110 protein-coding genes and 1 pseudogene (2 of these 111 running past the window's edge) are annotated in these 112977 nt (G+C 60.4%); 59 read left to right on the top strand and 52 right to left on the bottom strand.

The annotated features are described in order from the left end of the window. Together galU and B0G75_RS26990 are read right to left on the bottom strand one after the other, a co-directional pair. On the bottom strand, positions 1-434 hold the start of the coding sequence (galU, locus tag B0G75_RS26995; RefSeq protein WP_106312873.1) for a UTP--glucose-1-phosphate uridylyltransferase GalU. It extends 448 nt beyond the left edge of the window; the window shows 434 of its 882 coding nt (coding positions 1-434); the start codon lies at positions 432-434; its stop codon lies off the left edge, out of view. Positions 435-864: 430 nt separating this feature from the next. Next, positions 865-1860, bottom strand: coding sequence for a helix-turn-helix domain-containing protein (locus tag B0G75_RS26990; protein WP_106312869.1), 996 nt, complete (start codon positions 1858-1860; stop codon positions 865-867). 533 nt (positions 1861-2393) lie between these two features. On the opposite strand from B0G75_RS26990, the gene B0G75_RS26985 reads away from it, so the two are divergent. After that, the gene (locus tag B0G75_RS26985) at positions 2394-2579 is read left to right on the top strand and encodes a hypothetical protein (protein ID WP_106312866.1); all 186 of its coding nucleotides are present in this window, start codon (positions 2394-2396) and stop codon (positions 2577-2579) included. Positions 2580-2681: 102 nt separating this feature from the next. Here B0G75_RS26985 and B0G75_RS26980 read toward each other — a convergent pair whose 3' ends face one another. The 11 genes from B0G75_RS26980 to B0G75_RS40810 all read right to left on the bottom strand — a co-directional run bounded on the left by B0G75_RS26980 (position 2682) and on the right by B0G75_RS40810 (position 15160). Further along, a complete protein-coding gene (locus B0G75_RS26980; RefSeq protein ID WP_106312863.1) occupies positions 2682-4193 on the bottom strand; it encodes a glycosyl hydrolase family 28-related protein in 1512 nt (503 codons plus the stop codon). Between the two features lie 21 nt (positions 4194-4214). Then, on the bottom strand, positions 4215-4805 hold the full coding sequence (locus B0G75_RS26975) for a WecB/TagA/CpsF family glycosyltransferase (protein ID WP_258194712.1): 591 nt from the start codon (positions 4803-4805) through the stop codon (positions 4215-4217). Between the two features lie 377 nt (positions 4806-5182). Further along, complete coding sequence (locus B0G75_RS26970; RefSeq protein ID WP_106312857.1) at positions 5183-6616, bottom strand: mannose-1-phosphate guanylyltransferase/mannose-6-phosphate isomerase; 1434 nt, start codon at positions 6614-6616, stop codon at positions 5183-5185. A 107-nt stretch (positions 6617-6723) separates the two neighbouring features. Beyond that, positions 6724-7947, bottom strand: coding sequence for a hypothetical protein (locus B0G75_RS26965; RefSeq protein ID WP_106312853.1), 1224 nt, complete (start codon positions 7945-7947; stop codon positions 6724-6726). Then, positions 7940-8581: a DapH/DapD/GlmU-related protein gene (locus B0G75_RS26960; RefSeq protein WP_106312850.1), complete on the bottom strand. Its 642-nt coding sequence runs from the start codon at positions 8579-8581 to the stop codon at positions 7940-7942. Before B0G75_RS26960 ends, B0G75_RS26965 begins: the two co-directional genes overlap by 8 nt. A 4-nt stretch (positions 8582-8585) precedes the next feature. After that, positions 8586-9971 (bottom strand): lipopolysaccharide biosynthesis protein, encoded by a 1386-nt coding sequence (locus B0G75_RS26955; RefSeq protein WP_258194710.1) that lies wholly within the window; start codon positions 9969-9971, stop codon positions 8586-8588. Further along, positions 9958-11238, bottom strand: coding sequence for a capsular biosynthesis protein (locus B0G75_RS26950; protein ID WP_106312844.1), 1281 nt, complete (start codon positions 11236-11238; stop codon positions 9958-9960). The genes B0G75_RS26955 and B0G75_RS26950 overlap by 14 nt, the downstream gene beginning before the upstream one ends. 47 nt (positions 11239-11285) lie before the next feature. Further along, complete coding sequence (locus B0G75_RS26945) at positions 11286-12152, bottom strand: glycosyltransferase family 2 protein (RefSeq protein ID WP_106312841.1); 867 nt, start codon at positions 12150-12152, stop codon at positions 11286-11288. A 30-nt stretch (positions 12153-12182) separates the two neighbouring features. Continuing rightward, positions 12183-13322, bottom strand: coding sequence for an NAD(P)-dependent oxidoreductase (locus B0G75_RS26940; protein ID WP_106312838.1), 1140 nt, complete (start codon positions 13320-13322; stop codon positions 12183-12185). A gap of 139 nt (positions 13323-13461) precedes the next feature. Continuing rightward, entirely contained in the window at positions 13462-14877 is a 1416-nt protein-coding gene (locus tag B0G75_RS26935; protein ID WP_106313063.1) for an undecaprenyl-phosphate glucose phosphotransferase, read from the bottom strand. A gap of 118 nt (positions 14878-14995) precedes the next feature. After that, entirely contained in the window at positions 14996-15160 is a 165-nt protein-coding gene (locus B0G75_RS40810; protein ID WP_181309354.1) for a hypothetical protein, read from the bottom strand. A 203-nt stretch (positions 15161-15363) separates the two neighbouring features. On the opposite strand from B0G75_RS40810, the gene B0G75_RS26930 reads away from it, so the two are divergent. From B0G75_RS26930 to rfbD, 12 genes are all read left to right on the top strand, one after another. Continuing rightward, the gene (locus B0G75_RS26930) at positions 15364-16521 is read left to right on the top strand and encodes a polysaccharide biosynthesis/export family protein (RefSeq protein WP_106312835.1); all 1158 of its coding nucleotides are present in this window, start codon (positions 15364-15366) and stop codon (positions 16519-16521) included. A 2-nt stretch (positions 16522-16523) separates the two neighbouring features. Further along, on the top strand, positions 16524-16961 hold the full coding sequence (locus B0G75_RS26925) for a low molecular weight protein-tyrosine-phosphatase (protein WP_106312832.1): 438 nt from the start codon (positions 16524-16526) through the stop codon (positions 16959-16961). A 42-nt stretch (positions 16962-17003) separates the two neighbouring features. Beyond that, entirely contained in the window at positions 17004-19244 is a 2241-nt protein-coding gene (locus B0G75_RS26920; protein WP_106312829.1) for a polysaccharide biosynthesis tyrosine autokinase, read from the top strand. A 114-nt stretch (positions 19245-19358) separates the two neighbouring features. Beyond that, positions 19359-20219, top strand: coding sequence for a 3-deoxy-8-phosphooctulonate synthase (gene kdsA / locus B0G75_RS26915; RefSeq protein ID WP_106312826.1), 861 nt, complete (start codon positions 19359-19361; stop codon positions 20217-20219). Beyond that, a complete protein-coding gene (locus B0G75_RS26910) occupies positions 20216-20770 on the top strand; it encodes an HAD family hydrolase (protein WP_106312823.1) in 555 nt (184 codons plus the stop codon). The genes kdsA and B0G75_RS26910 overlap by 4 nt, the downstream gene beginning before the upstream one ends. Further along, the gene (gene kdsB, locus B0G75_RS26905) at positions 20754-21545 is read left to right on the top strand and encodes a 3-deoxy-manno-octulosonate cytidylyltransferase (RefSeq protein WP_106312820.1); all 792 of its coding nucleotides are present in this window, start codon (positions 20754-20756) and stop codon (positions 21543-21545) included. The genes B0G75_RS26910 and kdsB overlap by 17 nt, the downstream gene beginning before the upstream one ends. Next, a complete protein-coding gene (locus tag B0G75_RS26900; RefSeq protein WP_106312816.1) occupies positions 21542-22477 on the top strand; it encodes an SIS domain-containing protein in 936 nt (311 codons plus the stop codon). The genes kdsB and B0G75_RS26900 overlap by 4 nt, the downstream gene beginning before the upstream one ends. Before the next feature lie 853 nt (positions 22478-23330). After that, complete coding sequence (locus B0G75_RS40805; protein ID WP_181309353.1) at positions 23331-23699, top strand: helix-turn-helix domain-containing protein; 369 nt, start codon at positions 23331-23333, stop codon at positions 23697-23699. Positions 23700-23818: 119 nt separating this feature from the next. Further along, the gene (rfbB, locus tag B0G75_RS26890; RefSeq protein ID WP_106312809.1) at positions 23819-24880 is read left to right on the top strand and encodes a dTDP-glucose 4,6-dehydratase; all 1062 of its coding nucleotides are present in this window, start codon (positions 23819-23821) and stop codon (positions 24878-24880) included. A 3-nt stretch (positions 24881-24883) separates the two neighbouring features. Further along, positions 24884-25771, top strand: a complete 888-nt coding sequence (gene rfbA, locus B0G75_RS26885; protein ID WP_106312806.1) for a glucose-1-phosphate thymidylyltransferase RfbA — start codon at positions 24884-24886, stop codon at positions 25769-25771. Next, positions 25768-26316: a dTDP-4-dehydrorhamnose 3,5-epimerase gene (gene rfbC, locus B0G75_RS26880; protein WP_012428088.1), complete on the top strand. Its 549-nt coding sequence runs from the start codon at positions 25768-25770 to the stop codon at positions 26314-26316. Before rfbA ends, rfbC begins: the two co-directional genes overlap by 4 nt. Further along, the gene (gene rfbD, locus B0G75_RS26875) at positions 26316-27218 is read left to right on the top strand and encodes a dTDP-4-dehydrorhamnose reductase (RefSeq protein ID WP_106312803.1); all 903 of its coding nucleotides are present in this window, start codon (positions 26316-26318) and stop codon (positions 27216-27218) included. Before rfbC ends, rfbD begins: the two co-directional genes overlap by 1 nt. Positions 27219-27275: 57 nt before the next feature. Here rfbD and B0G75_RS26870 read toward each other — a convergent pair whose 3' ends face one another. Beyond that, the gene (locus B0G75_RS26870) at positions 27276-28268 is read right to left on the bottom strand and encodes a GlxA family transcriptional regulator (protein ID WP_106312801.1); all 993 of its coding nucleotides are present in this window, start codon (positions 28266-28268) and stop codon (positions 27276-27278) included. 973 nt (positions 28269-29241) lie between these two features. Then, the gene (locus tag B0G75_RS26860) at positions 29242-30312 is read right to left on the bottom strand and encodes a GlxA family transcriptional regulator (RefSeq protein ID WP_106312795.1); all 1071 of its coding nucleotides are present in this window, start codon (positions 30310-30312) and stop codon (positions 29242-29244) included. Between the two features lie 781 nt (positions 30313-31093). Between B0G75_RS26860 and B0G75_RS26855 the strand changes: the two genes are divergently transcribed. After that, on the top strand, positions 31094-31279 hold the full coding sequence (locus tag B0G75_RS26855) for a hypothetical protein (protein ID WP_012428083.1): 186 nt from the start codon (positions 31094-31096) through the stop codon (positions 31277-31279). A gap of 104 nt (positions 31280-31383) precedes the next feature. Here the strand turns inward: B0G75_RS26855 and B0G75_RS26850 are convergent, their stop codons facing one another. Continuing rightward, the gene (locus B0G75_RS26850; RefSeq protein ID WP_106312792.1) at positions 31384-31581 is read right to left on the bottom strand and encodes a hypothetical protein; all 198 of its coding nucleotides are present in this window, start codon (positions 31579-31581) and stop codon (positions 31384-31386) included. 598 nt (positions 31582-32179) lie between these two features. Here B0G75_RS26850 and B0G75_RS26845 point away from each other — a divergent pair. The 4 genes from B0G75_RS26845 to B0G75_RS26830 all read left to right on the top strand — a co-directional run bounded on the left by B0G75_RS26845 (position 32180) and on the right by B0G75_RS26830 (position 37128). Next, the gene (locus tag B0G75_RS26845; RefSeq protein WP_106312789.1) at positions 32180-33217 is read left to right on the top strand and encodes a 3-oxoacyl-[acyl-carrier-protein] synthase III C-terminal domain-containing protein; all 1038 of its coding nucleotides are present in this window, start codon (positions 32180-32182) and stop codon (positions 33215-33217) included. A gap of 28 nt (positions 33218-33245) precedes the next feature. After that, on the top strand, positions 33246-35819 hold the full coding sequence (locus tag B0G75_RS26840) for a hybrid sensor histidine kinase/response regulator (RefSeq protein WP_106312786.1): 2574 nt from the start codon (positions 33246-33248) through the stop codon (positions 35817-35819). Positions 35820-36012: 193 nt separating this feature from the next. After that, entirely contained in the window at positions 36013-36276 is a 264-nt protein-coding gene (locus tag B0G75_RS41465; protein WP_258194707.1) for a hypothetical protein, read from the top strand. Positions 36277-36372: 96 nt separating this feature from the next. Continuing rightward, positions 36373-37128: a glucose 1-dehydrogenase gene (locus tag B0G75_RS26830; RefSeq protein ID WP_106313060.1), complete on the top strand. Its 756-nt coding sequence runs from the start codon at positions 36373-36375 to the stop codon at positions 37126-37128. 28 nt (positions 37129-37156) lie between these two features. On the opposite strand, the gene B0G75_RS26825 is transcribed toward B0G75_RS26830, so the two are convergent. The 3 genes from B0G75_RS26825 to B0G75_RS26815 form a co-directional block, all read right to left on the bottom strand. Continuing rightward, a complete protein-coding gene (locus tag B0G75_RS26825) occupies positions 37157-38233 on the bottom strand; it encodes a LacI family DNA-binding transcriptional regulator (RefSeq protein ID WP_181309352.1) in 1077 nt (358 codons plus the stop codon). A 133-nt stretch (positions 38234-38366) separates the two neighbouring features. Then, positions 38367-39335, bottom strand: a complete 969-nt coding sequence (locus B0G75_RS26820; protein ID WP_106312783.1) for a dihydrodipicolinate synthase family protein — start codon at positions 39333-39335, stop codon at positions 38367-38369. A gap of 49 nt (positions 39336-39384) precedes the next feature. After that, positions 39385-40704 carry an MFS transporter gene (locus B0G75_RS26815; RefSeq protein WP_106312780.1) on the bottom strand — a complete coding sequence of 440 codons (1320 nt, stop codon included), beginning with the start codon at positions 40702-40704 and terminating at the stop codon, positions 39385-39387. A gap of 628 nt (positions 40705-41332) precedes the next feature. Here B0G75_RS26815 and B0G75_RS26810 point away from each other — a divergent pair. Then, entirely contained in the window at positions 41333-43480 is a 2148-nt protein-coding gene (locus B0G75_RS26810; protein ID WP_106312777.1) for a PAS domain S-box protein, read from the top strand. A gap of 23 nt (positions 43481-43503) precedes the next feature. Here B0G75_RS26810 and B0G75_RS26805 read toward each other — a convergent pair whose 3' ends face one another. Beyond that, complete coding sequence (locus tag B0G75_RS26805; RefSeq protein WP_106312773.1) at positions 43504-44001, bottom strand: hypothetical protein; 498 nt, start codon at positions 43999-44001, stop codon at positions 43504-43506. 197 nt (positions 44002-44198) lie between these two features. After that, entirely contained in the window at positions 44199-45080 is an 882-nt protein-coding gene (locus tag B0G75_RS26800) for a hypothetical protein (RefSeq protein WP_106312770.1), read from the bottom strand. Between the two features lie 183 nt (positions 45081-45263). Between B0G75_RS26800 and B0G75_RS26795 the strand changes: the two genes are divergently transcribed. The 6 genes from B0G75_RS26795 to B0G75_RS26770 all read left to right on the top strand — a co-directional run bounded on the left by B0G75_RS26795 (position 45264) and on the right by B0G75_RS26770 (position 51004). Beyond that, the gene (locus B0G75_RS26795; RefSeq protein ID WP_258194705.1) at positions 45264-45776 is read left to right on the top strand and encodes a hypothetical protein; all 513 of its coding nucleotides are present in this window, start codon (positions 45264-45266) and stop codon (positions 45774-45776) included. A 166-nt stretch (positions 45777-45942) separates the two neighbouring features. Next, positions 45943-48108, top strand: a complete 2166-nt coding sequence (locus B0G75_RS26790) for an ATP-binding protein (RefSeq protein WP_106312764.1) — start codon at positions 45943-45945, stop codon at positions 48106-48108. Next, positions 48105-49748: a response regulator gene (locus B0G75_RS26785; protein WP_106312761.1), complete on the top strand. Its 1644-nt coding sequence runs from the start codon at positions 48105-48107 to the stop codon at positions 49746-49748. The genes B0G75_RS26790 and B0G75_RS26785 overlap by 4 nt, the downstream gene beginning before the upstream one ends. Beyond that, positions 49745-50377, top strand: a complete 633-nt coding sequence (locus B0G75_RS26780; RefSeq protein ID WP_106312758.1) for a response regulator transcription factor — start codon at positions 49745-49747, stop codon at positions 50375-50377. The genes B0G75_RS26785 and B0G75_RS26780 overlap by 4 nt, the downstream gene beginning before the upstream one ends. A 182-nt stretch (positions 50378-50559) precedes the next feature. Further along, positions 50560-50763, top strand: a complete 204-nt coding sequence (locus B0G75_RS26775; RefSeq protein WP_374956921.1) for a hypothetical protein — start codon at positions 50560-50562, stop codon at positions 50761-50763. 31 nt (positions 50764-50794) lie between these two features. Continuing rightward, positions 50795-51004, top strand: coding sequence for a hypothetical protein (locus B0G75_RS26770; protein WP_012428068.1), 210 nt, complete (start codon positions 50795-50797; stop codon positions 51002-51004). Positions 51005-51054: 50 nt separating this feature from the next. Here the strand turns inward: B0G75_RS26770 and B0G75_RS26765 are convergent, their stop codons facing one another. The 3 genes from B0G75_RS26765 to B0G75_RS26755 all read right to left on the bottom strand — a co-directional run bounded on the left by B0G75_RS26765 (position 51055) and on the right by B0G75_RS26755 (position 54054). Continuing rightward, the gene (locus tag B0G75_RS26765) at positions 51055-51903 is read right to left on the bottom strand and encodes a transposase (RefSeq protein ID WP_258194704.1); all 849 of its coding nucleotides are present in this window, start codon (positions 51901-51903) and stop codon (positions 51055-51057) included. 52 nt (positions 51904-51955) lie between these two features. Next, positions 51956-52264: a hypothetical protein gene (locus B0G75_RS26760; RefSeq protein WP_106312752.1), complete on the bottom strand. Its 309-nt coding sequence runs from the start codon at positions 52262-52264 to the stop codon at positions 51956-51958. Positions 52265-52419: 155 nt separating this feature from the next. Continuing rightward, on the bottom strand, positions 52420-54054 hold the full coding sequence (locus tag B0G75_RS26755) for a D-alanyl-D-alanine carboxypeptidase/D-alanyl-D-alanine-endopeptidase (protein WP_106312749.1): 1635 nt from the start codon (positions 54052-54054) through the stop codon (positions 52420-52422). 473 nt (positions 54055-54527) lie between these two features. Here B0G75_RS26755 and B0G75_RS26750 point away from each other — a divergent pair, with 473 nt between their 5' ends. Then, positions 54528-55064 (top strand): chromate transporter, encoded by a 537-nt coding sequence (locus B0G75_RS26750; RefSeq protein ID WP_106313053.1) that lies wholly within the window; start codon positions 54528-54530, stop codon positions 55062-55064. Between the two features lie 34 nt (positions 55065-55098). Beyond that, on the top strand, positions 55099-55635 hold the full coding sequence (locus B0G75_RS26745) for a chromate transporter (RefSeq protein ID WP_106312746.1): 537 nt from the start codon (positions 55099-55101) through the stop codon (positions 55633-55635). Between the two features lie 90 nt (positions 55636-55725). Here B0G75_RS26745 and B0G75_RS26740 read toward each other — a convergent pair whose 3' ends face one another. The 3 genes from B0G75_RS26740 to B0G75_RS26730 are packed head-to-tail and all read right to left on the bottom strand — an operon-like array spanning position 55726 to position 58582. Then, positions 55726-56496, bottom strand: a complete 771-nt coding sequence (locus B0G75_RS26740) for an ATP-binding cassette domain-containing protein (RefSeq protein ID WP_106312743.1) — start codon at positions 56494-56496, stop codon at positions 55726-55728. Continuing rightward, positions 56496-57485, bottom strand: a complete 990-nt coding sequence (locus B0G75_RS26735) for an ABC transporter permease (RefSeq protein WP_258194703.1) — start codon at positions 57483-57485, stop codon at positions 56496-56498. The genes B0G75_RS26740 and B0G75_RS26735 overlap by 1 nt, the downstream gene beginning before the upstream one ends. Positions 57486-57493: 8 nt before the next feature. Further along, complete coding sequence (locus tag B0G75_RS26730) at positions 57494-58582, bottom strand: sugar ABC transporter substrate-binding protein (RefSeq protein WP_106312737.1); 1089 nt, start codon at positions 58580-58582, stop codon at positions 57494-57496. A gap of 600 nt (positions 58583-59182) precedes the next feature. Between B0G75_RS26730 and B0G75_RS26725 the strand changes: the two genes are divergently transcribed. Beyond that, the gene (locus tag B0G75_RS26725; protein ID WP_106312734.1) at positions 59183-59956 is read left to right on the top strand and encodes an enoyl-CoA hydratase; all 774 of its coding nucleotides are present in this window, start codon (positions 59183-59185) and stop codon (positions 59954-59956) included. A gap of 65 nt (positions 59957-60021) precedes the next feature. On the opposite strand, the gene B0G75_RS26720 is transcribed toward B0G75_RS26725, so the two are convergent. Beyond that, on the bottom strand, positions 60022-60456 hold the full coding sequence (locus B0G75_RS26720) for a MarR family winged helix-turn-helix transcriptional regulator (RefSeq protein ID WP_106312731.1): 435 nt from the start codon (positions 60454-60456) through the stop codon (positions 60022-60024). A 286-nt stretch (positions 60457-60742) separates the two neighbouring features. On the opposite strand from B0G75_RS26720, the gene B0G75_RS26715 reads away from it, so the two are divergent. From B0G75_RS26715 to B0G75_RS26700, 4 genes are all read left to right on the top strand, one after another. After that, a complete protein-coding gene (locus B0G75_RS26715) occupies positions 60743-61213 on the top strand; it encodes a VOC family protein (protein ID WP_106312728.1) in 471 nt (156 codons plus the stop codon). A gap of 256 nt (positions 61214-61469) precedes the next feature. Further along, positions 61470-61958: an SRPBCC family protein gene (locus B0G75_RS26710; RefSeq protein WP_106312725.1), complete on the top strand. Its 489-nt coding sequence runs from the start codon at positions 61470-61472 to the stop codon at positions 61956-61958. 227 nt (positions 61959-62185) lie between these two features. After that, positions 62186-63400 (top strand): mechanosensitive ion channel family protein, encoded by a 1215-nt coding sequence (locus B0G75_RS26705; RefSeq protein WP_106312722.1) that lies wholly within the window; start codon positions 62186-62188, stop codon positions 63398-63400. 153 nt (positions 63401-63553) lie between these two features. Next, positions 63554-63898, top strand: a complete 345-nt coding sequence (locus tag B0G75_RS26700; protein WP_106312719.1) for a DUF190 domain-containing protein — start codon at positions 63554-63556, stop codon at positions 63896-63898. Positions 63899-63968: 70 nt separating this feature from the next. Here B0G75_RS26700 and B0G75_RS26695 read toward each other — a convergent pair whose 3' ends face one another. Continuing rightward, positions 63969-64316 (bottom strand): DUF4148 domain-containing protein, encoded by a 348-nt coding sequence (locus B0G75_RS26695; RefSeq protein WP_106312715.1) that lies wholly within the window; start codon positions 64314-64316, stop codon positions 63969-63971. Positions 64317-64658: 342 nt separating this feature from the next. On the opposite strand from B0G75_RS26695, the gene B0G75_RS26690 reads away from it, so the two are divergent. Further along, positions 64659-65645 (top strand): zinc-dependent alcohol dehydrogenase family protein, encoded by a 987-nt coding sequence (locus B0G75_RS26690; protein ID WP_106312712.1) that lies wholly within the window; start codon positions 64659-64661, stop codon positions 65643-65645. A gap of 52 nt (positions 65646-65697) precedes the next feature. Here B0G75_RS26690 and B0G75_RS26685 read toward each other — a convergent pair whose 3' ends face one another. Further along, a complete protein-coding gene (locus B0G75_RS26685; RefSeq protein WP_106312709.1) occupies positions 65698-66570 on the bottom strand; it encodes a LysR family transcriptional regulator in 873 nt (290 codons plus the stop codon). Between the two features lie 292 nt (positions 66571-66862). Here B0G75_RS26685 and B0G75_RS26680 point away from each other — a divergent pair, with 292 nt between their 5' ends. Then, positions 66863-67222, top strand: coding sequence for a cupin domain-containing protein (locus B0G75_RS26680; RefSeq protein WP_106312706.1), 360 nt, complete (start codon positions 66863-66865; stop codon positions 67220-67222). A 46-nt stretch (positions 67223-67268) separates the two neighbouring features. Here B0G75_RS26680 and B0G75_RS26675 read toward each other — a convergent pair whose 3' ends face one another. Beyond that, positions 67269-68495: an MFS transporter gene (locus tag B0G75_RS26675; protein WP_106312703.1), complete on the bottom strand. Its 1227-nt coding sequence runs from the start codon at positions 68493-68495 to the stop codon at positions 67269-67271. Positions 68496-68856: 361 nt separating this feature from the next. Between B0G75_RS26675 and B0G75_RS26670 the strand changes: the two genes are divergently transcribed. Further along, entirely contained in the window at positions 68857-69213 is a 357-nt protein-coding gene (locus tag B0G75_RS26670; protein WP_258194702.1) for a host attachment protein, read from the top strand. A gap of 62 nt (positions 69214-69275) precedes the next feature. Here B0G75_RS26670 and B0G75_RS26665 read toward each other — a convergent pair whose 3' ends face one another. Further along, entirely contained in the window at positions 69276-69611 is a 336-nt protein-coding gene (locus B0G75_RS26665) for a DUF6566 family protein (RefSeq protein ID WP_258194701.1), read from the bottom strand. A gap of 236 nt (positions 69612-69847) precedes the next feature. Between B0G75_RS26665 and B0G75_RS26660 the strand changes: the two genes are divergently transcribed. The 6 genes from B0G75_RS26660 (at position 69848) to cydB (ending at position 76602) form a co-directional block, all read left to right on the top strand. Further along, entirely contained in the window at positions 69848-70096 is a 249-nt protein-coding gene (locus tag B0G75_RS26660; RefSeq protein ID WP_106312698.1) for a hypothetical protein, read from the top strand. A 91-nt stretch (positions 70097-70187) separates the two neighbouring features. After that, the gene (locus B0G75_RS26655; RefSeq protein ID WP_106313048.1) at positions 70188-70385 is read left to right on the top strand and encodes a hypothetical protein; all 198 of its coding nucleotides are present in this window, start codon (positions 70188-70190) and stop codon (positions 70383-70385) included. Between the two features lie 49 nt (positions 70386-70434). Further along, a complete protein-coding gene (locus tag B0G75_RS26650; RefSeq protein ID WP_106312695.1) occupies positions 70435-70815 on the top strand; it encodes a TraR/DksA C4-type zinc finger protein in 381 nt (126 codons plus the stop codon). Between the two features lie 389 nt (positions 70816-71204). After that, positions 71205-73988 (top strand): ATP-dependent Clp protease ATP-binding subunit, encoded by a 2784-nt coding sequence (locus B0G75_RS26645; protein ID WP_106312693.1) that lies wholly within the window; start codon positions 71205-71207, stop codon positions 73986-73988. A gap of 213 nt (positions 73989-74201) precedes the next feature. Beyond that, a complete protein-coding gene (locus tag B0G75_RS26640) occupies positions 74202-75590 on the top strand; it encodes a cytochrome ubiquinol oxidase subunit I (RefSeq protein ID WP_106312690.1) in 1389 nt (462 codons plus the stop codon). Positions 75591-75594: 4 nt separating this feature from the next. Further along, the gene (cydB, locus tag B0G75_RS26635) at positions 75595-76602 is read left to right on the top strand and encodes a cytochrome d ubiquinol oxidase subunit II (RefSeq protein WP_106312687.1); all 1008 of its coding nucleotides are present in this window, start codon (positions 75595-75597) and stop codon (positions 76600-76602) included. 41 nt (positions 76603-76643) lie between these two features. Here the strand turns inward: cydB and B0G75_RS26630 are convergent, their stop codons facing one another. Next, complete coding sequence (locus tag B0G75_RS26630) at positions 76644-78071, bottom strand: PLP-dependent aminotransferase family protein (protein WP_106312684.1); 1428 nt, start codon at positions 78069-78071, stop codon at positions 76644-76646. A gap of 345 nt (positions 78072-78416) precedes the next feature. On the opposite strand from B0G75_RS26630, the gene B0G75_RS26625 reads away from it, so the two are divergent. Beyond that, positions 78417-79406, top strand: coding sequence for a LysR family transcriptional regulator (locus B0G75_RS26625; protein ID WP_106312682.1), 990 nt, complete (start codon positions 78417-78419; stop codon positions 79404-79406). An 18-nt stretch (positions 79407-79424) separates the two neighbouring features. On the opposite strand, the gene B0G75_RS26620 is transcribed toward B0G75_RS26625, so the two are convergent. Further along, a complete protein-coding gene (locus B0G75_RS26620) occupies positions 79425-80228 on the bottom strand; it encodes a family 1 encapsulin nanocompartment shell protein (protein ID WP_106312679.1) in 804 nt (267 codons plus the stop codon). After that, positions 80221-81276, bottom strand: coding sequence for a Dyp-type peroxidase (locus B0G75_RS26615; protein ID WP_106312676.1), 1056 nt, complete (start codon positions 81274-81276; stop codon positions 80221-80223). The genes B0G75_RS26620 and B0G75_RS26615 overlap by 8 nt, the downstream gene beginning before the upstream one ends. 381 nt (positions 81277-81657) lie before the next feature. On the opposite strand from B0G75_RS26615, the gene B0G75_RS26610 reads away from it, so the two are divergent. The 3 genes from B0G75_RS26610 to B0G75_RS26600 all read left to right on the top strand — a co-directional run bounded on the left by B0G75_RS26610 (position 81658) and on the right by B0G75_RS26600 (position 85069). Next, positions 81658-82122 carry an ester cyclase gene (locus B0G75_RS26610; protein ID WP_308705932.1) on the top strand — a complete coding sequence of 155 codons (465 nt, stop codon included), beginning with the start codon at positions 81658-81660 and terminating at the stop codon, positions 82120-82122. A 294-nt stretch (positions 82123-82416) separates the two neighbouring features. Beyond that, on the top strand, positions 82417-83277 hold the full coding sequence (locus B0G75_RS26605; RefSeq protein ID WP_106312670.1) for a class I SAM-dependent methyltransferase: 861 nt from the start codon (positions 82417-82419) through the stop codon (positions 83275-83277). A gap of 313 nt (positions 83278-83590) precedes the next feature. Next, the gene (locus B0G75_RS26600) at positions 83591-85069 is read left to right on the top strand and encodes an MEDS domain-containing protein (RefSeq protein WP_106312667.1); all 1479 of its coding nucleotides are present in this window, start codon (positions 83591-83593) and stop codon (positions 85067-85069) included. A gap of 332 nt (positions 85070-85401) precedes the next feature. On the opposite strand, the gene B0G75_RS26595 is transcribed toward B0G75_RS26600, so the two are convergent. The 5 genes from B0G75_RS26595 to B0G75_RS26575 all read right to left on the bottom strand — a co-directional run bounded on the left by B0G75_RS26595 (position 85402) and on the right by B0G75_RS26575 (position 90125). Further along, complete coding sequence (locus tag B0G75_RS26595) at positions 85402-86589, bottom strand: porin (RefSeq protein ID WP_106312664.1); 1188 nt, start codon at positions 86587-86589, stop codon at positions 85402-85404. Between the two features lie 95 nt (positions 86590-86684). After that, positions 86685-87398 carry an ABC transporter permease gene (locus tag B0G75_RS26590; protein WP_106312661.1) on the bottom strand — a complete coding sequence of 238 codons (714 nt, stop codon included), beginning with the start codon at positions 87396-87398 and terminating at the stop codon, positions 86685-86687. Then, positions 87395-88084, bottom strand: coding sequence for an ABC transporter permease (locus tag B0G75_RS26585; RefSeq protein ID WP_106312658.1), 690 nt, complete (start codon positions 88082-88084; stop codon positions 87395-87397). Before B0G75_RS26585 ends, B0G75_RS26590 begins: the two co-directional genes overlap by 4 nt. Positions 88085-88113: 29 nt before the next feature. Next, positions 88114-88902: an ABC transporter substrate-binding protein gene (locus B0G75_RS26580; RefSeq protein ID WP_106312655.1), complete on the bottom strand. Its 789-nt coding sequence runs from the start codon at positions 88900-88902 to the stop codon at positions 88114-88116. Beyond that, positions 88899-90125 (bottom strand): M20 aminoacylase family protein, encoded by a 1227-nt coding sequence (locus tag B0G75_RS26575; RefSeq protein WP_106312653.1) that lies wholly within the window; start codon positions 90123-90125, stop codon positions 88899-88901. The genes B0G75_RS26580 and B0G75_RS26575 overlap by 4 nt, the downstream gene beginning before the upstream one ends. A 164-nt stretch (positions 90126-90289) precedes the next feature. Between B0G75_RS26575 and B0G75_RS26570 the strand changes: the two genes are divergently transcribed. Then, complete coding sequence (locus B0G75_RS26570) at positions 90290-91243, top strand: LysR substrate-binding domain-containing protein (RefSeq protein ID WP_106312650.1); 954 nt, start codon at positions 90290-90292, stop codon at positions 91241-91243. A gap of 46 nt (positions 91244-91289) precedes the next feature. On the opposite strand, the gene B0G75_RS26565 is transcribed toward B0G75_RS26570, so the two are convergent. After that, positions 91290-92042, bottom strand: a complete 753-nt coding sequence (locus B0G75_RS26565; protein ID WP_106312647.1) for a hypothetical protein — start codon at positions 92040-92042, stop codon at positions 91290-91292. 6 nt (positions 92043-92048) lie between these two features. Continuing rightward, positions 92049-92285, bottom strand: a complete 237-nt coding sequence (locus B0G75_RS26560) for a hypothetical protein (protein ID WP_181309350.1) — start codon at positions 92283-92285, stop codon at positions 92049-92051. 114 nt (positions 92286-92399) lie between these two features. Here B0G75_RS26560 and B0G75_RS41045 point away from each other — a divergent pair, with 114 nt between their 5' ends. The 4 genes from B0G75_RS41045 (at position 92400) to B0G75_RS26545 (ending at position 94926) form a co-directional block, all read left to right on the top strand. Further along, complete coding sequence (locus B0G75_RS41045; RefSeq protein WP_219908298.1) at positions 92400-92699, top strand: hypothetical protein; 300 nt, start codon at positions 92400-92402, stop codon at positions 92697-92699. Between the two features lie 51 nt (positions 92700-92750). Beyond that, entirely contained in the window at positions 92751-93203 is a 453-nt protein-coding gene (locus B0G75_RS41040; RefSeq protein WP_219908296.1) for a helix-turn-helix transcriptional regulator, read from the top strand. Positions 93204-93454: 251 nt separating this feature from the next. Then, on the top strand, positions 93455-93769 hold the full coding sequence (locus tag B0G75_RS26550) for a DUF4148 domain-containing protein (protein ID WP_106313045.1): 315 nt from the start codon (positions 93455-93457) through the stop codon (positions 93767-93769). A gap of 125 nt (positions 93770-93894) precedes the next feature. After that, positions 93895-94926 carry an alpha/beta fold hydrolase gene (locus B0G75_RS26545; RefSeq protein ID WP_106312644.1) on the top strand — a complete coding sequence of 344 codons (1032 nt, stop codon included), beginning with the start codon at positions 93895-93897 and terminating at the stop codon, positions 94924-94926. Between the two features lie 68 nt (positions 94927-94994). On the opposite strand, the gene B0G75_RS26540 is transcribed toward B0G75_RS26545, so the two are convergent. Then, positions 94995-95465: a low affinity iron permease family protein gene (locus B0G75_RS26540; protein ID WP_106312641.1), complete on the bottom strand. Its 471-nt coding sequence runs from the start codon at positions 95463-95465 to the stop codon at positions 94995-94997. A 116-nt stretch (positions 95466-95581) separates the two neighbouring features. On the opposite strand from B0G75_RS26540, the gene B0G75_RS26535 reads away from it, so the two are divergent. After that, positions 95582-96163: a TetR/AcrR family transcriptional regulator gene (locus B0G75_RS26535; RefSeq protein ID WP_106312638.1), complete on the top strand. Its 582-nt coding sequence runs from the start codon at positions 95582-95584 to the stop codon at positions 96161-96163. 44 nt (positions 96164-96207) lie between these two features. On the opposite strand, the gene B0G75_RS26530 is transcribed toward B0G75_RS26535, so the two are convergent. Beyond that, positions 96208-96738, bottom strand: a complete 531-nt coding sequence (locus tag B0G75_RS26530; protein ID WP_258194699.1) for a hypothetical protein — start codon at positions 96736-96738, stop codon at positions 96208-96210. Between the two features lie 52 nt (positions 96739-96790). Here B0G75_RS26530 and B0G75_RS42055 point away from each other — a divergent pair, with 52 nt between their 5' ends. The 4 genes from B0G75_RS42055 to B0G75_RS26515 all read left to right on the top strand — a co-directional run bounded on the left by B0G75_RS42055 (position 96791) and on the right by B0G75_RS26515 (position 98937). Then, complete coding sequence (locus tag B0G75_RS42055) at positions 96791-97186, top strand: hypothetical protein (RefSeq protein ID WP_374956920.1); 396 nt, start codon at positions 96791-96793, stop codon at positions 97184-97186. A gap of 451 nt (positions 97187-97637) precedes the next feature. Further along, complete coding sequence (locus B0G75_RS26520; RefSeq protein ID WP_106312635.1) at positions 97638-98162, top strand: phasin family protein; 525 nt, start codon at positions 97638-97640, stop codon at positions 98160-98162. A gap of 178 nt (positions 98163-98340) precedes the next feature. Continuing rightward, the gene (locus B0G75_RS40270) at positions 98341-98577 is read left to right on the top strand and encodes a hypothetical protein (protein ID WP_146142539.1); all 237 of its coding nucleotides are present in this window, start codon (positions 98341-98343) and stop codon (positions 98575-98577) included. 72 nt (positions 98578-98649) lie between these two features. After that, entirely contained in the window at positions 98650-98937 is a 288-nt protein-coding gene (locus B0G75_RS26515) for a hypothetical protein (RefSeq protein ID WP_106312632.1), read from the top strand. A gap of 79 nt (positions 98938-99016) precedes the next feature. Here the strand turns inward: B0G75_RS26515 and hmpA are convergent, their stop codons facing one another. Beyond that, entirely contained in the window at positions 99017-100198 is a 1182-nt protein-coding gene (gene hmpA / locus B0G75_RS26510; RefSeq protein ID WP_106312629.1) for an NO-inducible flavohemoprotein, read from the bottom strand. Positions 100199-100310: 112 nt separating this feature from the next. Between hmpA and norR the strand changes: the two genes are divergently transcribed. Further along, entirely contained in the window at positions 100311-101906 is a 1596-nt protein-coding gene (gene norR, locus B0G75_RS26505) for a nitric oxide reductase transcriptional regulator NorR (RefSeq protein ID WP_106312626.1), read from the top strand. 52 nt (positions 101907-101958) lie between these two features. On the opposite strand, the gene B0G75_RS26500 is transcribed toward norR, so the two are convergent. From B0G75_RS26500 to B0G75_RS26480, 4 genes and pseudogenes are all read right to left on the bottom strand, one after another. Then, the gene (locus tag B0G75_RS26500; RefSeq protein ID WP_219908294.1) at positions 101959-102642 is read right to left on the bottom strand and encodes a glutathione S-transferase family protein; all 684 of its coding nucleotides are present in this window, start codon (positions 102640-102642) and stop codon (positions 101959-101961) included. Between the two features lie 403 nt (positions 102643-103045). Continuing rightward, positions 103046-103336 carry a hypothetical protein gene (locus tag B0G75_RS26495; RefSeq protein WP_106312623.1) on the bottom strand — a complete coding sequence of 97 codons (291 nt, stop codon included), beginning with the start codon at positions 103334-103336 and terminating at the stop codon, positions 103046-103048. Positions 103337-104059: 723 nt separating this feature from the next. Next, complete coding sequence (locus B0G75_RS26485; protein WP_258194698.1) at positions 104060-104683, bottom strand: hypothetical protein; 624 nt, start codon at positions 104681-104683, stop codon at positions 104060-104062. A gap of 152 nt (positions 104684-104835) precedes the next feature. Beyond that, positions 104836-105848: pseudogene (locus tag B0G75_RS26480) on the bottom strand (aliphatic sulfonate ABC transporter substrate-binding protein). 271 nt (positions 105849-106119) lie between these two features. Here B0G75_RS26480 and B0G75_RS26475 point away from each other — a divergent pair. The 3 genes from B0G75_RS26475 to B0G75_RS26465 all read left to right on the top strand — a co-directional run bounded on the left by B0G75_RS26475 (position 106120) and on the right by B0G75_RS26465 (position 110196). Beyond that, complete coding sequence (locus B0G75_RS26475) at positions 106120-107115, top strand: ABC transporter substrate-binding protein (protein ID WP_106312617.1); 996 nt, start codon at positions 106120-106122, stop codon at positions 107113-107115. A 234-nt stretch (positions 107116-107349) separates the two neighbouring features. Beyond that, a complete protein-coding gene (locus B0G75_RS26470; RefSeq protein ID WP_106313036.1) occupies positions 107350-108396 on the top strand; it encodes an ABC transporter substrate-binding protein in 1047 nt (348 codons plus the stop codon). Positions 108397-108516: 120 nt separating this feature from the next. Further along, positions 108517-110196: a GMC family oxidoreductase gene (locus tag B0G75_RS26465; RefSeq protein WP_106313033.1), complete on the top strand. Its 1680-nt coding sequence runs from the start codon at positions 108517-108519 to the stop codon at positions 110194-110196. A gap of 100 nt (positions 110197-110296) precedes the next feature. Here the strand turns inward: B0G75_RS26465 and B0G75_RS26460 are convergent, their stop codons facing one another. The 3 genes in view from B0G75_RS26460 to B0G75_RS26450 are tightly spaced (at most 35 nt apart) and all read right to left on the bottom strand, a layout consistent with a single transcriptional unit that may run on beyond the window. Next, positions 110297-111724, bottom strand: coding sequence for an aldehyde dehydrogenase family protein (locus B0G75_RS26460; protein WP_106312614.1), 1428 nt, complete (start codon positions 111722-111724; stop codon positions 110297-110299). Between the two features lie 35 nt (positions 111725-111759). After that, positions 111760-112554, bottom strand: a complete 795-nt coding sequence (locus B0G75_RS26455) for an ABC transporter permease (protein WP_106312611.1) — start codon at positions 112552-112554, stop codon at positions 111760-111762. Then, positions 112551-112977, bottom strand: the 3' portion of a protein-coding gene (locus B0G75_RS26450) for an ABC transporter permease (RefSeq protein WP_106312608.1). It continues 482 nt past the right edge of the window; the window shows 427 of its 909 coding nt (coding positions 483-909); its start codon lies off the right edge, out of view — the gene reads right to left on this strand; its stop codon occupies positions 112551-112553. The genes B0G75_RS26455 and B0G75_RS26450 overlap by 4 nt, the downstream gene beginning before the upstream one ends.

The raw sequence follows: 112977 nt of genomic DNA, 5'->3' as shown, positions 1-112977 counted from the left end.
TGCGTCATGACGGGCGGCGTGCCGTACAGCAGGTCGTCCGCGAGAATGACGGCGAACGGGTTGTCGCCCACCAGCTTTTCTGCGCACATCACCGCATGACCCAAGCCCAGCGCTTCCGGCTGACGCACGTAGAAACAGTCCACATGGCTCGGCTTGATGCTGCGCACGAGTTCCAGCAGCTTGTCCTTGCCGCGTGCCTCGAGTTCCGCCTCGACCTCGTATGACTTATCGAAGTGGTCCTCGATCGCGCGCTTGCTGCGGCCCGTGACGAAGATCATTTCGGTGATGCCGGCCGCCATTGCCTCTTCCACCGCGTACTGGATCAGCGGCTTGTCGACAATCGGGAGCATCTCTTTCGGGCTCGCCTTGGTGGCGGGAAGGAACCGGGTGCCGAGACCCGCCACCGGAAATATGGCCTTGGTAACTTTGAGCATGAGTTGTCCGGGGTGTTCGCGATACAGACGTTAGAGATTGGCCTGCTTGCTAGAAGAGACGGACCCAAAGCGAAGCTGATCAGACAGCGTTTGCGTATTGTCTGGCAGATCGACTCAGGGTGGTCGAGCGCAACCATAGAGGCGAAAGCCGGCGATTGATGCGAGATGGCGGAAGAGGCACCGCTATTGGCTAAAACGAATACACGCACGCTTGGCGGGTGCACCGCGGCGGGGGCATGGTGCGCGCGTCAACAGCATCGATGACAGCGGCGAGGGTCTGTTGCGACCCAATCAGCGTGTGACGATGCTACGTACGGATATCATTGGCGAAATCCGCCGAAAATAATTTCTTCGTAGAAGGTTCAGGAAGAACGGGCGGCAAACGAAATCGCGGCGTTCTCTGTCGGAGGGGCTTAGCCGAGATGCTCCATCAGGCTTGCTCTGTCGTAGACGTCTCTCTGCCCATGCGGTAATCGGTGGGTGTCGTCGCAAGATACTTCCTGAACAGCTTGGCCAACTGACCGCCACTGCCAATGCCGCAACGCCGTGCAATTTTATCGACAGGCAAGCGCGACTCGACGAGCATCCGGCAACTCATGTCAAGACGAGCGCGAAGCAGATAGTCGGAGGGTGTCATCCCGATCTCGCTCTTGAAGCGGCGCAGGAAGTTGCGCTCGCTCATCGCGGCTACCTTCGCGGCCGCGTCGATAGAAACAGGCCGGTCGACGTTTGCCTCCAGCCAGCGCGCCGACGCCATAATCTTTTCACTGACTTTGGGCGCTCCGCTGCGGGAAATGGACATGTCCCAAGGCATATCCTGCTGAGGCGCAACCGATTCAGCGACAAGACGCGCCACTTCCAATCCCATATCCTCTTCCACGATACGCAGTGCTGTGGCGACCTCAGTCGGCGCTTCGCTCAGTGCTCGTGCTTGATAGTAGTCGCTCGTTTCATTGTCGCCATATAGGAGGGCACAGTAGCGGCTGGGAAGCTTTGCTGCTTCCAGGAGCAGTCTACCCTCGGCAATCGGATGAACGATCTCGCTGAATGGATGCCTGCGGCGCAGCCAATTGCTAAGGCGTTCGTCGCGGCAGGCATGTGGTACGCCCGCGCCGCCTGCGATGAATAGCAGATGTCTGTCATCCGTGACCTGGTGCGAGTCGACACTCTCAGTCCAGACGAATACCGAAGACGAGCTTGCGATACGGCCACCTGCAGCCGACAGCAGTGAGACGTCGTAGCGCGCGCGATGCAATTGCTGCGATGCGCCGAGTGCATTCGCTTTCTGAAAGATCTCGATGATTGCTGCGACTTTTGGCAGCGCAAACCCGTTAAACAACGCTATGTCGACGCGAGTCAGCTCACGCGTCGGTGTTCTCATGGCATTTTGCCGCGAGCAGCGCGGCAGAGTATGTACCAGCTCCATTTGCTTTTCCCCGGAATGTTTTGGCCTTTAAAGCCATTCCCTAGCTCTCAGTTCTTTCTTTTCTTTGCATGCTATACAGCCAATTCTAACGTAATTATTACATGTCCGATTTAGCCAACACATTGGCCGTTCACGACCTGGCCGAAAAAATTTCCGTTTTAGCGGAGAAAATTCATCGTCGAATGTATACAAAATCTGAATTGAACGGATTTATGCGTTTTTGATAAAATTCCCCAAGAAATGAGACGGAATGTATAGCGTCTTCATGGATACGGTTTATGCGAGAGCGTGTTGTGAAAAGAATCAGAAAAACGCCGTTCATTACTCCGCTCGACCTTACGAGATGTCACCCGATCCGATCTTTTTCAAGGTAGGGCTTTCCTGGGTAATTTCCGGTAGAAACTCCCGCTATCATGGAGTTGCTGCTGCCAGTTCGCCCGCCTGAACCGGATCCGCGCAGAATTTTTCGGCGGGTTGCCATATTCTCAGCGCGCAGGGCTAAATAAGTCCTGAACGTAGCCGATAACGCGTACATGCGTATAGAAGAAATTCAGACAATCATTAACGCCGCTTCCGAGACTGCCGATTCCATCGTCGGCGCGCGTGAGTGGGCTACGGCCGAAGATGCGAGCGCAATGCACGACATGATCTTCTGGGACATGCTTGCCAAGCAATTACCCGGTATAAGCGTCGCCGATCTGCTGTCGATTCTGAAATAGCACCGTGCGAGACGGGTTCAAGCCGAGACACCACCCGCGAAGCACAATTCCATTCAATTCATCCGCTTATGCGCCATTGCGCGGACCTCTATTGTTTTCCACTCAATTCATGTACCACTTGTCGACGTATCTGGTGAATGCGTAGATCGTGTCCGCTTTCAGCACGACGTCTTTAGATGAGCGCGTCACGATGCCCGATCCGTGAACGATCGTCACATTTGGATTTCCCAATACGCGAATCGTTTGACCATCGGCGGCGCCGGAGAAATACGAGATTTCCGTGGGCGTCATGTAGTTATCAAGCACCACGAGACCTGAGCCGGTGACGTTGACGATCCGCGTCCCAGCCGGAGGCTTGGTGGTGAGCGGCGCACCTGATACGCTCGACCCTTCATGGTTCTGGACCAGGAACAAACCAGCCTGATTGAAGCTGCCCGCGCATGCGAAGTATTGATTGCGCGCATCCGGGTCGGATTCACTGACGTAATCCTCGAAACCATACTTCTGAAGACGCTCTTTTCGACCCTCGGAGCGGCATGAGGTCAGTACGTTCGAGCACGACTTCGACGACATGTAGAAGCCGCTGTAGGTGCCGACTTCGGCGGAACTATTGTTGTAGCCGAAACACGTACTCCATATCGCGCTGCCATCGACATAGAACCCGTGGCCGATATTGGAGTCGCCCCGGCACTGCGAAATGCGGTGCTGTGATCCTCGCAACGGTGCGATGTAGATGCCGCGTTCGGCGTCTTCGCCAATGCAGTTCGACAGGAAATTATTTGCCCCGCCAACGACGATCCCGCACAGAAGAAGGTCCTGCGTCACCAGGCCGCGGCCCGCGATCAGAGAAGGGTTGGCTTCGATACGGTTGAGGAAATCGTCGGTGCCGAACGTTTCGATGCATCCGGAAACCCGGTCGCGCTGGCGATTGAGCAAAACGTTTGTCGTCAGAATATCTTCAAAGACGACGCCAAACCCTGCGAGGTGCTGAAAGCCCTGGTCCGCGAAATTGTTGGCGGTGCAGCGTCGTATAGCGGCCCATTTGACCAGTTGAAAGCGCACCCCGCCACCATTTAAATTCGCGCCACGTCCTTCGAAATTAATGCCGCTGATGCCGATTCCGCGCACGAGCGTCGACGGAGTATCGACCACGAAGCCGTGGTCGGCCTGTACCAGGGTTACACCAGAAATACGGCCCGGAAGATATCCGAACATCGTGCTACTCGACACCAGCGACACGCCGTTCTTCAGGATGACATTGCAGCGGTAGCGCCCAGCAGGAAAGCGAACCACACCGCCGCCACGTGCTTCGAGCAGGTCGATCGCAGATTGGATCGCGACGCTGTCATCCGTGCGGCCGTCACCCTTTGCACCAAATCGCTTGGGATTGATATCGGCATCGTTCAACTCTTCGGCCACCGTCCGGACGATACTCGCCGGCGCCGCCGCCTTGAATGCGATTGATTGAGCGTTGCCTGTTCCCGACGGCGTGTCTTTCGACAACCCTGTATCTACGGATGACGCGTCCGGTTTCGTTTGCCCATTGACGGCTGCCGCCGCGCCGAGAATCGTGCCTGCGAGGGCACCCTTGATTGCCTGTCGTCGGTTAGTCACGGTATGACTCTCGTTCGTCGATCATTTATTGCGCGCAACTGCGTTGTTGACGAGTTCCCTGACCAGAACAGTAGGGAATACCAAAGCGTCGTGTGCGTAGCGGCGCAACAGACGCCGGGGCTCGGTGACAATTCGATGCAGCCATTCGAGGCCAGTCCTGCGCATCCAGACCGGAGCGCGCACTTTCTCGCCTGCAATGAAGTCGATCGTGGCACCCGCGCAGATCGCCACTTTTGCATTGATGCGTGCTCTGTACTCATGCACCCATAGTTCCTGTTTGGGCGCACCGAGTCCAACGATCAGCAGATCCGGTTCAGCTGCGGCGATCTCGTCGAGAATGCGATTGCACTCGGACTGCGACGTTTCAAATCCGAAAGGAGGGGAGTACGTCCCGACTATCAGAACGTTCGGCCAGCGTTGCGCAATGATCCGTGCGGCACGCTCCGCGACGCCGGAGCCGGCGCCGAGCAGAAATACGCGCATGGGCTGATTCATGGACCGCGCCTGATGAAGGAGACTCGGTACGAGGTCGCTGCCGGGCACGGTCTCCTTTAATGCGCGACCCATCATCCGCGATGCGAGTACCAGCGGCTTACCGTCTGCGAGTACCATCGACGCGCCTGCATACGCCGCCTGAAATGCCAGAGAGTTTCGAAGTTTGACGATATGGTCCACATTCGGCGTGACCACGTAGCGGCATCTTGCGTGCGGAGATTCCAGCCACCGCGCCAACGTCTTTGCCGCCGTGTCCATTGAAATGGCGTCTATCTCTATCCCGAACATCGTGCATTTGTTTGTCATTTAACAGGTCTCAGGTCGATAAGACGTGACGAAGCGCTCCGACTGAAAATACAATCGGAGACTTTGGATAACTAACTACGTGAGAATCTTGTTGAATCGGCCTTGTGTTGGCCTGATATATCCAAGATCGCCGGAATGAGATGCGCTGGGCCGCCCCCGAAGAAGCGTGCGCGAGCGGCGCTTAAGCGCTATGCAGTGCCGGTTCTGCCATAACGGTCCTCAAGCCGAACGATGTCGTCCTCGCCCAGATACGCTCCGGACTGAACTTCGATCAGTTCAAGTGGGATCTTTCCCGGATTGAACAGTCGGTGCGATACCCCAACGGGAATATACGTAGACTGGTTTTCCGTCAGTAAGTCCTCGCGGTCGCCGTTTGTAACTAACGCCGTACCCCTGACTACAATCCAATGCTCGGCGCGGTGATGGTGCAGTTGAAGACTCAATTGGGCACCAGGATTGACAACTATCCGTTTGACCTGGAAGCGCTCGCCCTGGTCGATGGATTCATACGAACCCCAGGGGCGCGTCACGCGCCGATGCGTAACGGACTCGCGCCGTCCCGTTGCATTGAGACTATCGACGATAGTCTTTACGTTCTTGGCGAGATCGCGATGTGCGACGAGCACAGCGTCTGCCGTTTCGATGATTACCAGGTCGCTGACGCCAATCGCCGCGACCATGCGGTGTTCAGCGCGGATATAGGAATTCGATACGGAATCTTGCAGCACGTCGCCTATAAGCGCATTGCGCTGTTCGTCTTGCGGCGCAATCTCATGCAGTGCGGACCACGATCCGATATCGCTCCAGCCGAGATCGTCAACAGAGATAACCGCCGCGCGATCGGTACGCTCGAGAACCGCGTAGTCCACCGAGATGCTTGGGCAGTCGGTGAAGGCATCTTTGCCGAGCCTAAGAAATTGCAGATCAGGACGTGCGTCCTTGTAGGCTTGATCCGCGAGACGGGCAACATCTGGCTCGTATCGTTTCAGTTCGTCCAGGTAGACGCCTGCGCCAAACAGAAAAATTCCGCTGTTCCACAAGTAATCGCCACTGGCCAGCAGTTCGGCTGCGAGCGCTGCGTCAGGTTTCTCGACGAAAGCGCTGACGTTGTATGCCTCGTGTTCCTTGTCCGCCAACGACTCGCCCTTGCGGATGTATCCGAACCCGGTATGCGGCGCAGTCGGCACCACCCCGAATGTGACGAGCCGTCCATCGCGCGCCAGAGCAATGCCGGTCTCGACGGCATTGTGAAACGCGTCTGCATTTTGAATGACGTGATCCGACGGCAGCACGAGCAACAGCGCTTTGGGATCGTCTTGAATAGCGAAATGTGCCGCGGCCGCAATCGCTGCCGCAGTGTTTCTCGAGACGGGTTCAAGGATGATCGCAGAGACGTCCAGAGCGATTTCCTTCAGTTGATCGGCAAGCTGAAAGCGGTATTCCGCATTTGAAACCAGAACCGGCGGCCTGGTGTTGTCGAGAGCATTGACGCGTCTCAGCGTAGTCTGCAGCAGCGAGTGCTCGCCCGCGAGCGTAAGGAACTGTTTTGGTTGACCGCCACGAGACATCGGCCACAACCGCGTTCCACTGCCGCCACATAGAACAACTGGGAAAATGCTCATGTGCTTCTATCCTGTATGCCTCGTTCGATGTGACTCTACTGAGCAACCCATGTGTTGTGCGTCTACTGTCTTAATTCGACATACTTTTGGCAGATCCGGGTAATCCGCTACAAAGGCGTTGAAAATGGTGCTTGGGAGACACGTTGGACCTCTTGCCGGCCGGCTACCGATGGATAGTCTCGATAGGCGAGAAGCATGAAGATGAAGATCGACAGACCGAGTGGTTCGATCATCAGCAAGCCTGCGAAAACGGCAAAAACAAGTGGCGCCATACCGCCGAAATCTCTACGCACCCGGAGCCAGAGAACCCAGCAATAGATGACGGTGACCGGTACGCCGTATTTGTAGATCATGCCGGTAATCGAATTCGATATGCCGGCGTCGTTCTCCTTGATGTACCCATACTCGTCCAGTGCGAGTGCGTTGTAGGCGTCGAGGTCGCCGCTTGGGCGGCCAAGCAGCAAGCTGTCAGCTGCTGCGCGAGCCCCGAGTGTCATGTCGTTGATTCGCACGGTAATACTCGAGTCGCCCTGCAGCGAGCGACCGAACAGGGTCGAGAAGGCGTCGTCGATCGCGCCCGGGGCGGCCAGTACAAGTACCACCACGATGCCCAACATGATCGCGGCGAGATTCGCGAGGCGCGGCTGGCGCTGATGCATGTAGCAATAAGCGGCGAACGGCATCAAGACCGATAGGGCTCCCATGGACTGAGTCGAAAGAGCGGCCAGAAGAAATACCCAGTTAGGCCGCTTCTCGTACTTCAAAAAGTTGTAGGCGAAGGCCATCGTCAGCATGACGCCGTACACACCGGCTTCCCAGAAGATGCCCTGATTGCGGTAGTGATTGAAACGCTGCAAATCGGTCGAGCGGACATAGAGAAGGCCGAAGACCGTGCTGTACTCGTCGTCGATATGGCGTGCGATACCGGGGGCCACATAGGCGAGCGGATAAAGCACTAGCGAGATGATCGCCATGTAATACATCACGTCGACAAAAAGCTCGCGAAAGTCGCGACGTGTCCGCTTGAAATAGATGCATGCGACGCCCGCAATTAGCGCTTTCAAGATGACGAAGAGTTCCTTGTCGTCGATCTGAAAGTCCTGCGCATAACTGGCGACGAGGATCGCGATAACCAGAATCCCATAGCTACCGCGGATTGCTCGAGGAAAGCGTACCGATACCAGGAAGCTGCAAAATAGGACGACTACGATTGCGGCGATCATTGCGGAGTTGCCAACACGAACCACAACGATCCAACCGCCGCTGACAAGCAGAATTGCGGTCAGCAGTAACGAAGCGCGGATTTCGCGCCGGAAGAGGGAACTAAGCATGATTGATTTCGTTTGTGACACTAGCGGGACAGGCGTTGCGCGCAGAAGGTGCGCCCTTTAACCATTGCTTACGATCCTGGTGCCAGTGTCGAACCACGCGGGCGGGTGCGCCGACGGCGACGCAGAAATCGGGGATGTCGCTTGTGACGACGGCGTTGGCGCCGATTACGCAGTGGCGGCCAATTCTTGCTCCGAGAATCACGACGTTCTCGCCGATCCACGAGCCGTCGCCGATGCTGACCGGGCGGCGCTGAATCAGGTCTTGGGTCTTGACTGGTGTGTGGATGTCTTCGTATCCGTGAATATAGTCGGCGACGTAGACTCGATCGGCGATCAGTACGTCGAATCCGATCTCGATCGAGTGGGTGACAATAATGTGCGCGCTGTTGCCGATGTAGACGCGGTCCCGGATATCGAGTCTTGGTTGCACGGAGAACGCGTGAATCGTCTCGATCCATGCGAAATTGTTGATGAATACGTCGGTGCCGATTGCGATGTTGTCCGATCCGTCGATCCGGATTGGCCTGAGAATGCGGGAACGTGCCCCGAACCGCGCGAAGAAAAACGGATACACCAGTCCCTGAAGTGACGTCCTGAGACGGTTCCGGACCTTGAAGAAGATGCCTATGTTCACGTGGCTATTCCGTTTGTGTGCGTTTGGCGTGGTGCTTCAGGAGCGTGGTGATCTCACGCCGGTAGAACGACAGCGACGGGTAGACGCAGATACCCAGAACCTTCCATGCCACAAGCCCCTCCGCGAGTTTTTCGCCTGCCAGTGCAAGCGCGGTAGCGAGTGCCGCGCCGGTTGCGCCGAGCGCCGGCACGAGAATCGCGGCAAGGGCTATGCACGCCAGGGTCGCGATTACCATCGCATTACGGATGACTCTTTCGAGACCGTGAACGACCAGTAAAGGACGTATCGAACCGCTTGCGACCACGGCGAGCTGTCCCGCGCTCAAGAAGAGGAGTGGGCCGTAACCCGCCCCAAAGTCATTGCCGAACAGCCGCAGCAGTTGGTGACCCGATACGACCAATACGACGAAAAGACCCGATACGAGGATCAGCAGCGCAGCCGACACGCGTTGAACGATCCACTCGATATCGTGCTTGCTGGAAGTGCCACGCATCATCGAGAGCTTGGGCCCGACTAGCGCGTCGATAGGTGGGACGAGAAATCCCGATAGTGTTAGCGCAACGCGTTGTGCGACCGAATACCCGCCTACGTCAGAGGGAGAAGAGTGGATCCCCACGGCAAAAACGGCAATCCAGAGCAGCGCCATCTGGCAGGTGTTGCCGATCAGCAGCGGCAGTGCTGGTCGTAGCAAGCGGACGTTCCAGACCGGGCCAATTGGACTGATGAGACCGCCGGCACTACGCATGAATCTACTGAAGGGAATGTACGCAATAGCGAGGTTGATGGTCGATGCGCCGACGAAAATATATGCCGCGGTCACCGCGCTCGACGGCGGCATGCAGAACAGTGAAAGGAACGAGAGCAGCGGTACCCAGACGCTGAAAACGGCAATGCTTCTCTCCGGCTTGCCGATGATCTGCAGAAACGGTACGTGCATCATCGCGATCGAAGTGGGTAACAACGCTACTGCGAACCACACCAATACGGAGGCAAGTTCCTGCTTGTGAAAAACGTACAGCGCCAAGGGTTTTGATAGAAGAATGACCGTAAGCGTCAGGGCGAGACTCGCAGCAGCGGCGAGGACCATGGTTTGGCGGTACAAGGATCGTAGTTGTACCCACTGCCGATCGCGCACCATCGGGCCGCCGTCGCGAATGACGATCTGTTCGAGGCCTAGACGGCAGAATGTCGACAGCACCGACAGAAATCCCAGGCCGATCATGTAGAGACCCGTCTGCGACGCGCCGAGGTAACGCCCGAGAAAGATCACGAACGAGAAATTGGTCAGCGCGCCCGATAGCCTGAAGACGAAACTCGACGCAATACGTTTGACAATGGTCGGCGACCGCGGAAGTCCGGCTGGCGTCATATCTGTTTTATCGAGCCTCAACGCGGAGCGACTCCATTACGCGTGCGGCGATACCGCGCGTATAGCCGAGATCGACGTCAGTGAAGTGGCCGGGGAAGAAGTACCGGTCGACCAGTGCGCCAAGTAACATATTCGGCGCAGGCTTCGACCTGTCGGTGGGGTGTTCGACCAGATGTCCGAGTTCGGCTGGCGTCCGGGCCGGCAGGATTCCATCGAGATGATCGTAGAACGATTCGCCGAGCACGATGACCCTGTGGCCGGCTGCGTAGGCATCGAGTCCCGTCAACGAGTTGACCGTGACCGTGATGCATGTCCGGGCAATATCCTCGGATAGCGACCGGCCGCTGAGTTCGATTCTCTCCTGGCGCTCCACCAGCGCATAGAATGCCGCGCTATATTTGCGGCGGTACAGCGGGTGTTCACGGACGACGACTTTCCAGTCGGATGGGATACCCGACATGACGAACTCGATCAGGCCAGCATCGCTGAGTTGAAGTGGATTGTGATAGATGTTGTTCGCGTCCTCGGGCACCTGCATTGCGAGAAGGAGCGTCTTTCGCCTGTCGGACACGGCGTCTGATTGGCGCACCAATGCCTTGTAACGCGAAGACGGGCACTTCTCCAGCCGATACGGACGGAGATCGGGCGGCAGCAACCCGGTAAGCCGGGACTGCGCAACGATAAACTTGTCGACCATCGAGTAGAGACGATTGTTCCATCTCGGACGCTGGTTGGGTACGACCAGCTCCGGACCCGTCGCGGGAAGATCGGCAAGAGCCGTCCGGAACGAACAATTCGCGTTGACGCCTTCGCGATCCAGTAGCGTCGTGCGGTACGGCCCCTGCTCGAAAAACCACGTCGTTGCGCGCGAATCGGCCAGTGTGCGCATCAACACTTCGGCCGGCAAGCGCGTATCGCCGCTGAGAATGGCTACGTCCGGGTCGAACTGCTCGATCACCGATCGGCTCACTTCGAGCATCGCCCGCGCCTGGCGGTTGAGTGCGTCCCGTTGCGGATCGGTCATACCCGGATCGGACGAGTGGAAGCGGATCAGAGCCGATATCACGTCCGGGTCAGTCGAACGGTCCCTGGACCTCGTCAGAAATGCCTTCCATGACAGCGCCTTAGTCGCGCGCCCATGCAACCGGAAGTACGCCCACGCACTTGGGAAAACCGCTAGATGGAGAAATTCCACATCGGGATCCAACTGCTTCCATGCATCCTCTATCGCGCAGAAGAAGCGCGCCATGGGATGGTAGTAAACCAGCGTGACGACTTTAGTTTTCATAGTGTGAGAGCGAGCCAGGCGCCGGCCGGATACGATGTCGAACGTAGTTATGCGACAGTCCGTTTCATCAGAAACGCGTCGCGCATTGCACGAAGTTCGATCTTGTGACGTGCCACCGCGTGGAAAACGGTCAATACGATTGCCGATGCGGCGACGGCCAGATTACGTGTTTTCAGTCCGCAGTAAAGCCAGTTGCGCGTCAAGTAATAGCGTGAGAAATCTGAGCGGCTGCCGCCCGTAGAGGAGCTGATCTTGTGCTGAAGATGAATGGTCGGCGTGTAATACATCTTGATTCCGGCCCTTTTCAATTCGAGGCAGAAGATCGTGTCGTCGTAGTAGACGAAGAGTTCCTCCCACATCCGGATTCCCGACTCCTTTAACGGCCGCGATTTGACGATCAACGAGCAAGTTGGTGCGTAGTCGACCGGATACAGCAGATTTTTGGTCAGTCGATCAGGTTTGTTATGGCCGAAATGACGGCAACCGCCTTTCAGGTAGCTCAGTTTGCCACCGGCGTACCACGGCTTGCCGGGCGTGTCGTAGTAGAAACTTTTCGGCGCCAGGGCGTCGACGCGCGGATTGGCAACCAGAATGTCGACTTGCCGCTGGAGGAAATCGGCGTCGACTTCGATGTCGTTATTCAGGAAGAGGACATGCGTGAAGCTCTCATCCGGAAGAAAAAAGTCCAGTCCCTGATTGTTCGCCGTGGCGACACCCACGTTCGATTTGTTGCGAATGAACGTGAACGGGACCTTTAGATCCGCGCGAATTGCCGCTTCGCAGGCCCGGTTTTCGACGTCGTTCTCGATACAGAGGACATGGAAATCCGTGAATCGTTGAGCGTTCATGCTCGCAATAAACCCTGCGATCACAGGGTCCGATTTGAAAAGCACGGTCACAATGCCAATTTTCATCGCGAATTTCCTTGAAGAGTGAGGGTGCGCTTAGTTCAACAAGCCGCGACTGCGCATCTCGGCGACCGACCGGTCGTAGCCTGCATCAGAGATGGTCTGTTCCTCGACCCACTTGCAGAAATGCATCGCACCTTCTGCAAACGACACCTTCGGCTCGAAATCGAGCTCCTTGCGAATCTTTTTCAGATCCGCATAGTTATGGCGGATGTCGCCCAGACGGAAATTGCCCGTAATGTTGAGCGCGCCGGTGGCGCCGTAGAAGCGCTTCAGCGTCTGCGCAACCTGAAGCACGCTGGTTGCCTTACCTGATCCGACGTTGTAGGCCACGCCGGCTTTATTCGTTGCATCGAGCGCGAGCACAATGGATTCGACGATGTCGTCGATATAGACGAAGTCGCGACTCTCGAGGCCGTCTTCGAAAATGTTGACGTCTTTGCCCTGAAGCAGCAGCGTGGAGAAGATGGAGAGAATGCCGGTGTACGGATTGCGCAGCGACTGTCCCGGCCCATACACGTTCTGAAAACGAAGTGCGATCGCGCCGATGTCGAGCGTCTCGCAGACGGTCAGAATCAGTTGCTCCTGGAACAGCTTTGTGATGCCGTAGACAGAGCTTGGATGGGTCTTTGAGATTTCGTCGGTCGGGACCAGTTCGAGGCGTTCGCCGGTTTCGGGGCAGAGGCAATCGTAGAGTCCAAGGCGCATGTCAGAGGCTTTCCGCGCGCCCGGATATACATAGCCCGCGTGCCCGCGATATTTGCCTTCGCCGTAGATGGAACGGGACGACGCCACGATGACCCGACGGACGGTGCCATGCCCGGCGTCACGCGCTTCGGCGAGTAAATCGAGCATCAGCGACGTGCCACGCACATTGGTCTCGACGTAGTGGTCGATCTGGTACATGGATTGGCCGGTACCTGTTTCCGCGGCCAGATGAATGACGGCTTCCTGGCCTTCCAGTGCGGCCAGCCAGTCTTCACGGCGACGTACATCACCCTTGACGAAGCGCACGGATTCAGGCAGCGATTTGAACAAGGGCGAGTCGTCAGGATTAGTTCCGTGAATCTGTGGAGAGAGGTTGTCCAGTACGGTAACAGTGTCGCCGAGGCGGCTAAGGGTACGCGCGAGTGCACTGCCGATAAAGCCGGCACCGCCGGTGATCAGGATATTCATGCGAGCTCGAAGATAAAAATAAAGGTCAAAAAGGGGGCTGCGTTCACGGTGAATCGCAGCGCTAATCGTGAGACGCGAGACACGAATTTGGGCGAGTAGCCAACGCGAAATGCGTGTAGCACGTCAGAAGCGCGTATCTTCAATAAGCGTGGGCGCCGCCGAAACCGTGAATAAAGGTTTTTAGAACGATCTTGAGATCGAGACCGAACGTCCAGTTCTCGATGTAATAGAGATCGAACGCGATTCGTCCTTGCATCTTTTCGATCTTGTCGGTCTCGCCGCGATAGCCATTGATTTGCGCCCAGCCCGTAATGCCAGGTTTGATCCTGTAGCGAAACATGTAGCCATGCACGAGGTCTTTGTAGAGTTCGTCGTGCTGCAAGGCGTGCGGACGCGGACCGACCACGGACATGTCGCCTTTGAGCACATTGATGAACTGCGGCAACTCGTCGAGACTGGTCTTGCGGAGCAGCGCACCTATCGGCGTCACACGAGGATCGCGGCGTTTGGCCTGAGTCAACTGGCCGGCATCTTCCGAATGAACCACCATTGTCCGGAACTTGTAGATCTGGAATTCGTTGCCATTCGCACCCTTGCGCCATTGGCGGAAGAAAACCGGTCCGGGCGACGACAACTTCACGAGAATTCCGATGACAAGCATCGGCGGCAACAAACAGAGCAATGCGAGGGCCGCGAATGTGCGGTCGAAAATCTGTTTGGATACAAAACGTGGATCTGCTGACGGTGATGCCAATAGATTGATTGCGGATAGCCCGACGACCTCCGAGACCGAGTGGTTGAAGAGAGAAATGTCACGCACGTTCGGAATGAAGCGGACGTTCACGAAGTCATGCCGGAACGCGTTCAATACGGCGTGTACACGTGCTTCCTCCCGCAGCGGTAGAACCAGCCAGATTTCCTTGATGCCTCGGGTACGCACCGCGTCGGCAAGTCCGTCGAGAGAGGCGACCACCGGAAGTCCACCGGCGTACGTGGAGGCAAGCGGATCCTCGTCGAATACACATTCCGGAGAGAAACCCGACTGGCCGTTCTTACGCAAGCGATCGATCAACATAAGGCTGAGCGGATTTGCACCGACGATCGCGACTGGTTGGACATTGATGCCGCGACGCCATAGCTGTTTCGACAATTGATACTGCGCGAGCCGCAAACTGACGAGGAGCACAAGCGACGTGACGAGCCACGTCCCGCACCAGAGCCGCGACAGGGTGTGCGCCTGATGTGTCGTGAAGACCAGTACGAGTCCCAGAACGAAAACGGCCACCCAGCCGATCGTGACGAGCGTCACCATCTCCAGCGGACTCCGTCCTCGCCACGATTGATAGATGCCGAGCGTGGGGAATAGCAGAACGGCCATCGCCGTATTGAATGCAACGAGAAGCAGCGTGGGATCGCTCCACGCAGCGAAGTCGTCGAAACGGAATACATACGCAATTGCGGCGCCCGCCAATACGAAACACGCATCGAGCAACGCAAAAAGAAAGGCAGGTGCGCGAGTACCGGGATGAAAACCAAGCGGTTTGACTGATTGCATTTGCATTCCCCTAGCGATTTGTTTGCGGGCGCTAACCGGTTTTGCGTCGCATCATAACCACGAGGTTGGCGGTGAAAAATCCGATGACGGAAAACGGCAATGAATCGTCCGAATCGACTCAACGCGCGCATTGATGGCGTTTTGACATCGGCCGGAAGCCGCGCGGCGACTTGATATCCGATTTATCCATATTGGGTGAGAAGCCTTGGGGCTTGGCCTCGAAGCCATCGCGCGCCGCCCAGGACTTTCCGTATTTCGCCAAATGCATGCCGTTTTCGGTCAACGCGATTCGCCGCGCCGCAGCATCGGTAATATCCGATCCCGGTAAGACAAGCCGTCAAGAAAGCGACGGCAGACTGTGCGATGCGGTCTCACAGCCGTAAAGCGCGACTGACATTCAAGGGCGTTCGAACAGACCAAAGATCATCGCTCTTTCCGCCAGTCATTTCGACGTCTGCAGATCCACACTGCCTTAGCACACTGCCAATGAGAAATCGCTTTGCATCACTTATTCAACGCTTGTCCCTGTGTTCGGTAGTTGCGCTTGGTGCTTGCGCATTTGCGCCTGGGATGAGTTTCGATCCACATAAACCGATCGATCCCGAGGATCCTTCTTCAGTGCCGGTGATCACTCCGATTACGTTCAAGCTGATCGAGCAGGAATCGTCGGCGCGCAAGGCTGCCATAGCGGCCGACACCAGCTATGCATCGTTGATTGCGCCACCGGCGCCCTATCGGATCGGAGCCCAGGACGTGCTGTCGATCATCGTTTGGGATCACCCTGAACTGGTGATGCCTAACCTGAGTTATGCGATCGGTACCGATTCGGGCGCTTCTCCGGCTACAGTCGGCATGACGGCGCAGAGCCTGCCCGGCTTTGTGGTCAGCAAGGACGGCTACGTCCAGTTTCCCTATGTGAAGAAGATCAAGGCCAGTGGACTGACCGAGCTGCAATTGCAGCAGGAATTGATCGATCACCTGAAGCAGAACCTCAACGATCCGCAGGTAACGGTGCGTGTGATCGGATACCGCAGTCAGAAAGCCTATATCGATGGCGAAGTGCGCCAGCCGGGCGTCAAGCAGATCACCGATGTCCCGATGACTCTGGCCGAGATGCTGAATCTCGCAAACGGCGTTGCGGCGACAGGCGATCTAAGCAGAATCGAACTGACTCGCGGTGGCATCACACATTGGATCAATCTTCCCGAGATGCTAAAGCGTGGAATCAATCCGAAGGACATTGCGATCCGTGACCAGGACGCGATCCGGGTGCCGCCTTTGATCGAACATCGGGTTGTGGTGTCAGGCGAAGTCGTGAAGCCGGGACCCGTCGTGTTCAAGACGAATGGTCATTTGACGCTAAGCGATGCGCTTGGCGATGCGGGTGGTGTCAGCCAGTTGAGCGGCGATGCGGGTGAAATCTATGTGGTGCGCGCGAAAGCGGACGATGGACTACCGAAGATATTCCATCTCGACAGCAAGTCGCCGACCGGAATGGTGCTTGCCGCCGGTTTTGAAATGAAGCCGGACGACGTCGTGTATGTAGACGCGCCGGGCGTGATCAGGTGGTACCGCGTCGTGACGCCTCTGGTGGGCAGTGCGACGGGTGCGTATTACTTGCAACGAACTACATCGGGTAACTGAACATGGTCCAATCGGTTCTCGTGGTCTGTATCGGCAACATCTGCCGAAGTCCAATGGCGGTAGGGCTTTTGCGCACACGGCTGCGCCATGTCCGGGTGGAGTCGGCAGGACTGGGCGCGCTTATCGGCCACCCTGCGGACGCGATCGCGCGGGAGTTGATGCGCGAGCGCGACATCCTGATCGACGATCACCGCGCCCGCCCGCTATCCGCGCTTCTGTGCGCGCAGTCGGATGTGATCTTCGTGATGGACGCAAAACAGAAGCAGAGCGTGGTCGATCGTTATCCGACTACGCGTGGAAAGGTATTTCGGCTGGGCGAATTCATTGATCAGGATATTTTCGACCCTTACGGAGGCGAGCGTTCAGATTTTCAGGCGTGCCTCACCTTGATTGACCGCGCGATCGAAGACTGGGTCGAGCGACTCAAAATTGTGGCTTAACCGAGCAGGCGTTTTTCAGCTCGCTACCTTGGCACCTATTTGATGACGCAAACTAAATTGCCTCCCACGGGGGCACCCGATAGTGAAGAAGAACTGGATTTCGTGACGATTCTCGACGTGCTGATAGAAAGCCGTTGGCTGATCGGCATTGTCGTCGCCTTCTTCGTCGTGGCCGGCACGCTTTACGCGTTCCTGAGTAACCCGGTCTATGAAGCCGATCTTCTCATACAGGTCGAAGACAGCCCGGAGAGCTCGGCGGAAAAGGGCCTGCTGGGCGATGTTTCGTCGTTATTCGACGTGAAATCGACGGCTGCCGCCGAAAGCCAGATTCTGGCGTCACGCCTGGTCGTTACGCGTGCGGTCGACAACCTCAAACTGTTTATCGACGCACAGCCGCGCTACTTTCCGTTGATCGGGAACTGGATAGCGCGTCGCAGTCAGGAGCTTTCCACGCCCGGCCTGTTCGGCATGGGTGGCTACGCATGGGGGAACGAGCATATCGATGTGGCGCAGTTCGACGTGCCGGAATCGCTCGAGGACGACAAGTTCCGCCTGACCGTGATCGACGCGACGCACTACCGCTTGACCGGCGACGATCTCTCTGGCCCTTTCGTCGGGCAGATTGGACGGGTCGAGTCCATACCGTCGTGTTGCGGAAAGATCCTTCTCTGGGTGAAATCCATTAAAGGTCGGCCGGATACGCAGTTCGTGCTTCGACGCCATTCGCGAATGAAGAGTATCACCGACCTGCAAACCAACCTCGACGTTGAAGAGAAGGTGAAGCAATCGGGCGTATTGATTGCGAGTCTGCTCGATACCGACCCGGTGCGCGTAGCGGCGGAGTTGAACGCAGTGGGCGATCAGTACATCCGGCAGAACGTCGAACGAAAGTCTGCTGAAGCTGCGCAATCTCTGGAGTTTCTAAACTCGCAATTACCGGTGATCAAGCGACGTCTCGACGAGGCCCAGCAGCGGTATACGGCGGCACGGAACAAACTCGGCAGCGTCGACCTGACTGAGGAAGCGAAGGTGGTATTGCAGCAGTCCGTCGATGCAAAGACCAAGTTACTTGAACTCGAGGAGCAACGCCAAGGACTGGCGGCGCGATTCAATGGACACCATCCGGCGATCCGCACGATCGACTCGCAGATTGCGACTTTGCGTCAATACAGCGACGCGGCATCCTCCAGAATCAAGCAATTGCCAGACGTGCAGCAGCAGATAGTTCAGTTGCAACTCGACGTTCAGGTCAATACCGATCTCTACACGTCGTTGCTGAACAACTTTCAGCAATTGCAACTCGTCAAGGCGGGCAAGACGGGGAATGTGCGGCTTGTCGACACGGCGGCGGTTCCTGAGAAGCCAGTCAAGCCGAAAAAGTTGATCGTCCTTGCTGGATCGCTGGTCGTCGGCTTGTTTGCAGGCGCGGTGCTTGCCTTCGTGCGCAACATGCTGTTCCGCGGCATCAGTGACCCGACCGAGCTGGAGCGCCGCACAGGGCTGCATGTGTACGCGACGATCCCGTTGAGTAAGCGTCAACAGGAACTAACCAGGGTGTCGAGTGCAAAGAAAGCGGGTACACACGTTCTCGCCGCCGATACGCCCAGCGATCCGGCTATCGAAAGCTTACGTAGTCTAAGAACCGCCTTGCAGTTTGCGATGGTGAATGCGCGAAACAACGTCGTGCTGTTGACAGGATCAGCACCGGCCGTCGGTAAGTCGTTCGTGTCGGTGAATTTTGCGGCGGTGCTCGCGGCGGGGGGCAAGAAAGTGCTGCTGATCGACGGTGACTTGCGCAAGGGGCATTTGCACCAGTCGTTCGGATTTGAACGCGGTGGCGGGTTTTCAGAGCTGGTGTCGGGTCTCTCGACATTCGAGCAGGTCGTGCGGCGCGATCTGCTTGCGCGACTGGACTTTGTTTCGACAGGAACACTGCCGCGAAATCCCGCGGAACTGTTGTTGGGCGACCGGGTGGCGTCTTGTATCGAAGCGCTGTCGAAGAGGTACGACATCGTGCTGATCGACACGGCGCCTGCACTTGCAGCCGCCGATGCCGGGATTCTCGCGCCGAATGCCGGCACCGTGTTCCTGGTCGCCCGGGCGGCGGTGACGAAAGCGGGCGAGATCGCAGAGTCCGTCAAGCGGCTCGCCCAAAACGGGGTGGAGGCAAACGGCGTACTCTTTAACGGGCTGAATCTGTCGCACGCACGGTATGGCTACGGCTCCAAATATGGCTCATATCGCTATGCAGCCTATGAATACGGTGGCGAGACGCGTAGCTAGCGTCAACGTGTGCAGCGCATGAGGCCAAAGGACTGAAGATCGCCGTGCTCGGATATCTCCGGGTACGGAGATCGAGGTCAACCGTTCTAACTCTTTCTGGCGTGGACGTGAGCGATGAAGATAAACGATCGTGTGGTAGAAATCACAGGCGCGGTAACGGTCTCGAACCGTCTGCCGTTTGTATTGTTCGGCGGCATCAACGTTCTCGAAGACCTCGACTCGACACTGTATGCCTGCCGCCACTATGTCGAGACGACGGCGAAGTTGAACATTCCATTCGTCTTCAAGGCTTCGTTCGACAAGGCGAATCGTTCGTCGATCCATTCATACCGTGGGGTCGGAATCGATGAAGGTCTGAGGATCTTTGAAGCGGTCAAACGTGAGTTCGGCGTGCCGGTAATCACCGATGTACACGAGGTCGAGCAGGCCGCACGTGTCGCGGAGGTGGTCGACGTGCTCCAGGTACCGGCATTTCTCGCGCGGCAGACGGACCTGGTCGTGGCTATTGCCAAAACGGGCCGTGTGATCAACATCAAGAAGCCGCAATTCATGAGCCCGACGCAGGTCGCTCACATTGTCGGCAAGTGCCGTGAAGTCGGCAATGACAAGGTCATTCTGTGTGAGCGCGGCAGTTCATTCGGCTACGACAATCTGGTGGTCGATATGCTCGGCTTCCGGCAGATGATCGAAGCGTCGGATGGCGCGCCGGCGATCTTTGACGTGACGCATAGCCTGCAATACCGCGATCCGGGCGGGGCTGCTTCAGGTGGCCGGCGCCGCCAGGTTGTCGAGCTTGCACGTGCCGGTCTTGCTGTCGGTCTGAGCGGTCTCTTTCTGGAAGCACATCCAGATCCAGACCACGCTCGCTGCGATGGTCCGAGCGCGCTTCCGCTTGCCGTGCTCGAGCCGTTTCTCCAGCAAATGAAAGACCTTGACGATCTGATCAAGAGTTTTCCTGCGCTGGATATTGAATGAGCAGGCCACGCGAGTATCGGGGAAAAATCCGCCTCGTTCTATTCGATGTGGACGGCGTGCTGACGGACGGCTCGCTGCATTTCAATGGCGACGGTGAATACCTCAAGTCCTTTAGCGTACGTGACGGCGTGGCGATCGGATTGCTGCGGGAATACGGGATTGCGAGCGGCGTGTTGTCGGGTCGATCGAGTGCGCCGCTGACTCGCCGGGCGAAAGAACTCGGCTTCGACGTGGTGGTGACCGGCAGTCGCGACAAGTTGTCCGCGTACGAGGAGATCAAGTTGGAGCGGGGACTGCGGGACGAGCAGATCGTCTACGTCGGCGACGATGTGATCGATTTGCCGGTGATGTTGCGCGCGGGACGCGCGTTCGCCCCCGGCGATGCACACGTGCTTGTATTGCGTTACGCAGATCATGTCACGCGCGCGCGCGGCGGCCACGGCGTCGCCCGCGAAGTCGCCGAGAACGTGTTGCTGGCCGATGGAATGACGCTTGACGAGATGTATCAATCGTTTTTGACCGGGGAGGTGCGCAGTGCGATCGTCCAGTGACCTTGCTTCGATTCACGTGGTGATTCCGGCTCGCTTCGGGTCGACTCGCCTGCCGGGCAAGCCGCTCATTGATCTGGCGGGCGAACCGATGATCGTGCGTGTTTACGAAGCTGTTCGAGCGGCATTGCACGAGACGGTGGACATCGTGGTGGCGACAGATGACGAACGGATTGTCGGAAGTCTGGAGGCGTACCGGATTCCCGTTCGGATGACCGACCCCGAACATCAGTCCGGAACTGACCGGTGCGCGCAAGTCGCGCGCGAATTGGGCTGGAGTCCGGACGATCTTGTCGTCAATGTCCAGGGCGACGAACCGCTCGTTCCACAGCTGTTGCTTGCGTCGTTCGTGCAATTTTGTGCGAACGCGCAGGCTTTCGACATGGCGACTGTTGCGGTGCCTTTGACGGAAGTGTCCCATTTGACTGATCCAAACGTCGTCAAACTCGTGGTCGGCGCGCAGGGACAGGCAATCGTGTTCTCACGTTCCGCGATTCCGTTCTGCCGCGATCTTCCGCAGGACGAGTGGCCACTGTCCGCGTATTTGCGACATGTCGGTATCTACGCCTATCGATGCTCGGCGCTCTACCGGCTGACGGAGACACCTTCATGCGAACTTGAAGAACTCGAGAGGCTGGAACAGATGCGCGCGATCTGGCTGGGTATGCCGATTCACGTATTCGAATGGCCAGAACCCCCGCCGCCGGGTGTCGATACGAAAGAGGACGTAGCGCGAGTGAGGGAAATACTTTTTGTGAATGCTTCGGGGAGATCATGACGGCTCACGATTACATCTCGTCGGCGAAACGGGTTTTCGCTTTGGAGTCCAGTGCCATTGCCGCGCTCGCGTCGGCTCTGGACGACGACTATGCCCAGGCCATAGCGCGTATTCTCGAAACGCGCGGCCGTGTGATCGTATGCGGCATGGGCAAGTCTGGAATCATAGGTAAGAAGATCGCCGCGACCTTTGCGAGCACTGGTACGCCGGCGTTTTTCATGCATCCCGGCGAGGCGTATCACGGTGACCTCGGAATGGTCACCAGTGACGACGTGTTTCTCGCCATTTCAAATTCGGGCGAGACCCACGAGGTTGTGCAACTGCTCCCCTTTCTGCGAAACAATCACAATTTCGTGATCGCAATGACGGGTAATCGCGAGTCGACGCTTGCCCGCGCGGGGCATTGTCATCTGGATATCGGTGTCGAGAAAGAGGCGTGTCCGCTTCAACTGGCGCCGACCGCTTCGACGACTGCGACGTTGGCAATGGGCGATGCGCTCGCCGTGACGTTAATGGAGGCGCGCGATTTCAAGCCCGAGGGCTTCGCGCGTTTTCATCCTGGAGGATCGCTTGGCCGGCGACTGCTGAGCACAGTGGGCGATGAGATGGTTCACGACAAGCTTCCGTTCGTCGGGCCCGATGCGAAGGTCATGGAAATTGTCAGCGAGATGACGCGCGGCAGTCTGGGGATTGCAATTGTTCGCGACGAAACAGGCTGGGGCCTGATCACCGACGGTGATGTTCGCCGTCTGATCGAGGTCCACGGACCCCATGCATTCGAAAAATGCGCGCGCGACTTCATGTCGAGAGAACCCACGATGGTGTCTCCCGCAACGCGCGTACAGGACGCGTTGGCATTGCTCGACGAACGGCGGATTACTTCGTTACTCGTATTCGAACACCAGAACATTGTCGGTGTTTTCAAGAAGTGAAAGTGCATGCTCGGTGCGTTGGGCACAGCGGCTAGCGTTATTTCAGACAAATCCATGGCACCGGTAGCCAGCGATCATTGTCGACCGCACGCTGTGAGTAATATCGGCAGTCAGGATAAGTGACAAAGCCAGCGCTGGCCGCGGAAACAGGAACATGCACCCGTACACAAACCGCACAAGAGCTAAAGGAGCATTCTCCGGGGACGTCGCGGCACCTTCCATGGAATCGGAAGTGAAGATTGCGATAGTCGTATTCGCCGGGTTCTCCATCAAGGAGGTCGATGCGCTGGCGGATATCTTTAACCGCGCTCACGGCAACGATATCGTGGAGGAAAAGTCGCCTTCACTTGGCCTGATATTCAAGGTGTCGTTACTGTCGATTGGCGGCGGCTATGTTGATGACTCGCTTGCAATCCGGATTTGGACGGATCCAGTCGAACCTCGTTTATCGGAGAAATTCGACGGTGTATTTGTAGTGGGCGCGAAGTGCAGGCTGGGGGCGGCCGAAGACCCGGACGTGTTGCGCGCCATGTCGACTTTGGTGGCGCGAGCCGATGTCGTCGTGTGGGATAGCGACAGCTCGTTGTATCGATTCGTGATGGCTTCGCCGGGCACAGCGCGGCGCGGGCGACGATTGGGCAGTGCTCGCGCGCGCTCGAGACTGGCGCCGTCTATGACGGAAGCAGGGGTGTCGTTTGTCGCGGCGTTGGCAGCGACCAGCGCGCATGCGCGAAAACAGATCGAATCGCAGATTCTGCTTTATCTCACATCGTCGCGCAACGCTGTGAGAAAGCACGCGAGTCCTCGGGCGTCGACTGGCGGTCACGATGCGCAAACGGTCGACGCGTCATCGATGGAATGGACGGCGCCGATCAGAGCGGCGGCAAATTGGCTGCGAGAGAACTATATGCACCCGATCTCAATTGCGCACGCGGCCGAAGCCGCGAATATGAGCGAACGAACGTTTTTGCGTCGTTTCAGGGCGGAGGCATCGATCACGCCTTCGGAGTATTTGCTCGAAATTCGCTTGGGTGTCGTGTGCAGCCTGCTCCAGCAAACCAGTTTGCCGATCGATACGATCGCGCGACGTTGCGGAATGGGAAGCGGCGAGCGGCTTGCAAAAATATTCAGACGTCGACTATCTCTCACACCGAGCGAGTTTCGTGACGCGAATCGGCAGGGATTGAATCCTGGGATTCACGGGATCGATCTGGATAAATGAGTGCGAGCGACAAGCGGGAAGCTGGCGAATGTCGGAATGCGCCAACTATATGGCCGATGTAAAAATAGTCGCGCCTTTACGATTCAAAATGTAAGAGCCGTCATCCAAGAGAACTTCAAATGATCTTCGTAACGGGCGGCGCCGGCTTTATCGGCGCAAATTTTGTCATCGACTGGCTCTCCCACCACGATGAGCCGATACTCAACATCGACAAATTGACGTATGCCGGCAATTACGGCACGTTGCAAACGCTGCACGACGATCCTCGTCACGTGTTCGTGTGTCGCGATATCGGCGATCGCGCAGCCATGAGCGCTGTCTTTGAACAATATCGGCCGCGTGCCGTGGTGCACTTCGCGGCGGAAAGTCACGTCGATCGCTCGATCGACCGTCCACGTGAATTTATCGATGCAAATGTGACGGGTACCGGTGAACTGCTTGATGTCGCGCGACTGTATTGGGAGCGCCTAAGCGACGCGGAACGTAATTCGTTTCGCTTCCTGCATGTGTCAACCGACGAAGTGTACGGTTCGCTGTCGGCCAACGATGCCGCATTTACGGAGACGACGCCGTACGCGCCAAACAGTCCCTATGCGGCATCGAAAGCCAGTTCGGATCATATCGTGCGCGCGTACCATCACACCTACGGACTGCCCACGCTAACCACGAACTGTTCGAACAACTACGGGCCTTACCAGTTTCCGGAGAAGCTGATTCCGTTGATGATTCAACGGGCACTGAGCGGCGACGCGCTACCGGTTTACGGCGATGGCGGCAATGTGCGCGACTGGCTGTATGTACGCGACCATTGTGATGCGATCCGTACGGTGCTCGCACGTGGGGTGCCGGGGGAGACATATAACATTGGCGGCGATAACGAAAAAACCAACGTCGAAGTCGTTCATTTCATCTGTGATCTTCTCGACGCGATAAAGCCGCGCGAGAGCGGCAGTTATCGCGAGCAGATCGCTTTTGTTCCGGACCGGAAGGGACACGACCGGCGCTACGCGATCAACGCAACGAAGCTGCGTCGCGAGCTCGGCTGGGTGCCGCGCGAGACGTTTGCGAGCGGTTTGGCGATGACGGTGCAGTGGTACGTTGAAAACGGTGCGTGGCTCGAAGAAATTCGCTCTGGCGCATATCGGCGCTGGAACCCCGAAAGCATACTCAAGAGAGCGTGAACGATGGACTCGAACCGTAAGGGCATTATTCTCGCCGGCGGGTCTGGAACGCGGCTGTACCCGATCACGCGCGTTATCTCCAAGCAGATGCTGCCAATCTACGACAAGCCGATGATCTACTATCCGCTGTCCACGCTGATGATGGCCGGCATCCGCGAGGTTCTGCTGATCTCGACGCCGGATGACACGCCGCGCTTCGCGGCGATGTTCGGCGACGGCAGCCAGTGGGGCATGCGGATCACCTACGCCGTGCAGCCGTCGCCGGATGGGCTCGCTCAAGCGTTCATACTCGGCCGCGAATTTATCGACGGGAAACCGTCCGCACTAATTCTGGGCGACAACATTTTCTATGGCGCGGACCTGGGTGCGCATCTAGGCAATGCGCATTCCAGAACCAAAGGCGCGACGGTCTTCGGCTATCACGTGCACGACCCGCAACGCTACGGCGTGGTGGAGATCGACGCTCGGAATAAGGTACTGTCGATCGAAGAGAAGCCGCTGAAGCCGCGTTCCAATTTTGCCGTTACGGGTCTTTATTTCTATGACGGCGACGTCTGCGATATTGCCGCGAATATCGAACCGTCCGCACGCGGTGAACTGGAAATCACGGATGTGAATCGGCACTACCTGGAGCGCGAAGCACTTCATCTGGAGACGCTGGGTAGAGGCTTTGCCTGGTTCGACACTGGCACGCACGAATCGCTGATCAATGCGGCGACGTTTATCGCGACGCTACAACAGAGGCAGGGCTTGCTGGTTGCGAGCCCGGAGGAAGTCGCATTCCGGCGTGGCTGGATCGATGCCGAGCAACTGGCCCGCCTCGCGGCGCCTTTGCAAAAGACCGACTACGGCCGATATCTGTCATCTCTCATTCCTGCCATCCACACATGACCATTCAAGTTCGACATACCGCGATTCCTGACGTGAAGGTCATCGAGCCGCAAGTGTTCGGGGATTCACGCGGTGCTTTCCTCGAGACGTTCAATCAGGTCGAGTTCGAAGAGAAAGTGGCGCGCGGCTATACGTTCGTGCAAGACAATCATTCCATTTCAGCGCAGGGCGTTCTGCGAGGCCTCCATTACCAGATCCAGCATCCACAAGGCAAGCTGGTTCGGGTTGTAGTGGGTGAGGTGTTCGACGTTGCGGTCGATCTGCGGCGCTGGTCGTCCACGTTCGGGCGATGGGTCGGCGTGCGGTTGTCCGCGTCGAACCGGCGGCAGCTATGGATTCCGCCGGGCTTTGCGCACGGCTTCGTCGTATTGTCGGATGTCGCTGAGTTCCTTTATAAAGCGACTGCATTCTGGCACCCGGAGCACGAACGTACGTTGCGCTGGGACGATCCGGACATCGCTGTCGAATGGGAACTGAATGGTGTTCCGTTCGTTTCGTCGAAAGACGCCGCTGGTAGCCGCTTCAACGAGGCTGAGGTTTACTGATGAGAATCGCGATCACAGGCGTACAGGGGCAACTCGGCTGGGAACTCGCACGCTCGCTTTCGCCGCTGGGTGACGTGGTCCGTTGGGATCGGGAACTTGCGGATCTCAGCAAGCCGGCGCTGCTCGATGGGTTGATGAGTTTTTACCGCCCGGACGTCGTTGTCAACGCCGCAGCCTATACGGCGGTTGATAAGGCGGAAGACGATTGCATAACGGCGCGGCTCGTCAATACCGAATCGGTCGACGTCATGGCCCGCGCGGCAAAACGCGCGGGCGCATTGTTCGTTCATTTCTCGACTGACTATGTGTTTGACGGAAAGTCGGCGGAGCCTTATTCGGAAGATTGCGCGACGGCGCCACTGAATGTGTACGGCGCGACCAAGCGCGACGGCGAACTCGCGATCATCGCGTCCGAATGCGATCATTTGATCTTCCGCACCTCCTGGGTATATGCGACGCGCGGGGCAAACTTCATGCTGACGATGCTTCGGCTCGCCAGCGAACGTGAAGCGCTTAAGATCGTCGATGATCAGGTTGGTGCGCCGACTCCGGCAAGGATGCTTGCCAACGTTACCGCCCACGCGATTTCGCAAGCGATGCGCGAGCGCCGGGAAGCACGCTTCCAGAGCGGACTCTTTCATTTGACATCACGAGGCGTGACCAGCTGGCATGGCTATGCTTCGGCGATCATCGACTATGCGCGCAATCTCGCGCCTTCAGGTCGGGTACGCGTCACACACATCGAAGCCGTACCGAGCGAGGCGTTCCCGACGCGTGCGGCGCGGCCGCGCAATTCGGCTCTTAACAACGACCGCTTCGATGAGCGCTTTGGACTTGTGCGGCCGCATTGGTGGGACGCGCTTGCTCAGACGCTGGATGAGCGATTCGAGCGTACCGCTTAAGCATTCCAGACTTGCCGAGACTCTCGAAAGAGACCGTGGATTTGCCTCCGGCCTGCGTTACGATGCTCTGCGCGAACCTTGTTTGCTGATTCGATACTCCGTCGGCGTGGTGAGCAGGTGCTTGCGAAACAGCTTCGCGAGCCTCCCCCCGCTGCCAATTCCGCAACGACGCGCGATCTTGTCGACGGGCAGGCTTGTTTTGGCGAGAAGGCGGCAACTCATGTCGAGTCGCACATAGAGCAGATATTCCGACGGGGTCACACCCATTTCGCTCTTGAAGCGCCGCAGGAAATTCCGTTCGCTCATCGCCGCGATCTGGGCGGCGTCGTCGATCGATATCGGGCGTGCGCCGTTGGCCTCGAGCCATTGCGCGGACGCCTGGATCTTATCGCTGATATGCGATGCCGTTTTGCTACGCAGGATTGTGCTGAATTGCGTTTCGCCTTGAGGCGCAACCCAATCTGCGACCTGCTGCGCGACTTCCGGTCCAAGATCGTCGCCAACGATGCGCAAGGCGGTTCGCAGCGGGCTGGGCGAGTCCACAAGAGGCCGGGATGGGAATGCGTGTGCGTGACGGTCGTTTTCGATGCGCGCACCGTAGGCGTTCGAGAAACCCGCCGCTTCGAGCATCAGGCGTCCCTCGGCGATCGCATGGACCATGCCGCTTTTCGGAAACGCCTGGCGAAGCCACACGATCAGACGATCGTCACGGAACGCGTTTGTTGCGCCGGTGCCGCCTGCAATGAAAAGCGCGCGGAAGTTGTCCTCGTGCCCGCGCGATTCGACACTGTCGGTCCACACGAACACCGAAGAAGAACTGGCAATACGCCCACCGGATGCCGACAACAGCGAGACCTCATAGCGCGTTCGACGGGGCTCGCCTGTGTCACTCAGAGCATTCGCCGACTGGAATATCTCGATGATGGAAGCCACATCGGGTAGAGCAAATCCATTGAACAATGCAATACCGATATGGTTTACGCTGGCGCTCTGTGGCAAAGCGGGTGCTTGAAGTGCATTCTTATGCTTCACGTTGCAAAGAAACTCCATCGTACTTTCCCGGAAATGAGTGACTTGCCGGCCGTCTCTAAGCCGCTTTAATTGTTTGATCGAATGCTACATAACGTTGTTGCACTGCATTAATGACTGGCCGAATTTGCCAAGGTGTTGGCCAGAATTGCCAAGTGGTGATGTCTTTCCAAGGCAAGTGAATTACCCGCTGGATAATTGATGGGTTTAATTTGAAAGCGCGGCGGGCTGGAGTGGCAATGAAATGCGGTTCTATTGAGCTGGCGGAGATGGGGTATCGCGCAAAGAACCGGGAGGCCTTAATTTTTATTGTGAATTTGGATATCTATTGTGGGCCTGATAAGGAACACGATTAACGAAGAAGAATATCGATCATCAATACATAGTGATCCTATGTGACGGTATGAGATAGCGTCAACGTAACAGTCAGGGAACCCGCCCTGTCGTATTCGAAGAGTCGAGACTTCACTTTAAATACATCATCGAATCCCAACTCCTCGACCTTCATGACTACATTGTCGCCAACAAGGGGGAGATGACATGCGAACCTTTTCCCAGTAGTACGGTACGTACCAAAACCACCCGTGTACTCGTACACGTAAGTCACTTTCTCATCCATGTGCGCTCCGTTCGGGAGTTTTCGTATGAATCAAGGACGTGGATGCATGCGCCTCGCGAGACGCCTGCGCGTAGTCGGACACGCGACTCGAACCTGATATGGCGGAAAAAAAGAACCTGCCGCCCGAAGGAGCGGCAGGCTGGAAAATCGAGGGGGTTGGGGTTGACTGAAAGATGCGCCCCTCGAAAGGCCGACGCCAAGTGTATTCGTTCGAAGCAGGCTCAAGACACGAGAGGCGGATTGCGTCACGTTGTTGACTGAACATGACATGAGAAGGGCTCAACGCGGCACGGTCGTTCAGGTATCCTGGGCCTGCATCGACTTGGGTGGCCGTGCTCGTCTTCCGGCGGTAGCGGTGTACCGCCGGGTTCTGACTTACGCTTCGACCTGACTTGCGTAGTCGGCCTCAATCAGAACACCTGGATCGAACGCGCGCCGTTGATCCGGTACCTGTGCTATGGGCTTCTGCTGTGCCACGTGGTTGCGCGTTCGATAGTCCGTCGGCGTCGTCTCCAGATATTTTCTGAACAGCTTCGACAATTGCCCGCCGCTGCCGATGCCGCAGCGGCGCGCGATCTTGTCGACGGGCAGACGCGATTCGACCAGCATCCGGCAACTCATATTCAGGCGCGCGCGAAGCAGATAGTCGGAGGGCGTCATGCCGATTTCGCTCTTGAAGCGGCGCAGGAAGTTGCGCTCGCTCATCGCTGCGACCTGGGCCGCGTCGTCGATCGAGATGGGCCGGTCGACGTTCGCTTCCAGCCAGCGTGCCGACGCGAGGATCTTCTCGCTGATCTGCGGCGCCACATCAGGTGTGATCGACGAGTTGAAAGGCGTCCTGGGTTGCGGCGCGATCGACTCGGCAACCCGCTGTGCAAGATCGGCGCCTAGATCCTCTTCGACGATACGCAGCGCGGTCGATACGGCGCCCGGCGCTTCTGTCAACCGCGCCGGATGCAGGCCGGGTGCTTCGTTGTCTCCATGGAGAAGCGGGCAGTAGCGGCTGGGCAGCCCGGCGGCCTGAAGCAGCAGTTGGCCTTCCGCGATCGGATGCACGATCTCGCTGAACGGATGCCTGCGGCGAAGCCACTCGCTCAATCGCTCGTCGCGGCATGCCTGCTGCACGCCGGCGCCGCCTGCAATGAACAACAGGTGCGGCTCGTTGGTGCCTCGATGCGACTGGACGTCGTCGGTCCAGACAAAGACCGATGACGAACTGGCGATGCGTCCGCCCGCGGCGGAAAGCAGCGAGACGTCGTAACGTGCGCGGCCCGAGCGCGGTGCGGCGACGAGCGAGTTAGCTCTCTGGAAAATCTCGATGAGTGCCGCGACCGTAGGCAAGGCGAATCCGTTGAACAGCGCAATGTCGATGCGAGTCAGAGCGTTCGTTTGCATCGGCACGGTACTGTCCCGCGAACTGCGCTGCAGAGTATGTCCCAAATCCATTTATTTTTCCCCGGAAATGTGTGGTCTACAGAGACTTCTCCCCAAGACTCCGTCTTTTTTTATTAGAGCATGCTATACGTGTGATTCTCTTGTCAGTATTTCATGGCTGAATTAACCAACACATTGGCTGTTGCGGACGTCGAGCGGCGAGATGGCGAGCAGCCTTGCTTAGCGCCTGATTCGATCTGTGATTGCGAAAGATTACGAAAGGATTATCGTATATCGCAACAGGCAAGGGCGGCATGCATAGTGCATCCTTTTATCGATTTATATCATTGTTGGGCTAATTGTGCTCAATAGCAGTGCATTACCCATTGGCGGTGAAATATTTTATGGTGAATGCTTGTCAGTCTGGTTGATCAAAAGTGGTGCATTTGCTGCACCGCATGGGGTGTTGCCGCTAAACGCCACAGCCGATGCTGAGAAAACACGTGCTCAGGGCGCTGTGAGTCGGCCCCATCAATGTGCTCCTTTCGGACTTAAGTTTTCCGATAAGCGCCGCAAAACGGTGCGGCGCAGCGGAAGAGGTAGAATTTCGCCCGACGTTCAGGATGCGCGAATTTCAAGTGCGTGCACACATGCATCGCTGTTCACTTGGACTGCGGGGCGGCCGCCTTGTCCCGTCTCGTCGGGCACGGCGAACGCTTGAACTCCGTGATGCGCCATGTTCGGTTGGATCACCGCGCTGGCATCGTCCAAAGCGGGGGCAGTAGTTAAAATTTTTCAGCAAACGATTGCGCATGAGGCTAAATAAGCTCGCTATGCGACCGTTAACGGGTTCATGCATAAACAAGACATTCAGACAATCGTATCCGCAGCTCGCGAGACGGCCGATTCCATCGTCGGCGCGCGCGAATGGAAGACGGCGGAAGATGCCAGCGCAATGCGCGACGTGATCTTCTGGGACATGGTTGCGAAACGATTGCCTGACACGAACCTCGCCGATCTGCTGTCAGTGTTGGATTAGACGGCTTAGTCGACACGGTTCATCTTGCCGCGCGGCATGCTGTTACGCGTACGGTGGCGAGCGCGTCCAACATCCGTCAATGGACGTCCAAGGCTTCAACACGGCTACTGATCCCCAAACCCGAGCAGGGAAAAGATCTTGACGACTGACCCTTGCTTCGGTTGGCGCCCGCCCTGTTGTTGTATAAAGACTTGCATCGCGCGTGTCATCTCTTGAGCTGACAGCTTGCGATAGGCGCAGATGTTGTAGGTGACGCCGTGTTGCGAGTCTTTGATGAAATTATCTACGTTCGGTAGCTGCATGCTTTCCTCGAGAGCGTCACGCGGTTATTCCGGTGGAACTGTTGTCGTCTTCGACCCACAGGTGAGGACAGCAATGGCAATCGTGGATGAACCTGGGGCGGCATGCATCGGCCTGATCCTCTTAGGTCACGAGCGACTATTGCCTGAAATTGAAGCGGTCCACAAAAAAAGAGCCTGCCGCCCGAGGGAGCGGCAGGCTGAAAGATCGAGGGGTGGGGTTCGCTTGAGAGAAGCGCCCCCTCGAAAGACCGAAGCCAAGTCTAGTCGCTCGAAGGAGGCCATGGGCGCATGCGGCGGATGAGGTCACGTTCTTGACGGAACAGGACACGAAAAAGGGCTGATCCCGGGCGGACGGACATGCCGCTGAACGTCACCGCCCAGATCCGCACCCGCGCCACCCCCGGCGCCCGGGCCCACCCCCCACCCCCCACCCGGCATTCCCATTGGCAACACGCCAGACGGGACTTTTTTCATGAATCGCGGTGGACGCGTTAATGTACCAGCGCCGCGAGGCCGCGTATCTGGCGTCCCAGATACTCTCGTGCCATGGCGCAAAACGTACTTCTACCCACCGCGTTAATTTATTCATGGATTCTTTATGCTTATTAAAGACGTAGCCGTCAGCTTGCCCTCCAGGATCGTTACGAACGAGGAAGTGATCGATATGATTCGATTCCATTCCAGGGATTACGAGGGCGACATCGACCGGGGGATGCGCACCATCAAGACCTTGCTCGACAGAAGCGGACTGGTCAACCGGCGCTGGTGTGAAAGCCACGAGTCGCCTATCGATCACGTCGCCATGGCGACGCGCAAGGCGCTATCGGAAACGTATCTGAAGCCGGAACATATCGAGCTGTTTATTTACGTAGGTATTGGAAGAGGGTTTCTCGAGCCCGGCAACAGCCACATGATGGCCAGCACGCTCGGCTTCGTGAACGCCGAGTGTTTCGACGTGGTCGACGCCTGCATGAGCTGGACCCGGGCCATGGCGATCATCGACAGCCTTTTCAAGTCGGGCCAGTACAGAAACGCTATGATTGTGAATGCCGAGTTCAATATGCTTGCGGGCGGTCCACTCTATCCGGGGAATTTCGCGTTGAAGAGCCAGGCTCAAATCGAATATACGTTGCCGTCGTTCACGATTGGCGAGGCGGCGACCGCTACCTTGCTCGTCGCCAAAGAGCCGGATAACTTCACCTTTGCGTTCCGCGCGAAGCCGGCAGTGTCGGACCTGTGCACCATTCCAATCCCCGGCTACGAAGGGTATTGCCACCCGACCGAACGGATCGGTAAGAACGGCGACATGCGTTTCACATCATTCGGCCATGAGCTTCACAAGAATTCGGATGAACTGTCCGCGGTATTGACTAAACTGCCAGTTCCCAAGAAAGACATCGACATCGTCTTCACCCACGCTTCCTCCAAGGCGGCGTGGCAGGGTTACGGCGCCAAGGTAGGGATCGACGACAAGATGTATCACATCTACCCGGAGACGGGAAACCTCGTTTCGGCTTCGATTCCGGCTGCCATTTCACTGGCAAAAGACGGCGGGCGGTTGAAGAGAGGCGACAGAGTGCTGTGCTGGGTCGGCAGCGCCGGCATGTCGTTCAACGTCAGCAGCTTCAGATTCTGAGGCTGGATAAGTCAAGATAAAGCGCGACATGAGAGCCATTTCAGGGAGCATCCGTTACCTCAACCGACTGGTTTATGAATCGGCCAAGGTGTCGGACTACAGCGTGCTGGCTGTTGGCGTAATCGGTACGATGGGACATCCGCTGTACTGGCTGTGGTGGACGTACATCGACCCTCAGCCCAACGAAAGCCTGCTGATGCGCGCTTTCGGTACAGCCGCCTGTGCGCTGCTGCTATTGCGCCGTTTCTGGCCCGCTTCGGTCGTGCGCTTCCTGCCGTGGTACTACTTCGTAACGGTAGCTTATACGCTACCGTTCTTTTTCACTTACTACCTGATCGCCGGTCACTATTCGATGCTCTGGTCGATGGCCGAGCTGGGCATGGTGTTTTTTCTGATCGCCATCTTTCCGTCAGTGGTTGCGTTGGCACTCAATCTGATTCTGGGTATGGGGCTTGCCGTTCTATGCGCCAGGCTCGTCATTCCGCAATCCCTCCACGTTGACGGGCAGTTATTTCTCTACACGTATCTGCCGGTTTTTACATTCGCTATTTTCGCCGGCCTTACGTTCAGTTACAGCAACCTCAAGGGCATCGTCGCGCAGGCAAAAAATGTGGCGTTTCGTGCGCTTGCCGGCTCGATCGCTCATGAAATGCGCAATCCTCTCAGCCAGCTGAGGCACGTGCTGGATCGCATGGAAGAGGCGCTGCCCGCGGTGACGGACGCCAACCCGTCGCCGGCCATGTCGCATGACAGGGCGGCGTTGCTTTACCGGCATCTCGCCCACGGCCAATTGTCGATTGATCGGGGCCTGCGCATCATTACCATGACGCTGGACGAGGTCAGTGCCAAACCCATCCGCGCGGATCATTTCACCTATCTGAGCGCGGCGGCCACCACGCGCAAAGCGCTGGACGAATACGGTTTCGGCGATCAGAAGGAGCGCGCCAAAGTCCGGCTCGTGGTGCTGGAAGACTTTATCTTCAAGGTCGACGAAACCGTCTATCTGTTCACGCTGTTCAATCTGATCAAGAACGCGCTGCATCACATTGCCGCGCATCCTTTGGCAACGCTGACGCTGACGATCGACCGCCAGACGGTGCTGGTTCATGATACCGGCCCCGGCATCGCGGCCGACCTCCTGCCGCATCTGTTCGAGCCTTTCCGTACCGCGGGCAATTCGGCGGGTACGGGGCTCGGCCTTGCCTATTGCCAGCGCGCAATGCGCGCGTTCGGCGGCACGATTGCCTGTCGCTCGGAAGTCGGAAAATATACGCAGTTCACGCTGCAATTCCCCGCCGTCTCCAGCCGCGAGGTGGCAGAGCATGAGCAGAGGGTTTTCGAGCACGCCACGCCATTTTTTGCCGGCAAACGCATTCTCGTCGTGGACGACGATGCCGCCCAGCGGGCGCGAAGCCGCCGCGCATTGTCGAAGGTCGGCGCGCAGGTGAGCGAGGCGGAAAACGGCGAGGCGGCATTGAGGGTGCTTCAACAGTCAACGCCGCACGACCTCGTGCTGATGGACATCAATATGCCGGTTATGGACGGCTACACCACCGCCGAGACGATCCGGGCCGACCATCAACACCCGAACCGGAACGTTCTGATCGCCGCTTTTACGACGGAGCCGGTCAATGTGACGCGGGTGCTCGCCAGGCGCGCCGGCATGGACGACATGATCAGCAAATCCGTTAGCCCGGTGGAATTGATCACCGCGCTCAAGACGCTCTTCGAAAGCGGCAATCGGCACGTTCACAGCCATCCATTCGACGGGTTCGCCGGCAAAACGATTCTGGTGGCGGACGACGACACCTACAGCAGGCGGATTGCCAAAGGTTATCTGGAACGGTGCGGCGCGCGCGTCGTCGAGGCCGAGCATGGGCCGGCCGTGCTGGCGAGGTTGGAGGAGGGCGACGCCGTCGATGCCATCGTGATGGACATGAACATGCCCGGAATGGGCGGCGTGGAAACCACCGCGTCGATCCGCGCGCGTGCCGACGCATATTCCCAGATCCCCGTCGTTGCATTGACCGGCCAATCCGACATGAAAGCCGTGCAGGCCTGTCTCGCCGCAGGCATGAACGAGGTCATGATCAAGCCTGTGCAGATCGGCGCCCTCTATGCGTCTCTTGCAAGGCAGTTTGCCCAGCAGCGTGCGTCGTATGCGCCGGTCAAAGCGGAACCGGCACAGCCACCCGCCGTGCAAGCCGGCAAGCCGGCGCCGATCAAGGAAGGCCCGCTGCTCGACGAGAAACACCTCGAGGAACTGGTGGCGCTCGATTTGCTGGATCAGACGTTCCTCAACGGCATCGAGCAGATTCGCTCGACTGTGGCGCAACTCGCCGCGAGCGTGGCGGCCCGCGACCTCGAATCGACGCATGGCGCCTTGCACGTCCTGCTTGGCATCAGCGGCAATATCGGCGCGAAGGCGCTGCATCAGTTCGTGCGGCAAATCTACCCGCGCGTGGTGGAAGGGGAATGGCCGGCGGAAGCCGACTGGCTGGCGCGAATCTGCTCGTTGAGCGACCATTCAGCCCCCGCGTTGCAAACGTTTTTCGCTTCAGCCAAAGCGCGTGGCGATCACGGGGACTCTGTGAGTGATTGAAGGGCGGTGGAGGGCCAGCGATCCGGTCTGGCTTCAGGCCCGCAAGATCCTGGCGACCCAAGCGCAAACACCGCGGAGAATCGCGCTTCATAAGCGTTTGCTATCGTGCAAGAACGAAGCCGTCTTGGCGTGATTCACGAGGGCGATATACCGTTATAGCCGTATATCAGCCACCCGGAAGCCAAGATCGATCATGTACAAAGCTATCAGGAAAAACCCTTCGGCGGCTCAAGCTGCCGATACGATTCTCACCGCGTTGCGTGGCATTCCTGTCTCCGCGCTCAGCGACAATATGCATCGCAATATCGGCTTCGACATCGCTCGACGAATCCGCCACCACGTGGCCCTGCGAAAGGCCGATCATGAGTTTCCCGCAACGCTCGTCGCGGGTCAGTTCGATACGCCGAGGCCGGTGTGCTGCATCTTTCCGCGTCGCGAGACAGCGCTTGCAACCTGAGAGAGGTCATGCAATGGTTAAGCAGGCCCGCCGAAGCGTCATGGGAATCGAAAAAATTAGAATCAAGGAGAGGTTGAGTTGAACAGCAATCTGAACATGTTCGATCTGTCGGGGCGCCGTGCGCTGGTCACGGGATCGAGTACCGGAATCGGTTACGCGCTCGCAAAAGGATTAGCCGGCGCGGGCGCCGAAATCATTCTGAACGGTCGCAGCGAGGCGCGCCTCGCCGAGGCGGTCAGCCGTTTGCGTGACGAGGGCGCCACTGTGCACGCCGCCAGTTTCGACGTGACATCGGCAGATGACGTGGAAAACGCGATCGTCAATATCGAGCGCGAAATCGGCGCAATCGACATTCTCGTCAACAACGCGGGCATGCAGCGTCGCGCGCCGCTCGAACAGTTTTCCCACGAGCAGTGGCAGGAACTGATGAAGACCAACGTCGACAGCGTGTTCCTGGTCGGGCAGGCGGTGGCGCGACATATGATCGAGCGGCAACGCGGCAAGATCATCAACATCTGTTCGGTGCAAAGCGAACTGGGCCGTCCTAACATTGCCGCCTACACCGCGAGCAAGGGCGCCGTGAAGATGCTGACGAAAGGCATGGCAATCGACTGGGGCCAGCACGGCATCCAGGTGAATGGTCTGGGGCCGGGCTACTTCAAGACCGAGTTGACCGAGGCGCTCGTCAACGACGAGACCTTCAGCAAGTGGCTGATTGGACGCACGCCGTCGCGGCGTTGGGGCGATGTGGAAGATCTCGTCGGCGCCGCGGTCTTCCTGGCGAGCAACGCTTCGAACTTCGTCAACGGCCACATTCTCTACGTGGACGGCGGCGTGACCGCCACACTGTAGTCCGGCGTTGAGGCATTGCGCCGCGAGACTATCTCGCGGCCGGTCCCGTCGATTGCCTGAGCTGAAACAACGCGTGCACCTCGTGCCCGTGCGGCGGACGCTTGCCGTCGAGCGTGTCGAGCAGATACCCCGCGGCTAGCCGTCCGATTTCGTAGGTGTCGACGCGCATCGTGGTCAGCGCGGGGCGGATTTCCTGCGCCATTTCCAGATCGTCGAATCCGGTGACGGACAGTTCGCCCGGAATCGCAATGCCCAGGTCCTCGGCCTCGCGCAACACGCCCAGCGCGATATGGTCGTTGCCGCAGATGATCGCGGTGGGGCGCTCGCCCGACGCTTCCCAGATCGTGCGCAGACTGCGCCGCCCGAATCCCATCGTCGATTCGCCTTCAAACATATGCTCGGGCCGCACCGCGAGGCCGTGACGTTCGAGTGTCGCGCGAATGCCCGCGACGCGTGCCTGCACGCGGTCGTTGTCGCGCGTCGGCTGGATGCAGACCGCGAACGCGCGGTGCCCGAGGCCGATCAGATGTTCGGTGATCTCCGCATAGGCCGCATGGTTGTCGAAGCCGATGCAGGTGTGCGGACTGTCCTTGCGATAGGCGTACGTCACCGCATACGGCACGCGGTAGAGCCGCAACGCATCGAATAGCTCGGCCGGATGAGCCTCGCCTACCACGGCCATTGCTTCCACGCCGCGCGCCAGCATTGCGCGCACCTGCGTGAGCGCCTGCGCGGGGTCGTAATTCGAGCAGCCGAGCACCAGCGTGATGCCGCGCGCCGCGAACGCCGCCTGCATGCCGCTTACCTGCGAAGCAAACACGCGATCATCCAGAGTCGGAATGATGATGCCGGCAATGTGGCTGCGCGTGGAGGCGAGGGCGCGCCCCGCCGCATTCGGAAACCAGTTGAGCGTGAGCGCGGCATGCTCGACGCGCTCACGCACGTTCGCGGAGACCTTGTCCGGCTCGTTGTAGACCCGCGAGACGGTCGCCGTGGAGACGCCCGCGAGCTTGGCGACATCGGAAAGCACGCTGCGGCCCGTGCTGCGGCGTGCGCGGTTCGTCTGAGTGCGGGCGGCGGCCGGCGGGTCGAGAGAGTCAGGCATCAGGTTGGAGAGCGCAGAGTGAATCGGGGAACGCCCGCCATCTTACCGCCGTGGACGCGCGCGAAGCGTGGGCGCGCGTGAAGGCTTCAGCGGATGTACCTGTGATCCGGAAACCCTCCCCCCGGTTCAACGGCTAGCGAACCGAGCGGTTCGCACCGAGTGCCGCGATACGGCCGCGAAAATGCTCGGTGCCGGCGACGATCTTATCGAGCACCGCGTCGAGGGCCCAGAAGCGTTCGCGCACGTCGTAGTCGATCACGCGGCAGCGAATGGAGTCGAACGTGCCGATGCGTTGATGATAGATCTTCGCGAACGCCGGGTAGCCGAGCGACTCGGAGACCGCGGCGAGCACGAGAAACGTAGCGAGTTCTTCTGCCAGAGCCGGGTCTTGCGCCGCATCGTTGCGCAGCCACTTGTAGAGATCCGGATGGAAGTTCGTGAACACGCCGTTGAAACCGGCCGAACCCGCCTTCATCGCGTCCCACGCGATGGCTGCGTTGGCGTTCAGGATTTTCAGCGGCGAACCTTCGGCGAGCGCGACGCGCCGTTTGACCGTAGCGAGATCGCAGCTCACGTCTTTGAGCATGATGAAGCGGCCGGTGTCGATGCACAGCTTCAATTCGTCGTCCGAGAGAAGGCGGCGGTAGGGCGCGGGGCATTCGTACAAACCGAGCGGAATGTCGGCCGGCAGGCGCGCGAGCAATTGCCGGAGATTCGCCGCGAACGTCTGCGTGCCTTGCTGCTTCGGGTCGAGCCGGTTCGTCACCAGCACGATGCCTTGTGCGCCGGTGGCGGCGGCGACGTTAAGCTCTTCGGCCTGTGCGTCGGGGTCGTCGCTGATATGGCCGGAGACGACGACCGGAATGCGGCCCGCCACCTTGTCGACGACGAAGCGTCCCAGCGCGCCACGCTCGGCGAGTGTCAGGAACTGCATTTCACTCGACTGCGCGACGGCGAAGAGCGCGTCCGCTCCATGCGCGATATACCACTCAATCAGGCGTTCGAGTCCGGCGTAATCGATGGCGCCGGCGTCGTCGAACGGCGTCAGCATCACGGGGACGATGCCTTCGATCGACGTGGCGAATTGCTTGGAGGTGGTCATGCTCGTGATCTCCCGGAAAGGGTCGGTGAGTCCAGGCGGCGCGCGCGTTTCACGCGGGCGCTCGCACGGGTTCGGTTGGGGTGGACTGGTCTTCGATCGGCTTGCGCACCAGCAGGAGGTAGCTCATCGCGCCGATGAACGCGATGCCCGCGGCCGTCAGCAGCGCGGGGACGAACGACCAGCTCTGCGCGATATAGCCCGTCAGGATCGGGGCGAGCGCGCCGCCCAGAAAACCGCCGAAGTTCTGAATCGCGCCGAGCGAGCCGACGCGGTTCGGCGGCGCGGCGGCAGTGGCAAGCGCCCATGAACTGGCGGATGCGGCATTCGCCAGAAAGATCACCACTGAGATGCACACGATCGCGATCGTGTTGCTCTCGACGAGCGCCGCCGGAATCGTGAACGCAACCATGCCGAGCATTGCGATCACCACCGCATTGCGACGGCTCGCGACCGGACTCGTGCTGCGGCTCGTGATGAGATCGGAGAACCAGCCGGCCGTCAGCGAACCCAGAAAACCGCAGAAGAACGGTATCGATGCCGCGACGCCCGTGTGCATCAGGCTCATGTGGCGTTCCATCGTCAGATAGCCGGGCAGCCACGTGAGGTACACCCAGTTCAGGTACACCGAGCCGAAGAAACCGATCAGCATGCCCCACGTGGTGCCGTGCGAAAACAGCGAGCGCCATTCAGCGAAGGTGACCGTGGGTGCCGGCTTGCGGTCCGCTTCGTCGCCTTCGAGATAGTGCCGTTCGGCTTCGGTCATGGTGGCCTTGACGGGGTCGCGGTACATCGCGAGCCACACGAGCGCCACGACGAGACCGACCACGCCGGTCACGATGAAGGCCCAGCGCCAGTGGAACTGCACCACGAGAACCGAAAGACACAGCGGTGCGAGTGCCGTGCCGAGCGGCGACGCCGAGTTGAAAATGCCGGTCGGCTTGCCGCGCGCGCGCAGCGGAAACCAGTTGCTAACCACCCGGGCCGCCGACGGAAACTGCGGCGCCTCGCCGATGCCCAGCACGATCCGCGCGAGGATGAACCAGCCGAAGGTCGAGACGAATCCGCCCGACGCCTGCGCGAGCGACCACACGATCAGGCCGATGCCGAGCAGCTTGCGCGGCCCGATGCGGTCGACGAGACCGCCCACCGGCAACTGGAAGAGCGCGTAGCTCCACGAGAACGCGGAGAGCAGCAGCCCCATTTGTCCGAGCGACAGCCCGAGGTCGTGACGGATCAGCGGATTGGCGACCGCGAGCGTGCCGCGGTCCAGATAGTTGACGATGCCGCTCACCATCAGCAGCGTGAGCGCCACGATCTGGGCGCGGCGGATTCTCGGTGGGGCCTGCTCGAGGCTCGGTGTTGCGCTCATGATCGTTGTCTCCGTTTCATGTCTTCGGTGGGTGTGAGCAAGCCGCGCTGATGCGATGTCAGGCGGCCGGAGTGTGCGCGTCTACGTCGGCGCGCGCTGGATCGAGGTCCGCGCGCTTTTGCGCATCGCGCTGAGCGTAGCGTCCACGTGGGTAAAGGCGAATGCTTCGTTCTGTCACCAATGTTAGCGCTTACATTAAATGGCGCTTTTGCGCGAATCACGGCGGTTCGCTAAACAATTTCGCTTCACGGATCCAAATGATAGCGCTTACATTTTGTGCCTTTCCTTGAAGAGATTGCAAGCGATAGCGATGCCTTGAAGGGTAAACCCCGGTGATTGGCGACGAATGCCGCTTTGTTGAAAGCGAAGAGGCGGCAGAGTGCTCCTTTTCCTGGCGCCAGACCGAATATTTAGCCGGCGCTTTCCGGGCTATGCTTATCGAATAAGTTGTCTGCCCTGCCCGCGATACAGGCGGGCGGGGCCGGTTATCGACGACGACACGCTTTTGACCCGACACGCGCGGAATTCAATGAAAGAGATCAGCGGTGACCCACGCAAGGCACCGGCAGCCGCAACCCGGCAGGATGATGGGCGCCTCGAGCTCCCCGCGGCCGAGCCAGATGCGCTCATGCACCTGAAGAGCTGCGCGCTCAACCTGGTCAGTGATGCTGCCTATCTGATCGACCAGAATGCATGCTTCGTCTACGTCAATGAGGAGGCCTGCCGCACGCTCGGATACAGTGAGGCGCAGTTGCTGCGGATGCGCGTGATGGATGTCGATCCCGAATGGAACTTTGAACGGTGGCGCGACGCCTGGAAAGAGCTGCGCGAGAACGGCTCGATGATGATCGAGTCGATGCAGCGCCGCCAGGACGGCACGACCTTGCCGGTGGAAATTAGCGCGAGCTATTTCGAGTACGAAGGCCAACCGTATAACCTCGCACTCGTGCGCGATATTACCGAGCGCAAGCGCACCGAGCAGCTCCTGATCGCGCAACTGGAACTCGAGGCGCAATTCCGCCGTCTCGCGGAAAGCACGCCCGATATCATTTGCCGGTATGACCTCGACTGTCGGCTGGTTTATGCCAACTCCGGACTTGCCGCGATACTGCGCCGTCCCTTGCACGAAATGCTCGGTGCGACGCCGACCGAACACACCGCCGATCCCCAGTTCGTGGCTTATCAGAATGCGCTGGCGGCCACGCTCGAAACGGGCGCGGAACGCACGCACGAACTCACGTTGCGCGACGGCGCGAATGACGTGAGCTATCACCACGTCCGCATTCTCGCGGAGCGCGGGCTGCACGACGAGATCACGAGCGTGCTGGCGCTGGGGCGCGACATCACTGAACGCAAGAAGGCGGAAGAGCGTTTGCATGCGAGCGGGCAGGCATTCCGGGCGCTGGTCGAGCATTCGCCGGACTACATCGCGCGCTTCGACCGCGACTGCCGGCGCATCTACGCCAATCCGGCGCTGCGCGCGATCCTGCCGCCGGTGGCTGACGAAGCCATGGGCTCGGAAAGCGTGGACGAGTCGCCAGTGGTCGATGTGCCACGGTATCGGGACCAGCTGCGGCGCGTCGTCGAGACCGGCACGGAGCGCATGGACGAAGTGCGGTTCCGTAACGCCAACGGCGAGGTGCGCTGGGGGCACATGCGGATGGTGCCGGAGTTTGCCGCCGACGGCCAGGTCGCCACCGTGCTTGCTATATGCCGAGACATCGACGAACTCAAGCGCAGTGAGCAACTGTTTCGGACGCTGACCGAAAACGCGCCGGAGATGATCGTTCGCTACGACCGCAACTGTCGCTATAGCTACGTCAATCCGAGGTTCGAACAGGTCAACGGGATGCGCGCAGCGGACGCCATCGATAAAGCGCCTGCCGAGCTATCGGACAGTGTCATGCCCGAGTTGCGGATGATCACCGCCACGCTGGAGCAGGTGATGGCAAGCGGCATCGGCGCGAAGGTGGATCTCACGTCGGAGAAGAACGGCAAGCCAGTGGGCTGGCACGTTAGCGCGGTGCCCGAGCACGGCGCTAACGGCGACATACGCGGTGCGCTGACGATCTGGACCGACATCACCGAGCGGATGGAGGCCGAACTCCGTTTGCGCGAATCGTATGCGCTGTTGCAGGAGTTGACGTCGTTGCGCGAAACCGCGCGCGAGGAAGAGCGCAAGCGCATTGCCCGCGAGATGCACGACGAACTGGGACAGCAACTGACGGCGCTGCGGCTTGGTGTATCGGCCATGCGAATCGAGTTCGCGCAAGACGATCCGGCGCTGGCCGGACGTTTCCGGGACCTGCTGGCGCTCGCCGACGACACCATGCAGGTGGTCCGCAATGTGGTTGCGTCGCTGCGTCCAGCCGCAATCGATGCCGGCATCGTTGCGGCGCTGGAGTGGCTGGCCGCCGAATTCTCGCGCGACGGCCGGGTGGCCTGCCATCTACGGATTCCTGACGATAGTCTGGTCCTCGACGAGGCGCGGGCAATCGCACTGTTTCGCATCGTGCAGGAGGCGCTAACGAATGTCGCGCGTCATGCCGCGGCGACCCAGGTCACGATTTCGCTCGAACAGACCGGACGCTGCTGGGTCCTCGAAATAAGCGACGACGGCTGCGGCTTCGATTCGATGGCGGCGCGGATGAAGTCGTTCGGGCTGGTGGGCATGAGAGAGCGCGTGCTGATGTTGGGCGGCGAGATTTCGGTGCGCAGCGCGCCGGGCAGCGGCACGTCGATCACCGTGCGCATACCCGTCGACGACGCTTCGTAGCAGTCGGGAACCTGATTGAACCTCTAAGACGACTTCCGCAAACGGGCGACAATCGCGTTGATCTGCATGTCGAAGCGTTCGAACCATGCGCGCGCCACTTCCAGTTGCGCGTCGACTTCCTGAAAGTGGGACTGATGCACTTCGGCGGCGCGCTCGGCTGCGGCGATTGCTTCAGGAGTCGTGTGCGACCGAAACGCAAGCGCGGCGAGCGACTCGATCTCGCCGCGCTTGCTTTGACTTTGATGCATGAGTTCCGTCAGCAGATCCTTCAACATCTGCAACTGATCGTGCCAGTCGCTTTCCGCGCGATACAGCGCCGCGATGAGCGGACCCGCATCGTCCGCGAGTGAGATGTTGGCCGCGGTGGACGTGCCCTGCCGCACGTGATCCAGCACCGCGAGGCAGCCCTCGGCGCGCTCGACTAGTTGCTTCGCTTTGTCATGCGCTTGGGCCATGCGCGTCTTGAGCGCCGTGGCGCGATCGCAAAGCCGCGCCTGTAGGACGAACGTCTGCGGCTTCACCTGTCGATGTCCATGTGTGGGGTTCGTGAGGGGCGATGAATGATCCCGCTTGCATTTGAAGCGACGTCGCATCGAGGGGATTCGCGCCGCCTTTCCATGTATACGGCGGCGCCCGAAGCAGCTTGATGTCAGGATTTCCTGATTTTGGCCTGGGCATCGCCCTTTTTGACGACGGAGGAAAGCGGCCGCCGTCAACGTCAGCTCATCCAGTACTCGTCTGGAATCCTCCGGTCCGCTTCGGAAAGGAAGGGGTTGTCGAGCGTGAAGATCAATCGGGACGCGATATTCGCGCGCGCGAGCGCGTCCTGAATGTAATGATGGGTGTTGAACAGCCTCATGTATGCGCCATTGCGATACGCGGCGACGAGCCCCGCTTCGATGGTCTGTGCCAGTGCTTCATGGCCCGCCGCAACATAGAAAATGAAATCCGATCGATACTTCAGCAGCAGCCGGTTCTCGACCACGAGATCGGGCTCCAGCTGCCGGCGTCCGTCGAGTTCAAGAAATGCTTCCACCAGGCCGCGCGGAAAAAAGTCCACACGACCGCCTTGAGTCATCTCGAACATCGTGTCATAGGTCGAAGTCTGGACGTTCAGACCGGCTGCTCTCAGGATCTCCGTATCGATCCAGCCGAGTCCCTGGCCGCACATGAACGCTTTGAGGTCGGAGAAGCGCTCCACCTTGTCGAAATCGGCTTGCCGATCCTTCCGGATGATGAACACCCGGTGGCCAATCAGCCCACGATGTATCGGAATCCGCACTACATTCCGGCCGCGCTCGGCTTGCGCCTCCATGCTCGTCCAGTGCAGATTGATCATATTGTTGGCGCCGGCCAGTTCGGCAAGCGCGCGGCCGCGTTCCATTTCGATGTCGGCCGATCGCAACGTATACGAAGCGTTCGCCGTTTTCATGGCCAGATCGAGCGTGGCGAGTGCAAACGCGACGTGCACGTCGCGGGAAGGCCGGATGCGGGGATAGACGATGTCGAAGTGAACCGGAAGGGCGGAAGGTGCGGCACGCGCCCGAAGCGTGATGCCCGCCGCACTCAGCGCGGCCAGAACAAAGCGCCTGCGATGCATGGATGGTTTCTCGAAACAGCAATGACGCGCTCAAACTGGCGCTTGTCCGCACAGGTTCTCGCCCGATCGGTGCTTCATCGTGCCACGTCTTGCCAGTGCTGACAAACCGTGTAATCCCTTTGTCAGGAAGCGCGCGATGTGGTCCGGAACAGGTCGGCGTACTGCCCCGAGCCTGGTTTTCCGATGCCCGGCTGGCATCAGACCAGCGTCCAAATTCCCGCGCGCAGCCATTCAGGATTTCCTGACGGCATATTCAGCAGATCGGAAGTGCATTTTTCCGGGCTTCCTGACTGTGTGACGCCATCGGCCTCCCTAGGATGGACTATCGAAATCGTCTATGTCAGCGGACCCGTTATGAACGGTCATTCAGAAAATCGCGAAGTCGCGGTTGAATTCCTCAACACCGCGTGCGAGCACCTGTTCGACATCTGGTGTGAAAGCAGAAGCGTCATACCGCTCAGCTATCTGTTGCACTGCTGGCCGTTGCCGGATTGGGGGTACGCGTCCGTGAAAAAATTGTCGGACGGATTGCGCGAACTGAGGATGTCGAATCCCGACGCGCTCGGCGGCCGCGTGCGGCCAATCCTCGGCGAGCTGACGTCATGCATCGATGAGATTCTGCTGTATCCGCGAATCTGCTTGCCGCGGGCGATCAACGATTCTCCGCCTGTCGAGTCGACCCTGTACGTCATGTAGATTCACGTCGGATTCGTTGGAACGCGTTCACCCGGAATGAGCGCCGGCCGGGGACGGCAAACGTTACATCGCCACCCTGCCGATGCGGCGACCGATTGGTCTGGGCCGCTCAGCGGCAACGAGTGCAGAATAGACGAAACAAGAACCGTAGCACTCGCGGGGATGTATGAAGCACAACCTGTTCGACGCATGGTGGAGTTTGATCGGCAGCTTCAGGAGCAGCCTTGTATCGCGGCTTCTCCTGACAGTGCTGCTGGTCAGTTGCGTCGTCACCGTGTTGTTGACCGGATTGCAGCTCTACGGCGACTACCACCACGGTGTGGAGCAGATCGAGAATCGACTTGCGGACATCGATCGCAGCAATCGCGACAGTCTCGCGGAAGCGCTCTGGCGCCTGGACGGTTCGCAGCTGCAACTGGAGTTGAACGGCATTCTGCGTCTCGCCGACATTCGTGCCGTGGAAATTCGCGAGACGGGCAAAGAGGGGCAATCGGCCTATATAAGTGCCGGCCAGCGCTCGGCCGGTCCCGTCATCGCTCGCGAATTCCCGCTCTTCTACAGCGTGCAGGGCAAGGAGCGCGAGATCGGCAAGCTCTACGTCGAGGCGACGTTGCTAGACCTTTACCATGAGCTGACGCGTACCGCGGTGATGATCCTGGTCACTCAGGCCGCCAACACGTTTCTGGTCTCGCTGTTCATCGTCTACATTCTGTCCCGTCTCGTGATGCGGCATGTCGCGGCCATCGCGCGCACGGTGGAGAGCTACGATTTCCGTGAGCCGCCCCGGCCGTTCAGCCTCCAGCGGCGCAAACGGCGCGAGCCGGACGAACTGGATCGCGTGGCGGCCGCATTCAATGCGATGGGCGCGCGGCTGTATTGCGCGTATCGCGACGAGCAGGACACGGCGGCCGAACGCGAAGCACGCAATCTGGCGGAAGCGGCTAACCGGGCCAAAGGCGAATTCCTGGCGAATATGAGCCATGAGCTGCGCACGCCGCTGAATGGCATTCTCGGCTACGCCCAGATCCTCGAACGCGATGCCGCATTGAGCGAGCGGCAGCGCGAACGCGCGTCGTCCATCCGCCATAGCGGCGAACATCTGCTGACATTGATCGAAGACACGCTCGATTTCGCGAGGATCGAAGCGGGCAAGCTGCGTGTGGAAATCGGCGACGTGCCGCTGGCGGGGTTCGTCGATGTCATTCGCGAGATCATCGACGTGAAAGCGGAGCAGAAGCGCCTCGACTTCATTTGCGAAATTACCGGGGATGCGCCCGTCGGCGTGCGTGCCGATGAGCGGCGCCTGCGGCAGGTCATGCTCAACCTGCTTGCCAACGCCGTGAAGTTCACCGATTCGGGTTGCGTCACCTTGCGAATATCGAGGTCCGAGTCGAACCGCGTTCGTTTCGAAGTGCGCGACACGGGGATCGGCATAGGTCACGATCAGTTGAATACGATCTTCGAGCCATTCGAACAGCTGGGCGCGGCCGAGCGGCGAGCCGGCGGGGCGGGCCTCGGCCTGGCCATCAGCCGCGAGTTCGTGCGTGCGATGGGTGGCGAGATCGAGGTGGAGAGCCAGATCGGGCAGGGCAGTACTTTCCGCTTCGAACTGCCGGCAGCGAGCGTGACGCCCGTGTTGCGCGAGACGTCGGACCCGGCGCCGCTCTCGTCCACGGCGACGGGCTATGAGGGGCCGCGCAGGAAGGTGCTGGTCGTCGACGATGTCGAGATCAATCGCGCGATCGTCGTGGATCTGCTGGGCCGTCTCGGCTTCGATACCGTCGAGGCGGAAAACGGCCGCGAAGCGTTGGAGAAGGCGCAGCGCGAACGGCCGGCGCTGATTCTCACGGACATCGTGATGCCCGAGATGAACGGCTTCGAGCTGACACGCAACCTGCGTCGGTCGCAGGAGTTCGCCGATGTCCCCATCGTGGCCATGTCCGCCAGCCCATCCGAGGTCAACCGTTCGCTGAGCATCGAAGCGGGTGCCAACGCCTTTCTGTCCAAACCGGTCGACCTCGAAGCGCTGCTGACACAGATTGCTACTTTGCTCGGACTGAAGTGGAGCCATGCGTCGCCGCCCCCATCCACTCGCGCGGCGACGTCTGAAATCAGTCTTGCGGCCGTGCCTCGGCAACAGATGGAAGAACTGCATCATCTTGCCCGCCTTGGCGACATGCATGAAATTATCGTCTGGGCCGAGAGCGTGGCGGCGGGCGATTCACGTTATCGCTCGTTCACCGCGCAACTCTGCGCGCTCGCTCGCGACTACCAGTCGAAGGCCATTCTCCATCTGGTCGAGCGACATCTGAATGTCGAGCCCAAGCCATGAACGAGCCCAACGTGGAGGCCACCGTGGAGGCCAGCGAACGGCCGACCATCCTGATCGCGGACGACACGCCGGCCAATTTCGGCGTGGTCGTAGAGAGCCTCACAGACCGCGGCTTTCGGGTACTCGTTGCGCTCGACGGCGAAGAGGCGCTCGAACGCGCGCTGTTTTCCCAGCCCGACCTGATCCTGCTCGACGTGAAGATGCCGGGGATCGACGGCTTCGAGACCTGCCGGCGACTCAAGGCGGACGCGCGCACGCGCGATATCGCGGTGATTTTCATGACGTCGCTGACGGGCGCGGAAGACATGGTGGAGGGTTTCTCGGCCGGCGGCGTCGATTACGTGGCCAAGCCTGTGCGCGTCAACGAAATGATGGCGCGCATCGAAACGCATCTCGCCTTGCGCATGATGCACAGGCAGCTCATCGCGCAGAACCGCCTGCTTCTGAAAGAGGTCGCGGTGCGCCAGCAGGCCGAGACGGAACTGTCGAGCGCGCGCGATGCGCTGGAACAGCAGGTCGAGCAGCGCACGCGGCAACTCGCGGAGTCGAACGCGCGGCTGTCCGCCCAGATCGACGAGCGCCGCCGCGCGGAAGCGAAATTGCAGGCGAGCGAAGCGCGCTTTCGCACGATTGTCGAAACCAGCCCGATCCCGCTGTGCATCACCTCGATGCCCGAAGGCGTCATCCTGTACGTGAATGAGCCGCTGCGAGAACTGTTCGGTCTCGATACCGGCATGCGCACGCTGACCAATATCGTCGACTTCTATATCGACCCCGCCGATCGTGACCGGCTCGTATCGCATCTGCGCACGGAGGGCAGTTTCAACAACAGCGAAGTCCACATGCGGCGCGTGGACGGCTCGCCGTTCTGGGCCATGGCGACCGCGCGCGTGGCGACTTTCGGCGATGCCCCGGCGATCTACGTGGGCCTGAGCGATATTACGTCGCGCAAGCGTATGGAGCAGGAGCTGTTCGAATCGCGCAATCAATTGCGCGAGTTGTCCGCGTATATGGAGGCGATTCGCGAGGAAGAGCGCAAACGCATCGCCATGGAGATTCACGACGAACTCGGCCAGTTGCTGACCGCGTTGAAGATGGACGTGTCGCTGCTGAAGATGCGCCTCGGCAAGGATCCTGACGCGATGCGCAAAGCCGACGACATGCGGGAACTCGTCGAAAAGACGATCTGGATGGTCCGCAATGTCGCGAACCATCTGCGGCCGGTGGCGCTGAACTTCGGGGTCGTGTCCGCATTGGAGTGGCTCGTGGAGGACTTCATTCGACGCCATGGCATCCCTTGCCAGTTGCATATCAACGGCGGCGAACCGGTGCTGCCGGAGGCTTGTGCCACGGCCGTATTTCGTATTGTTCAGGCATCGCTCACCAACGTCGGACGCCACGCGCATGCCACGCGGGCCGACGTGACGCTGACCAGCACGGCGGCGGCGCTCGAACTTCACGTGAGCGACGACGGCTGCGGTTTCGATCTCGGCATGGCGCGGACAGGTTATTCCTACGGACTGCTCGGCATGCAGGAGCGCGCGCGCCTGATCGGCGGCGCGATGACAATTGACAGTGCGCAGAGCATGGGTACCGCCATTTCCATTCACATTCCGCTTACAGGCGGGGCAGAAAAATGATCGACGTCCTGATTGCTGACGACCACGCCGTGGTGCGTGGCGGCCTGAAACAGATTATCGCGACGACCACGGATATCGTCGTCGCCGCCGAAGCCGCGCAAGGTTCGGAAGTGCTCGACCGGCTGCGCGCGAGGCGCTTCGACCTCGTGCTGCTGGACATGACGATGCCCGGCATCAGCGGAGTCGATCTGATCCGGCGCGTACGCGCCGAGCAGCCGCCCTTGCCGATCCTCGTGCTCAGTATCCACAACGAGGCGCAAGTCGTGTCGCGCGCGCTGCGCGCCGGCGCGACCGGTTACGTAACGAAAGACAGCGATCCGGACGTGCTGCTCGCGGCGATCCGCAAATTGGCGGGAGGCGGGCGATTCATCGACCCCAAACTGGTCGACGCCATGGTCTTCGAAACGCATTCCGGCGATGCGCCGCCGCATGAGGTGCTCTCCGACCGTGAATTTCAGGTATTAAGGATGCTGGCGGCCGGTCAAAGCATCAACGAGATTGCCGAATCGTGTTCGCTCAGCGCCAAGACCATCAGCACCCACAAGATGCGTCTCATGCAAAAGCTCGGCCTCAACAACAACGCCGAGCTGATCCGGTATGCCATCAGGCACGGTTTGGTGACAGAGTGAGGGAGTGACGGAGCCTTTAGGGATATCCTGAGGCTCGAAGCAGCATTTCCCGAATCAACAATCCGGCGCTGCTGACTGAAGAATCCTCGCCGTTGTCCCACGATTGTCAAATGGGAACCTGAAGTGCGGGGGCAGATGTGAATGCGACGAGAAGCTCACTTCGCGGACTGCGCGAGAAGTTATTGGCAACGGCGGGTACGCTGCCGGTCCGTGTGCTTACGCTGCATGGTTCGCCGGACGGTCAGATTTGCCGGGTATGCGTCGAAATCAGGCGTCCGGACGGTCCGATCCTGCTGTTCTTCTTCCGGCACGACGACGGTACCTGGCACGTATTTCCGCCGGCAAAGAACCTGTGCAGAATGAGCTTCGAGCCGCTCGTGGGTTGATGTGAACGAGGCCGGACAAAGGAGATTATCGATGAACGCAGACAACCTGGGGACGCTGTCGGGCCACGAAACCGAATTGCGCGCGTGGTTGAGCGATTGGTACGACCACGCGTTCGCGACCGGCTTCATCCGGCCGCCTTTCATACTCGACGACGCGACCGCTTTGAGACTGGAAGGTTACTTCGACGTGGGCCTGACGCCCGCGGAGGGCGTCAACGCAATCTTCGGCGTGGTGCATTGACGCGGCGGACGCATCGACGCGCCGGGGCATCCGCCGCGTCGATGCGCTGCTCACCCCGAGCGCGTTTTTTGCTGCCGGACGCCGCTGTCCAGTTCGGCGGCGCCGCCGTCTTCACCGCTTTCTTCGTCGATCCACCGCCGCGCCCATTCGAGTGCGTATTGCCGTGCCGTCTCGGAGTTCTTGAAGCTCGGACCGATCAGGCCTGAGCGCGCAACTCGCCGGCCATCGCGCACGATCTCCGCCCATCCGCGGAAACGGGCGTTCGCCAGCCGATCGGCGGCAATGTAGATGACGTAGCCGCGCGGATCGGATTCGGTTTGGCCTTTCGATGCGAGGCCCATCCACGGCGACGCGATTCGATGAATGGAATGGAGGGGTGTCACCAGCGCGCGGGGTTCGACGCGCTCGGGTACGGCATGCGCGGAGTTGGCGGGAGTCGGGAGTTCGCGCGCGATATCCTTGAACGTATCCGCCGTTTGGGACGACTGCCATGTTTCGCGCGGTGTCTGCCACGACGCCTGGTCTCTCCATAACACCCGGCGATGACCTTCGTCCCGAGTCTGGCGATCGATGCCGCGCGTCAGGACGTCGCGGCGTTGCAGTGTCAGTTGCGGACCGCAACGAAACTTGCGGCCGCTGCTCAAAAGGATCCGGTACATCTGCGCGAGAGCGCCGCTCGAACGCCACGTCTCGAAGCGGTGCCGGCACGTCGGCGCCGACGGATAGTGGCTCGGCAACATAGACCAGGAATCGCCGGTTGTGAGTACCCACAGCACGGCATTCGCCACCGCGCGAACCGGTGCGCGTGGCCGGCCGCGCTGCCGGTGAACAATCGGGGGATCCGCCAGGACGGGCGCGAGCAGCAGCCACTCTTCGTCACTGATTTCGTTGAAATGCACGCTGTCCTCCCCATACCCATGCCTTGCGCGGGCCCGGCTGTCTCTGTTCGCGCTACCAGCCGCTCGTCAGCCACGTTGGCAGGGATGCAAGGGCCAGCAGATCCTCGACACAATCCGATAGCTCGCAGACTTCCTGAAAGGCAGCGTCGTTGGAATCGTGCAGATGTTGCCGTCTGAGCTCGCGCAACGCGGTTCCGAGACGCCGGAGGGTCTCGGGGTCGCCGTCCATCATCGGCCAGCCTCTCAGCAGATACGTCAGCGGCACGACGCTTCTGGATTCGCACCACCGGTCGAAGAGGCGTAAGCACATCGCGTTGACGTGCTCGATCGAATTTTCTCTTTCAGACAGATACGGAACCATGGCAGCACTCGGACGAAGGACGATCGGCGTGCGTTCATCGTATGCGGCCAGTTTTCGCAAGGCTGTCAGGAGATCAAGAAAATGAGAGGGGTCGATGCTGAACTTTGGGTCAGGGAATCCTTAGCGGGCCCGACGCGCAGATGGGCGCCACGGCATTACTGCAGTTTCCAGAGCATCGCCGATATCGTGCCTTCGTCCTGGAAGACCGCCAGCACGTCGCTGATGCCCGAAATAGGAACGTTGTTCACGGTCAGGACGAATGCGATCCGGTGGCCGCTTTTCGCATCGATATAGCCGGCGAGGGATTGTCCTCTCAGGAACGGTAACGATGGCGCGTTCGGATTCTCCGTGACGTACGTGCCGGTTTTCGCATGCACTTGGCCTTTCGCCCCTGCAAGCGTCGCATCGGATTCGAACGCGGTGATGGTAGCCAGCGATCCGTCCACGCCCAGCACCGGCAACGCGTCGAAGTAGGGCGAAAAGACCTGGGTCGTGCTCATGCCTCTGAGCATGGCGATGACCGCCGTGCCGCTCGCGGTCGAGTCGCCGCCGCCACTGCCGTCGATGAAGTGGTACTGGTTCGACGCGATCTTGAACGTAGTCGACAACCCGCCCTGTTCCGCCGCTAACGCCCCGGTCAGCGTCGTCGAACCGTCGCGTGCGAGACCGAACAACATGAGGCTCGTGTCGGCGCCGATGTTATAGCTGACCTTCATGACGTATCGGACGTATTGCTCATACGGTTGCGAAGTGAGTTGCGCAACCTGCGTCGCGCTCGAATACGAGCCTTTCGCGGGCAGCAACTGAACCGGATTGGCGGCAACGGGCGCCGCCGTAACCGAGACACCCGCGCGCGCCAGCGCTTCGATGAAGACCGTGCGGGCGTAATTGGAAGGCTCGGTCACGCGGAACGTGCGGATCAGCGGGTAGGCGTTCGTCAGTGGCGGCACGAAACCGGCCGGCACGTTGCCGGTTATGTTGCCGATACAACCCGGTGAGCCGATGCACGGCGGCAGTTCGGGCGCGAGTTCGATATTCAGCTGCGAAGCCGCGCTGCCCGTCGCGAGCGCGGATTGGACGCTGAACGCGGCCGTCTTGGGACGCCAGTCGAATGGAACGGCGGAGCCTTCGGCGCTCTGGTTCAGGCTGACGTCGACCACGTCGTCGTTGACGAAGATCGGCCGCACGTTGAATTCACCGCGAAAGTTGAAGGGCTCGAAAAGGCGATCGTCGATCACGACATCGCCCTTGATCGTTTTGATGCCCGCCGCCGCCACCTGCGTCGCGAGGGAATTGAAGCCGGCGAGCGGGTCGGGCGTGGCGAGTATCGCGTTGCCCAGCGAGTTGGCCTCGTTGTGATCGAAGTTCGTGATGGCGATCGTGCCGTCCGGGTTGGCTCGGCCACCCATCGTCAGATCACCGCTTGCCAGCAGGATCAGATTGCCGGTGAGGGTGCCGCCCGCATCGAGCGTGCCCTGCCGGTAAACCGGCGTGACGAACTGATGCCGCGCACCCAGTTGATTCAGCGCGGAGCCGACTGAAAAGAGCTTGCGCACCGACCCAATCAACATCTGGGCGCTCGAATTCAGGTCGTAGATCACATGGCCGGAGTCGAGATCGACCACCTGCATCGACCAGGTCGCGTTCTTGTAGACCGGTTTTTGCATCACCTGCATGATCGAATCGGGAACCGTCGGATTCGAACTGAGCGAATCGCCGCACGACACCAGCAGAACGGTGCTTGCGATTGCGGCCCAACATTTCCACTGTCGATCGATTGTCGGGCTCATGGCATGTCTCCGGCGTTGATTGCACTTGACTGCACCTGACTCTACGTTAAGCGGCTCGATTCGCAGCGGATGCATCCCGTCACGGCGAGATTACGGCATCGGAAGGTCCGGCAACAGCAGGTCAATGTACTTCTATTTTCTAGGGCCGCCCGCCAGATAGTGAAATTAAATACCGTCCTGAACGGGTGTCAAGGACACTGTTCGCCCTCACGTGCAGGCAGCGAAGCTTTGGCGTCGTTTCATGATGCGAGGTTTAGGCCGGCTTATTGCAGCTATCATTTGCACCAGAGCCCGGCGGAGCGATTGCGTTGTTGCGGCCGCAACAACGTCAATGGCGCGTTCGCATTCATCGGTTCCGCCACATAGTTCGTAAGGAGAGGGTATTGGCTAACGGCACTAACGGCCGAGCAGTTCTCGAACCGGCACCGGCACGCGAAGCTGTCGGGCAAGGCGGCGGACCAGCGCCGGTCAAGGTGACCGCGCTAGGGCTGTTTCTTGTTTTTTCCCGCATCGGCCTGACGAGTTTCGGCGGCGGCTTGAGCGGCTGGTTCCTGCGCGAATTCGTGCATGACCGGCAATGGTTGAGCGAAGACGAGTTCCTTAACGGACTGGCGTTGTCGCAGGCGCTGCCGGGCGTCAACATCAAGAACCTGGCCATCTGGATCGGTTATCGCTTGCTGGGTTGGCGTGGGGCGCTGGCCGGATTTTGCGGAATCATCTTCCCGCCCGCCATCGTGATCGTGCTGCTCGGCGCGTTCTTCTCGGCCATCGCCTATCTTCCGCTCACGCATATCGCGCTGGCCGGTGCGGCGGCAGGTGCAATCGGCCTTTCCGCGGCGATGGCGATCACCGCCGCGCGCAGGCTGCCGCGGCGCCTGTTTTCGTATCTCATGCTGATCGCGACCTTCGCGGCGGTGGCGTTATTCAGGGTGTCGCTCGTGTGGACAGTGTTGATAGCGGGCGCGCTGAGCGTCGGCTACGAATACGTCCGTTCGCCGCGGCAGCAATAACGGCAGTCGGGCAACCCTCAACAAGCCACATCACGTGTCCAGAAATCTCATCGCACTGTTTTCGGTTTTTGCGCCGCTTTCGATCGTGACGGTCGGCGGCGGGCAAGGGATCATCGCCGAGGTCCAACGGCAAGTCGTCGACGTGCATCATTGGATGACGCACGCGCAATTCCTGAGCGACTTCGCGATTGCACGCCTCGCGCCGGGTCCTGGCTCGCTGCTGGCCACGTTGATCGGCTGGCAGGTCGGCGGCTTTGGCGGCGCGCTCGTGGCGACGCTGGCCTTATTCGGGCCAACGGCGTTTCTGATGTGCGGTGTCGTGCACGTGTGGAACAGGCATGAAGGCGCCCGCTGGCTGAACGCATTGCAGGCGGGTCTGCGGCCCGTTGCCACCGGTCTGATTCTGGCCGCCGTCTACGTGTTGATGAAACAGCTCGATGGCGGCTGGATAGCGTGGCTCACCGCGGCAGTCGCGACGGTGCTGGTGATGGCGACTCGAATCAACGCGTTGGTGTTGATAGCGGGCGGCGCCGGGTCGTTTGTCGTGCTGCACTTCGCGGGCTTGCTCTAGTCCGCCAGCGACGCGCCCGCAATCCGACGGCCGATGCGTTGCTGGAGATGATTTTCGCGCGGCACATTCTGCGCACATTCGGCGCGGGTATCAGTGCGTCGTTGCCCTCATTGCGCGATATTCGCGTCGCACGATTTCCATCAGTTCCTCGACGGAGGTGCTGGCTGCCTCACGCTGATAAGTCACACGTCCGCGTTGCATCAGCATCACGCGATCCGCGATGTCGAGCGTCTGCGCGTAGTTGTGCATGATCATGACGATAGACAAGCCGCCTTTCGCCTTGAGCCGAAGGATCAGGTCGATGATGAGCCCCGCCTCGCGGGCGCCCATCGCGGCGAGCGGCTCGTCGAGCAGCAGTATCTTTGAATTTGAATTGACCGCGCGGGCGACCGCGATAGCCTGCCGCTGCCCGCCGGAAAGCTGCTCGACCGGCAGGTCGACCGAAGGCACGTGCACACCGATTTCTTCAAGACACTCCGCGGCGCGCTCGCGCATGGCGCGATTGTCCAGCAGCCGAAACGGCCCTCTGCGGATGATTTCCCGATTCAGGAACATGTTGTGATAGATGCTCAGCGAATTGGCGAGCGCCAGATCCTGATAGACGCATTCAATGCCGAGTGAACGGGCGTGATCGACCGAGCGCAGCATCGTTTCCTCGCCGCCGACAAAAAGCTTGCCGCTCGTCTGCTGATGAAAGCCCGTCAGAATCTTGATCAGCGTCGATTTGCCCGCGCCGTTGTCACCGAGTACGCCGAGAATTTCGCCCTGTCTTAGCGTCAGCGAAACGCCATCGAGCGCGGTGACCGCTCCGAAACGTTTGACAATGTCTTCGCCGCGCAGCGCCTCCAGCATCTCGGACATTACAGCTCCCCCTTGCGTGCGAGACGAACCACGTGGATGTTGAAGATCATGGCGCCGAGAATCGCCGCGCCGAGAATCATGTTGAAGGTGAAGGCATTGATGCCGATCAGCGTGAAGCCGTCGTTGAGAATGCCAAGCACCGCCGCCCCGATCAGCCCGCCTATGATCGTGCCCGATCCCCCGGCGAGGGGGGTGCCGCCAATCACGGCCGCGGCGACGGCGAGAAACATGATCTGGTTGCCGCCTGCTTGCGGATCGATAGACGTGATGCGGAACCCTTCCAGGATTCCGGTCAGCCCGGCGAGCAGCGCGGCAAGAATGAAGTTGCCGAGCTTCAGGCGTCTGACCTGTATCCCCGCCTCGCTCGCGCCCAGCGGATTCGCGCCTGAAGCGATCGTATGCAAACCCCAGCGTGTGTGGCGTAGCAGCACGTGCATGAAGGCCGCAATCGCGAGCGTCCAGATGATTTCGCTGTAGCCCCATCCGCCCATGAATGCCGCGAACGCTGAATTTTCCGGTGGCGAAACCGGCGTGCCTCGTGAGATTGTCAGCGTGAGGCCGTTCACGAAGAACAAGGTGCCGAGCGTCGTCACGAACGAAGGGATGCGCAGGTACACCGTTACCGCGCCATTGATCAGCCCGACGATGCCCGCGGCCACCACGCCGGTGAGCATCCCGAGCCATGGCGGCAAGCCCGCCTCGATGGCGAAATACATGATGAAAGGCGCAAACGCAAAGACCATCCCGGCGGAGAGATCGATTTCCCCGCCGATCATCAGCATGATTTCGCCAAAGGCAATGATCGCCACTGGCGCGATGAACTGCGAGAGATTCTGCAGACTCGCGCCGGTCAGCAGAAAGTCATGGTTGACCGTCTCGAAGTAGATGCAGAGGATGAGCGCCACCGCAAAGATGCGGATCTCGCTGGAACGCCCGAGCGCGCCTGACCAGCGCCTCGGACGTTTGGCGGGGTTCTGGGCGTCCGTCACGGAAGACGTCACCCTTTGATCGCACCCGTGCGTGGCACGATCTGGGCTTTCGTGCTCTTGCCTTCATAGCGCGTCGACGTGTTCAGGTACGGATCGACTGTGCCCTTGGTGACGAACTTCAGACCGGTGTTCACGTTGGCCGGCCCGACGAGTCCGCCGGAGGCGAGAAAGGTGAACGCCTGGACCACGGTATAAAAACCCTGCACGTACGGTTGCTGATCGATCGTGAAATCGAGGAAGCCCTCGTTGATCAGATCGACCGTGCGCGGCAACAGGTCAAAGCCACCGCCGTGGACACCTTTGGACGGCAGGTTGGATTCCTTCATCGTCACGGCGACACCCTGCGTGCTGCCCGCGTCCACTGCGAACATGCCTTTGAGATCCTGGTGGCCGAGATAGAAAGATTTGATCTTCGAGAGTTCTTCGTTGACGGTCGCGCCGGTGGCGATGGTCTGCACGTCGATCTTCTTGCCCGATTTCTTGATTGCAGCCACAGCGCCATCGAGCCGGGGCTGAATGTTGAGTTGGCCCGGCGTGGCGATAAAGAGCGCGACCAGGCCGCTATCGATGAGGCTCGCGATCCGCTCGCCCATCTGATAACCGGACAGATAAAGATCCTGGCCGATATACGCCAGGCGCGGATTCGTGGAACCCGAAGGCGCGTCGGCGTTATAGGCGAAAACGGGAATGCCGGCGTCGAGCGCGGCCTGGATGGGTTTGTCGAACGCCTTGGGATCGACGATCGGTACCGCGATTGCGTCGGCTTTCGCGGCAATCGCCGCGTTGACCGCATTCACCATTTCACCGATGTCGGCGTTGGCCGAGCCAGTCCATTGATAGTCCATGCCCAGCAAGGCGGTCGCGTCCTGAATGCCGTATTGCGTGGGCACGAAGAACGGATTCGTCGTGACATGGTTGACGAAGACGATCTTCCATCGCTTGTGCGCCGGAAACGAACCGCCTTCCGCCGCCTGGGCCGACGAGATCATTCCACCCATTCCACCCATTAGCGCCAGTGCTGCGGACACGCCCGCGCCCTGCAGCAACCCGCGACGCATACCCTGTACTTCGTCCTTGTCTTCCTTCGATTGCGCCATCTCAGTCTCCGTCTCTCAGTTGTCGAACGTTTTACTGGTTGTAACGGCGCAAGCAGGAAAAGCTCCGGCCAGACAGGCACCGGAGCCGGGCACCACTTCTTTCGAAATGCCCACGTGCACGCGCGTACGCATGACTACCCTCGGAAAATGCTATATCACGCACTTTTGCCTACTAATCGATGTATACCCTTAACTACTCACCGCTAATGAATCACCGGCGCGTAATTCGCTCCTTTTTCGGTCGCACTTTGGGTGCAGCGCAACACGCGCGGAGTCATACGTCGCTGGGAATGATTTGCACGATACACCGATTTAATAGCATTACTACCGAGTTGCTGCCCGAAAGAAAGACGGACTGAAGAAGGGGAAGCGGTCGCTCGGTTTTACCCGACGATTCGCGGCATCTGCAGACCAATTATTGGGATTCGCAACGCGTAAAGCGCTTTTTTGAAAGCTTGCTGCACACCCACTTGTCGATGACAAACACGTTTACTTCGCATGCGAATATTATATACTTCGTATGCGAACATGTTGGTGCGCTCAAATGTGTCCAGTGTGCATGCCCGTAGATAGTCTGAGCAAATCTTTGGAGATGAGGCAATGAGTCCAGAAGTGAATGTAGAGCTTGCAAATGGCGTGCTAGTGGTCACGATCTCGCGACCAGGAAAAATGAATGCCATTACAAATGTGATGTATGGCGCGCTTGCGGATGCAGTCGAGCGGGCAAATGCCGATGATGACGTTCGCGCATTGTTGATCCAGGCGGACGGGGACACATTCACAGCCGGTAACGATCTATCGGAATTCGCCGCGCAGGCTACGGGCAACGGTCCACAGGAACGTCACGTAGTGCGCTTTCTTCGAGTTCTGGCCAATGCGACCGTGCCTATCATAGCCGCTGTTCAGGGCAAGGCCGTGGGAATCGGCACGACGATGTTGCTCCATTGCGACTACGTGCTCCTGTCCGAGGAGGCGCAATTGATGACTCCATTCGTGAACCTGGCCTTGGTTCCCGAAGCCGCCTCGAGCTACCTTCTGCCGTTCCAGATTGGACATGTCAGGGCATTCGAAATGTTCGCGCTCGGCGAGCCGGTTTCGGCGGATAGCGCGGTTGCATGGGGCATCGCAAATCGGTTGGTCCCTGTTGCGGAACTGCGTGTGCAAGCGCGCCGGATTGCCGAGAAAATTGCCACCAAGCCCTACGGATCACTGACAGCAACGAAACGGCTCATGCGCGACGCAGAGCGGCTGACAGCCCAGATGGATCGGGAAAGCGTCACGTTCATGGAGCGGCTTGCCGGCGCGGAGGCGAAGGAAGCGTTCCTGGCGTTTGCTGAAAAACGCCGGCCAGACTTCACGAAGATTGCGCGCTGATGCGAGCGGCGTACACTGCCGGGCAAAACGGCGGTACGGCAGTGCCGCCGTGTTCAGGTGTCACCCTATGCGGTTTCCTCGTCGGCGTCGGGAAACTTGTCCTGCAAACTCGTCAGCCAGCGCGCAACCACGTCGATCTCGGACTCCGTAAAGCCCTCCGTCAGTCGGGCATTCAACTCGGCAAGACCCGATTTCGATCGCTTGAGTGCGGCGCGTCCGGCGGCCGTTAACCAAAGTCGCGACGCACGCCCATCGAGTTCGTCCGAATGGCGTTCCACGAGACCGGCCCGCTCAGCTCTGTCGACCAACCCGCTCATTCCCGGCGCCTTGAGATCGAGCGCCGCGGCCGCCTCGCTTGTGAGAGCTCCGTCGTTTTTCCCGAGAAAGAAAAGCAGCCCAGCCTGCGCCGCAGTGACCCCACCTGCGGCCGTCCGAGTCTGCGACCACCGATGCAGGCGCTTTTGGCCCACATTGAGCAGATACACGAGCCGATGATTCATGTTTCAACCTCGCCTGTTGCGCTCCGGAGCACAGCGCTTTTTTGTTGGGATTTAGTTCGTGCGCGAACTTTTATCTTAGCATAAGTCATATCGACGGCATGCGATAGTTGTGTGGTGAGTGCGGCCACGAATGGCGAGGCAAGCGGGTCATACCCGCATCGCCGACGCTGATAAGAAAGTGAACTTTGGCTTGCTGGCATGTCGATTCTGATGGTCTTCCTTCGTCGTCTCTATGGCAGCATGCGGTTTGCCTGCGCATTCAGCCACCACTGAAAGGAGATTTGCCATGGCGATTCAAAAGATCACGCCGTTTCTCTGGTATTCCACGGAAGCTGAAGAGGCGGCTGCTTTTTATGCGGGTATCTTTCCCGACTCACGCGTTATTCGGGTCACTCCGGTGCCGAGTGCCGGTTCCACGAAGCTTGTCGAATTCGTGCTCTTTGGGCAGCCCTTCATCGCCATGAGTGCCGGGCCACTCGATCCGTTTAACCACTCAATATCCTTGATGGTCAACTGTGACGATCAGGCGGAACTCGACCGCTACTGGAACGCTCTTCTCGAAGGCGGTTCGCCCGAGGAGTGCGGTTGGCTGAAAGACCGCTTCGGCGTCTCGTGGCAGATCGTTCCAGCCGATGTCCTCGACATGTTGGCCGATCCCGATCCAGTCAAGGCCGGGCGCGTTGCTGACGCAGTGCAAAAAATGGTGAAACTCGACATCGCTGCTTTGAAATCCGCCTATTCGGGGCCGACGGATTAACAAAAGCCTCCGTACGTCGTGCGTGTCGTAGAGCGTCGGTCTGGTTTGCGCGTTTCCAGCCGACGCACAGCCCACCGGTTTCAGGAATCCTGACGCCGAGGGAGCCAACGTCTCCGCTCGGCAATTTCGGCTTTCGTGCACTTGCCGGCTGCTTCTGGCTGTTCGACGTTTTGTCGCGCGTCGCTGTTTCGGCGTGATGGCAAGTGCAGCGAGCATCTGCCAGAATCTCTAGAAGAATACTAAGAATGGAGGCAGCTTGCGCACGGTCGAATACCGCTTTTCCACCGTCTGGCGCATCGATGCGCCGGTGCAGGAAGTGTGGGCGGCAATCCAGGACTCGGCGCGCTGGCCCGAATGGTGGCATAACGTCGAGCGCGTGGACCAGCTGAAGGCGGGTTCGGATGAAGGCGTGGGCGTCGTTCAGCGCTATACGTGGAAAGGCTGGTTGCCTTATCGCCTGGTGTTCGATATGCGGGTGACGCGTGTCGATCCGTTGGTCGCGCTGGAGGGTGAGGCCAGCGGCGACGTCGAAGGCGCCGGCCGCTGGAGCTTTTCGACCGACGGGCGCAATCTGACCGTGGTCCGCTATGACTGGTGCGTGCATACGAAACGCGCCTGGATGAATGCATTGGCGCCGTTGTTGCGACCGGTTTTCCAGTGGAACCACGACGCGGTGATGCGCGAAGGCGGCGCGGCGCTAGCGCGGCGGCTGGACGCGCGGCTCCTTGGCATCGAGCAGGGATAAAAACCCGATCCGGGCCAGGGCAGCGTTCAATCAGTGCAATTACCAATCCGCAGGTTGTACGATGCATTGTGCCGGTTCATGAGCCGCTGGAACAGTTGCAGCCCGGCTTCTTCCAGGTTCACACGTTGCGAACGTTGCTGCGGCGGCGGTTGGAAAAGAAAGTACGTGAGCTGCGGGCGTCGTGAATCGCTGCGGCCGCGCCAGGTTCGCCGGCAATGGGAGAAACCATGTTCGACAATGCGCTGCGTATCGAAAGGGGACCAGACTGGCATCACTTCCGCGTTTACACCGACAGTGAGTTTGTGGCGGTACTGCTAGTCGTGGCGCTGCTGGTCGCGATTCTGCTGGCCAGCGCGATCTGCTATTACGTGACGCGTTCGATCATGCTGTTGATCGTCAGCCGCCTCGCGCGCCAGGAACGGCACAAGTGGTTGCGAGCCGCCGAGCGCCACAAGGTCTTCCATCGGCTCGCGCCGCTCGTGCCCGCCGCGATCGTCTACGCGGCAGGCCCGCTGCTTTCCGGCATCACATTCCCGATGATCGCGGCGCTCGGGCATCCGCTGTCGGTGCTGGCGGCTTGCTATATGGTGTACACGGTGTTGCGCGCCGCGCTGGCGTTCCTCGACAGCGTCAGCGAGCGCTACAGCCACTTCCCCTCCGCGAGCGAGCGGCCGATCAAGAGCTTCCTGCAGATCGCCACTATCGTGCTCTATGTGATCTCGCTGATCGCCGTGATTTCGGTGTTGCTCGAGCGTTCGCCCGCATACTTCCTCACGGGCCTCAGCGCGATGACGGCGCTGCTCATCATCATCTTCCGTGAGACGCTGCTCGGTTTCGTCGCAAGTATTCAGCTCGCCGCCTACGACATGCTGCGGGTGGGCGACTGGATCGAAGTGCCCGGCTTCGTCGCCGACGGCACGGTGATCGACATTGCGCTGAACACGATCAAGGTGCAGAACTTCGACAACTCGATCGTCATGGTGCCGAGCTACGTTTTGCTGACGAACGGTGTGAAGAACTGGCGTGGCATGACCGAGTCTGGCGGCAGGCGCGTCAAGCATTCGATTCATTTCGACGCCGACACGGTCCGCTTTCCCGACGAGGCACTGCTCGCCCGCCTGCACAGCGATATCGACCCGCCGCTCGCGGCATTCGCGCCCGCCGGCGCGCAGCGCCGCACGAACCTCGGCCTTTACCGCCTTTATCTGAGCGCGCATTTTCGCGCTCATCCTGCGATCCGCCGCGACATGCCTGTTGTGATTCGCCAGGTGCAGTCCGGCCAGCCCGTCGTCGCGCTGGAGATCTTTCTCTACGTCGACGAAACCGGCTGGGAGCCGTACGAAAGCCTGCAGTCGGACATGCTGGACCACGCTTATGGGCTCGTGCCGCTGTTCGGCCTGCGCTGCTGGCAGCAGGCATATCCGGCGTCGCGGCAGCCTTAGCTGGCAGTAGTTCTGCCCGGCATCTACACTTATTCCATACCTTGGCCGACGATGCCAACGACTGCGCCGAACCGCCGACGCAGGTATTGCCGCGCCCAACTCTCAACTGACAGGAAGATCGACAGCGATCCAGCGCGGACAGGAGACACCGACATGAACGGCTATCAGGTCACTTTCTTTACTCAACAGGATCGCCGCCATCACAGCAAGCCGCTGGCTGACTGGCTCGTCCATCTTGCGGGCGAACTCGGGTTGCGCGGTGCAACGGTGATACCGGCCGTCGAAGGAATCGGTCATCATCACCGCATTCACTCTGCGCACTTTTTCGAGTTGACGGACCAGCCTTTGTCCGTCGTGATGGCGATGACGAGCGAAGAAGCCGACCGGTTATTCGATCGGCTGCGCGCCGAGGGCGTGCATCTGTTCTACGTGAAGACGCCCGTCGAGTTCGGCGTCGTCGGGAATGACAACGGCAATGGCAACGCCCCGAAGTCTTAGAAAAGACGTTCAGAATGAAACTCGGTCCCGTGTGTCTAATGACTAGCGCGGGACCTGCACTGCATGTCACTTATTTGCCAAAGTACGGCGTACAGAAGCTGACCGGACCGACACAGGTCGATTGCATCGCCGTATGCATCGGGCTTCCTGCCGACGTGCTGTTCGTCGGCACACCGCCGTAGCCCTGCGTCGCTTGCTGATACGTGGATTGCGCCGCGACTTTCGCTTCGGCGGCCTGGATGTCGGCCGGATAGCTGGCGTCGTCGGAACGCGCCGGGTTATAGCCGGCCCGCTCCACTTGCACGAGATCGCTGCGGACCTCGGCGCGTGTCACCGGCCCGTTGGATTGCGCGAAGCTGAGAACCGGAGCGGACAGGGCGGCAGCAGCGAGGGCGAGGCAAACAATAGCTTTCTTCATGATTCAGACTCCGAAATAAATACGATGGTTAATTGAGGGAAATTCACTGAATAGCAGCAGCTCATTCGACGCTACTGGTATTGCGCGGGTCCTTCTTCTCTGAGCGTCTGGAAGCCATATTGCGCTTGCGCACCTGACGCGATCCCCACCGGTTCATTACGAAATTGACATGTTGGACGTGCCCCGCTTCAGGGTCCGGGCGCTTACTGACGGCAAAATGCGTTTTGCCATGCACTAATGCATGGAGGGCGTGCATATTTGTGAGTTTTCAGACCGGTTTGCATGGGACACTATTCGCTCCATCTGCTTTCCATTCACCGGCATTTGCCAGGAGCGTTGACCATGACAATGCAAGCCCTCGTTCTCTCCCAGTACAACGGCCCGCTGGAACTCACCACCTTGGCGCGCCCCGAACCGTTGCCCGGCCAGGTGCTGGTGCGCATCGCGGCGGCCGGTCTCAACCCGCTCGACACGAAGATCCGCGCAGGCGGCGCCGCTCATGCAAAACATCCGCTGCCGCTGGTGCTCGGCATCGACATGGCCGGCGTGGTCGAGGCGGTGGGTGGAGGCGTGACCCGCTTCAAAGCGGGCGACGAGGTCTACGGCATGACAGGCGGTGTCGGCGGCATTCAGGGTTCGCTTGCGCAATATGCCGCGGTCGACGCGGATCTGCTTGCACCGAAGCCCGCCAATCTGTCGATGCGCGAAGCCGCCTCTCTGCCGCTCGTGTTCATCACCGCCTACATGGGGATCGTGGATCGCGCGAAGCTTCAGGCCGGGCAGACCGTGCTCGTGCAAGGCGGCGCGGGCGGCGTGGGCCATGTTTCGGTGCAACTCGCGCGGGCGCTCGGAGCGCGGGTGTTCGCGACGGCGAGCGCGCGCGACCACGACGAACTCACGCGCCTCGGCGCTACGCCGATCGACTACGCCGCGCAGAACGTCGAGCAATACGTCGGCCAGCATACGGGCGGGGTGGGATTCGAGGTGGTTGCCGACGCGGTGGGCGGCGCGACGCTCGATGCATCGTTCGCGGCGGTCAAGCATTTTGGCCACGTCGTCAGCGCGCTCGGCTGGGGTACGCATGCACTCGCGCCGCTGTCGTTTCGCGAGGCGACGTATTCGGGCGTGTTCACCCTGCATGCGCTGCTGAGCGGCGAGAACCGGGCGCATCACGGCGAGATGCTCCGCGAGGCGACACACCTCGCCGAAGCGGGTCAATTGACGCCGCGGCTCGATCCGCGCCGCTTCGATCTTCGCTCGGCGGAACAAGGGTACGACGCAATCACCGAGCGCAGCGCGCGGGGCAAGATCGTCGTCGATATCGAATGATGCATGCTGCGCGGGCCGGCGACGGCGAGTGAGTTAAGCGGCGGCCAGATGCCTAGCCGGCGTTGGCGAGTCTGTCGACGACAACGTCGATCAGCGCCCGCAACCGCCCCAGCCGCCGAAGGTCGCGATGGTAGCCGAGCCACACTTCGCGACCCGGCGGCGTTTCGCCGAGGTCGATGCGCCGCAGGCCCGGCGTGTTGTCGCCGAGCGCGCACGGCAGGACCGCGAAGCCGCCGCCCTCGGCGCACATGCGCGCCTGGACGCCGCGATTGTTGCTGGCGTACGCGACCCGCGCATTCGGCAGCATGCGGCGAATCCACGTTACGTCGGGCAAGGCTTCGAAGGCGCTGTCCATCGTAATGAGCGATTGCCCCGCGCCATCGCCGGCTTGCGGCGCAACCAGATCTGCGTGCCCGTACAGCGCGTAGTTCAGATCCATGATCTTGCGCTGGATTACGTCGGGTTCGTCGAACGGCGTGATGCGAAACACGAGATCTGCTTCACGGCGCGAGAGACTGTAGCGTCGCGAGTCGGTGATCAACTCGATCGACAGTTGCGGATGCCGCGAAAGAAACTTAGCGAATACCGGCGTCAGCACATGAATGCCGAACCAGTCGGACGACGACACGCGCAGCGACCCGGTCAACTGCTGCGTGGTCCCGGCAAGCGAGCGTGTGAACGCAAGCGCTTCTTCCTCCATTCGCTCCGCGAAACTCAATACCGCCTGGCCTTCGTCGGTCAGAACGAAGCCCTCGGCAGTGCGCTGGAACAGCGCCTGGCCGACTGCGCTTTCGAGCGCGCGCAGCCGACGGCCCATGGTGGGCTGGGTCTGTCCCAGTTGGCGCGCGGCTGCGCCGAGTGTGCCGCAACGGGCAATCGCGAGAAACACGCGGACATCGCCCCAGTCCATTGTCATTTCGTTCATAGCAGGATGTGCTCGTGCGACAGGCGCGCTTATCGTACCGAACTTCGAGGTTTAGCGTTTGGGCAATGCCGATGACCGCATCAGCTTCGGGATGGGCTTTGCCTGAAGGGGAAGAACATCGGCAAGTGTGCAGCGACCGGCGAGTTTCGCTCACATACGCGTGAAAATTTCTGCCTTAACGGCCACGTCGATATCGGGCTACGCTGAACGTGCCGAGTCAGTTAGTAAGCCGCGCGTTCTCTGCGTACTAGTAGCTCAATCATCCTGCCCGTAACGTTGAACGGAGATGGACATGATCCAGAAGATCGATGTTGGCGCGGTCGCCGGCGACACGCCGCAAGGCTATTCGAACAAGATACTCACCAGCGTAAATGACCACGACGTCCATTTGAGTGTCATGGACGCGCCCTTTTTCTGGCACTTTCATCCGGATTCGGACGAGACATTTTTCGTCGTCGAAGGCGTTCTCACCATCGACATCGAAGAGGGATCAGTCGACCTGCAAGCCGGCCAATTGCTGACCGTGCCCGCGGGCACGCGGCATAGAACGCGGCCGGGTGGCGCACGCTCTGTCAATCTCACGGTTGAGAAGACCGATGCGACGACTGTCCAGTGCGATACGCCGTCGCATTGGACTGGCCGTCCTGAGTGACAGCACCGATGGCAAGTCGGGCGGCAAGCAAGCGACAAGCAAGCGCCTATCCACGCTCCGCCTGGCAAGCCGCGCCCGCCACAGCCGGCCGTCCGACGATCGCCAGCGTCAGCAGCACGGCGGCCAGTTCGCTGGCCGCCGCGACCCATCCGAGGCTGCCCACGCCGCCGTGTGCCAGGGTCAGTGCGCCGAGCGCGGCGCCTAGCGAGAAACCGATATACATGAACGACGCATTGAGCGACAGCACGATCGATGCGACCTTGAGACCGGCGATGTCGATGAGCCGCGCCTGCTGCGCGGGATAAAACGCCCAGTGCGCGACGCCCCACAACGCGATGGCCACCAGCACGGGTATGAGCGCGGCTGCCGGTGACAGGAAGCGCGCGCTGATTGACAGCATGGCGAAGGCGAGGCCCGACAGCGCGATCGTCGGCACGATCACGGCCAGCGGTCCGAACCGGTCGCTGGCGTTGCCGCCGGTCACGACGCCGGCTGCGGCAGCGAGCCCCCACATGAACATCACCATGCCGATCTGCGCACCGGCCAAACCGGTGACGCTGGCGAGAAACGGCGAGAGATACGTGTAGACCGTGTAGGCGCCGGTGGCCCACAGCGTGGTTGTCAGTAGCGTTGCGAGCACGACCGGGTTGCGCGCCACCGCGATGCGTTCGCGCAGCGTCGCGACCGGGATGCCCGCTCCGATGTCGCGCGGCAGACCGATGACCAGGCCGGCCGCGGCGACCGTCGCCAGCCCGGCGACGCCGGCAAACGTCATGCGCCAGCCGAGTGCATGACCGACGACCGCGCCAAGGGGCACGCCGAGTGCGATGGCGATCGTAATGCCGCCATTGACCACCGCGATCGCGCGGCCGCGGCGTTCAGGCGGCACGATCACGCTCGCCAGCGCATTCGCGCCCGGCACGTACAGACCGGCGGACAGCGCCAGCAGCACGCGCGCGCCCATCAGCGCCCAGAAGTTCGGCGCGATCATGGCAAGTACGTTGGAGAGCGCGAAGGCGATCATGCTCGTGAGCAATAAGGTGCGGCGATTCAGACTGCCGCTGAGCGCCGTCAACACCGGCGAACTGAGGCCATAGGCCAGAGCGAAAACGGTGACCAGTTGGCCCGCGGTTTCGATCCTCACCGAGAGATCGGCGGCGAGTCCGGGCAGTAGCGGCGAGATCATGAAACCTTCGGTGCCGATCGCGAAAGCTCCGAGCGCCAGCCAGTAGATCGGAGCGGGGAGAGCGGAGGTAACGTGTGCGGATTTCATGCAATGCCTCAAGGCGAAAGTAATGCGTTGCATGATTGTGGGGGCGGCGTTCCCGGCCATCAATAAGCTGGGGTTCCAGACTTATCGGACACCAATGTCCGCAATCCTGGGGCGCGCGTGGACGGTCTCAACGCACTTAAAGTCTTTTCCCGCGCTGTGGAATTGCGCAGTTTCACGAATGCCGGCTATTCCTCGAGTACTCGTACCGAAGCCAGGTGAGCGGCGAACTTCACGCCGATGCGATGAATCGGTGAATTGACCTTGGGCGTAGCCGGTCCGAACTGCTATCTTGAGTGAGTGTCGTCGGCTCTGTCGGCGAGCGAGCGCCACGTATGCGCTAAAAATTCCTGCTCAGAGGTGCATGATGGTCGAAGTTACATGGCTTGTCGTGGCTGATGGAGGTCGCGCGCGTGTTTTCCGGACGCCTGGGCTTACGCTCGACTTGCAGGAAGTCGAAGTTCTCGTCAACGACGAATACACCGGTACGGTCCTGACCGAGAAAGACCGCGAGAAATTTGCAAAACGGGTTGCCACCTATCTGGACGAAGGGCGGCTCCATCAGCTCTACAATCGGCTGCGGCTCGCCATGGAGTCGAAATTCCTCGGCATGGTGCGTTCGAATCTGAGCGAAGAAGCGCGTCGAATGATATTCGAGCAGATCAGCGAAGATCTGTTGTCGCTCAGTACACAGGAAATCGAGGCGCGTCTGCGGAAGTAGAGAGCGGCCGCGGAAAAATTCACTGGGCCTGCAAGCGTTGTGCAGGGCCGGCTTTGCAGCGTTCAGGAACTGATGTCTGGGCCGTGCGATTTTTCTTCCGCATCGCGGAACCAGTCCTCCGCGCGAGACCGGGCGCTGACCCAGGAGTGTGGTTGCGGCGTCTCGAACTCACGATCGATGAAACGGCGGCCCCATTCGACCGCATCTCTGATCGCTTCTTCTTCGGTCAGCCATTCGGGTTGAACGGTCATCGGGCGAATATCGACGACTTTACCCGCGCTATTTTTCAGGCTCACGCTCGCGACCCATGCACCGAACTTATTGGTCTCAGCGCGCACGACCATCTCGAACTCGCCGTAGAAAATAGTAGATGCTGGCATCGTTTTCTCCTTTAGCATGCGTGTCGCTGCTAAGCGCCATCATGCCGCAATCCCGGCATTCCGATACAAAGAAAATTGCGTCCGGATGGCGCATGCCGACCGTATTTCGCCGATAGTTAGCATTGGAAAGACCTGCGTTCACCGGGTCGTGACTTGCTCATAGAATTCCACGTGGCGCGTGGCGTGCGGCGCGCGAAGTCGCGTACTCGTATGAAGAAAATGCCGGCTCAACTGGTCTTCCGTAAGGAGGCGTTATGGCACAAGAATTCCCGTATCGACGATTCCTGTTTTCCGCAACGATCGCACCTCTGCAAGGGAGCCGGGGCATGGTCACGGTCGACGTCACGACCTCGGACGCTGAGCGCATCGCCGATCTCGGCACGCAGCGGTTCCTTCACGTCGAACGATGGGTGGAAAGAAACGATCCTGCTTTTCTTCAGGTCGTGGTCGATGAATGCAAGGTTGCTGTCGATCATTACGCGGACAACGTCGACGATAGTTGAAACGTCGTTGCAAGACCGCTAGCGGCTGAGGGCCTGGTGCATCGTCAAGATGGTCGGTCATTGAGACCTTAACTTGCATAAGGTGGTGAAAATGCAGGAATTCGATTTCTACATTAACCTGAAGAAGCCGACACTCGGACTCTATGTGCGCAACGGCGCTGGCCTGCCCGACCTCGCCGACAAGAGCGACTGGCAATTCGAAGGGCATGTCTGGCAGAGCGAATTGACACCCGAACTTCTGAAAGGACTCGAGGCCAACGGCCACGTATTTCAGGAACTGGGTGCGTAACGCCCGGCTCTACGGCGAGTAGAGCGGATCAAGCTGGAGGGAGAGGACCATGCCGGAGCAACAGGGTGACCTAAGTGACGAGTTCATCGCGCAGCAGCGCAAGCGTCTCGAAGCGCTGCGCCGGGAACTGCTGGGCGGCGAGGCAGATACGATCGCGGACGAGAGAACGGCTCGGGAGGAGCATGGCGACGAGGCCGAGGAATACGAGGACGAGGCGCAGGGAATGGCGCAGAATGAGATCAACCAGTCGCTGCATGACGTGAACGACCAGCGCGTCGCGGATATCCAGCGTGCGCTACGGAAGATCGACGAAGGCACTTACGGTCTCTCCGATGAAAGCGGCCAGCCGATCCCCAAAGAGCGGCTCGAGGTCATGCCCGAGGCTATCCTGACCGTTGCGGAGCAGAGCCGCCGAGAGACCGGCAAGTAAGGGCATTCACGCGCGTTCAAGCGCACAATCTCGCAGCCGATAGCGTTGGGCATGCCTACCAATCCCTATCATCGGAAAAACCAATGTTCCCTTACTAACGATCCACTCATAGAATTCAAGGGCGGTTTTTTAGGTTCGTTATGCCAATCATGTGGCGATCAGGCCCGTAGCGCGAACACGCGAGCGCATGCCGGTTGCCGGAAGCCGCTCGCGCGTCTCAACCTGTTTGGAAGACGCCGGCATTTGAACGCTGATCAGCGAAGCATCGGTCCCCGGCGCACCACTTATCGAAAGGCCGGCGACAGGTTTCGAGCATTCGCCCCTCATGTGAACGCGTTCCATACCCTTTAACAACGTCGGATGCCTTAACTCATAAAGGTGAATCTGCGATGCCCGCCCTTTGCGAAATCTGTAACGCCCGTCCCGCTGTCGCCCGTGTGACCGTTGTGCAAAACGGCGAGCGGAAAACTTTATCGATTTGCGACTATGACTATCGGCAATTAATGCGGCACCAAAGCATGGCGAACCCGTTCGACTCGCTGCTCGGAGGAGGCGGTCTGTCCCGCTTCTTCGGCGGTCTTGGCGGCGCGGGCGCTGGCGCGGAAGATGACGACGAAGAAGAATTGGCCGCGGAGCTGCCGCGCGAATCGGTCGACGCCACCGACGCCTTCAGCGAACAGACGCTCGAATTGTTGCAGCGCGCGGCAGAGAAAGCGCACGAACTCCAGCGAAACGAACTTGACACCGAACATCTGCTGTACGTACTAGCGGACAACGATGTCGGCACTGCGCTGCTGAAGGAACTCAAACTTTCGCCGCAGGATATTAAAGGGTACATCGACCAGCATGCGCAGAAGGGAAACGCGAGCCCCGATGCGCCGATGGACAAGATGACCATCTCGCCGCGCATGAAAAAAGTGTTCCAGAACGCGTTCCAGGCATCCCGCGACTTGGGTCATTCCTATGTCGGCCCGGAGCATTTGCTCATCGGGCTTGCGTCCGCGCCGGACAGTATCGCGGGCGCCTTGCTGAAGAAGTACGGTGTGACACCGGAAGCGCTGCGGCAGAAAGTGGTGAAGGTAGTCGGCAAAGGCGCCGAGGACGGCCGCGTCGACACGCCGACGGGCACGCCCACACTCGACAAGTTCGGCCGTGACCTCACGGCTCTCGCACGCCAGGGCAAGCTCGACCCGGTGCTGGGCCGCGCGCAGGAAATCGAAAGTACGATTGAAGTACTCGCGCGGCGCAGGAAGAACAATCCGGTGTTGATCGGCGAACCCGGGGTCGGCAAGACCGCGATCGTCGAAGGCCTGGCGCAGCGTATCGTCAACGACGAAGTTCCCGAAAATCTGCGCGGCAAGCGGCTCGTCGAGGTCAATATCAATTCGATGGTGGCGGGTGCGAAGTATCGCGGCGAGTTCGAAGAACGCGCAAAAACGCTGATTGACGAAGTGACGGCGAAGAAAGACGAACTCGTTCTGTTCATCGACGAATTGCACATGATCGTGGGCGCCGGCCAGGGCGGCGGCGAAGGCGGCCTCGACGTCGCGAACGTGCTCAAACCGGCGCTGGCCCGTGGCGAACTCAGTCTGATCGGCGCGACGACGCTCAACGAATACCAGAAGTACATCGAAAAGGACGCCGCGCTCGAGCGGCGCTTTCAGCCGGTACTGGTGCCCGAGCCGACCGTCGAGCAGACCATCGTCATCTTGCGCGGTCTGCGCGACAAGCTCGAAGCGCATCATCAGGTGACCTTTGCGGACGATGCGTTTGTCGCCGCCGCAGAGATGTCGGACCGTTACATCACGTCGCGCTTTCTGCCCGACAAAGCCATCGACCTGATCGACCAGGCCGCCGCGCGCGTGCGCATCGGCGCCACCTCGCGTCCGGCCGACATGCAGGAACTCGAAGCCGAAATCGCCCAGCTCAAGCGCGAGCAGGACTATGCGTCCTCGCGCAAGCGCTACGACGAGTCGAAGAAGTTCGAGGAGCGTATCGGCGAAAAGCAGACGAAACTCGATGAGCAGATGGAGGCATGGCAGCGCAAGACCGGTTCGGAAACGCTTGAAGTGACGGTGGCGGCCATCGCCGAAGTGGTGTCGCGCCAAACCGGCATTCCGGTCACCGACCTGACACAGGAGGAGCGTCAGAAGCTGTTGGACATGGAGAACAAGCTGCGCGAGCGCGTGGTCGGCCAGGACGACGCGGTGCTTGCCGTGAGCGACGCCGTGCGCCTGTCGCGTGCCGGACTCGGCCAGGCGAACCGGCCTATCGCGACCTTCCTGTTTCTCGGACCGACCGGCGTCGGCAAGACCGAGCTCGCGAAGGCGCTGGCGGAAACGGTGTTCGGCGATGAACAGGCGGTCATCCGTATCGACATGTCCGAGTATATGGAGCGCCACGCGGTGGCCCGCCTGATCGGCGCGCCTCCGGGCTATGTCGGTTATGACGAGGGCGGCCAGTTGACCGAACGCGTCCGGCGGCGCCCGTACAGCGTGATCCTGCTCGACGAGATCGAGAAGGCCCACGCGGACGTGAGCAACGTGCTGCTCCAGGTGTTCGACGATGGCCGTCTTACCGACGGCAAGGGCCGTGTGGTGGATTTCAGCAACACGATCATCATCGCGACCAGCAATCTCGGCGCACACATCATCATGGATAACCTCGAGAAGCCCGAGGCGGACCAGTTGCCGGAAAAGAAGCTTCGCGAAGAATTGATGGATGTGCTGAAGGGCCACTTCCGCCCGGAATTCCTGAACCGCATCGACGAGGTGATCGTCTTCCACGGGCTTTCTCGTGAGAATATCCGCTCGATCGTGCAGATCCAGCTCGAACGGGTCATCCGCACGGCGGCGGCCCAGGACATCACGCTCAAGATGGACGAGTCGGTTGTCGACCATCTTGCCGACGCCGGCTACCGGCCCGAGTTCGGTGCCCGCGAACTGAAGCGGCAGATCCGCCAGGAACTGGAAACGCGGCTTGCCAAGGAGATTCTCGGCGGTAACCTGAAATCGGGCGACAGTGTCGAGGTCAGCTACGACAAGGACAGCGGCGAAGTGAAGTTCGTTCGCGGCGAGGCGCCGCCCAAGGCGAAGCGCGTCAATGGCCGGACAAAGAAGAAGTCGTCCGACGAAGTCGGCAGCACCGAGTCCACGGAGGGCGCCGGATCCTGAAGGCGCGCTGTGGGCAACGGGCAAGGACACGCGGCGAGCGTGTCGGCGGTGTGGCGCGTATTATCCGGAAGCGGACCTGCTGATGCCTCTCGAACTCTTCTACAAAGAAAGAGACGGGAGGCGCACGGTTCGCCGGCTGAGTGATGTCTCTCAGCTTTGCGAGGCGTTCATCTTTGCGCACGTGCCGGTACAACCTGGAGCCGCCGATCAATCATGGAAATCTTCGATGCCTTCCACCTCGCCAGGCTGCAGTTTGCGTTCACGGTTTCATTTCACATTGTTTTCCCCGCGATCAGTATAGGAATGGCCAGTTTCCTCGCCGTGCTGGAGTGGCGTTGGCTGCTGACCGGCGACGTGGTCTACAAGGACATGTTTCTGTTCTGGTCGAAGATCTTTGCGGTCGGCTTCGGCATGGGCGTGGTGTCAGGCGTAGTGATGGCCTACGAGTTCGGCACCAACTGGAGTGGCTTTTCCACCATTGCCGGCAACATCACAGGGCCGCTCCTGACTTATGAAGTGTTGACGGCGTTCTTTCTCGAAGCCGGCTTTCTCGGCGTGATGCTGTTCGGCTGGCAGCGCGTGGGTCCGCGCGCGCACTTCTTCGCCACGCTGATGGTGGCGCTCGGCACGTTGATGTCCACCTTCTGGATTCTCGCGTCGAACAGCTTCATGCAGACGCCGCAAGGATTCGCCATGGAGAACGGCCGGATCGTGCCGGTTGACTGGCTGAAAGTGATTTTCAACCCGTCGTTTCCCTACCGGCTCGCGCATATGTCGATCGCCGCGTTCATCGTCGCGGGCTTTATCGTCGCCGCGTGCGGGGCGTGGCATCTGCTGCACGGCCGGCGCGACGGACCGATCAAGCGCAGTTTTTCGATGGCACTGTGGATTCTGCTTTTGCTGACGCCGATCCAGATTTTCGTCGGCGATGCGCACGGCCTGAACACCCGCGAATATCAGCCCGCCAAGATCGCGGCGATAGAGGGGCTGTGGGAAACCGAGAAAGGCGGCACGGCGCTCAATCTGGTCGGTCTGCCCGATATGAACGCGGAAGTGACGCGCTACACGCTGCAAATCCCGCATTTGGGCAGCCTCATTCTGACCCATAGCTGGGACGGAGAAATCCGCGGGCTCAAGACGTTTCCCGCCAGGGACCGTCCGTATTCGCCAATCATCTTCTGGACCTTCCGGATCATGGCGGGCCTCGGTATGTTGATGCTGTTGACCGCGTTGCTCGGGCTGCTGCTCAGATTGAAAGGCCGTCTCTACGAGACGCGGTGGTATCAGGTTTTCGTGCTGTGCATGGGCCCGTCGGGAATCGTCGCGCTGTTGGCCGGGTGGATCACGACGGAGGTCGGCCGCCAGCCCTGGACGGTCTACGGCGTCCTGCGCACTGAAGACTCACTCTCGCCGATCAGTGCCCAGCAAGCGGGCGTTTCATTGCTGATCTTTGTGCTGGTGTACTTCCTGGTATTCGGTACGGGGGTCTACTACATGCTCAAGATGATGAGGCACGGACCCGAGGAGCATGGCGACGCCCGCCAGTCCGTCAAGCATCCGGTGTTGCGCAATCGTCCGTTGGACGCACTGGAACGGGAGTGACGCCATGCAAATCGATCTTCCGGTAGTGTGGGCTGCGATCATCGGACTCGGCGTTTTCATCTATGTGATGCTGGACGGCTTCGATCTCGGCATCGGCCTGCTGTTTCCGTTTTTCGAAGAGAAAGGCGATCGGCAAGTGATGCTCAATACCATCGCGCCGGTCTGGGACGGCAACGAGACGTTCCTCGTGCTCGGCGGCGCGGGGCTATACGGCGCATTCCCGGTCGTCTATTCGACGCTGCTGCCGGCGAACTATCTGCCGCTGATCCTGATGGTCGTGGGGCTGATCTTCCGCGGCGCAGCCTTCGAATTGCGCGCCAAGGCCACGCGGACCCAGCATGCGTGGGATCTCGCCTTCATTGCCGGGTCGGCTCTCGCGGGTTTTTGCCAGGGCATCGTGCTGGGATCGCTGCTGCAAGGCATCAAGATCGTCGACGACCGTTTTGCCGGCGGCCCGTTTGACTGGCTATCGCCGTTCAGCCTGTTCTGCGGGATCGGCGTGCTTTCTACCTATGCGACGCTCGGCTGCGGCTGGCTGATCCTGAAGACGGAAGGCGAACTGCAGCGCAAGATGCGCGAGGTGATGCGGCCGTTGCTGGCCGTGCTGCTGGGGATAATCTTCGTGGTGAGTCTCTGGACCGTGATTGGATTGCCGGCGGTCGAGCATAGGTGGTTCGGCAGCGGCTATCTCGGATGGTTCATGCCGGTGCCGATTCTTGTTCTGGCCTGTGTGTGGGGCATTTTTCGATCGCTTCGCCTGCAGCATGAAGCCATGCCGTTCCTGCTCACGCTGGCGCTGTGCTTTCTCGGATACAGCGGCTTGCTGATCAGCATCTGGCCGAACATCGTGCCGCCTTCGCTGACCATCTGGCAAGCCTCGTCGAGTCATTCAAGCCAGCTCTTCACGCTGGTCGGCACGGTAATCGTGCTGCCGATCATCCTCGTCTACAACGCCATGCAGTACCGCGTGTTCCGCGGCAAGGTGCGGGAGGGGGACGCCGGCTACCACTGAGGGTCGCTATGTTCCGCGCGGAGCGGATGGCCAGAAGATCGCTAGCGGGCGCACAGGGCGGCGAGCTTGCCCACGGTAATCACTGCCTGTTCGATTTCGCTTGACCAGGGGCTGCTGTAATTCAGGCGAATGAAGTTCCGAAAGGTCGTCTCCGAGATCGAAAACATGTAGCCTGGTCCGATGGTGATGCCCTGCTCGAGTGCGAGCTTGTAGAGCCGCATCGCGTCCACCTTGGACGGCAACTCGATCCACAGCACGTAGCCGCCTGCGGGGTTGGACATGCGCGTGCCTTCGGGAAAGAAGCGCGAGACGATCGTCTTCATCAGGTTCGCCTGCTGCGCGTAGGTCTTCCGAACCCGTCGCAGATGATGCTCGTAACCATCGCGTTCGAGGAATTCCGCGATCGCCAATTGCGGAATCGTCGGCGTGGTCAGCGTGTTCAGAAACTTGAGTTTCTCGACCTGATCGCGATAGCGGCCCGGCATCGCCCAGCCAATCCGGTAGGCTGCCGTCAGCGTCTTCGAGAACGACCCGCAGTGAAGTACCAGTCCCTTCGTGTCGTACGACTTCAACGTGCTCGGATAGGTGCTGTCAAAGTGCAGTTCGTTGTAGACACCGTTCTCGATGACCGGTATGTCCCGTTTCGTCAGGTATTCGACTAGCTCGCGCTTGCGCTCGTCGGGCATCAGAAACCCGAGCGGATTCTGGAAGTTCGGCATGACCATGCAGGCGGTGACCGTCTGCGATTCCACGATCGCGGCAAGCGCTTCGATGTCGATACCGTGCTCGGGATGCGTGGACACCTCGATCGCCTTCATGCCCATCCGTTCGATCGCGTGCAGCATCGCGTAGAACGTGGGTGACTCGACGGCGATCGTATCGCCTGGTTTCGCGACGGCCTGCAGGCACAGATTGATCGCCTCGGTCGCGCCGACCGTGATGATGATCTCATTCGGATCGGCCGCCATGCCGTTTTCGAGGTAGCGACGCGCAATCTGGCGCACCAGTCTCGCAGTGCCCGGCGGCAGCGCGTCGGTCACGCCCCACCGTGTCTTGCCTCGTCCCGCGTCGTAAGCGTAGCGATTGAGCTTCTCGAAAGGAAACAGGCTCGCGTCAGGGTAGGGCGAGCCGAGCGGCACCGCGTCGTCGGTACCGATCGAGCGCAGCGTGGAAAGCACTAGCCGGCTCACGTCGACCGGTGACGAAATCGGAATCGGTTTAGATGGCCGCAGTTCGAGTGACTTCCGCTCGCCTTCGTCGCCGCGGAAATTGACGAAATAGCCGGACTGCGGCCTGCTCGTGAGCAAGCCCCGGCTTTCGAGCAACACGTAGGCGCGGATGACCGTGGTGACGCTGATCCGATGCTGCTGGCTGGTCTGCCGCACCGATGGCAGGCGTTCGCCGTGGCTGTACACGCCTTGCCGGACCAGCTTTTCGATGTCGTCTGCAAGCTTCTCATAGAGATTCATCGGACGATTTTCCTGGCGTTTTTCGGCGGCGGTTTATACCGGCCGCTTCGCTGCGGTGCGCGCGCTCTTGCAGACGTGCCGCCCTCTGGTGCGCAGATCGTAGCAGAACTGTACTGATGCATGCCGGGCCGATTTGTGCACTCTGCGACTGACCACCCAGCCTTACTCTCTTCTCCATCGAACGCGTGTTCGCGGGTCCCGCTACGAGGGCCTCTGGATGTGTAAAGACTGGAGCCGAAACATGGAAGACGCAAATCTGAAGGGAAATAGCCACGCATGCCATCAGCCTCCCGACGCTTCGTCGCCGGAATCACGCAGGACCGGCGCAAAAGGGGGAGGGGGATCATGAATCTGCTCGAAGCCATGCGCATTTACGTGAGAGTGGTGGAGCGTGAGAGCATTTCCAGCGCGGCCAGGGATCTGAATATCGGGCAGCCCGCCGCGAGCGAACGCATCGAGCGGCTCGAGAAGTACCTGGGTTGCCGGCTTTTGCTCCGTAGCGCACGCGCGTTCAAGTGCACGCCCGAAGGCGTGACCTTCTATGAGCGTAGCAAGAGGATTCTGAGCGCCGTCGAGCAGACGATTGCAGACTTGTCGAACGACGAACAGGCGCTCAGAGGCACGGTCCGTATCGCGGCGCCTCACTGCTTCGGCGAGACGGTCGTGCCGCAGGCGTTGGCGCTCGTCCGTGCAGCCTATCCGCAACTGGATCTGGAGCTGGTGCTGAACGACCGGATCGTCGATCTCGTAACGGAGGGCGTGGACGTTTCCTTTCGTCTCGGGCAACTCGGAGAAGGAGCGTTCATCGCCCGTCAACTCGGGCAGGTCGGGCGCGTGCTCGTTGCGGCGCCGGGCTATCTGAGCCGGCAAGGGTCGATCAGCGAGCCGTCCGACCTGATCAAACATCCGTTCATTCGGATGCAGGGTATGTTCGGCACGGACCAGTTGCCCCTCAGGCACCAGGCGAGCGTCGTCGAGAGCGCCCCCATCCGCACCGCCGTGAAGACCAGTCATTGGCGGCCCATGTATGAAATGATCGTCGCGGGTGCGGGCATTGGCGTGCTGGAAGAGCCGGCGTGCGTCGAGGCGTTCGCGGACGGCCGGTTGGTTCGGTTGTTGCCGCAATTCGAGGCGCTGCCCTTCGACGTCAATATACTGATTCAGGCGCAACGTCCGATGCCGGCGCGGGTACGCCTGATTGTGACGATGTTGAAACAGTGCACGCCGCCAATGCTCGAGAGAGCGCACGTCGAATGCTCAAAAATGGCCCGCGGCCTTGAAGTGCTGGCCGACGACGTCGACTCCGCGCTGCCGAAGCAGTCGTTGCGTGCCTGAGCCCGCAACGACCCGTGCTTATTCAGCGAGCGTCAACGACACCGACGCTTCGCTCGTCAACATCAGGAATGTCAGCGTCTCGCGCAGATACAGGCGCACTACCGAGTCGGTGTGGCTGAGATAGCCGATCGACAGATCTTCGCCGAGGTGCAACTCGAAGTCGCCGCCTCGCGTGGAGAGCACGCTGCCGCCGGTCAGCGCGGGTGCCCAGATGATGTCGCCGTTCACGATGCGCTTGATGTGCTCGATCACCGGATAGCCCTGGTCGCGTGCCTCGCTGAGCGCCGTGTAGGCGTCGGCGCCGAGCAGCACGGAATAAGGACCGTCCACGCCGGCAAGCCGCAACTCTTCCAGCGCGTTGCCGATTGCGTGCGGATAATCGCCGATGTCGGCGGGCAGCGCGAGCGGCGCATTCGAAGAGCCTTCGCGAATCCCGCCGATCCCCGCTGCCTGATAGCCGTCGAAGATCGCGCGATCTTCGGCATAGGCGAGCTCTTTCGCTGCATCTTTGGCGGGCTGCCAGTCGGCGTCGTTCGCGCCGCGCAGCACGCTGTCGATCGCCTCGCGCTGCAATTCGAACGGCACGGTGAATTCGACCAGGCGCTTGACCTCCGCGAGCCTGGCCACGACGCCTTGTTGAGGCGCGGCAATCGCGGTCTGATGCCCCGTGCCGACGCCGGACAACTCCGTTCCGCCCGGACCCTCGACGTCGACCACGCGACGGCCGGCTACGCTGCGTTTGAAGGTGCGCGCCACTTCGTTTTCGATCTGCGACCAGGCGGCGCTGGAGATGGGGGCGAGCTCGCGATGCAGGTTATTCATGTTGGGAGATTCCCTTGAGAGAGCCAATATTCAGCGAGCCGTCGTGGCGCGGCTCGACGGGCGAGGACGGTTCCGGATGTGTTTCGATGGCGGCCGTGACGCTCGGCGGATCGCGGTCCGCGAGTTCCTCGAGCAAGGTGGCCGACGGCACGAAGAACAGGCCGCCCGTGACGGCGCGGCTGTAGTCGAGCAGCCGGTCGTAGTTGCCCGGAGGCCGCCCGATGAACATGTTCTCCAGCATCTGCTCGATCGGCGCGGGCGAACGCGCGTAGCCGATAAAGTAGGTGCCGAATTCGGCCGCGCCCAGGCGGCCGAATGGCATGTTGTCGCGCAAGATCTTCACTTCCTTGCCGTTTTCAGTGATCGTGGTCAGCGAGCTGTGCGACGACGAAGGTTTGACCGCCGCGTCGAGTTCGACGTCGGACAATTTCTTGCGACCGATAATGCGCTCCTGAGTCTCGACGGAAAGCGCATTCCAACCGTCCATGTCGTGCAGGTACTTTTGCACGAGGACGTAGCTGCCGCCCTCGAACCCGGGGTCTTCCGTGATGAGCGTGTATTCGTCGGCGGCGCGGCCGGTCGGGTTCTCGGTGCCGTCGACGAAGCCCACCATGTCGCGCATATCGAAGTAGCGAAAGCCGTGAACTTCATCGACCACGGTGACCGCGTCGCCGAGCGCGCCCAGCAACTGCGTAGCGAGTTCGAAACACAGATCCATGTGATCGGCGCGGATGTGCAGCAGGAAATCGCCCGGTGTCCCCAACGCGCGACGCTCGCCTTCGCCGATGTCCCGGAATGGATGCAGGAAGGCGGGCCGCGGCGCGCCGAACAGCCTGTCCCACGCATCGGAGCCGAACGAGCAGACGCATGACAGATTGCCGGCAGGCACACGCTTGCCGACCGCGCGCACGAGGGCGGCAATGTCGCCGCACCATTCGCGCACCTTGGCCTCCTGTTCGCGGTCGTTCGCGATGGTCGCGACAATGAAGATCGCGCTGCGGGATACGTCATTACAAATTGCTTGCGGTTCCGGGGTTTCGTTGGGCATCGGTTTGAGTGTTGGGAGACCGTTACGGATTCCGACAGCAGTAGAATCCATGTCGTTCCGCCTACGCATTTCATGCGGGAGGCGGGCGCGAGTTTCGTTTGAATGATTGAAGCAGGTTCGCTGTTGCGGCCTCCTCGGGCATGCGTACCGCTTTGCCTTGTCGCCGGAAGGGCGCAACATGCGTGACATGGTTGACATCCATCACGCCCACAGATGTTATACCGAGCCGGTAATTTGTGTGAACTCGGTGCCGGCTTCGGAAGGCGTTGTGGCGTGGCGGATCGGCAAAACGGCAGCGGCATTCGTTCGCATTGCAAATGGATGGCGAACTGACGATGAATGCCTGAAGCCGCCCGGGATGATTCGGTCTAACATGGCGACTTGCACCTTCAGGAGCAGCGGATCATGACCTCAGGTACCGACGAAGCAGTGGCTCGACAAGCGGTTGAAGGCTTCTATCGAGCGTTCGAGCAGAAAAGCGTCGAGTTATTGGCGAAGGTTGTCACCCCTGACTGGCAGTACATTCCGGAGCCTCGCGGGGCCACGCACGGGCCCGGTCAAATGGTTCAGATCTTCCATGACATTGCGACCGCGTTGCCGGACATGAAAGTCGAAATTCTCGATTTGCTGGTACATGGCAACCGGATAGGGGTTCGCGCGGAGATCAGCGGCACGCAAACCGGGGAGCTGCTCGGCATCGACGCGAGTTCGAAGCATGTGAAATTCGCGATTCATTCTTTCCATCAGATGCGTGGAAATCTGATCGAGATAACCTGGCACCTCGAGGACTGGCTATCGCTGTTTCGGCAGCTTGGACAGGTGCCGAAAATACTCGATCGGCCTTGAAGCGGAAGGAACGCATCAATGCTGATAGTGCATTGCCGCGGCGATCAGAAGCCGAAACGGAAGCGCGAGCAGTACTGCCCCGGCGACGCCGAGCAGCCATAAGCCAATGAACCATAAGAGGCGTTTGCTGAACGTCGTCTTGCGATCAGGGCTTGTCTGTGACACGCTGTCCCTCGTCATCGGCTAGTCATACTCACTCATCCATCATAGCCTGTTGCGGGCGGCAGGATCGCGACAGGTGTTTCCGTGCGAGCGCGAATAGAGGCCGAGAACGACACAACAGGATCGAGAGTCATGAACGGGAAGCGAGATGCAGCACCTGACAGCACCGCTGCGCGCGTCGCCTTGTGGCGCGCGCTGCATGTCGAGGCCGACCCGCCGCCGCATGTGCTGGAAGACGCAATCGGCCTCAAGCTGCTGGCTCCCGGCGACGATTGGCGTGGCCGCGGAGATATGGACCCGCAATTCACGCGTCCCTTTCGCGCCTCGATCGTGGCGCGGGCTCGATTTATCGAAGACCTGGTCGTGGAACAGGCGGGGCGAGGGTTGAGTCAGTACGTCATCCTCGGCGCCGGGCTCGACAGCTTCGCCCAGCGCAGGCCGGAGATCGCGTCCCGCCTCAAGGTGTTCGAGATCGACCCGCCGGGTCCTCAGGCATGGAAGCGCCAGCGCCTGATCGAACTCGGCTTTGGCATGCCGGACTGGCTGCGCTTCGTGCCGGTCGATTTCGAAGCGGGCGGGAACTGGCGGGACGAATTGATGGCTGCCGGCTTCGATGCCAGCAAGCCGGCGGTCGTGGTCTCCACGGGCGTCAGTATGTACCTCACGCGCGACGCGAACATGGCAACGCTGCGCGAGGTCGCGGCTCTCGCACCGGGATCGACGCTCGCCATGACCTTCCTGCTCCCGCTGCAGCTGGCGGACCCCGAGGTACGTCCGGGGCTCGAGATGGCGGAGAAGGGCGCGCGAGCAAGCGGCACACCTTTTATCAGCTTCTTCACTCCGCCGGAGATGCTGGCGCTCGCCCGTGAAGCCGGCTTTGGGCAGGCGCGCCACGTCTCGGCGGCCGATCTGACGCAGCGCTATTTCGCGGGCAGAACCGACGGTCTGCGTCCGCCGAACAATGCGGAGGAACTGCTTGTAGCGAGCACCTAGCCGCTGTGAGCGAATTCGCCCGTCTCGAAGTCGTATACCAAACGCAATTGACACCCATGTGACCAAGCACTCATTCGTGCCAGGAAACATGCCTGGGGAAAGTATCTATTCTGTCAAAACCTACCCTCGCGTACTTTTAAATCTTGGCTGAATCCCAAATATCGAGCGCTAACGCGGCGGATCCGCTGCCAGTCCTTCGACAGGATCGGCGGATCGACGCGGGAGGTGCCGTAACATTTATATTCGAGCGCGCGGGACATCGTTAAACCCTGGCGCGACTGTGGTTCTTGGCCCACGCACTTTCAGGGAAACGATGACCACCGGACCTCGTAACAGCGGTTTTCCAGCGCTTGGCGCCCTCTCCTGGGGCTCCCATCTGTGTCACTTCTACGAATCGCGTAGCGAATTGCTCAGCGTCACCGCGGACTTCCTGCATGCGGGACTCGCCAATCGCGAAGCGGCCGTGTGGGTCGCGCCCGCGCTGCTGGGACCCGACAAAGCTCGCTATATGCTCACGCGAACCGCGCCCGCACTCGCGGAATATATCGATGCAGGCCAATTGCAGATTCTCGACGGCGCGCAGATTTACGCCTCGCCCAAAACGGGCTTTAACGGCGGCGCCACCGTGGGCTTGTGGTCGAAGGCGATCAACGATGCGTTGGGGCGAGGCTTCGAAGGATTGCGGGTAGCCGGCGATGCCGTCTGCAACGAAACCACCGACTGGGTTGCGCTGCTCGACTACGAAGCCTCGCTGAAGGAGAAGCTTGCTGCGCGGCCGATCATCGGTTTGTGCACGTACTGCGTGCAGAAGCTTCGCACTGCGCAGGCGCAGGACATCGAGCGCCTGCACGATGCGAAGATCGAAGCGCCGCGCGTCGAGACTTCCGGGCATTCGCGCGCGCACGCTAGTGGCCAGGGCGTGCAACCTTCGGAGAACGTCGTCGCCATTGCCGAGCGTGACGATGAAACGAAACAAGCCTCGATCAGTGCAACGATAGGCCACGAAATCCGCAATGCCATCACGCCGCTCGGCCTGCTTGCCCGTTTGTTGAACACGCAGTACGGCCATGACGAACAGTTGACGCGCTACGCGCTTCTACTCTCGCGTCAGGCAAACCTGCTTGGTCAATTGGCCCAGCAATTGATGGCGCCGGACGATGCCGGGTTCGCCGGTTCCGCGGGTTTCGTTCACCCGGCGCCGGGCGCGTTGGCATGTGCGTCGCGCGAGAGAACGGTCGAGAATCCTGCATCGGTCGATGTTGGCGATCTGCTCGCCCATTGTGTGCGGGTAGCCGAAGCGGGCGCGCCAGATCATGCGCCGATTCAACTGACGGCAAGCGACGTGCCGTTGCCGGTGCGAGGCGACTTCGGCAAGCTGACCCAGGTGTTCGTCAATCTCCTGGTCAACGCGCTCAAATATTCGGCGGCTGCGGATGCGATCAAGGTAACGGCGTCGCGCGCCGGGCGTTACTGCTATATCAGCGTGAGCGACGAAGGCATCGGCATCGCGCCGGGCGAGCTTGCGACCATCTTCAAGCCCTACGCGCGCGGGCTTGTGGGCCGCGCATTGGGCACCAGGGGGCATGGACTCGGGTTGGCGGTGGTGCGCGATATCGTCGCGAGCCATGGCGGCACCGTTGAAGCGTTTTCCGCGGGACTGGGCCGCGGCTCGGATTTCGTGGTGCGCTTGCCGCTGGCGAAGATGGTCACGCCAATCACGACGACCGCGCCCGAAGCACAAGAGGGCGAAGCGGTTTGCGCCGCACCGGTTACGCAAGGTGTTGCCGCATAGCGAGCCACGCTATCTCGACGGGGAAGAATGGCGGTTCGATTCGAACGCGATGGCTGAACGTCTCGTCAGGCCGCGCGACCGACGAGCGCCGCAGCAGGCAACGCAATCCCCGAGCTCCGCTTGCAACGGCCACGGCATTGGATGAGGCGGCGCGAGCAATCAAAGCCGCGCCTGGATGAGGAGCGCCTCCGTCATTCGATCGTTCCGCGCTTGCCCTGTCGAAGGCTGTCGGTTTGATCGAATGGGCGATGCCACCGTGCGGCGGCATCGCCCCGGAATGTGCGCCGGCGAGGCCAGTCAGGTTTGGCCCACCCGCGAACCCCTCCGCGCGCTTAGAACGTGTGCCGGATCGCGGCCCGCACGACGATCTGACTCGATGACGACGACAGGTCCTGCGCGCCGGGCACGTATGCCTGATCTAACGCCGAACCGGTTGCGTCGCCGGCGATCTTTTGAAAGGCGCCCTGGACATAGACATCGGTACGCTTCGAAAGGTTATAGTCCGCCATCAAGCCGACGGTGTGAATCTTCGGACGTACGCTGCCTGTCGTTGCATCGTAGTTCTCCAGCGTATAGACGTATTGCGCGCCCACATAGAACGCCGGTGTGAACTGATATTTCCCATTCAGTTCGAAATTCTGGTACTTCAGGCGGGTCAGTGTCCCGCCTGCCAGCGCGCCGCTGGTCGGCTGAATACTCTCCTGCGCGCCGAGGTAGGCCACATTCGCGGCTGGATTGCTGATGTTCGTGTTCGTATAGACGAAGCCTGCCGTCGCCGGACCCAGTGTGTAGTTGATTCCCGCGCCGAAGATTCGCAAGCGCTCCGACTGAAAGTTCGCGTCCGCGGAGACAGTCGAACTTGAACCGGCAATCGCGCCACCGGACGTCGATCCGGGATTGTCCGCGTTCAGATAGGCAGCCGCGATCAATAGGCCGCCGTAGGTGTACTGCGCACCGACGCTGAATTGCCGGTTGTCGGCGAAGCCCGTGCTGTTGCTGAAGCTATATGCGCCGCCGAATTGAAAGCCGGCAATATCCGGGCTCGCATACTTGACCGTGTTGTTTACGCGGAACGTGTTATCGGTGTTGTCGTTGTCAAACGGGTGGGATAGCAGATAGCCGCCCCAGTTGCCATTGGCCGTTGTCAGCGCAAGATAGTCGACCACCGAGTCGTATTGGCGGCCGAGCGTAACCGACCCGTATCGGTCGCTCTCGATACCGACATATGCCTGGCGACCGAACCCCAAACCCCCTTGCGCGAGCTTGCCGGTGTTGACGTTAAAGCCGCTTTCGATCTGAAAGACCGCTTTTAGCCCTGCACCCAGATCTTCAGTGCCTTTCAGCCCCCAACGGCTACCTTGGGCGTAGCCGCTTGTCATTTCGTACGCGTGGCCTCCGCCAACGTTGTTCGTGAAGTCGAGTCCCTCATCAATGACGCCATAGAGTGTGACGCTGCTCTGCGCAAAAGCCGACGTTGCAAATACTGACGCTATCGCGCTGCAAAAGATTCTTTTGTTCAATTCGTCATCCTGAATGTGAAATGGTTTTTTTATCGGCTGTCGATTGGCCAATCGAGCCGTTCGGAATAGTGGAAAATCAAAGGGATCACGTACCGTTATCCGCCTCGCGGTTTCAGATATGCAAGAAGGCGTCGTTCGAGCTGCCGAAATATCCAGACCAGCGCGAAAGCGATCATTGCGTACAGCAGCGCCGCAATTCCGAATGCTTCGAATGACGCATACGTAGCCGAATTGACGTCGCGGGTTACTTTGAGAATGTCCGGAATCGTGGCGGTAAAGGCGAGCGTTGTGGAGTGCAGCATCAGAATCGCCTCGTTGCCGTACATAGGTAACGCGCGTCGCAGTGCCGAAGGAAGAATGATCCGGCGGTAGATGGTCAATGTGGACATGCCGACTGCGAGTGCGGCCTCGATTTCTCCGTATGCCGTCGCCCTGATTGCTCCCGCAAAGATCTCCGTGGCGTAAGCGCATTCGTTCAGCGCGAACGCAAGTAACGTGCAATTCATGGCATCGCGAAAGAATGCGTCGAGCAGCGCGTGTGAATGCACGACATGCAAGCCGTACAGTCCGGTGTAGCAAATCAGCAATTGGACGTAGAGCGGCGTGCCTCGAAATACATAGGTGAACAGCCAGACCGGCGTCGACAGAAGCCGGTTGCGCGATGCCCGTGCCACCGAGAGCGGCAACGCAAGCATGAAGCCGAGTCCGAGCGATGCCACCAGGAGCCACAACGTGACGGCGAGCCCCGTGAACTGAAAGCCATCTGTGTACAGATAGTTCTGCCAATATTGACGAACGATATCGATCATGTCGCCACGCGCCTCACACCCGCTGAATACCGCACTTCCAGTCGCCACAGCACCACGTTGGACAGCGTGGTGATCGCCAGATAGATCGCGCCGGCGGCGAGCGTGAACAGGAAGAAATTCTGCGTCGACTTGCCTGCATCCTGCGACACCTTGACGACGTCCGACAGTCCAATAATCGACACCAGCGCGGTCGCCTTGACGATAACCTGCCAGTTGTTGCCGATGCCCGGCAGCGCCAGTCGCATCATCTGCGGAAACAGGATGCGGGAGAATACCTGCCAGCTCGACATGCCGAATGCCATGCCCGCTTCCAGCTGCCCCTTGGGTACGCCCATGAGCGCACCCCGGAATGTTTCGGTGAAGTACGCGCCATAGATGAAGCCAATTGTCACGACACCCGCCGAGAAGGGATCGATATCCATCTGGTCGAAGCCCAACATATCGGTGATATGGTTCAGCGCCATCTGAATGCTATAAAAGAGCAGCAGCATCAGCACGAGGTCCGGCACCGCCCTGATCAAGGTCGTGTATGCGACGCCGATCCGGACGAGGTAACGACGGCCGGATAGTTTGGCTGCGGCGCCGCACAGCCCCAGCGCAAATGAAACGAGTAGCGATAGCAGCGCGAGCTTGATCGTTTCATAGGTGCCGGCGACGAGCGCCGGCCCGAATCCTCCGAGTATCATTTTGTCTCCTGTGGCTGGCTCAGGCCGGCTCACTTCGCACCGTAGATATCGAAGTCGAAGTACTTGCGGTTGATCCGCGCATACGTGCCATTGGCCAGCACCGCAGCGAGCGCCTGATTGAAGGCATCACGCAACGCGACGTCCTCTTTGCGAAGTCCGAGTCCGTCGCCAAGACCGAAATACTTCGGGTCGTCCAGCGCCGGGCCGGCAAATTTGTAGTCTTTGCCTTCGGGCTTCTTGAGAAAACCGTCGCTCGCCTCGATCGACGCCTGAAATGCCGCGTCCAGGCGGCCGGACGCCAAATCGGCGTAGACCTGGTCCTGGTTCTGGTACGAGACGATCTGCACGCCGGCCCGTTGCCACTGTGCCCGGGCGTAATCTTCCTGGCTCGTGCCCTGTTCGACGCCGACGCGTTTTCCCTTTAGCGAGGCAGCGCTCGGCAGCAGATCGGAGTCGCGTTTGACAACCAGCCGCGCGGGCGCATTGGAGATCTTGTTCGTGAACGCGATCTGCTGCATGCGCTTGGGCGTGATGGTCATCGACGAAGAAATCGCATCGAACTTCCTCGCCAGCAGTCCTGGGATCATTCCGTCGAAGCTGGTTTCGACCCATACGCAGCGCGCGTGAAGTTCTGCACAGAGCGCATTCGCGATGTCCACGCCAAAGCCGGTCAACTTGCCGTCCGGCGTCTTGTACTCCAGCGGCGGATAGGTCGGATCCACCGCCAACCGGATCTCCTTGCCTGACCAGTCGGCGGCGTGAGCTCCGCCGGACAGCACCGCCAAAGCGACCGAAATCGCTGCGAGTTTTTTCATCATGTGTGCTTCTCCTCGATGTCATTGTTGAAATGATGGTGATCCGGGTGATCCCGCATGGGCAGAAAGCGTTCGGTGAGCTTGACCCAATAGGTGGCGCCCACGGCGAGGCAGTCGTCGTTGAAGTCGTAGCCTGAGTGATGCAGCGCGCAGCCGCGTTCACCGTCGCCATTACCGACCACGAGATAGCTGCCTGGACATTGTTCGAGCATGCAGGCGAAGTCTTCACTGGCGGTGAAGGGTGCAAGGTCGTCGATCACGGATTGCGCGCCGAACCAGTCCGTCGCCACCGCACGAGCGAAGTCCGTTTGCGCAGGGTGATTGATCAGCACGGGATGACAGCGGAAATAGTCGATCTCCGCTTGCGCACCGAAACTCGCCGCCTGCCCGTGCACGAGTTCGTGAATCCGGCGTTCGAGCAAGTCGCGCACAGCGGGCGCAAGAGCCCGGACCGTCAGCAGCATCTGCGCCGATGAAGGGATCACATTGGACGCGGTGCCCGCATGAATCGAACCGACGCTGATAATGGCCAGATCGCGTGGACTCACATTGCGTGACACGATACTTTGCAACGCTGTCACGATCGACGCGCATACGACGATCGGGTCGATCGCCTCGTCCGGCGCGGCACCGTGTCCGCCGCGGCCCACCACGCGCACGGTGACTGTGTCGGCCGACGCCATGAACGCGCCGTTAAAGAAGCCCAGATGGCCCGCCGGATAACCCGGAACGTTATGAAGAGCGAACACGGCATCGCACGGAAAGCGTTCGAATAGGCCGTCCTCCATCATTTTTTGTGCGCCGCCGAGGCCTTCTTCAGCCGGTTGGAATATCAGGTTCAGCGTGCCTGAGAAGACGCGTGTTTCGGCGAGATGCCTGGCAGCGGCCAGTAGGGTGGCCGTATGCCCGTCGTGGCCGCATGCGTGCATGACGCCATCGTTTCGGCTGGCATAGGACAGACCCGTTGTTTCGTGGATGGGCAGTGCGTCCATATCGGCGCGCAAGCCGAGGGACGGCCCGCGTCCATTCTTCAATGTGCCGACCACGCCGGTTTTACCGACGGCGCGCGTGACCTGAAAGCCCCACTTATCGAGGCATTCGGCGACCAGTTCACTGGTGGCGACCTCCTGAAGGCCGAGTTCCGGATACGCGTGGATACGGCGCCGCAAGGCGATCATTTCTTCCTGAATAGCGGCGATGCCGGGCAAAACGCAGTCTTGAATCATCGATAAAGTCCTTGGGATCCCCGCAGATCCAGTCGCCGCACCCGGTCAATCCAAATTTCGGGCCGCGCGATTGTCTGCATTGATCGGAATGCTATTCAGCTAAATATCGAGGGTGAAGCCGCAGTTTTGTTATGCTGACAACCATTTGTTGTCGGGGGAGTTGCGTGAAGATTCATCAATTGCAGGCCTTGGTCGCCAGCGCGGAAACGGGAAGCATCAGAGCGGCCGCGCGTTCATTGGGAATTTCTCAGGCCGCTGTCACGCGCGCGCTGCGCGAACTGGAAGCCGCCGAGCAACTGCCGCTGCTGATACGCGCGCCGGAGGGAATCAGCTTTACCGAGTACGGCAAGACGTTGCTGACGCACGCGCGGCTGGTTCTCAACCAGCTGGAACACGCGCAGAGCGACCTGGCAAGACTGCGCGGACGAGCGGAGGGGAGGCTTAGCGTCGGTGTGACACCGTGGATTACGCTGACGTTTCTGGCTGAGACGGTATTGCTGTTTCGCAAGCGAATGCCCGATATTCAACTGGAGCTGTTCGAGAGTCTCATGGCGGTCGCGCAACCGCTTTTACGTGCCGGCGACATGGACTTCGTGATTGGCCAGTTGCATCCGTCGACGGCAAGTCAGGAGTTTTCGTGTGAACCGGTTCTGAACTATGAAACGGCGGTGATGGTGCGCCGGGGACATCTGCGCCAGCACTGCCGTTCGATTCACGATCTACTGGACCAGGACTGGGCTCTCAACTTCGCGCCCGACGGACAGGATGCGCTGATCGACTATCTGTTCACGCGCCACGGTGCGCAGATCGAAGCGAGCCGCATTGTACGGGCCCATTCGTTAGGCACGCTGCAGATGCTGGTTGAACGTGCCGACATGTGTACGTGGTGCCCGGCCGTCCTCCAGACGGCTTCTTTGTTTGAAGGAAAACTGGTGGCGCTGCCGCTGAAAGAGAAGTTCGATTCGCGGCAACTGAGCATTGTCACGCGCCGAAACAGTACGCTTGGCGGCGCGGCGCATTGTTTTATCGAATGCCTGTTGCAGGTGGTCCGCAAGCACGCACGATCGGCGAAGAAAGAAGATCTCGCTTTGTTCGACACCCTGACGATACTGGTTTGATATCGCGTCCCCGTATACCGGGAAAGCGCAAATCAACGATGCCGTCTCATTCAATCCTGCACCAACGGCCGGATTCCGCGCAGACGATAGCCGGTTCACCATTCACGCAGACTTGCTCTTCATCCGTTTGCAACGGGGTCGAAGTGGCTATGCCGATATCGAACACAACGTTAAGCGCGCGCGCAACATGAAGGTCTTCGATGGGAAGCTCCCACGTCAGGAATATTTGCGTGCAATCCTGATCCGGCGCGAAGTCGGCTGCATTGAACCTGTTGCTGCCGCGCCGGATCACCCCGTGAGGCTGGCCAGTGTCGAATATCAAGGCCGTGCCGCGAGTCAGAGGAATGCGATGACCTGTGCCGGGGAAATGAACATCCAGCCCCTTGTCTTCGCTGAGAAACAGATTGCAGAAGGCCGCACCTCCATATTGCGCGCCGTCATGGTGATACCTCGCGCCGCGGCAGGCCATGAGCGCAATGTCGCTGGCGGCAAGCACTTGCGGCAGTCCAAGCGCGCCCGTCCACTCGGACATTGCCCGCACGCAGCGCGCGTAGTCCGGCCAGCGCACCTGCGTTCGCGCCAACGGCATGGCCTCGACGTCACCGGGTTCGAGGACCATGCGCGACGACGTCTCCCTGTCCCAATCCGCGAGCACACGAGCAGGGGGCGCAGGCACGTCGAGCGTGCCCGACAGCACGATGTCACTCACGCTCCGACTGCGAATGGCATCGCCACTCCAGAAATAGGAAGTCAGTACGTCTCGCGTCGATGCTGTGGAAGAGGGACTCATCCACAGCATTGTAAGTTACCGCCCAGCTTTGAGTTGCGTCCATAGCCTATTCTGAAGGCGAAGGATTTCGGCCGGCAAAGGCAAGGACAGCGTGAGCGATTTCATCTTCTCGCCGCGAGGATAGACCGCCTCATTGTCGAGGATGGCCGGTTTCACATAAGCACGCGCGGCAGCATTGGCGTTCGGGTAGTAAACCTGATTGGTGATCGCCGCGCTGACCTTCGGTTGAAGAATGTAGTTGATCCACCGCATGCCTATGCGCCGGGGTACTGAGATGGTAGGGGCGGCGCAAACGGGTGAAAATCAGGCCGAAGGGCTAGAGCGATGGAGCGACCTACCCTTTTAGGGGTAGAGGGGGACACTGACATGCCGCTTGAGGTATCGGACGTTGCATTTCATCAGCGGCTCGGACGTCTGGTCGAAAAACTGGACGACAAACAGTTCTGGCATGCGCTGATCGATCTGTTGCGCGAAGTGGTCCACTTCGACAACTGGGTGGCGATGATCTTTTGGCCCAACGGAAAACCTCAGTTGATCGCGGAGACACAAACGCGCACACCGCACGACGACCTGTTCAAGGGCTATCTGAACAGCGGCTATTTGCTGAACCCTTTCTATGAATTCAGTCTCGGCGCGATCAGCCCAGGCGTGTATTGTCTGGATTAAGTCGCGCCCGATCATGTCCGCGAGACCGAATACTTTCGCCGCTATTTTTCTGTGAACGTGCTCGAAGATGAGGTGCAGTTACTGGCGCCGCTGTCTTCGGGAGGAACGCTGTCGGTGTCGATGGGCAGTGAGCGGCGCTTCAGCTCGGCCGACGTCGGCACCCTCTGTCTTTACGGCGCATGGTTGCTTCCGCTGATGGGCCATGCGCTCTCGGCGCAGACTGCCGTGCTGCCGCCGCCGGCGAGTTCGGCCGCGGGAGGCGACCGTCGCCTTCACTTCGAACAGGCACTGCGCAAGCGATCCAATGCGTCGCTGACCCATCGCGAGATCGAAGTCGCGCTGATGATTCTCGCCGGTCACTCGACCAAGAACATGGCGAGAGAGCTGGGTGTGTCACCCGCCACGGCCAAGGTTCACCGGCGCAATCTCTCCAGGAAACTGAACATTTCCTCCCAGGCAACGCTCTTTCTGCTCATCATGGACGAGGACTCAGAGGCAAGCTGAACCGGCCAGATCCGGATCGGCAATCTTAGGAAGGCGAGCGCCCTGGCGTCGCCACCGTTCTTTGTATCGCAATGTATCTGCACCGTAGCAGGGTACATAACGTTTCATCAACGGACATTGCCGACATAAGCCAGATACGTCCACGGGGTCTAATGCTTCCAAGCCAGCGGAACTGGCCTTACTAACCAGAACGCAAACGCAGAACGCAAACGGGCGTTTGCGTGGAAGACATTTTTCTCGAGGTGAAAGTCATGAAAGTCATTCAATCGCTTATCGTCGCTGCTGCCGTTGCTCTCCCGGCTTTGTCGTTCGCGCAATCGAATCAGCCGCTCACTCGGGCGCAGGTCCGCGCGGAACTCGTGCAGTTGGAGAAGGCCGGTTACAACCCTGCGGGCGATGAAACGCAGTATCCCAAGAATATCGAAGCCGCCGAGGCACGCGTGAGTGCGCAGAACGGCTTGGCGTTGTCGTCTTATGGCCCAGCGACGGGCGGCCGCTCGGTATCGGGCTCGCATGCGTCGGACTCGGAAATAATCGGTCTTGGGGCGATTTACGCCAAGCCGTAACTCAAGTCCGCTTCGAGGGCGGCTGTATGTACCGGCCACGCCTCGCGATGTTTGATTCAACCATTTAGTGCGTCCCGCGGGCGCACTGTTCAATTCAGCGCTGTCGCACATAAGGAGAATTTGCCATGTCTGACCAGATCAATTTGCGGCGTCGTCGTCTGCTCGGGACGACGGTTGCGGGCCTCAGCCTGATGGAACTGGGATTGAGCGGACTTGCCAACGCGCAGTCCAATAGCACGAAGACGGGATCGAGCGTCGCCTCGTTCGACAACCTCAAGCAGATCAACGCGGGCACGCTCAGCATCGGCTACGCCGAAGCGGGCCCGCAGAACGGACCGGTTGTGATCCTGCTGCACGGCTGGCCCTACGATATCCATGCCTTTGCCGAAGTCACACCGTTGCTGGCGGCGGCCGGCTATCGCGTGATCGTGCCGTATCTGCGCGGCTATGGCACGACGCGGTTCCTGTCCGCGGACACGCCGCGCAACGGCCAGCAGGCGGTCGTGGCGGTCGACATCATCGCGTTGATGGATGCGTTGAAGATCGACCAGGCGATTTTCGGCGGCTTCGACTGGGGCGCGCGGACGGTGAATATCATCGCCGCGCTGTGGCCCGAGCGATGCAAGGCGATGGTCTCGGTGAGTGGTTATCTGATCGGCAGCCAGGAAGCGAACCGCACGCCGCTGCCGCCGAAAGCGGAGCTGGCCTGGTGGTATCAGTTCTACTTCGCGACAGAGCGCGGCGCGGCGGGTTACGACGCGAACCGTCACGACTTCAACAAGCTGATCTGGCACACGGCCTCACCGAAATGGAATTTCGACGATGCGACGTTCGAGCGCTCGGCGCAATCGTTCAGCAACCCGGACCATGTCGCGGTGGTGATTCACAACTATCGCTGGCGTCTTGGGCTGGTGAAGGGCGAGGCGCAGTACGACGAACTGGAGAAGCGCCTGGCCGCGGCGCCGACGATTGCCGTGCCGACCATCACGATGGAAGGCGACGCGAACGGCGCGCCGCATCCCGATCCGGCAGCGTACGCGAAGAAGTTCACCGGCAAGTACGCGCACCGGAACATCGGCGGCGGTGTCGGACATAACCTGCCGCAGGAAGCGCCGAAAGCATTCGCCGATGCGGTGATCGACGTCGCCCGTTTCTAAACGGATTGCGTGCAAACGCGTGATCGCGGACAAAGCGTCGGCTAGTCGCGTTGCGACGCCGCGTCCGTTTAGCCCCCGCGCGCCTTGCCGCCTGGCCGGTCTTCGGCGCCGTCATCGTCATCGCGGTTGCCGACGAACGGCGAATCGGTGTCGCTGCCGCCGGCACGCAGCGCGATCCGCGCATCTTTAGCCAGTCTTTCGTAGTGTTTGCGAAAGCGCGTCAAGTCTTTTTCCTCGAGTTCTTCGAGATCGAGCAGGGCGTTGTGAGCCCCTTCCAAGGCGCGGATCAACTCGTCGAGCTTGATCTGCATCGCGGCGGTGTCGCGGTTCTGGGTGTTCTGAATCAGGAAGACCATCAGAAACGTGACGATCGTGGTCGACGTGTTGATCACGAGTTGCCACGTATCGCTGTAGTGAAAGAGCGGACCGGTGAGAGCCCAGACGATCACCATGAGGACGGCCAGCACAAAGGTGGCCGGCCTGCCGGTCATCGTGGAAAGGAAGCTTGAGAACTTCGAAAACCATTTGCCGCTCATCATGATCTCCGGGAGTCGGGTCGATGTGAGGCATCATCGCACAGACGCAACCCCGGCCCACGCGCATGCCGCGAAGCACGTCAGCGGTCCGCCGATTTACCCCATACGATCGATTCAGGATGCTGCTCCAGGTAACCCGACAGCTCCTTCATGCCGCTCTCACCATCCTGACCCGCGAAGGGATCGGTGGACTGACGTTCGATTCGTTGTCGCGCGAAAGCGGCATCAGCAAAGGCGGATTGCTGCATCAGTTCCGCACGAGGCAGGGTGTGCTGTGCGCGTTGCTGGAGTTTCAGCGGCAGCAGTTCGAACAGATCGCGCGCGACTATCTGGCGAACGAGGGCACATCGAAAGCGGCGCCGAACCTCGCCGCGCAGATCGCGATTTATCGGGAGTCCATCAATCAGCCGCATTCCGTGGCGCGAGCCGTTCTTGCCGCGCTGGTCGAGAATCCGACCTTGCTCGACGACATGAAAGCGTTCGATGCGCAGAAAATGAAGGCCATGCAGGATGAAGCGAGCGACCTCGATCTGTCGCTCTTGCGCTACTGCGCTGCCAGTGGTCTCGCGTTTCATTCTCTGCTGGGACTGTCGCCGTTGGACGATGCGACGCGCAACAGGCTGTTCGATCGTCTGCTCGATGAAGCGAGCTGGCAGGGTCAAAATGCGCAGGTGAAACGTCGCAAGCGGTCTGCGGACTGAGTTGCGCGGTTAGCGTTATGTTGGTTTGCCGCCGTCGCGCGGGTTCATCGCGAACGGCGCGTCAACGCCCGGGCAAGAGCGATCACGCCCGCCTCTATTTCTTCGACGCCGATCGAAGCAAATCCGAGCACGAGCCCCGGCGGCGCGGCACGGTCGATCGCGTATAGCGACAGTGGACGCGTCTCGATGCCTTCGCGTGCCGCTCGCCGCGCGGCGTCGGTGTCGTCTGTATCTCGCGGCAGAAACGCGGGCGCGTCGAGGCCCGCCGCGATCGGTGCAAGCGCAAGCAAACCCGAAAGATGCCGTTCGAGCGCCGACGTCAGTGCCTCGGCTCGTTCGCCATAGAGCATGCGCATGCGCCGTATGTGCCGGCCGAAATGGCCGTCGGCGATGAAGTCGTGCAGCACGGATTGCTGATCGGTCGGAACATGCCGTGCCGTGGACGACAGCGCGGCCACGAACGGTTCGACCAACCGGTCGGGCAAGATCGCGTATGCGGTCCTCAAAGCGGGAAACAGCAGTTTGCTGAACGTGCCGCAGTAGATCACGTGCCCGTGATCGTCGAGGCTCTTCATCGCGGCGAGCGGGTGGCCCTCGAAGCGGTACTCGCTGTCGTAGTCGTCCTCGATGATGATGGCGGCTCGGTCGCGCGCCCGCGGCTTCGAGCACGAAGCGGGCGCCGGGATAACCGGGATCTTCCATCCACGCGGTGTCGCCGGGATCGAGCAGCAGGCGAGCGCTCAGGTCGATCGCCTGCTGAACGCTGCCCAACACGACGACGTTATCCGCCGAGCATCGAATGCCGCGCGGATACGCGATGAGGGTACGCGCAACCTGGTGGCCGCCGCGATCGCGGCGGGCAGCAGCAAAATGATCGCGCAAAGCATTGCATGGGCGTACCGGCCAGGAGCGACGCCTCACGACGAAAGCCGTGCGTTGGGCTGGTGCCCGGACAGCCGCTCGGCGGCGCGCGTATTTATTGCTGATACCAATTGCGGTCCACTGGTATTGCCGCCGGATTAAATCCGCATCGTTTCCAACAGATGGTTGTAAATCCGCATCACATTTTATTTTTCTCACACGAGATAGACGGTCGCATACGGACGCATTTGACCGTCTATTGCACATCTGCTCAAGCAATTCATAGCGCGATCTAGCCGCTTATCGACAGTGTTTTTCACGTGACTTCCCGCACGTCGGCGCATGCGCCGAGGCGGCGCTTATTCCACTGATCTTTCAACCATTGCATCGACACGATTCCTCAGCCGAAACCGCGCGATTGTTCTAGGGTAATTACTTACAAAAGAGTACGCCAAGTGCAGATTTAACAAAGTTAGAATGTTTCATCTAATGCTGCATCGCAGAACGATTCGAGCGGGTTGGCGCAATTCGAGGGTCAACAATCTGCTTGCATCCCGCTGGTTTCGCATGCCTCTTGTCTGAGCAATGTGAACGTTTAAGGAAGGAGTCCAGAGTGTATTTTCCGACGCCAGAGCAATTCATCTCCATGCAAAGTGCCAATGTTGCCGTCGCGTTTTCGTTGACGCAGCAAACGTTCCAGTTTTTCGAAAAACTGGCTGAGTTGAACCTGCAGGCAGCGAGAGCCACGCTTGCGGAGAGCGAGCAGGCGTGGCAGACGGCGATGTCCGGCAAGACGCCGGTCGAATTGTTTGTTCATCAGGCCAGCAACGCAAAGCCTATCGCGGAGAAAGTACTGTCTTATAACAGTCACATGCTTGAAATCGCGAATGCGGCACAAGCCGAGTTTCTGAAGATTTGCGAAGACCGTTTCGCACAGTCCAACACGAAAATGCAGACAGTGTTCGACGACCTCGCGCGCAATGCGCCCGCAGGTTCCGAACTCGCGGTCTCCGCGTTCAAGTCGGCGGTTTCCGGCGCGGGCGCTGCCTACGATGCGATGCGCAAAGCCACCGCGCAAGCCATTGCCATGGCGCAGGCCAATCAGTTGACGGTGCCTGCTCCGGCGCGGGCCAAATAAAGCCAATCAGCCAACAGCAATGCTCACGCAGCCTGGCGCAAACGCGCCAGGGCTGTTGTTTCGCTTTCCTCCAAGCAGGACGGATCGGCCGATTCGGAAACGAAATGGGTATCGCATTGCTTGCCAACTCGTTCGAAGGGCGATTCGAAGGCGCTTGATAAAGTCAGCCGGGAATGTAATGGGAAGTCACGCTTCTTATAAGAACGATCTTTCGCACATTGAAACGATAGTCACAACGCTTGAGCGATTTACTTCAAAAGGCGATTCGATGGCTTGTACGTCGCTGATCAATGAGCCGGGTTATTGGCGTCAACGGATCGAGACGATACTGAAGCAGCGCGAGATATCGCAGGTCGACCGCGAGCATGCTGACGCGTTGCTCAGACGTTTGAGCGGAATCATCAAGATGCCTTAATAAGGTGGGAGAATCGGACAAACATCGAAAAGCCGCGAGCTACGCGGCTCACTCAATATAAAAGGATACGACATGACCAGTGAATCTTCTGAGAGCGGTTTGCAGGTACTGACGTCGCAAACTTCGGGCCGTCATCGACTCGTGGTGCGCGCGGCGCTTCACGGTATGCGCATTGCCGCAATATGGCAGGTGCTATTTCCATTCTCCCGCAACGTCGAGACAGTCGCTGTCACGACGCATCCGGGCAGCGGTTTTGAAGAGGTCACGATTGCGCTGGCTCAGGCGCAACGTGAGTTGGTGGACGCCCTGATCGCGCGCTTCAAGAGCATGTCCTGGGTGACGAGCGCAACGCTTTGCTGAGTGCGTGACTTCAACGCGACCGGCAGTTGCATGCAAATAGCCGGAGCCGGCTATTTGCACGTCAACCGCAATCCGCGCTTTATTCGAGAGCGGAAGCCGGACCAAAGAACTCGTACCGGCTTTGCGACTCCGGCACGCCGATCGCCTTCAAGTGCTTCTTGATGGCCTTCATGAACGCGATCGGTCCGAGGAAATAGACGTCGACGTCACGCGTCCTGGGCAGCCACGCGTCCAGACGCTTTTCGTCCAGATAGCCGATGCCGTGCGCGTCGGCATCTTCCGCGCGGCGCTGCTCATAGCAATAGAAACGCTTCAACTTCGGATGATGCGCGGCCAATTGGTCGATCGCGTCGCGGAACGCATGCACGCCGCCGTGGCGCGCCGAGTGAATGAAGTGCACAGGGCGATCGGTCTTCAGCGCGGCTTGCAGCATTGCCAACGTGGGCGTGATGCCCACGCCGCCGCTGATCAGCACGAGCGGCTTGTCGCTGTTTTGGAGCTTGAAATCTCCGGCAGGCGCGAACAGTTCCACGGTATCGTTCTCATTGACGCGCGCGTGCAGGTGGTTCGACACCTTGCCATTCGGTTCGCGCTTCACGCTGATCCGGTATTCCTCGCCGTTCGACATGGCCGAGAGCGAGTAATTGCGCCGCACTTCCTCGCCGTCGATAACGAGCCGCACGCCGATGTATTGCCCTGGATGAAACGCAAGCAACTCGCCGTTGTCGTCGGGGCGCAAATGGAACGACGTGATCTCGTCGCTTTCCCGCACTTTACGGGCGACGCGAAAGAGCCGCGTGCCGCGCCAGCCGCCCGGCGCCGCTTCGCGCTCGGCGTACATTTTCTCTTCGAGGCCGCTCAACAGATCGGCGAGTTGCTGATAGGCGGCGGCCCACGCTTCGATGACCGCGTCGGTGGCGATCTCCGCCCCCAGCACTTCGCGGATGGATCTGAGCAGGCACTGTCCGACGATCGGATATTGCTCCGGCAGGATATTCAGCGCGACGTGCTTGTTGATGATCTGCGAGACCAGCCCGCCCAGTTGTTCGAGCTGATCGATGTGACGTGCGTACATCAGCACGCCGTTGGCCAGCGCGCGTTGCTGCGCGCCGCTCGCCTGATTGGCGAGGTTGAACATGGGGCGCACTTCGGGATGTTCGCTGATCAGCATGTCGTAGAAGTGCGTGGTCAGCGCCTCGCCCCCGCTTTCGAGAAGAGGAACGGTGGCTTTGACGATGGCGCGGTGTTCGGCGGAAAGCATAGGGAGTCCTGGTTGTTGGTGGATATCCAGTCGTGCTCCGACTGATGCGCTTATGCATCCATGTTTCGTGCCAGGTATAAAATGTAAATAAATCAACGATCTGAAATTAAAGATGGTCAATTCGACCTTAGTCGAAAAGACTCCTGATGGAGTCAATCTGACTGCAGAGGCGCTGCTCGACGCCCTGACGCCGCTGATCCGCGATCTCTCGCGCGATCTGCTTGAGAGCGAACGCTACCGCCGTCTGCTGAGCAGTCTGCGCGCGCTGTTTCCCGGCGACGCGGCCGCTCTGTTGCGTCTGGAGGGCGACACGCTGGTGCCGCTCGCCATCGACGGATTGAGCAGCGATACGCTGGGGCGGCGCTTTCGTGTCGGCGACCACCCGCGCTTCGAGCAGTTGTTGTCACGGCCGGAGCCGACCCGCTTCGCCGCCGACTCCGATTTGCCGGATCCTTACGACGGCCTCGTGCAGGGCGTGGCCGGGCATCTCGAAGTGCATGACTGCCTCGGCTGTCCGCTTTTCGTACGCGGCCGGCCGTGGGGATTGCTTACGCTCGATGCGCTCGACCCGGCGCGTTTCGACAGCATCGACATGGCGTCGCTGCGGGCGTTTCTGGGCCTGGCCGCCGCTACCGTGAGCGTCGTCGAGCGAATCGATACGCTCGCGCGCAGCAGCGAGGAAGAGCGGGCGCGCGCCGAAGCCTACCGGCAGGCGAGCAGCCAGAGCCGGCGCGAAATGGTCGGCAGCAGCGAGGCGCACACGCATCTGATGAAGGAAATCGAGGTGGTCGCCGGCAGCGATCTGACCGTGCTGATCACCGGCGAGACCGGCGTCGGCAAGGAACTCGTGGCCAACGCGATCCACGCGCTCTCATCGCGCGCGAACAAGCCGCTGATCAGCCTGAACTGCGCCGCGCTGCCGGATACGCTCGTCGAGAGCGAACTGTTCGGGCACGTGCGGGGCGCGTTCTCAGGCGCGTCGTCGGACCGGCGCGGCAAATTCGAACTGGCCGACGGCGGCACGCTTTTTCTCGACGAAGTGGGCGAACTGCCGCTTCTGGTGCAAGCCAAGCTGTTGCGGGTTTTGCAGAACGGCCAGTTGCAGCGCATCGGCTCGGACCACGAGCACCAAGTCGACGTGCGGCTGATCGCCGCGACGAATCGCGATCTGGCTGAGGAGGTTCGTGCAGGGCGGTTCCGCGCGGATTTTTACCATCGGCTCAGCGTCTATCCGTTGCGCGTGCCGCCATTGCGCGAGCGCGGCCGCGACGTGTTGCTGCTGGCGGGGTTTTTTCTCGAAGAGAATCGCTCGCGGCTCGGTCTGTTGAGCCTGCGTCTCGCGACGGATGCGCAAGCCATGCTGCTGCGTTATCCGTGGCCGGGGAACGTGCGTGAGCTGGAGCACCTGATCGGCCGAAGCGCGCTCAAGGCGCTCGCCACGAATCGCGAGCGTCGCCGGATCTTGACGTTGACGGCCGCGGACTTTGCGCTGGCGGCCGCACCGGAAGAAGACAGAGCCCAGAAGACGCAGGCTGAAACAACTGAGACGGCATCGAAGGACTTTCGCAGCGCGGTCACCGAGTTCGAGCGGAACACGGTTGTCGACGCTTTGGCACGCCACAATCAGAATTGGGCGGCTGTCGCGCGCGAGCTTGGTCTTGACCGCGCGAATCTGAACCGGTTGGCCAAACGGCTCGGCCTTAAATGAAGACTCGGTGATTCTGTAACCTGCTCGCGCGGCGTGTCCGCCCGGCAAGCGCTTAAGCGCTCACGCCTTCGTTTTGCGGAAATAGCGCGCGACGCGTCTCTTCGTCGAACTCGGCTTTCAGCGTCAGCTTGTCTTTCAAGGCTTGTGCACGAGCCGCGGCCGGACGCGCGGAGATTTCGTCCACGACGCGCTTGACGTTCGGATACGCGCTCAGACCCGCTTCGCCGAGAATGTAGCCGGCGAAGTTAGCCCAGCCCCACAGCGCGATATCCGCGACCGAATAGGTATCGCCGGCCAGATACTTGGACGTCGCGAGGCGCTCGTCCAGCACGCGATAGTGGCGCTCCACTTCCTTCAGATAGCGATTGCGCGCATACGGCAGCGGCGTCGGCGCGTGATGCAGAAAGTGCACCGCCTGGCCGGAGAACGGCGACAGCCCGGTCGCGACGAACATCAGCCATGACAACGCCTGCGCGCGTTCAGCAACCGACGCCGGCAGGAACCGTTCGTGCTTTGCCGCGAGGTGCAGCAGGATGGCGTGCGAATCGAACACGGTCACGCCGTCGTCGGTAATCGCGGGGACTTTTGCGTTGGGGTTGATCCGCAGAAACTCGGGGCGATGTTGCTCGCCCTTGAACGTGTCCACCGCGATCAGTTCGAACGGGGTCTGCAGTTCTTCGAGCATCAACGCGACTTTCATCGGGTTCGGCGACGGGTGGAAGTAAAACTTCAGCATGACGATCTCCATGGAATAAAGGGCTGGGCAGATGACGGCCGGGCGGCACTGCGCCGCTCGGATTCATGCTGCGGTGGCTGCCGGGCCGTTGCGACCTGTGGTGATGATGGGCTGCCAGGCCGCTTTTGCCGTACGACTATTCCGATGAGAACGTTCGAAGGATTCGCACGTGTTCTCGCGCACGAATCTGGATCGCCTGCTTGCCGTTACTCCGCGATAGAAAAGCGCGCCGGGCGCTTTTGCGGCGCCCTGGTCGGATGCTCCACGCGCGAGGTGGCGCCGCGAATGAAGAGGATTGCGCAAAAGGCCAGCATGGCCCAGATGCAGAAAATTACTGTCAGAGCGCTCATGTCAAATTTCAGAGGGTGAGACTGCGATTGGTGCTGTTCGGCCGGCGGGCCGGTCAATGCGTCGTATGCGGGCCGTTGCCGTCGAACAGAAGCTCGTCGATCAGGCGCGTGGCCAGTTGCAGCTGCCCTTCGAGCGACTCGCGCGCTGCCTCCGCGCCCGCCGCGTCGCCGCGTGCGACGGCGTTGTAGGTTTCTGTCGCGAGACTCAGCACGCTCTCCGACGCGAGGTGCAACCCGCGCATCGTTCCCGCGTCGGCGCCCGGCACCGGGCTGGTCCATTCGGCGGCTGAAGCGGCCGGCAGGCCGATTTCGAACTCGTTATCTTTATCGTGGCGGGTGGACATCGCGGGCTCCTTGCGCAATTGGCACAAGTTCAGTGTGCGCTGGCGGGGCAGGTTTCAATCGGGCGAATAGAAGCCTGTTTTTTAGTCAATCTTCGGTAATTGGAAAATCGACGTATTCCGCTGAAGAATAGGCGTTCGCGGCGCCGCCGTCCAGCGGTCAGCCCGCTTTTCGTGCGAGCGGGAGCCTCGCCGCGTGGGCGAGCGCCAGCGCGCGTCTTGCTGCAAATATTTGGGGGCGGACGCGATTGCCATGCTGCCCATCGCCGATGGTGGAAGCGACGCGTTTAATCGGGGACAGCCGAACATCGCCGCAGCCAAACACGCCGGGCACGGGTGACGATTTCCAATCGCAGCCGCATTGAATTTATTTGCTATCCGTAAAGTCGTCGTTCAACGAACGAACCCGCGCGACGACAGCGGTGCGTCAAGCGTGCAGCACCAGCTTCTGCACGATGTCCGTGACCTGGCGAAAGCGACCGGGCTCGGCGGGCAGCGGCGGGTTAGGTGTTTCAGCGGACCGGTTTCTTCGTCGGCGGTTTCCTGCATGCGGCTTCGAGTCTGCGAAGAACCGTATGCGGCAACACGCGCATATTTTCGATGATGTGGCCGATGACAGCGAGTTGCAGTGTCTGATATGCACGGGACAGCCATGCCGCTGCGTAGTTGGGCAGATTGCCTGTCGATCGAAGGCAAGCCGTCATTCAATTAGTTCGGACTGCAACATTACTGCGTGCCACTCGGCGCCGGTGCCTGCGAAGCCGGACCGACCCGTACGGATTCCCTCACCAGTTCCTGCGTCATTGCGGCCGCGACGGGGTTCGAACGGCGGTGGTCCTGGCTGGCCGGCGCGGTCTGCGTCGACGGTGGCATCGGCAACGACGGATCGGGCTTGGAAGATTCCCTGACAAGCTGTTCCGTCATGGCCGCCGCGACGGCATTCGAACCATGCCGGGTCAAATCGCTTCGCGCGCGTTCAATCGGCTGCGCGGTCTTTGCCTTCGCCGCGACGGACTCGCGCCCTTCAGCCGATGCGCGCGCGCGGCCCGGCTGTTTATGCCGCGATGCCTGTGGCTGAGTACTATTCGCGACCGGCCCCGATTGAGAAGCCAGCGGTGCGCCCGCGGTTTCGCCCGTGCTGTTCGCGGACGGCGAAGTGGGAACCACGTTGCCTGCGGTCACATGCGTGCTGTCGACGCGCGGACCGACCGGCGCCGTCGTGATGGAATTGGCCGTTACCGCGTCCGGCGCCGCCTCGGAGCGGTTGCTTTTAGGGAGAAGCTGGTAAGCGATGAATCCCACGTCCACCAGAACCAGCGCGATTACCAACGCCTTGCCTGTATTCGTCATATCCAACACCGAGTCGTTCGAGTGAGGTGATCGAATCATGATAATCGACCGCCAAAAAACATTCTGCGCGGCGTTTTGCAATGCGATTTATGCGGTTTTCTCCACTCGTTTTGACACCGTTTTGACACCCCACGTCAGCCGGTTCAATACCATCAGCTACCCGCCGGCTCTCCGCGTTTCGTTCCGAAGTCCCAGCGCTGCGCCTGCGCGGTCTCGATTTTGGCGGGCAACAGTCCGGCCTGAAAGAACGTATCCGCGATCTTTTGCTGCTCGCCGAAATTCTGTGCAAGAACGCGGCGCACCAGATAACTGCGGCGCGTGTTCGCACGCTCGATCGTGGCGGCGTCGAGTCCCCAGATCGGCGCGAGCGTTTGGGCCGCCTCCTGAGGATGCGCGCGCAGCCACTCGCCGGCTTGCATCAACTGATCGAACACGATCTGGATGACTTCGGGGTGCGCCTGCGCGAAGCGATTCGACGCGAGGTAATAACGCTGATACGAAGCGAGTCCCTTGCCGTCCGCGAGAATGCGCACGCCGGCGTCGCGGTCGACGGATGCCACATAGGGATCCCACGTGATCCACGCATCGACGCTGCCGCGCTCGAAGGCCGCGCGACCGTCGGCCGGCGTGAGGTAGCTGATGCGCACATCCGCTGGCGTGAGACCTGCCTTGATAAGCGCCGCAAGCAGCAGATAGTGGCTGCCGGCGGCCTTGGTCACGGCAATGCGCTTGCCCTTGAGATCGGCAAGCGTATGGAGCGCGCTGTCCTGTTTGACGATGATCGCCTGGGCGCCCGGCGACGGCGCTTCCTGCGCGACATAAACGAAGCGCGCGTGCGCGGCTTGCGCGAAGATCGGCACGGTGTCCGCGACGTCCGCGCTGAAATCGACGGCCTCGACGTTGAGCGCTTCGGTCAAGGGTAAGCCGCTGGAAACTCATTCCACGACACGCGCACGCCCAACGGCGCCAAGGCTTTGTCGAGCGACCCGCGCGCCTTGAGCAGCGTGATCAACGTCGACGACTTCTGGTAGCCGATCCGCAACGCGATCGGCTGGCCGTTCGCGACGGATGTTTGCGCGTAACCGCGCGTCGCGAGCGTGGTGAGCGTGGTAAGCGAGGAAGCCAGCGCGACACGAATAAACGCCCGTCTGTTGAGCAGCGCCATGATTCATAGTCCTTGAGTCGAGTCTGAAGGGAAGGCCAATCGACCATGCTAGCAACGAGCGCGCGCGGCGCGAACTGACGGTTTCAGCTAACCATCGAACGTTGGTGCATAAGGGCATGCGCGCATCGAAACCTGAAGAAAACGAGGCAAAGCACAGAAGTCATTAAATGCAAAAGATAAATATTGATTCGATATAAACATATCGAAAGAGAATAATTCCCAGAGGCGGTCTTCGTCGCTACGCTTGCGGGCATATCGTCAGAGAGGACATATGGCCGGTTCCATTCCTACTTCGTTTTCCGCACGGCGGCGCGCACTTAAACTCCTGAGCGCGGTGCCGGCATGTGCCGCAGCGGGCGCATTGAATTCGCCCGGCATACAGGCTGCCGAACTCGCGCCGGTCACGCTGGTGCTCGGCGATCAGGCAGGCGGCACGCGTGCGTTGGCCGAAGCGGCCAAGGTGCTCGACGGCGCGCCGTATGCGTTTCGCTGGGCTAATTTCCAGGGCGCGGCGCCGCTCTTCGAAGCGCAGCGCGCGGGCGCCGTCGATCTCGCGCCGGCCGGCGATTTGCCGGTGCTTGCCGCAGCCGTCGGCGATCCGACTCTAAAGATTGTCGCGACGCGCGTCGGTTCCGGCGAGCAACTCGGTATTCTCGTCGCACAAGACTCGAAGATTCGCACGGTCGCGGATCTGAAGGGACGCACGGTGTTCGTTTCGTCGGCGCGGGGCAGTATTTCGCAGTTCCAGCTCTACGGCGCGCTAGCCGAAGCCGGTCTCTCGAAAGACGACGTCAATGTCCGTTTCATTCTGCCCGTCGATGCATTTGCCGCCTTCGCGTCCGGATCGATCGAGGTTTGGGCCACGTTCGATCCGTACTACGGCATCGCCGTGCAACGTGGCGCGCGCATTCTGCGCGACGGCACCGGCATCAATAGCGGACTCGGTTTCATTACGGCCTCGGGCGCGGCCCTCGCGGAACCACGCAAGCGCGCGGCGATTGCGGACGTGCTGTTGCGCTTCCAGCGCGCGGGCGATTGGGCGCTCGCGCATCCCGACGCCTACGCGCAGATCTACGCGTCGCTGACGCGTTCGCCGCTCGATGCCGCGAAGCGCATTACGCAACGCGCGTCGCTGAAACAGCACTTCGTCAACGAGGCGGATATCAGCGCGCTGCAGAAGGTCGCCGACAGCGCCAACCGCGACGCGATTCTGCCGCGCCGCATCGACGTGCGCGCGATTTCCGATACTCACATCGCGACGGTATGACGCGTGAGCGCCGATAACCTGACATAAGCCGGCAGCGCGCGCTTCGCGTTTACTCATCTGGTGTTTTCTCGGCTTGTCAGGGTTTTGCCGGGTCATAACGTGGCGTCATGGGCACTCAAACAATTCCGGCGTTGTGGAGGATAAATAGACTCACTATATTGGGCTCAACGATGCATGACATCGACGATTCGTTCGCTCAACCGTCTCGAGGACCCCGTCGTGATCAAGAAGCCCATGTTGCGCCCGCTTGCCGCAGTTCTGATCCTCGGTGTCGCGAATCTCGCGCCCGCGTGTTTGACGCCCGCGTTTGCCGCCGCCGGCAAGATCACCTTCGTCTCGCAGGGCGGGACCTATCAGGAAGCGCAGACCAAGGCGATTCTCGACCCGGCTGCGAAGCTGCTCAACATCACGGTGAACCAGGACAGCATTCCGGACGCGTGGCCGCAGATCAAAGCCCAGGCCGCGACCGGCAAGCCGATCTGGGACGTGGTCGACACGCCGACGTCCAACTGCCTGCGCGGCGGCAAGGAAGGCCTGCTGGAAAAGCTCGACTTCTCGAAGATTCCAAATGCCGCGGCCATGCCGGAGAAATACCGCACGCCATACTCGGTCGCGTACGAGTTCTATTCGACGGTGATCGGCTACAACAAGAAGTCGTTGAAGAAAGTGCCGCAGAGCTGGGCCGATTTCTGGAACGTGAAGGCATTCCCCGGCACCCGCGCATTGCGCAATGATCCGCAGACCGTGCTCGAAGCCGCGCTGCTCGCCGACGGTGTGCCGCGCGACAAACTCTATCCGCTCGACGTCGATCGCGCGTTCAAGAAGCTGCAGCAGATCAAGCCGGACGTGACCGTCTGGTGGACTTCGGGCGGCCAGTCGGCGCAATTGCTGCACGACGGCGAAGTGGACATGACGATGATCTGGAATGGCCGCGCAAGCGCGGTGCGTAAGGACAATCCCGACGTCGACTTCACCTTCAACGACGGTATTCTGCAGAACACGCAACTCTGCGTGCTGAAGAATGCGCCGAACCTGCCCGAGGCGATCAAGTTCCTCAACGCCGCGGTCTCGCCGGAATTGCAAGCCAACTTGCCGCTTTATATCGACTACGGTCCGGGCAATCCGGCGGCATTCAAGACGGGCAAGATCGACGCGAAGCGCGCGAGCGAATTGCCGAGTTCGCCGGGGAATGCGTCGAAGCAGGCATTGATGTCGGAGGAATGGTGGGCGTCGGACGCCGGCGTCCAGGCGAAGGCGCGCTGGCTCAAGTTCATGCAGTAAGCGGCATCATCCTGCGCGCGCGAGTCGAGGCCGTTGAACGCCAACGCATCAAATTCCGCGGGCAACGCTTTGCGCTTCTCGCGCCTCCCGCACGGCTCATCGTCTGCGCATTCATCGAACGTGATCGATTATCTGATTCTCGGCGGCGGCTCGGCCGGCTGCGTGCTTGCCGCGCGCCTCTCGGAAGACGCCGGCAAGACCGTTTGCCTAATTGAGGCCGGCCGCAATATCTCGCGAACGGATATGCCCGAGGCAGTGCGCAGCCGCTATCCTGGTCGCGCCTACCTCGACACCGCGAACATCTGGCAGCGGCTGAAGGCGCGCATGAGCGCTTCGGCCGCGACGCGCCGTTATGAACAGGCGCGCCTGCTCGGCGGCGGTTCGGCGATCAATGCGCTGATGGCGAATCGCGGTGCGCCGGCCGATTACGACGAATGGCACGCGCTCGGCGCGCACGGCTGGAACTGGAGCGCCTGCCTGCCGTATTTCCGCAAGCTCGAAACGGATTGCGACTTCGACGGTGCGTTGCATGGCAAGAGCGGGCCGATTCGCATCCAGCGCGCGCCGTGGGCGCGTATCTCGCCATTCGTGCGCGCGGTGCTCGCCACACTCGACGCACGCGGCCATCCGCGGCGTGACGACCAGAACGGCGAGTGGCAGGACGGCACGTTCATCGGATCGATCGCGGTGAGCGCAGCGGGCGAGCGCATCCCGACTTCGGTCTGCTATCTCGACGACACCGTGCGCGCGCGCCCGAATCTGACGATCCGCACGCACACGCTCGTCGAGCGCGTGCTGTTCGACGGCAAGCTCGCGATCGGCGCGCGGGTCGTCGGCCAGGACGGCGCCAGCGAAGCATTGCGCGCCAAACAGGTGATCATCTGCTCGGGCGCGATCCACAGCCCGGCGCTGCTGATGCGAAGCGGCATCGGCCCGGCAGCCGAGCTCGCCGCGCACGCTATCGAGGTGGTGGCGGATCGAGGCGGTGTCGGCGGCAATCTGATGGAGCATCCGTCGATTGCCGTGTCGGCGTTTCTGCCGCGCGCTGCTCGCACGTTATATCCGGACGAGCATCACGAGCAGGCGATCGTGCGTTTTTCATCAGGCGTGAGCGGGGCGGTTCCCGGCGACATGCACGGTGCGATCCTGTCGCGCTCGGGTTGGCATTCGGTCGGCCACCGGCTCGGCACGATCTTCTTCTGGGTGAACAAGTCGTACTCGCGCGGCCGCGTGAGTCTCGCGTCGGCCGATCCGCGGGATGAACCCGTCGTCGACTTCAACATGCTCTCCGACGCGCGCGATCTCGAGCGGTTGAAGCTCGCGCTGTGCTTCGGCGCCCGCACACTCGCCGATCCGATGATGACGAAGCACCGCGCCACGCTGCTGCCTTCGAGCTATTCGCCGCGCGTCGCGAGCGTGGCCGTGCCGGGCGCGTGGAACGCGTTGCAACGCGGGATGCTGAGCGCGCTGCTGGACATTGCGGGACCGTTGCGCGCGTGGCTGGTGCGCAGCGTGGTCACGCAAGGCGTGACGCTAAACGAATTGCTCGCCGACGACGATGCGTTGACGCGGTTCGTCACGCGTTCGGTGGGCGGCACCTGGCATCCTTCGGGAACCTGCCGCATGGGCGCCGCCGACGACGCGCTCGCCGTTTGCGACGCGCGCGGCGCGGTGTATGGCGTCAGCGGACTTTACGTCTGCGATGCGTCGCTGATGCCGTCGATACCGTGCGCGAACACGAATGTGCCCACCATCATGATTGCGGAGCGGATTGCGGATATGTTGCGCGGGCGTGTGTGAATGCGATGAAGGGCCGCCCGCGTTGACACGCGGCGGCCCGGCAGGCGTCAAGCATCAAGCGGTGAACGGTCCGGCTAAGTGCAAGAAGGCCAAAGCACGCTCACTCGCCAAACCCGACAATACCCTTCACCTCAAGAAACGCCTCAAGCCCCCACTCAGCGTATTCACGCCCATTGCCCGACTGCTTGTACCCGCCGAACGGCGAGCCCGCATCCCACGACGGATAGTTCAGATACACGCTGCCCGCACGAAGCCTGAACGCCACGCGCCGCGCGCGCTCCAGATCGGCGGATTGAACATAAGCCGCGAGCCCGAAGGGACTGTCGTTGGCGATCGCAATCGCTTCTTCCTCATCGCGATACGGCATGATCGCGAGCACCGGGCCGAAGATCTCTTCGCGCGCGATCGTCATGGAAGGGCGCACATCCGCGAAGACCGTCGGTTGCACGTAATAGCCGCGTTCAAGACCTGGCGGGCGCCCGAGCCCACCCGCCACGAGTTGCGCGCCTTCGTCGATGCCAGCCGCAATGAGCCGTTCCACACGCTCGAACTGCACGCTGCTGACCACCGGACCCATGGTCGTGCGCTCGTGATCGGCGGGTCCGACGCGTTGCGCTTGCGCCGCGCGCCGCGCGATCTCCACTGCTTCGTCGTGGCGCGCCGCGGGCACGAGCATGCGTGTCGGCGCGTTGCACGACTGGCCGCTGTTGTTGAAGCACGAGTTGACGCCGGCCGTGACAGCCGCTTCGAAATCGACGTCGTCCAGCAGAATGTTCGCGGACTTGCCGCCCAGTTCCTGATGCACGCGCTTCACAGTCGGCGCCGCGAGCTTGGCAATCTCGACGCCAGCGCGTGTCGAACCGGTGAACGACACCATGTCGACATCGGGATGCGCCGCGAGCGCCGCGCCGACAGTCGGCCCGTCGCCGTTGACGAGGTTGAAGACGCCAGGCGGCACGCCCACCGCGTCGAGTATCTCCGCGAACAGCAAGGCATTGAGGGGAGTGACTTCGCTCGGCTTGAGCACCATCGTGCAACCGGCCGCAATGGCGGGCGCGGCCTTGCAGACGATCTGGTTGATCGGCCAGTTCCACGGCGTGATCAGCGCGACCACGCCCACCGGTTCGTGATTGACGAGCGTCGTGCCCTTCCTGCGTTGCCACGCGAACGTTTCGCACGTGCGGATCAGTTCTTCGAGATGCCGCCGCCCGATCCCCGCTTGCCACGCACGCGCCATCGCGAGCGGGGCGCCGAGTTCGCGCGAGATCGTGTCGCCCATTTCATCGTGACGTTCGAGAAATACTTCGAGAATGCGGCGGATCAATGCGAGGCGCTCGGCCGGCGTGGTCTGCGAGAACGACGTGAACGCGCGCTTCGCGGCGGCTACCGCGCGATCGGCGTCAGCGGGCGTGCCCATCGCCACTTCGGCGATGGGTTGCTCGGTGCAGGGATCGACCACGGCGCGGCGGGCGTTCGTGGACGGCTCGACCCAAGCGCCATCGATATAAAACTTCAGTGCATTGACCATGTATTGGCTATGTATTGGCTATCTTCAGAACGAGGTTAGGCGCGCGCCGCGCCCGAGCGGCGGCTCACCACGACGATCATCACGAGGCACAGCGTCAGTGCGGTCAGCATCGTGCTGATCGCGGCGATGGTCGGATCGATCTCGTCGCGCAGCGTCACGAACATGCGGCGCGTCAGCGTCTGGTTCGATCCGCCCGACACGAAGAGCGCGACCACCGTTTCGTCGAGCGCCTGAATGAACACGAACACCGCGCCCGAGATGACGCTGGCCTTGATCTGCGGCAGCGTCACCGTCATGAAACTGCGAAAGCGATTCATGCCGAGGCTGCGCGCGACCATCTCCTGCGTGCGGTCGAAGGTGCGCAGATCGGCGCCGACCGAAATCAGCACGTACGGCAGCCCAAGCATCGTATCGGCGAGTATCAGGCCGCCAAGCGTATTCACATAGCCGGCCTGAGAGTAGACGAAGAACACGCCCACCGCGACGATGATGATCGGCACCATCAACGGCAGCATCAGCAGTGTGCGCAGATAGCGCATGATCCAATGCGTGCCGTTCTGGATCGCGTAGGCGGCGGCCACGCCGAGCGGCGTGGCGATCAGCGCGGCGCAAATCGAAGCGCTCAGTGTGGTGCGCGCGGCGTCGATCCATGCGGGGTTGTCGAAGAACGAGTGATACCAGCGCAGCGAGTAGGCGGGCGGCGGGAAGGTCATGAAGCGCGTGTCGGAGAACGACAGCGGCACCACGATCAGCACCGGCACCATCAGGAACAGCAGAATCAGCGCGACGCTCGCGCCGAGGACGATCCGTCCGAACGGGAGTTTGTTCATTTCGCGCCCAGGGTCTTTTCGAGTGGCACCACGCGGCTCGCGGCGTAGAAAATCGCGAACACGCAGATCAGCAGCACGACGCTCACCGCGCTCGCCGCGCCCCAACTGTTGTAGATCTCGACATTGCGGCTCACCACCATCGACACCATGATCGACTTGCCGCCGCCCATCAGTTCAGGCGTGATGTAGAAGCCGAGGCACAACACGAACACGAGCGTGACGCCGGCGAACACGCCGCTCAGCGACAGCGGCAGGAATACGCGCAGGAACACGTGCAGCGGCGAGCCGCCGAGACTCGCGCCGGCTTGCGAAAGATTCGACGGGATTTTCTGCATCGCCGAATAGAGCGGCAGCACCATGAACGGCAGCAGGATATGCACCATTGCGATGACCGTGCCGAACTGGTTGTAGGCGAGCTGCACC

Source organism: Paraburkholderia sp. BL18I3N2, from assembly GCF_003001875.1.
Lineage (GTDB): Bacteria > Pseudomonadota > Gammaproteobacteria > Burkholderiales > Burkholderiaceae > Paraburkholderia > Paraburkholderia phytofirmans.
The sequence above is the reverse complement of the archived record's forward strand: the minus strand, read 5'-3'. Positions and strand labels throughout refer to the sequence as shown.

Bases quoted from the DNA above. Each gene is read 5' to 3' on its own strand.
- B0G75_RS26990 (WP_106312869.1), bottom strand. From the start codon at position 1,860: ATGGAGCTGGTACATACTCTGCCGCGCTGCTCGCGGCAAAATGCCATG.
- B0G75_RS26985 (WP_106312866.1), top strand. From the start codon at position 2,394: ATGCGTATAGAAGAAATTCAGACAATCATTAACGCCGCTTCCGAGACT.
- B0G75_RS26975 (WP_258194712.1), bottom strand. From the start codon at position 4,805: ATGGTACTCGCAGACGGTAAGCCGCTGGTACTCGCATCGCGGATGATG.
- B0G75_RS26970 (WP_106312857.1), bottom strand. From the start codon at position 6,616: ATGAGCATTTTCCCAGTTGTTCTATGTGGCGGCAGTGGAACGCGGTTG.
- B0G75_RS26965 (WP_106312853.1), bottom strand. From the start codon at position 7,947: ATGCTTAGTTCCCTCTTCCGGCGCGAAATCCGCGCTTCGTTACTGCTG.
- B0G75_RS26950 (WP_106312844.1), bottom strand. From the start codon at position 11,238: ATGAAAACTAAAGTCGTCACGCTGGTTTACTACCATCCCATGGCGCGC.
- B0G75_RS26945 (WP_106312841.1), bottom strand. From the start codon at position 12,152: ATGAAAATTGGCATTGTGACCGTGCTTTTCAAATCGGACCCTGTGATC.
- B0G75_RS26940 (WP_106312838.1), bottom strand. From the start codon at position 13,322: ATGAATATCCTGATCACCGGCGGTGCCGGCTTTATCGGCAGTGCACTC.
- B0G75_RS26935 (WP_106313063.1), bottom strand. From the start codon at position 14,877: ATGCAATCAGTCAAACCGCTTGGTTTTCATCCCGGTACTCGCGCACCT.
- B0G75_RS26930 (WP_106312835.1), top strand. From the start codon at position 15,364: ATGAGAAATCGCTTTGCATCACTTATTCAACGCTTGTCCCTGTGTTCG.
- B0G75_RS26925 (WP_106312832.1), top strand. From the start codon at position 16,524: ATGGTCCAATCGGTTCTCGTGGTCTGTATCGGCAACATCTGCCGAAGT.
- B0G75_RS26920 (WP_106312829.1), top strand. From the start codon at position 17,004: ATGACGCAAACTAAATTGCCTCCCACGGGGGCACCCGATAGTGAAGAA.
- kdsA (WP_106312826.1), top strand. From the start codon at position 19,359: ATGAAGATAAACGATCGTGTGGTAGAAATCACAGGCGCGGTAACGGTC.
- B0G75_RS26910 (WP_106312823.1), top strand. From the start codon at position 20,216: ATGAGCAGGCCACGCGAGTATCGGGGAAAAATCCGCCTCGTTCTATTC.
- B0G75_RS26900 (WP_106312816.1), top strand. From the start codon at position 21,542: ATGACGGCTCACGATTACATCTCGTCGGCGAAACGGGTTTTCGCTTTG.
- B0G75_RS40805 (WP_181309353.1), top strand. From the start codon at position 23,331: ATGGAATGGACGGCGCCGATCAGAGCGGCGGCAAATTGGCTGCGAGAG.
- rfbB (WP_106312809.1), top strand. From the start codon at position 23,819: ATGATCTTCGTAACGGGCGGCGCCGGCTTTATCGGCGCAAATTTTGTC.
- rfbA (WP_106312806.1), top strand. From the start codon at position 24,884: ATGGACTCGAACCGTAAGGGCATTATTCTCGCCGGCGGGTCTGGAACG.
- rfbC (WP_012428088.1), top strand. From the start codon at position 25,768: ATGACCATTCAAGTTCGACATACCGCGATTCCTGACGTGAAGGTCATC.
- rfbD (WP_106312803.1), top strand. From the start codon at position 26,316: ATGAGAATCGCGATCACAGGCGTACAGGGGCAACTCGGCTGGGAACTC.
- B0G75_RS26870 (WP_106312801.1), bottom strand. From the start codon at position 28,268: ATGGAGTTTCTTTGCAACGTGAAGCATAAGAATGCACTTCAAGCACCC.
- B0G75_RS26860 (WP_106312795.1), bottom strand. From the start codon at position 30,312: ATGGATTTGGGACATACTCTGCAGCGCAGTTCGCGGGACAGTACCGTG.
- B0G75_RS26855 (WP_012428083.1), top strand. From the start codon at position 31,094: ATGCATAAACAAGACATTCAGACAATCGTATCCGCAGCTCGCGAGACG.
- B0G75_RS26850 (WP_106312792.1), bottom strand. From the start codon at position 31,581: ATGCAGCTACCGAACGTAGATAATTTCATCAAAGACTCGCAACACGGC.
- B0G75_RS26845 (WP_106312789.1), top strand. From the start codon at position 32,180: ATGCTTATTAAAGACGTAGCCGTCAGCTTGCCCTCCAGGATCGTTACG.
- B0G75_RS26840 (WP_106312786.1), top strand. From the start codon at position 33,246: ATGAGAGCCATTTCAGGGAGCATCCGTTACCTCAACCGACTGGTTTAT.
- B0G75_RS41465 (WP_258194707.1), top strand. From the start codon at position 36,013: ATGTACAAAGCTATCAGGAAAAACCCTTCGGCGGCTCAAGCTGCCGAT.
- B0G75_RS26830 (WP_106313060.1), top strand. From the start codon at position 36,373: ATGTTCGATCTGTCGGGGCGCCGTGCGCTGGTCACGGGATCGAGTACC.
- B0G75_RS26825 (WP_181309352.1), bottom strand. From the start codon at position 38,233: ATGCCTGACTCTCTCGACCCGCCGGCCGCCGCCCGCACTCAGACGAAC.
- B0G75_RS26820 (WP_106312783.1), bottom strand. From the start codon at position 39,335: ATGACCACCTCCAAGCAATTCGCCACGTCGATCGAAGGCATCGTCCCC.
- B0G75_RS26815 (WP_106312780.1), bottom strand. From the start codon at position 40,704: ATGAGCGCAACACCGAGCCTCGAGCAGGCCCCACCGAGAATCCGCCGC.
- B0G75_RS26810 (WP_106312777.1), top strand. From the start codon at position 41,333: ATGCACCTGAAGAGCTGCGCGCTCAACCTGGTCAGTGATGCTGCCTAT.
- B0G75_RS26800 (WP_106312770.1), bottom strand. From the start codon at position 45,080: ATGCATCGCAGGCGCTTTGTTCTGGCCGCGCTGAGTGCGGCGGGCATC.
- B0G75_RS26795 (WP_258194705.1), top strand. From the start codon at position 45,264: ATGCCCGGCTGGCATCAGACCAGCGTCCAAATTCCCGCGCGCAGCCAT.
- B0G75_RS26790 (WP_106312764.1), top strand. From the start codon at position 45,943: ATGAAGCACAACCTGTTCGACGCATGGTGGAGTTTGATCGGCAGCTTC.
- B0G75_RS26785 (WP_106312761.1), top strand. From the start codon at position 48,105: ATGAACGAGCCCAACGTGGAGGCCACCGTGGAGGCCAGCGAACGGCCG.
- B0G75_RS26780 (WP_106312758.1), top strand. From the start codon at position 49,745: ATGATCGACGTCCTGATTGCTGACGACCACGCCGTGGTGCGTGGCGGC.
- B0G75_RS26770 (WP_012428068.1), top strand. From the start codon at position 50,795: ATGAACGCAGACAACCTGGGGACGCTGTCGGGCCACGAAACCGAATTG.
- B0G75_RS26760 (WP_106312752.1), bottom strand. From the start codon at position 52,264: ATGGTTCCGTATCTGTCTGAAAGAGAAAATTCGATCGAGCACGTCAAC.
- B0G75_RS26755 (WP_106312749.1), bottom strand. From the start codon at position 54,054: ATGAGCCCGACAATCGATCGACAGTGGAAATGTTGGGCCGCAATCGCA.
- B0G75_RS26740 (WP_106312743.1), bottom strand. From the start codon at position 56,496: ATGTCCGAGATGCTGGAGGCGCTGCGCGGCGAAGACATTGTCAAACGT.
- B0G75_RS26730 (WP_106312737.1), bottom strand. From the start codon at position 58,582: ATGGCGCAATCGAAGGAAGACAAGGACGAAGTACAGGGTATGCGTCGC.
- B0G75_RS26725 (WP_106312734.1), top strand. From the start codon at position 59,183: ATGAGTCCAGAAGTGAATGTAGAGCTTGCAAATGGCGTGCTAGTGGTC.
- B0G75_RS26720 (WP_106312731.1), bottom strand. From the start codon at position 60,456: ATGAATCATCGGCTCGTGTATCTGCTCAATGTGGGCCAAAAGCGCCTG.
- B0G75_RS26715 (WP_106312728.1), top strand. From the start codon at position 60,743: ATGGCGATTCAAAAGATCACGCCGTTTCTCTGGTATTCCACGGAAGCT.
- B0G75_RS26705 (WP_106312722.1), top strand. From the start codon at position 62,186: ATGTTCGACAATGCGCTGCGTATCGAAAGGGGACCAGACTGGCATCAC.
- B0G75_RS26700 (WP_106312719.1), top strand. From the start codon at position 63,554: ATGAACGGCTATCAGGTCACTTTCTTTACTCAACAGGATCGCCGCCAT.
- B0G75_RS26695 (WP_106312715.1), bottom strand. From the start codon at position 64,316: ATGAAGAAAGCTATTGTTTGCCTCGCCCTCGCTGCTGCCGCCCTGTCC.
- B0G75_RS26690 (WP_106312712.1), top strand. From the start codon at position 64,659: ATGACAATGCAAGCCCTCGTTCTCTCCCAGTACAACGGCCCGCTGGAA.
- B0G75_RS26685 (WP_106312709.1), bottom strand. From the start codon at position 66,570: ATGAACGAAATGACAATGGACTGGGGCGATGTCCGCGTGTTTCTCGCG.
- B0G75_RS26680 (WP_106312706.1), top strand. From the start codon at position 66,863: ATGATCCAGAAGATCGATGTTGGCGCGGTCGCCGGCGACACGCCGCAA.
- B0G75_RS26675 (WP_106312703.1), bottom strand. From the start codon at position 68,495: ATGAAATCCGCACACGTTACCTCCGCTCTCCCCGCTCCGATCTACTGG.
- B0G75_RS26670 (WP_258194702.1), top strand. From the start codon at position 68,857: ATGATGGTCGAAGTTACATGGCTTGTCGTGGCTGATGGAGGTCGCGCG.
- B0G75_RS26665 (WP_258194701.1), bottom strand. From the start codon at position 69,611: ATGCTAAAGGAGAAAACGATGCCAGCATCTACTATTTTCTACGGCGAG.
- B0G75_RS26660 (WP_106312698.1), top strand. From the start codon at position 69,848: ATGGCACAAGAATTCCCGTATCGACGATTCCTGTTTTCCGCAACGATC.
- B0G75_RS26655 (WP_106313048.1), top strand. From the start codon at position 70,188: ATGCAGGAATTCGATTTCTACATTAACCTGAAGAAGCCGACACTCGGA.
- B0G75_RS26650 (WP_106312695.1), top strand. From the start codon at position 70,435: ATGCCGGAGCAACAGGGTGACCTAAGTGACGAGTTCATCGCGCAGCAG.
- B0G75_RS26645 (WP_106312693.1), top strand. From the start codon at position 71,205: ATGCCCGCCCTTTGCGAAATCTGTAACGCCCGTCCCGCTGTCGCCCGT.
- B0G75_RS26640 (WP_106312690.1), top strand. From the start codon at position 74,202: ATGGAAATCTTCGATGCCTTCCACCTCGCCAGGCTGCAGTTTGCGTTC.
- cydB (WP_106312687.1), top strand. From the start codon at position 75,595: ATGCAAATCGATCTTCCGGTAGTGTGGGCTGCGATCATCGGACTCGGC.
- B0G75_RS26630 (WP_106312684.1), bottom strand. From the start codon at position 78,071: ATGAATCTCTATGAGAAGCTTGCAGACGACATCGAAAAGCTGGTCCGG.
- B0G75_RS26625 (WP_106312682.1), top strand. From the start codon at position 78,417: ATGAATCTGCTCGAAGCCATGCGCATTTACGTGAGAGTGGTGGAGCGT.
- B0G75_RS26620 (WP_106312679.1), bottom strand. From the start codon at position 80,228: ATGAATAACCTGCATCGCGAGCTCGCCCCCATCTCCAGCGCCGCCTGG.
- B0G75_RS26615 (WP_106312676.1), bottom strand. From the start codon at position 81,276: ATGCCCAACGAAACCCCGGAACCGCAAGCAATTTGTAATGACGTATCC.
- B0G75_RS26605 (WP_106312670.1), top strand. From the start codon at position 82,417: ATGAACGGGAAGCGAGATGCAGCACCTGACAGCACCGCTGCGCGCGTC.
- B0G75_RS26600 (WP_106312667.1), top strand. From the start codon at position 83,591: ATGACCACCGGACCTCGTAACAGCGGTTTTCCAGCGCTTGGCGCCCTC.
- B0G75_RS26590 (WP_106312661.1), bottom strand. From the start codon at position 87,398: ATGATCGATATCGTTCGTCAATATTGGCAGAACTATCTGTACACAGAT.
- B0G75_RS26585 (WP_106312658.1), bottom strand. From the start codon at position 88,084: ATGATACTCGGAGGATTCGGGCCGGCGCTCGTCGCCGGCACCTATGAA.
- B0G75_RS26580 (WP_106312655.1), bottom strand. From the start codon at position 88,902: ATGATGAAAAAACTCGCAGCGATTTCGGTCGCTTTGGCGGTGCTGTCC.
- B0G75_RS26575 (WP_106312653.1), bottom strand. From the start codon at position 90,125: ATGATTCAAGACTGCGTTTTGCCCGGCATCGCCGCTATTCAGGAAGAA.
- B0G75_RS26565 (WP_106312647.1), bottom strand. From the start codon at position 92,042: ATGCTGTGGATGAGTCCCTCTTCCACAGCATCGACGCGAGACGTACTG.
- B0G75_RS26560 (WP_181309350.1), bottom strand. From the start codon at position 92,285: ATGCGGTGGATCAACTACATTCTTCAACCGAAGGTCAGCGCGGCGATC.
- B0G75_RS41045 (WP_219908298.1), top strand. From the start codon at position 92,400: ATGCCGCTTGAGGTATCGGACGTTGCATTTCATCAGCGGCTCGGACGT.
- B0G75_RS26550 (WP_106313045.1), top strand. From the start codon at position 93,455: ATGAAAGTCATTCAATCGCTTATCGTCGCTGCTGCCGTTGCTCTCCCG.
- B0G75_RS26545 (WP_106312644.1), top strand. From the start codon at position 93,895: ATGTCTGACCAGATCAATTTGCGGCGTCGTCGTCTGCTCGGGACGACG.
- B0G75_RS26540 (WP_106312641.1), bottom strand. From the start codon at position 95,465: ATGATGAGCGGCAAATGGTTTTCGAAGTTCTCAAGCTTCCTTTCCACG.
- B0G75_RS26535 (WP_106312638.1), top strand. From the start codon at position 95,582: ATGCTGCTCCAGGTAACCCGACAGCTCCTTCATGCCGCTCTCACCATC.
- B0G75_RS26530 (WP_258194699.1), bottom strand. From the start codon at position 96,738: ATGAAGAGCCTCGACGATCACGGGCACGTGATCTACTGCGGCACGTTC.
- B0G75_RS42055 (WP_374956920.1), top strand. From the start codon at position 96,791: ATGATGATGGCGGCTCGGTCGCGCGCCCGCGGCTTCGAGCACGAAGCG.
- B0G75_RS40270 (WP_146142539.1), top strand. From the start codon at position 98,341: ATGGGAAGTCACGCTTCTTATAAGAACGATCTTTCGCACATTGAAACG.
- B0G75_RS26515 (WP_106312632.1), top strand. From the start codon at position 98,650: ATGACCAGTGAATCTTCTGAGAGCGGTTTGCAGGTACTGACGTCGCAA.
- hmpA (WP_106312629.1), bottom strand. From the start codon at position 100,198: ATGCTTTCCGCCGAACACCGCGCCATCGTCAAAGCCACCGTTCCTCTT.
- norR (WP_106312626.1), top strand. From the start codon at position 100,311: ATGGTCAATTCGACCTTAGTCGAAAAGACTCCTGATGGAGTCAATCTG.
- B0G75_RS26500 (WP_219908294.1), bottom strand. From the start codon at position 102,642: ATGCTGAAGTTTTACTTCCACCCGTCGCCGAACCCGATGAAAGTCGCG.
- B0G75_RS26495 (WP_106312623.1), bottom strand. From the start codon at position 103,336: ATGTCCACCCGCCACGATAAAGATAACGAGTTCGAAATCGGCCTGCCG.
- B0G75_RS26485 (WP_258194698.1), bottom strand. From the start codon at position 104,683: ATGACGAATACAGGCAAGGCGTTGGTAATCGCGCTGGTTCTGGTGGAC.
- B0G75_RS26475 (WP_106312617.1), top strand. From the start codon at position 106,120: ATGGCCGGTTCCATTCCTACTTCGTTTTCCGCACGGCGGCGCGCACTT.
- B0G75_RS26470 (WP_106313036.1), top strand. From the start codon at position 107,350: ATGTTGCGCCCGCTTGCCGCAGTTCTGATCCTCGGTGTCGCGAATCTC.
- B0G75_RS26460 (WP_106312614.1), bottom strand. From the start codon at position 111,724: ATGGTCAATGCACTGAAGTTTTATATCGATGGCGCTTGGGTCGAGCCG.
- B0G75_RS26455 (WP_106312611.1), bottom strand. From the start codon at position 112,554: ATGAACAAACTCCCGTTCGGACGGATCGTCCTCGGCGCGAGCGTCGCG.